The organism is Lapillicoccus jejuensis (assembly GCF_006715055.1).
In the GTDB taxonomy this organism is placed as follows: domain Bacteria; phylum Actinomycetota; class Actinomycetes; order Actinomycetales; family Dermatophilaceae; genus Lapillicoccus; species Lapillicoccus jejuensis.
On the sequence record NZ_VFMN01000001.1, the window covers coordinates 2,611,924 to 2,727,266 of the forward strand.

Below are 115,343 nucleotides of genomic sequence, written 5' to 3' on the forward strand. Positions count from 1 at the left end.
CACGACGACGAGACCCGGCCGCACGACGGCGTACGGCGTCGTGGCGGCGGACCGCAGCACCGTCCCGACCGTCGTCGGCACCCCGGTGACGACCTGCGGCTCGCCGCGGCCGAGCACGAGCGAGGCGGTCGACAACGTCACCGTCGCCGCCACCCCGTCGGTCCGCGCGACCTGGTCGACGACGGTCGGGGTGAGTGCCCCTGGCGCGGCGCTGACCTGGGCGTCGACGGGGAAGTGCGCGTCGAGCTCGTCGAGGACGCCGGCCTGCGCCGACGACGCGGCCACCGACATCATCGTGATGAGGGTGACCCCGACGACCAGCGCGCTCGCGGCGGCCGCCGCCCGCGCCGGGTTGCGGACGGCGTTCTCGACCGCGAGGTCCCCGCTCACCCCGCCGACGCGACGTGGCACCGCGCCGAGCAGGCGCACCGCCGGGGGCACGAGGACGACCGCGCCGAGCAGCAGTCCCAGCGCGGACAGCACCCCGCCGGGGAGGGCGACGAGGATCGAGGCGGTCCGGACGCCGTACGCCAGGGCGGCGACGCCGACGACGACGAGCAGCACGGCGACCGCGACACGGACGCGACCCGCTCGGACGGGCGAGGTGCCGGTCGCGGTGTCGTCCGGGCGCAGCGCCGACAGCGGGGTCACCCGGGTGGCGCGGCGGGCCGGCAGCAGCGCGGCGAGGACGGTGACGAGGGTGCCCGCGAGCAGGGGCAGTCCCACGGCGATCGCCGGGACGGACAGCGACTGCAGCGGGAGCGGACCGGAGCCGCCGACGACGCGGGAGACGACCGCCGCCAGCGCGACCCCGAGACCGACACCGAGGAGGGAGCCCGCGACCCCGACGACGAGCGACTCGGCGACGACCGAGCGGAGCACCTGGCCCCGGGTCGCGCCGACGCAGCGCAGCAGGGCGACCTGGCGGCGCCGGGCCGCGACGAGGATGGCGAAGGTGTTGCCGATGACGAGGACGGAGACGAAGAGCGCGACCGCGGCGAAGGCGAGCAGGAACATCGTCAGCGCGTCGCTGCCCTGCAGGGCCTGCGTCGTCAGCCGGTCGGCCTCCTCCGCGCCGCTGCGGACCTCGGCCGCCGGCACGTCGGCGCCGTGGCCGACCCGCGCGACAGCGGCCGTCACCGCAACGAGGACGGCGCCGCCGTCCTGACCGGGCGCGGCGGTGACGAGGACCTGGGTGAGGTCGCTCGTGCCCGACCACGTGGCGAGCGCCGCCCCCGTGCCCCACAGCGTCCCCGGGGAGCCGTCGCCGGGGACGGCGACCCCGCTGACGGTGAGCCTGCGCGGGGCGCCGGTGCTGTCGGTGATCTCGAGCGGGCGGCCCGGGCGCAGGTCGGCGCGGGCGGCCACGGACGTCGAGACGACGACCTGCTCGGCCGTCGTCGGCGCGGCCCCGGAGACGAGTCGTACGGCGGGGGTGGGGCGCCAGGTCCGCGCGTCCGTCCACGCCATCGCGGCGCCGTGGACCTGCACGGCGGTCGAGGCCACCGGCACGACGGCGGCGACGCCGGGCAGGCGGCGGACGGCGTCGACGACCCCCGCCGGCACGGCGTTGCCGCCGAAGCCCTCGCCGGGGACGACGACGGCGGCGTAGCCCCCGACGTCGCCCGCGACGCGCTCGCGGACGCTGGAGGCGAGGGTGCCGGACAGGACGAGGGTGACGGTGGCGAAGGCGACGCCGAGGACGATGGCCAGGGTCGTGGCGACGTACCGGCGGCTGCTCGTGCGCAGGGTGCCGAGGAGGACCTGGAGCATCAGCGGCCCGCCTCGGCGAGACGGCCCATGGCCTCGAGCACGGACTCGGCGGTCGGCTCGGCGACCCGCCCGACGAGCCGGCCGTCGGCCATGAGCAGGACCTCGTCGGCGTACGACGCCGCGGACGGGTCGTGCGTGACCATGACGACGGTCTGGCCCAGCTCGCGCACGGAGCGGGCGAGGAAGCCGAGCAGCTCGGCCGAGCTGTGGCGGTCCAGCGCTCCGGTCGGCTCGTCGGCGACGAGCAGGTCGGGCCGGGTGACGAGGGCGCGGGCGGCGGCGACGCGCTGCTGCTGACCGCCGGACAGCTCGCCCGGACGGTGGGCGAGCCGGTCGCCGAGAGCGAGGGCGTCGACGACGCCGGTCACCCACTCGCGGGTCTCCGCGTCGGGGCGGCGGTCGGCGAGCCGCAGCGGTAGCAGGATGTTCTGCTCGGCCGTGAGCATCGGCAGCAGGTTGTAGGACTGGAAGACGAAGCCGACCCGCCGCCGGCGCGCGAGCGTCAGGGCCTTGTCGGACAGTCGGGTCAGCTCGGTACCACCCAGCCAGACCTCCCCGGAGGTGGGGGAGTCCAGCCCGGCGACGCAGTGCAGCAGCGTCGACTTGCCCGAGCCGGAGGGGCCCATGACCGCCGTGAAGCGTCCGGCCGGCAGGTCGACGCCGACCCCGTCGAGCGCGCGGACCGCGGCCTCCCCCCGGCCGTAGACCTTGACCAGGTCGAGGGTGCGGGCGGCGGGCGGCTGCGCGGCCGGGGTCGTGTCCCGGGACAGGGTCGTCGTCGTCATGCCCTCGACGCTAGGGGCGTCCTGTGGGTCGGCACCTCAACCCCTGGGCGGATCCTGTGCGACCGGCCTGCGCCCGTGGTCGCAGCCCCGGTCGTGCCCGCGGCAGCGTTCTTCCCCGAGCGCCCCCACCTGCCTGTCATGACCTTCCCAGGAAGTCCGGGCGCTCGGGTAGGACTTCCCATACCCGCTCTTTACCGTGCGTCAGTAGGTTCCTGGGACATCAACCACGCCCGGACGGGCCTGTGTCAGAGAAGGATTCGCATGCGCATCGCACGTTCCCGTGTCGCCGCCGTCGCGCTCGCCCTCACGGCGACCGCCACCGGTCTGGCGGCCACCGCCGCTCCCGCCACCGCGTCGACCGGCAACCCGTACTCCGCCCAGGCCAGCGGCCACGCCTACCGGCACGGCGCCGTCCTGACCCGCCACCAGCACGAGCTCGCCACCGGGTGGCAGGCCCAGCACGCCTCGCCGAGCAGCCGGCGGGCGACCTCGGCCCAGACGCTCTCCTACGGCGGCGGCGTCGACGGCATCGGCGTCACCAGCGGCCACGAGAAGGTCTACCTCGTCTTCTGGGGCACCCAGTGGGGGACGCAGTCGACCAACGCGTCGGGCAACGTCACCTTCACCAACGACACCGCGGGCGGGTCGGCCAAGCTCGAGTCGATGTTCAAGGGACTCGGCACCGGGGGCGAGGCCTGGTCGGGCGTCATGACCCAGTACTGCGACGGGCCGCTCGTCACCGCCGGCGCGACCGCGTGCTCCTCGAGCGCCGCCCACGTCGGCTACCCGACCGGCGGCGCGTTCGCCGGGGTCTGGTACGACAACAGCGCCGCCGAGCCGACCGCGGCCACCGGCGCGCAGCTCGGCAGCGAGGCCGTCAAGGCCGCGGCGCACTTCGGCAACACGACGGCCGCGTCGAACCGCTACGCCCAGTACGTCGTCCTGTCGCCCAAGGGCCTCAACCCGGACAACTACAAGACCGGCGGCTTCTGCGCGTGGCACGACTGGAACGGCGACGTGGGCGTCTCCTCGGCGTACGGCGACATCGCCTTCACCAACATGCCCTACACCCTGGACCAGGGCGCGAGCTGCGGTCAGAACTTCGTCAACAGCGGCTCGGCCGGCACGCTCGACGGCTACACGATGGTCGAGGGCCACGAGTACGCGGAGACGATCACCGACCAGAACCCGGCCGGTGGCTGGACCAACACCGGCAGCGGCACCTACGCCGGCCAGGAGAACGCCGACGAGTGCGCGTGGATCGCTCCCGGCTCGACCGGCGGTGCGCGGAACGTGTCCACCTCGACGGGGTCCTTCGCCGAGCAGGCCACCTGGAGCAACGACACGAACAGCTGCTCCAGCAGCCACGCGACGGTGAGCTGACCGACCGCGAGGTCAGGACGGCAGAGCGCCTGCTCGGGAACCAGCTTCCCGAGCAGGCGCTCTGCGTGTGCCCTGACGAGGATCGGTCGTCAGGCGATCCGCTGCACCCGGTTGACGCTCAGGCCGCTCTCGTCCAGCAGCTCCGGGATGCGGGCGGCGAAGTCGACCAGGTGGGGGGTCGCCAGGTGCGCGTCGAGGTGCTCGCCGGACTCCCAGTTCTCGTAGAAGAAGAACCTGTCGGGGTCCTCGACCGACTGGTGCAGGTCGTAGTTGACGTAGCCCGCCTCCTGGCCGGTCGGCTCGATGAGCGCCTCGAGCGCCGCCTTGAGCTCGTCGCGCTTGCCCGGGGCCGCCTTCATGAACGCGATGACGGTCAGCAGGTCGCGGCGGTCGTCGGTGGGAGTGGTCACGTGGTCCTCCTGGTCGGGCCGGGCCTCGCTGCCCGGCGTCGGCGCCAACCTAGCCCGGTCCGGCGCCGGGCCGCAGGGCTGCGGTGTCGCACCCTGAGACAGGTGACCGTGGTGGAGCCCGGCGCCCTCGGTTAGGTTCGCGACGTGGCCGACGACGACACGACCTCCGCCCCCGATGTGGTCTCCGCCGCGACCGCGCGCCGTACGGTCGCCGACCGGATGGCGCAGGCGGCGTCCGCCTGGCTGGACTCGCTCGACGACGGGCAGCGGCGGGTCGCGGTCGGGGCCGTCCCGCAGGACCTCGCCGAGGGCGACGGCGGCACCGGCGACCCGACGGACGCCGAGCGGCGGCGCTGGTTCTACACCCCCACCGACCACGGCGGGCTGACCGTGCACGAGCAGCGCCCGGCCCAGCAGCGCGCCGCGATGCGACTGGTCGCGACCGGTCTGTCGGCGGCCGGCTACGTCACCGTCGCCACCGTCATGGGGCTGGAGAACGTCCTCGACCACGCCGAGGGTTTCGTCGTCCGCTTCGACCGGGAGCGCGGCCGCGACCCGGGCCTGTACTACCTGCGCGTCTTCGGCGACCCCGCCGGTACGGCGCCCTGGGGCTGGCGCTTCGGTGGCCACCACGTCTCGCTCAACAACCTCGTCGTCGACGGCGAGCTCGTCGCGACGACCCCGTGCTTCCTCGGTGCCGACCCGGCGTCCTCGCCACTGCTCGCCGGCGGCCTCAACCGGCCGCTGGGGCGGCTCGAGGACCTCGCCCGCGACCTCGTCGTCGAGCTGCCCACCGCGCTGCGCGAGCGCGCCGTGCTGCTCGACCAGGCGCCGCCCGACCTCGTCACCGCCAACCGGCTGCGGGTCTCGCCCGGGGACCGCTACCTGCCGCTCGCCGCGGTGTGGCGCGACGAGCGCTTCCCCGACGACGCCGAGCAGGCCAAGCTGCAGCGGCTGTCGGACGCCATCGACGACGCCGCCGCCTTCGGCGAGGCGCAGCACGCCGCCACCGAGCTCAAGGCCACCCCGCAGGGCGTCCCGGCGAGCGAGCTCGACGCCGGTCAGCGGGAGCGGCTGCGGCTGCTGCTGTCGGGCTACCTCGGGCGGGTCCCCGACGAGGTGAGCCCGCTGGCGGTGTACGACGACGACGCGGCGCTCGACGCCGTCCACCTGGCGTGGGCGGGGCCGCTCGAGCCCGGGGGACCGACGTACTACCGCCTGCAGGGTCCGTCGCTGCTGGTCGAGTGGGACAACACCCAGCGCGGCGCCAACCACGCGCACTCGGTCTGGCGCGACCCCGACAGCGACTTCGGTCTCGACGTCCTCGCCCGGCACCGCGCGGCCGCGCACTGACGGGTCCGCACCGGGGCCGTCGGCGTCACTCGTCGCCGACGCGGACCAGCCCGGTCTCGTAGGCCAGCACGACCATCTGCACCCGGTCGCGCAGGTCGAGCTTGCGCAGGATCGCGCCGATGTGGGTCTTCACCGTCGCCTCCGCGAGGAAGAACGACGCCGCGATCTCGGCGTTGGTCAGCCCCCGCCCCACGGCGACGAGGACCTCGCGCTCGCGGTCGGTGAGCGGGCTGAGGCGCGCACCCGCGTCGCCGTACGGCGGCTCGTCGGCGGCGGTCCCTGGCTGCTCCCGGGCGACGAAGGTGTCGATGAGCCGGCGGGTCGTGCTCGGGGCGACGACCGAGTCGCCGCGGTGGACCGCGCGGATCGCCGCGAGCAGGTCGCGCGGGCCGGCGTCCTTGAGCAGGAACCCGGACGCGCCGGCCTGCAGCGCGGCGAAGGCGAACTCGTCGAGGTCGAAGGTCGTGAGGACGAGCACCCGCGGCGCACCCGGCTCGGCGAGGAGGGCCCGGGTCGCCTCGACGCCGTTGAGGCGCGGCATCTGGATGTCCATGAGGACGACGTCGGCCGCGACCCGGCCGGGGCCGGTGAGCGCGTCGAGGGCGGCGCGGCCGTCGGCCGCCTGGCCGACGACCTGCATGTCGGGCGTGGCGTCGAGGACCATGGCGAAGCCGGCCCGGACCAGCTCCTGGTCGTCGACGAGGAAGAGCCGCACGGGCGGCTCGGGGACCTCGGGCGGGGTCGGCGTCATCGGCTCACCAGGGGTCGGGGGTCGGGGGCGGTGCGGGGGGCCGCGAGCGGGAGGCTCGCCGTGACGGCGTACCCACCCCCGGGGCGCGGACCGGCGAGGAGCGTGCCGCCCGAGGCGGTCACCCGCTCGCGCATCCCGACCAGGCCGTTGCCCTCTCCGTCGTCACCGGCGCCGGCCCCGAGGCCGTCGTCGCTCACCTGCACCCGCAGGGCGTCCGGCAGCCGCTCGAGCCGCACCAGCGCGCTGGCGCCCGGGCCGGCGTGCTTGAGCACGTTGGTGAGCGACTCCTGGACCACGCGGTAGGCCGCCAGCTCGACGTCGCGCCCGACCCCGGCCAGTTCCTCGCGGCGCGGGACTTGCGCGGTGACCGGGACGCCGGAGGACCGGGTGCGCTCGAGCAGCCCGTCGAGGTCGTCGAGCCCGGCGAGCGGCGCGAGGTCGACCGGGGCGTCGCGGTCGCGCAGCACGCCCACGAGCCGACGGGTCTCCGCGAGGGCGGCGCGGGCGGTGTCGCCGATCGTGCCGAGGGTGCGGACGGCGTCGTCGCGCACCCAACCGGCCGCGTGCTCGGCGGTGTAGGCGCCGGCGTCGGCCTGGACGACGACGACCGAGAGCGAGTGGGCGACGATGTCGTGCATCTCCCGCGCGATCCGGGCCCGCTCCTGCTGGGTGGCGATGACGTCGCGCTGCTCGCGGTCGCGCTGCAGGACCCGGTTGCTCTCGGCCAGCTGCTCCATGACCGACTCGCGGCCGCGGACGAGGTTGCCGACGACCCAGACCAGGGTGACGGACACCGCCATCGCGAAGGCGGTGAAGAGGATGCCGACGTAGCTGTACGTCGTCGCGGTGAACCGCAGCCCGCCGAGGGCGGACCCGAGCAGCCCCAGGTAGAGCGCCGTGAGCCGGGTGCGGAAGCGGGGGACGTGCGCGGCGACGGTGTAGATGACGTAGAGCTGGGCGATGTTGGCCGGCAGCAGGGTCGGGAGCAGGGCGAGCTGCGCCAGCGAGAGCACGAACATCGTCCACATCACCGGCACCGGCCACCGTCGGCGGACGACGAGCAGGGCGGTCTCGAGGAGCGTGAACGCGGCCGCCGTGTCGGCGTGCTCCACGTTCGCCCCGACCGCCGTGCTCATCAGCCCGAAGGTGACGAGGATGCCGACCGCGATGACCGCGTCGACCACGAGGGTGTGGGCGCGGGTCCACGCGTAGAGGCGGTCGGTCAGCACGCGGTCCAGCGTAGGCAGCCCGACCCTCGGGGGCATCCGCCTGCGGTCGGAGCGTCGGGCGGAGGGCGCGGTCGGGCGTCGGTGGGGCGCCGTACCCTGGGGGGACGATGAGCACCCTGTTCGACGACCTCGGCCTGACCACCCCGGCGACCCCGTCGCCCTCCTCCGCGTCCTCCGCCGCCGAGGTCGACGACGCGGGGCTGCCGCTGTGGGCCTCCGCCGACGCGCCCCCGCCCGAGGGGGAGCGGGGCGACGCGCGGGCCCGGGCCGAGGAGCTGCTCGAGGGGCTCAACCGGCAGCAGCGCGAAGCCGTCGTCCACGAGGGTCCGCCGCTGCTCATCGTCGCCGGCGCGGGCTCGGGCAAGACCCGCGTCCTCACCCACCGGATCGCCTGGCTGCTCGGCGCGCGGGGGGCGCGGCCGGGGCAGGTGCTGGCCATCACCTTCACCAACAAGGCCGCCGGCGAGATGAAGGAGCGGGTCGCCGCCCTCGTCGGGCCGGCCGCCAAGGCGATGTGGGTGATGACCTTCCACTCGGCCTGCGTGCGGATCCTGCGCCGCGAGGCGCAGCGGGTCGGGCTGCGCTCGACCTTCTCCATCTACGACGCCGCCGACAGCCAGCGGCTGATGACCCTCGTGCTGCGCGACCTCGACCTGGACCCCAAGCGCTACCAGCCGCGGGCCTTCTCGCACGCCGTGAGCAACCTCAAGAACGAGCTCGTCGACGAGGAGACCTACGCCTCGCGGGTCGCGGCCGAGGGCAGCCACCACGAGCAGCGGATCGCCGAGGCCTACACCGCCTACCAGCGGCGGCTGCGGCAGGCCAACGCGCTCGACTTCGACGACCTCATCATGACGACCGTCCACCTGCTGCAGGCCTTCCCGGACGCGGCCGAGCACTACCGGCGGCGGTTCCGGCACATCCTCGTCGACGAGTACCAGGACACCAACGTCGCGCAGTACCAGCTGGTCAAGGAGCTCGTCGGGCCGGCGCTGCCCGACGACGCGCCGGCGCACGCGGTGCCGCCGGGGGAGCTGTGCGTCGTCGGTGACGCCGACCAGTCGATCTACGCCTTCCGCGGCGCGACGATCCGCAACATCGTCGAGTTCGAGCAGGACTACCCCGACGCGCGCACGATCCTGCTCGAGCAGAACTACCGCTCGACGCAGACCATCCTGCGGGCCGCCAACGCGGTCATCGCCCGCAACCAGAACCGCCGCGACAAGAACCTGTGGACCGACGCCGGCGACGGCGTGAAGATCGTCGGCTACGTCGCCGACAGCGAGCACGACGAGGCCGCGTTCGTCGCCCGGCAGATCGACCGGCTCGTCGAGTCCGAGGGCGTGCGCCCGAAGGACGTCGCGGTGTTCTACCGGACCAACGCGCAGTCGCGCGCCTTCGAGGAGGTGCTGGTCCGGGTCGGCCTGCCCTACAAGGTCGTCGGCGGCACCCGCTTCTACGAGCGCAAGGAGATCAAGGACGCGCTGGCGTACCTGCGCGTCGTCTCCAACCCGCTCGACACCGTCAACCTGCGCCGGGTCCTCAACACGCCCAAGCGCGGCATCGGCGAGCGCGCCGAGGCGTGCGTGGCCCAGCTGGCGGACCGGGAGCGGATCCCGTTCGTCGCCGCGCTCGGCCGCGCGGCCGACGCCCCGGGTATCGCGACGCGCTCGGTGACCGCGATCGAGGCGTTCACGCGGCTGCTCGAGCAGCTGCGGGAGGTGTACGACGCCGGGTCCGGCGTCGCCGGGCTGCTCGAGGCCGTGGTCGAGAAGAGCGGCTACCTCGCCGAGCTGCGCGGCAGCGCCGACCCCCAGGACGAGAACCGGGTGGAGAACCTCGGCGAGCTCGTCGAGGTGGCGCGCGAGTTCGACGACGAGCGGCTCGAGACGGGGGAGGAGGCCTCGCTGGAGGACTTCCTCGAGCGCGTCTCGCTCGTCGCCGACGCCGACCAGATCCCCGACGGGGCGCCCGGGGCCGACGGCGGCGTCGTGACCCTCATGACGCTGCACACCGCGAAGGGCCTGGAGTTCCCCGTCGTCTTCCTCACTGGCATGGAGGACGGGACCTTCCCGCACCTGCGCTCGCTCGGCGACCCGACCGAGCTCGAGGAGGAGCGCCGGCTCGCGTACGTCGGCATCACCCGGGCCCGCTCGCGGCTGCACCTCTCGAGGGCCGCGGTCCGCTCGGCCTGGGGCTCGCCGCAGTACAACCCGGCCTCACGCTTCCTCGACGAGATCCCCGAGGCGCTGGTCGACTGGGAGCGCACCGACACGGCGATCGACGCCGTGCGCACCCGCCGCGCGATGCCGTCGTCGGCGATGTCGTCGCTCGCGGAGCGGCGCGAGGCGAGCCGGGCGAGCAGCCGTCCCGCCGTCCAGGTGGCCCAGGGCGACCGGGTCACCCACGACTCCTTCGGCCTCGGCACGGTGGTCCGGGTCGAGGGGGAGGGCGACCGGGCCCTGGCCCACGTCGACTTCGGCGCCGACACCGGCGTCAAGCGGCTGCTGCTGCGCTACGCCCCGCTCGTCAAGCTCTGACCGGGCGGGGTCGTCGGCGGGGCGCCGTACGGGCGCGAGCGGACATGGATCGGATCCGGCCCGCTCGGCTCCGTCGGTGACGGGAGCCGAGCGGGCCGGATCCGATTCGCGGGGTGACCCGGAGGGTCAGTCGCCGGCGGTCGAGGTGCCGGCGGTGCCGCGGCCGGGCATGGCGCCGTGCTGGGTGAGCCACGGGATCGGGGGGACGGCACCGTTCTGGGTGTCGTCGCCGCCGAGGTGGATCTCGACGTGCGAGTGCGGGCCGGTCGAGTGACCGGTGTTGCCGGAGAGCGCGACGACCTGGCCGGGGGTCACGGTGTCGCCCGTGGCGACCTGGAGCCGGCTGTTGTGGGCGTACCAGGAGATGGTGCCGTCCCAGTACTTGATCTCGACCTTGTTGCCGTAGCCGCCCTCCCAGCCGGCGAGGATCACCGTGCCGCTCGACATCGCCATGACGGGGCTGCCGACGGGCACGGCGAAGTCCTGGCCCGGGTGCACCGAGCCCCAGCGCGGTCCGAAGCCGGAGGTCAGCGTGAAGGGCACGGCGATGGGGGCGACCCACCGGTGCGCGGCGGCCGCGGCCTTGGCGGCGGCGGCCGCCTTGGCCGCCTCGGCGGCCTTCGCCCTCGCTGCGGCGGCGGCCTGCGCCGCCTGCGCGGCCTGCGCCGCGGCGGCGCGGTCGGCCACGTCGGCGCGGGCCGCGTCGCGGGCGGCGCGGCTGGTCAGCGACCGGCTCTGCGCGGCGAGGGTGGCGGCCTTGGTCTCGACGGCCTGCTGCCGGGCGGCGGCCTCGGCGGCCCCGACGGACTGCGCCGCGGCGAGGGTGCCGCTCGCGGTGCTGGGGGAGGTCGCGGCGCCGAGGTGGGCGCCGGTCGTCGTGAGGACGACGGCGGCGGTGGCGACCGTGGGCAGCAGCACGCCGGTGCCCGCGAGGCGGGGCAGCGAGCGGGACGTCGCCCGGCGGTGCCGTCCGCCCACGCCGGGGACGCCGGCGGTCGGGGACGACTCACGGGCGGCGGTGGGCTCGGACGCGGAGCGGTGCCGCCCCTGGTACTTGCTCGTGCTCACGGAGAACGGAACCTCGGGGTCGGGGGCGTGCGGAACGCTGGACCTCGGGACGATCGCGGACGCGCTCGGGTGGGGTGAGGTCGGCGGGGAAGAACCTGAGCGTACCGTGATCTTTTCGTGACCTCAAAATGGGTGGCGGAGGTGCCCACCCTGTGGGATACCCGGGGATCGGATGGGTACGGCCGTCCGCTCCCGTCGCGGGTGGGCCGTAGGCCGCCGCTCGGAGGAGGTCAGCAGCCGGGCCGGCGCCCGGACGAGCGGGGCGCGTGCAGCGGCGCCACGGCCGGCGCGACGGTCGAGCCGTCCTCGTCCAGATGGGCCAGCGCCTCGGAGATGCCGCGCACGACCGCGTCCATGATGGGGATGCTCGTGTGCCCGACGCCGTGCAGCCGCACGTTGGTGACGTCGAGGTCCGGGTGCTCCAGCGCCGCGGTGCGCTGCGGGAACATCACCTGGTCGAGGTCGGACCAGTAGCACAGGAAGCGGGTCCGGCAGCCGGCGACGGGGCCGGCCAGCTCGCGCATCAGCGGGCTCCCGGGGCGCAGCTGCCGGGTCAGCGTGGAGGGCCAGCCGTACGCCGTCCAGGTGCCGGCGTGCGGGCTGCCCAGCGTCACGAGCGTGTGGACGCGCGCGTCGCCGCCCAGCCGCGTGACGTAGTAGCGCGCGATGAGCCCGCCCATGCTGTGCCCGACGACGTGCAGCCGCTCGTAGCCGGTCTCCTCGCAGATCCGCTCGACCTCCGCGGCGAGCCGGGCGGCGGCGACGCGGACGTCGCCGGTGAGGATCGAGTAGTTCATCGTCGACACGCGGCCGAAGCCGCGGCCGCGCAGCCCGCGCCGCAGCAGGGTGAAGACCGAGCGGTTGTCGACGATGCCGTGCACGAGCACGATCGGCGTGCCGGCGGCCTCGACGTCGCGCACGTGCAGCCCGCGCTGCACCGGGGGCAGGTGCTCGATCCGGTAGCCGGGGCCCGTGCCGCGCGAGCGACCCCCGACCAGGCCGAGCGGGTAGATGGCCAGGTGGGTCGAGATCCACATCGTCTCGACGGCGGCGCCGGCCAGCCCTCCGGGGGTCAGCAGCGCGCCGGCCGCCTCCCCGAGCGCGGTGCGCGAGGTCCGCACCGCGCGGACGGCGCGGGCGACCCCGTCCACCGCCACCCCGACCGGTCCCGGCCGACCGACCCGGGACCCGGCGTCGTCGACCGCCGCGGCGGGCGCGTCGTCGTCGGCGCGGGCCGCGTCCACGGGTCGAGCGGCGGACACCTGACCGAGAGTAACCGCGCGGGCCGCGGCTCACACGCGAACGCGCCGCGGCCGGGACGGTGACGACGGGACGAAGTTGTGCAGCGGGACAGCGCCCGGTGACTGTGTCACCGGCAGGCTCCCTCAAACAAGGACAAAGCTTGTCAAATACCCAAGATCGTACGGAGCGTGCGCACGTTCCTTGTTAAAGAGTTGGCAAAGACGGTGGGGAAGGCGCCTGGGGAGGTGGAGCATGGTGAACACGACGTCCGGACGGGTCATCCCCCCAGTGACCTGCACGGACGAGCCGGATGGCTGGTCCGGCTGTGCACCACCTTCCCCGGGTGGTGAGCGGCACCGCGCCCGACTCTCCCCTGACGGCGCGGGGGTGAAAACCCGCAGCGTCCGAGTGCTGCAGTACGGGGCGGGCCCCATCCCCAGGGCCCGCCCCCCAGCACGACGCGTCGCCCGGCGCCGTACGGCGTCACCCCAGCCGGCTGCTCTACCCTCTGCCGCCATGTCCGCGACGCCCCCCACGCCGAACCGCCCGCAGCCGCCCCGCCGCGCCGTCGCCGCCGGGCTGGCCGGTCTCGCCGGGTGGGCCGCCGCCGCCCTCGCCGGCTGCTCGTCCGCGCCGCCCGCCCCCGTGGCGTCGACGTCGCGGGCCCCGTCCTCCTCCTCGTCGTCGACCAGGCCGGTCCCCGCGACCACCCGCGCGACGACCGCCGCCGCGTCGCCGTACACCCGGCTGACCGGCGGTCCGGTCCTCGCGGCGAAGATCGACAACACCTCGGCCTCCCGACCCCGCACGGGGGTGTGGCTCGCCGACGTCGTCTACGTCGAGCCGGTCGAGGCCGGGCTGACCCGGCTGCTCTGCGTCTGGTCGAGCCGGATGCCGGGCGAGATCGGCCCGGTGCGCTCGGGCCGCGAGACCGACGTCGACCTGCTCGCCAACTACGGCAAGGTCGCCTTCGCCTTCTCCGGCGGGTCGGCCGCCACCGTCGCGGCGCTCGAGGCCGGCAACCAGGTCGACCTGTCCAACGACGCCTCCCCGGTCGGGTTCTACCGGGCCGGCAACCGCCGGGCGCCGTACAACGTCATCGGCCGCACCGCGGCGCTGCTCGCCCGCGCCGGCGGCAGCGTCCGCCCGGGCGACCCGGGCTTCCGCTTCGGGCCCGCGCCCACCGGGGGCCAGGCCGCGACCCGCGTCGCGACGTCGTGGCAGGCCTCGCGGATCGACCTGGCGTACGACGCCGCGCGGCACGCCTGGCGCGTCGTCATCGACGGCGTCCCGGACAGCGACGCCGACGGGACGCCGCACTACGCGGGGAGCGTCGTCGTCCAGCACGTCCCCGTCCGCCAGTCCTCCAACGTCGACGTCAACGGGGTGCACACCCCGCTCGCCACGGTCATCGGCTCGGGCCCCGCCGAGGTGCTGCGCGACGGCCGGGTCTGGCGCGGGACCTGGTCGCGGTCCTCGGCCGCCGCCCCGACGAGCTTCCGCGTCGGCGCGCAGGTGATGAGCATGGCCCGCGGGCCGGTCTGGGTGCTCCTCGTCCCGCAGGGCCAGGCCGTCACCATCGCCTGAGGGTGCGCGCGAGGGGCCGCTATGAGATTGGTCCCACCGCCCGTGGCCCGGCCGGAGCCGCCCCGCGCGGGCCGATAGGCTCGCCCGCGGCATCCGGGGGCCACCCTCGGTGCGACGCGGCACGACCGCAGGCGACCACGCCGGACCCGTCACGGGTCTCCGGGTCGGGGTCCCGGTGGCCGGCCACGGCACGGACCGGCCCCCACCAACCCACTTGTCGACGACAGGACGAGGACCCGTGGATCTGTTCGAGTACCAAGCGCGTGACATGTTCGAGGCGCACGGGGTTCCCGTGCTCGCCGGTGTCGTCGCGGACACCGTCGAGGGCGTGAGGGCGGCGGCCGAGCAGATCGGCCCGCGCAGCGGCGGCGTGGTCGTCGTCAAGGCCCAGGTGAAGACCGGCGGCCGCGGCAAGGCCGGCGGCGTCAAGGTCGCCACGAGCCCCGACGAGGCCGCGGCCGCGGGCGAGGCCATCCTCGGCATGGACATCAAGGGCCACACCGTGCACCGCGTCATGATCGCCCAGGGCGCGAAGATCGCCGAGGAGTACTACTTCTCGGTCCTGCTCGACCGGGCCAACCGCACCTACCTCGCGATGTGCAGCAAGGAGGGCGGCATGGAGATCGAGCAGCTCGCGGTCGAGCGCCCCGAGGCCCTCGCGCGCGTCGCCGTCGACCCCAACACGGGCATCGACACCGCCAAGGCCCAGGAGATCGTCGACGCGGCCGGCTTCGACACCGAGACGGGCGCCAAGATCGTGCCCGTCCTCGAGCGCCTCTGGGAGGTCTACCGCGACGAGGACGCGACCCTCGTCGAGGTCAACCCGCTCGTCAAGACCGAGGACGGCGAGGTCGTCGCCCTCGACGGCAAGGTGACGCTCGACGGCAACGCCGACTTCCGGCACACCGAGCACGCCGCCCTCGAGGACAAGGCCGCGGCCGACCCGCTGGAGGCGGCCGCCGCGGAGAAGGGCCTCAACTACGTCAAGCTCGACGGCTCCGTCGGCATCATCGGCAACGGTGCGGGCCTGGTCATGTCGACCCTCGACGTCGTCGCCTACGCCGGCGAGCAGGTGCCGGGCCAGCCCAAGCCGGCCAACTTCCTCGACATCGGCGGCGGCGCGAGCGCCGAGGTCATGGCCAACGGCCTGGGGATCATCCTCGGCGACCCGCAGGTCAAGGCCGTCTTCGTCAACGTCTTCGGCGGGATCACCGCGTGCGACGAGGTCGCCAAGGGCATCGTCGGGGCGCTCGACACCCTCGGTGACGCCGCCACCAAGCCGCTGGTCGTCCGCCTCGACGGCAACAACGTCGAGGAGGGACGCCGGATCCTCGCCGAGCGCGACCACCCGCTCGTCACGATCGAAGCCACCATGGACGGCGCTGCCGCCAAAGCCGCCGAGCTCGCGGCGAAGTAAGGGGAACTGAAGCAATGGCAATCTTCTTGAACGCTGACTCCAAGGTCGTCGTCCAGGGCATGACCGGTGCGGTCGGGATGAAGCACACCCGGCTCATGCTCGGCGACGGCACCGCCGTCGTCGGTGGCGTCAACCCGCGCAAGGCCGGCCAGGCGGTCGACGTCGACGGCACCCGGATCCCGGTCTTCGGCTCGGTGGCGGAGGCCATGGAGGCCACCGGCGCCGACGTGTCGGTCGTCTTCGTCCCGCCGGCCTTCACCAAGGCCGCGGTCATCGAGGCCATCGACGCCGGCATGCCGCTGGTCGTCGTCATCACCGAGGGCGTCCCGGTCAAGGACTCCGCGGAGTTCTTCAACTACTCCCTCGGCACGGGCACGCGCATCATCGGCCCCAACTGCCCCGGCCTGATGAGCCCCGGCAAGTCCAACGTCGGCATCATCCCCGGCGACATCGCCGGCCCCGGCCGGATCGGCCTGGTCTCCAAGTCGGGCACGCTGACCTACCAGATGATGTACGAGCTGCGGGAGTTCGGCTTCTCCACCGCCGTCGGCATCGGGGGCGACCCGATCATCGGCACCACGCACATCGACTGCCTCCAGGCCTTCGAGGACGACCCCGAGACCGACGCCATCGTCATGATCGGCGAGATCGGCGGCGACGCCGAGGAGCGGGCGGCGGCGTACATCAAGGAGCACGTGACCAAGCCGGTCGTCGGCTACGTCGCCGGCTTCACCGCCCCCGAGGGCAAGACGATGGGCCACGCCGGCGCCATCGTCTCCGGCTCGTCCGGCACCGCCGCGGCGAAGAAGGAGGCCCTCGAGGCCGCCGGGGTCAAGGTCGGCAAGACCCCGTCCGAGACCGCTGCGCTCATGCGGGAGATCATGCAGTCGCGCTGAGCGCGCTCGCGCACCACAGCACAGGCGTGCGCCCCGCCCGGGGGATCGGTCTCGGGCGGGGCGCACTGTCGTCGGACCGGTGGCTCGGGGCCGGATGGTCCGACGACGACGGGGTACGGCGCCCGCGGGGGCGGCGGGCTCGCGCCGTACCCCGCGTCTCAGGGGGTGCTGCGCGGTGTCACGGGTTGCTGCGCGAGCGGCGGGCCAGCTGCCACAGGGCCACGCCGACGAAGAGCACGGTGACGGCGGCACTGACGACCCAACCGACCTGGAGGGTGACCGCGGCGGCCGGCACGGCGGCCAGGGCGACGGGAGCGGACTGTCCGTACACGGGGTTCACCTCCCTTCGGCGGCGTACTGGAGGGCCCACCGGTCCACGCGCACACCGGTGACCCGGCTGCGCAGGGCGGCGCCCCATCCGACGAGGAACCAGGCGGCGCGCATCCACGCGAACGCCTCCTGGGGGACCAGCAGCGCGGCGAGCAGGACGTCGCGACGGTCGCGGTGCGGGATCCGCAGCGACTGCTTGACGTCGTTGGCGACGAAGACCAGCGGCGCGAGCCACCAGTACCAGTGCCAGCTCAGCGTGCCGAGCGCGAGGTTGACGCCCATCATGAGGACGAAGGAGACGCGCACGAACGCGGCGGCCAGGCCGAGCACCTGCTGCCACCAGTCGAGCGCCGTACGGCGTCCCACCCCGAAGGTCATGAGGTCCTCGACCGTGCCGACCTGCCACTTCATCCGCTGGCCCCACAGGGCGCGGACGGTGCGCATCGAGTCGGTGTAGGCCCGCACGGTCGGCGAGACCTGGCAGCGGTAGCCGAGCTCGCGGATCCGGTAGGTCAGCTCGAAGTCCTCGGTCGTCGAGTCGTAGCTGTAGGGGCCCTGGCGGTCGGGCCGGGCCGCGACCTCGCGCAGGGCCGACCCGCGGATGATGCAGCCGGTGCCGGCCAGGACGCTGGTCCAGCCGCGGTCGAGCGCCGAGACGGTCCACTTGGCGAACTCGGCCCGCTGCAGGCGGGTCAGGAGGTCGCCACCGAGCATCGTGAACTTGCTGCTGCTGCCGCCCAGCGTCGCGTCCGCGTCGAGCTCGGCGACCCAGTCGCCGATCGCGTTCGGCGGCAGGACCGTGTCGCCGTCGAGGCAGACGAGGTAGTCGTGGTCGTCGCCGAAGCGGGCCCAGGCGCGGTTGAGCGCCTCGGACTTGCGGTGCGCCAGCCGCGGCAGCTCCCAGACGACGACCCGCGGGTCGTCGCCGGCGGCGTCGCGCGCCACCTGCGCCGTGTCGTCGGTGCACCCGTTCGGTACCACGACGACGAGGTCGGCCGGGCGCTCCTGCGCCAGCACCGCCGTCAGCGTCTCCCCGATGGACCCTGCCTCGTCGTGGGCAGGGATCACCACCATCACCGTGCTCATGCGACATCCCCATGTCGTCTCTTCGCCGTCGCCCGGCTCCCCAGCCGGCGCGACGGAGACGCCCGTCCGCGATGGCTCGCGGCGGGTCTCCTCCCCAATGGTCGTCGTCACCGTCGCGCCTCGAAGGCGCTCGCTCCCCAGCCGGTGGCGACAAGAAGAACTGTAGGCAGAGCCGCCGGTCGGACGAGGCGGATTGACCGAAATCGGCGAAAATAGTCCATTCGGACGATGTGGCAGCGCGAGGTCGCGGGTCGGTCACGGGTGGGGCACGGGTCCGTCGGGGGTCGCCGGAGTGGCGCCGCCGTGGCCGCCCCGGGCCGGGTCACCATGGAGTCCTCATGAGCCTCCTGCAGCACGTGCGCCCCCGCCCCTCCGACCGCGACGCCGGCCCGTCCGGCGACGGGCCGCCGGCCCTGTGGACGCACCTCCTGCCGGGGGTGCGGGCGGCGGGCGGCTCGTGGCTCGTCGTCGCGCTCGCGGCGCTGCTCGGCTGGGTCGTCGCGCCGCTGTCGAGCGTGTCGTGGCTCCAGGCCGTGGGGGTCGCCTCGGCCGCCTGGGGCCTCGCCCACGGGCTGCCGGTCGGGCTCGGCCGCGCCACCCTCGACGTCGCCCCGCTCGGCCTCACCGTGCTCGCCGGGGCCGTGACCGCCCGCGCCGTCCGGCGCACGCTCGAGCAGACCCACGCCGCCGCCCCGGGGACGACGTGGGGCCCGCTCGTCGGGCGCCGGATCGTCCCGGGCTTCCTCGCCGGCTACCTCGCCGTCGGGGTGGTGGCCTGGCTGACCACCCTCGCCGGCCCGGCGCGCCCGCCGGTGTGGAGCCTGCCGCTGCTGCTGTGGGTGCCCCTCGCCGCGACGGCCTGGGTGCTGGCCCGCCGCCACGGGCGCGGCGAGGAGGCGCCGTACGTCGGCCCGGCGCTGGACCGCGCCCCCCGCTGGGTCGCGCGCGCGCTGCTGCCCGGGGTGCGCGGCGCCGGTCTGCTGCTGCTCGCCGGCCTGCTCGTCGTCCTCGTCGCGGTCCTCGCCCGGATCGGCACCGTCACCGGTCTGCAGTCCGCCCTCGCCCCGGGCGCCGTCGGCGGTGCCGTCCTGCTCGTCGCCCAGCTGCTCGTCGTGCCCGACCTCGCCGTCTGGGCGCTGGCCTGGCTCGCCGGCCCGGGCTTCACCGTCGCGCAGGGGAGCACGGTGACGCTGACCGGTGCCCACCCGGGCCTGCTGCCGATGCTGCCCGTGCTCGGCGCGCTGCCGACGGGGGGCGACCTGCCGGGTGCCCTGCTCGCGCTGCTCGCCGTGCCCGTCCTCGTCGGCGCGGTCGTGTCGTGGCTGGCCTGCCGCGACCTCGCCCGGCTCAGCAGCTGGCGGGTCAAGGCGACCACCGCCACCGCGGCCTGCGGCGTCAGCGCCGCCCTCGTCCTGGTCGCCGGGCTGCTCGCCGGCGGCTCGCTCGGGGTGCAGCGGCTCGCGCAGGTCGGCCCGAGCGCGTGGCTGCTCGCGCTCGCCGTGCTCGGCGAGCTGCTCGTCGGGGCCGCGCTGCACGTCGGGGTCGACCGGCTGCTGCAGCACCGCCGCTGACCGGTCCCGTCGGGTCCGCCCGGCGCTCGGTAGGGTCGTCGCCGTGCCCGACCCGACGCCCGACCCGACGACCGACCCGAGGCCCGGCATCGTCGTCCTCGTCTCCGGCTCCGGGTCGCTGCTGCAGGCCCTGCTCGACGCGAGCCAGGACCCGGCGTACGGCGTCCGGGTGCTCGCCGTCGGCGCCGACCGCGACGGGATCGAGGGCCTCGCCCGGGCCGAGCGCGCGGGCGTGCCGACCTTCGTCCACCGCGTCGCCGACCACCCGACGCGCGAGGCGTGGGACGAGGCGCTGACGGCCCAGGTGGCGTCGTACGGGCCGGTGCTCGTCGTCTCGGCGGGCTTCCTCAAGCTCGTCGGGCCGGCGTTCCTCGCGGCCTTCGGCGGCCGCTTCCTCAACTCCCACAACGCCCTCCTGCCTGCTTTCCCGGGAATCCACGGTCCGCGGGACGCGCTCGATTACGGCGTCAAGGTGGCGGGCGCGACGCTCTTCGTCGTCGACGCGGGCGTGGACACCGGCGCGATCGTGGCCCAGTGCGTCGTGCCGGTGCACGACGACGACACGGTCGAGGAGCTCACCGAGCGGATCAAGCAGGCCGAGCGCCCGCAGCTGGTCGAGCAGGTCGGGCGGATGGTCCGCGAGGGGTACGTCGTCGAGGGCCGCCGCGTGCGGGTCGGTCCCCGCGCTGGACGCTAGGATCGGGGCACACGACTGGCGCAGGTGGGTGACCACCAGGGAGTGACACCGGTCGCGCATCGCCCGCCTGGGTGCGCGACACCGTGACCGCACCGCACCCACTCGCACCCCGCAGGAGCCCTCGTGCCCGACGTCACCGACGCCCGCCGCCCGATCCGCCGCGCCCTCGTCAGCGTCTACGACAAGACCGGCCTCACCGAGCTGGCCCGCGGCCTGCACGACGCCGGCGTCGCGCTCGTCTCGACCGGGTCGACGGCCGGGGTCATCGCCGCCGCCGGCGTGCCGGTCACGCCGGTCGAGGAGCTGACCGGCTTCCCCGAGTGCCTCGACGGCCGGGTCAAGACGCTGCACCCGCGCGTCCACGCCGGCCTGCTCGCCGACACCCGCAACCCCGACCACGTCGCCCAGCTCGAGGAGCTCGGCGTCGAGCCGTTCGACCTCGTCGTCGTCAACCTCTACCCGTTCCGCGAGACGGTGGCGTCGGGCGCGACCCCCGACGAGTGCGTCGAGCAGATCGACATCGGCGGGCCGTCGATGGTCCGCGCCGCGGCCAAGAACCACGCGAGCGTCGCCGTCGTCACCGACGCGGCGGCCTACGACCGGGTGCTCGAGGCCGTCGCGGCGGGCGGGTTCACGCTGCCCGAGCGGCAGCGGCTGGCCGCCGAGGCCTTCGTCCACACGGCGTCGTACGACGTCGCGGTGGCCAGCTGGATGGGCGGCGTCCTCGCCGACACCAGCGACGGCACCGGCTTCCCGGCGTGGACCGGCGCGACCTTCGAGCGGGCGGCGGTGCTGCGCTACGGCGAGAACCCGCACCAGCGCGCCGCGCTCTACCGGCACTGGCGGCCGGGCCTCGCGACCGCGGAGCAGCTGTGGGGCAAGGAGATGTCCTACAACAACTACGTCGACGCCGACGCCGCCGTGCGGGCCGCCTTCGACCACGGCGACCGACCGACCGTCGCGATCGTCAAGCACGCCAACCCCTGCGGCATCGCCGTCGGCACCGACGTCGCCGACGCCTACCGCAAGGCGCACGCCACCGACCCCGTGTCGGCGTACGGCGGCATCATCGCCACCAACCAGCGGGTCACCCTCGCGATGGCGCAGGCCGCGCAGGACGTCTTCACCGAGGTGGTCGTCGCCCCCGGCTACGACGACGACGCGCTCGAGCTGCTGAAGCAGAAGAGGAACCGGCGGCTGCTGCAGCTGCCCGCCGACGTCGAGCGGTTCCGCGACCCGATCGAGACGCGCGCGATCAGCGGTGGTCTGCTCGTGCAGACGCCGGACCGGGTCGACGCCGTCACCGAGGACGGGGGCGACGACCCCACGCGCTGGCGGCTGGTCAGCGGGGAGGCCGCCGACGAGGCGACGCTGGCCGACCTCGCCTTCGCCTGGCGCTCGGTGCGGGCGGTGAAGTCGAACGCGATCCTGCTCGCGAGGGACGGCGCTGCCGTCGGCGTCGGCATGGGCCAGGTCAACCGGGTCGACTCGTGCCGGCTGGCCGTCTCGCGGGCGGGGGAGGAGCGGGCCCGCGGCGCCGTCGCCGCCTCCGACGCGTTCTTCCCGTTCGCCGACGGCCTGCAGCTGCTCCTCGACGCCGGGGTCCGCGCGGTCGTCGCGCCCGGCGGGTCGATCCGCGACGAGGAGGTCGTGGCCGCGGCCGAGGCCGCCGGCGTGACGATGTACGTGACGGGGACGCGGCACTTCGCGCACTGACGGGGGTCGGGGGTGGGCGAGGAGCCGCCTCGTCCGTTCGGTCACGGTTGTCGCGGTTCCCCCCCACGGGCGGAGGGCGTCTGGCACAGTGACCGCGCCCCGGCCCCGGGGACCTCGTCCCGCTCGTGCAGGAGTCCCCGACCCGTGTCCCGCCCGTCCTCGCGCGCCCGCCGTCTCGGCGCGGCGCTGACGGCCGCCGCCGTCTCCGTCCTCGGCCTCCTCGCGGCCCCGGCGAGCGCCGGAGCCGCCGCGTCCGCCCCGTCCGCCCCCGCGGTCTCCGCCGTCACCCCGACCGCCCCGGGATCCGTCGTGCCGCTGCCGCCGGCCCGGGTCATGGACACCCGCACCGGCACCAACGTGCGTCCGGGGGTCGTCGCGGCGGGGACCAGCGTCACGCTGTCCGTGCTGGGCAAGGGTGGGGTGCCGACCACCGGGGTCGCCGCGGTCGTGCTCAACGTCACCGTCGTCGGCGCGAGCCAGCCGGGCTACCTCACCGTCTACCCGGGCGGCACGACGCCGCCGCCGGCCTCGAACCTCAACTACGCGACCGCGCTGCCCGTGCCCAACCTCGTGCTGGCCAAGCTCGGCGCCGGCGGGACCGTCGCCTTCCGGGCCTCGACCTCCACCCACGTCCTCGCCGACGTCGTGGGGTACGTCGTCGCGGGCGCGCCGACCACGCCCGGCGCGGTCGTCCCGGTCGCACCCCAGCGGGTCATGGACACCCGGACCGGGGTCGGCGTGCGCCGGGGCCAGGTGCCCGCCGGCGGGACGGTGGCGCTGCCCGTGCTCGGCGCCCCGGGCCTCCCGACGCGCGGCGTCGCCGCGGTCCTGCTCAACGTCACCGTCGCCGACCCGGTCGGCGGCGGCTACCTGACCGTGCACCCCGACGGGACGGCGACCCCCACCGCCTCGAACGTCAACTACGTGGCGCACCAGACCGTCCCGAACCTCGTCCTGGCCAAGGTCGGCGCCGGGGGACGGGTCGACTTCTCGGCCGTCGGCTCGGCCACCGACGTCGTCGCCGACGTCGCCGGGTACGTCGTCAGCGGGGTCGCCACCCAGCCGGGCGCGGTGGTCCCGACCGCCCCGGCGCGGGTGCTCGACACGCGCACCGGCCTCGGGGCGCGCCCCGGTCCGGTCCCCGCGGGCGGCGCGGTCGCGCTGCCCGTCCTCGGCCGGGGCGGGGTGCCGTCCACCGGCGTCTCCGCCGTCGTCCTCAACGTCACCGTCACCGCGCCGACGGGCCCGGGCTACCTCACGGTCTACCCGGGCGCGACGACCCGGCCGCCCGCCTCGAACCTCAACTTCGTCGCCGGGCAGACCGTGCCGAACCTCGTCGTCGTCCCTGTCGGGGCGGACGGCACCGTCGCGCTCGGCGCGGTCGGGTCCTCGACGCAGGTCGTCGCCGACGTCGCGGGCTTCGTCCTGCGGGACCCGCGCACGCCGCCCGGCCCGGTCACCGGCCTGGCCACCACCCCCGCGGCGACCGCGGTGACCCTCGCCTGGACCGTCGCCGGCTCGAGCACCGGCACCGTGGTGCGCCGCGCCGTCGGGACGACCCCGCCGGCCACCGCCGACGACGGCACCCTCGTCGCCGACCTCGCGGTGCCCGCCGCGACGGTCACCGACCGCGGCCTGACGCCGTCCACCACCTACTCCTACGCCGTCTTCTCGCACGGTGAGGGCCAGCTGTACGGCGCCGCCGCGACGGCCACGACGACGACCGCCGCGCCCGACGGCCTCGGCACCCTCACCGGCACCGTCACCGACGCCGCGGGGTCGCACCACGGTCTCGCCGGGGTCACCGTCACCGTGTCGTCGAGGACGACCGGCGTCACCCGGTCGGCGACGACCGGTCCCACCGGCACGTGGGTCCTCGACGGGCTGACGCCCGGTCGCGACTACTCCGCCTGCTTCACCGGGTGGAACGCCACCGGCGGCTCGTCGGACGCCCTCGGCTACGTCTACCGCTGCTACCGCGACCTCGACGCGGGCAACCTCGTCGTGCCGGCGAACGGCACGACCTCCGGCGTCGACGCGGCGCTCCTCGCCGGCGGCAGCGTCGGCGGCACCGTCTCGCAGGCGGCCGGGACGCACCCCGGCGTCGCCGGGGTCCGGGTGACCGTCAGCAGCTACGCCCTGCAGTCGCGCAGCGGGCAGCCCACGGTGACGACCGGCACCGACGGTCGCTACCTGGTCCGCGGTCTGGCGACGGAGTCCGGCTACGAGGTCTGCTTCGACCCGACGGGCGTCACCGGGGGGACCGCCGGCGCGGCCGGCTACGCCCAGCAGTGCTGGGACCACCAGCCGAGCTCGAGCCCGACCCCGCTCCCGGTCCGGGCCGGGACGGCGCGCACGGGGATCGACGGGTCGCTCGGCGTGGGCGGTGCGGTCAGCGGCACCGTGCGCGAGGCCGGGACCCTGCGACCGCTGGCCGGCGCGCGGGTCCAGGTCTCGCTGGGCTCCCGCCCCGTCGCGTCGGCGGTCACCGCCGCCGACGGCGGCTACCGGGTCGCCGACCTCGGGGCCGGCCCCGGGTACGTCGTCCACGTCGACGCCCCGGACGCGACCGGCGGCTCGTCGGACGCCTCGGGGTACCTCTCGACGTTCCTCGGCGGCGCCGTCGCGGGCAGCGCCACCCCGCTCACCGTCACCGCCGGCACCACGCTGACCGGTCGGGACGTCGTGCTCTCCCCGGCCGGCGCCATCAGCGGCCAGGTCACCGACCAGGCCGCGACCCGGCACGGCCTGCGCGGCGTCGCCGTCTTCGTCCGCTCGAGCGCGGCCGGGTACGACGGGTCGTCGTACGCCTTCACCACGGACGCGACCGGGCGCTACCGCCTGGCCGGCCTGAAGCCGGCCGCCGACTACCAGGTGTGCTTCCGCACCGAGGGCACGGTCGTCGGCGGCGCCTCCGACGCGACGGGGTACCAGCCCGAGTGCTGGGACGGCGTGCGCGCCGACGGCACCCCCACGCCGGTCACCGTCACCGCGGGGGCCGTCTCCACCGCCTCCGCCGACCTCGCGGCGGGGGCCGCCGTCACCGGCCGCGTCACGGACGCCGGCGGCACGCACGCGCCGCTCGGCGGGGTCCGCGTCACCGCCGCGCCGCTCTCGGGCGCCTTCGGCTACGTCGACGGCGTGCTCACCGCCGCCGACGGCACCTACACCCTGCGCAACCTCTCGCCCGCGGGCGGCCCCTACGCCGTCTGCTTCGAGGGCGCGACGGCGTACGGCGGATCGAGCGACACCAACGCCTACACGGGGCAGTGCTGGAAGAACGTCTCGTCGGCCGGCACGCCCACCCGGGTGCCGGTCACCGCCGGCGGCACGGTCCCCGGGATCAGCGCGGCGCTCACCGCCGCCGGCGGGATCACGGGCACCGTGACCGAGAAGGCCGGGACGCACCACGCGCTGGCCGGCGTCTTCGTCACCGCCCAGTCGTCCATGACGACAAACGGCTACGGCTTCGGGTCGGCCACGACCGGGGCGGACGGGAGCTACCGGCTGGTCGGGCTGCCGCCGGGCGCCTACACGGTGTGCCTCCAGCCCCGGGTCGGGGCCACGGGGGGCGGGGCGAGCGACGCCATCGGCTACGCAGCGACGTGCTACCTCGACCAGCCCACCTCGGCCACGGCCACCCCGGTCGTGGTGCGGGCCGCGCAGGCGTCGACGGCGAACCAGTCGCTCGCGGCGGCCGGGCGGGTCACCGGGACCGTCACGCAGGACGGCGGGACCCGGCACGCCCTGGCGGGGGTGCAGGTCACCGTCTCGAGCCAGAGCGCCCAGGCCTACGGGTCCGCGACCACGGACGCCTCCGGGCGGTTCTCGGTCCCCGGCCTCGCCCCGGCCGCGGACTACGTCGTCTGCTACGACGGCGCGCAGGCCACCGGCGGGACCAGCGACACCTACGGCTACGCCCGGGAGTGCTGGAACAACGCGGCCGACGAGGCCCACGCGACCAAGGTCGCCGTGACGTCCGGGGCGACGGCCACGCTCGACGCGGCGCTGCCCGCGCCGACCGGGATCGCCGGCGTCGTCACCGAGGACGGCGGGGCGCACGCGGGTCTCGCCGGCGTCGCGGTCACCGTCCACTCCGACAGCGCCGGGACCTACGGCTACGCGACGACCGACGCGCAGGGACGCTACTCGTTCGGGTCGCTCGTCCCGGCGGCCGACTACCAGGTCTGCTTCGACACCGGCTCCGGGGTGTCGGGGGGCTCGCAGGACGCGCAGGGGTACGTCGGCGAGTGCTGGCGGGACGCCACGCTCTCGAACCCCACGCCGGTCACCGTGACCAGCCGGACCGTGACGACGGTCGCCGTCGCCCTCGCCGACGGCGGGGCGGTGAGCGGCACGGTCACCGACGCGTCGGGGGCGCCGCTGTCGTCGGTCGGCGTCATGGTGGGCGACCCCGCCGACGGCCAGCTGACCATGGTCTGGACCGCCGACGACGGCACCTGGACCGCCCAGGGGGTGCCGGCCGGGACCGACCGCACGGTCTGCTTCTCGGCCTCGGGGGCCTCGGGCGGGTCGTCGACCTCGGGCTACGTCGACGAGTGCTGGGACGACGTCGCGTCGAACGGCACGGCGACGCCCGTGACGGTGACGACGGGGCGGACCACCACCGGGGTCTCGGCGCGGCTCGCCGCCGCCGCGACCGTCTCCGGACGGGTCACCGCCGCCGCCACCGGGTCACCGGTGGAGGGGGTCGACGTCGAGCTGCACCAGGGCGGCTCGACCGACGTCGTGGCCTACGCGTCCTCGGCCGCGGACGGCACCTACACCTTCCCCGGCCTCGCCGCCTCGAGCGACTACCGGGTCTGCTTCGTCGCCGGCTTCGCCGGCCCGTACGCCGACCAGTGCTGGGACGGGGCGCCCTACGACGTCACCCTGGCCACCCCGGTCGCCGTCACCGGCGGGTCCCGGCGCACGGGCGTCGACGCCCGGCTGGCGGCGTCCTGAGCCGGGCCCGCCGGGCGCGCCCGGGGCGCCCGGCGAGCCGGGCGGGCAGTGCGACCCGGGCGCCGCGCGTCGCCGAGCCGTCGCCGCCGCGGGTCCACGTCGTCGCGGTCTGGCTGCTCGGCCTGGCGCCGGCGGTGGTGCTGCCCGGCGCCCTCACCCCGTTCGTCCTGCCCAAGCTCACCGTCGACGCGGTCGCCCTCGGTCTCGCCCTGCTCGCCGCCCGGCGCAGCCGGCTCGGCCGCCCGGGGCTGCTCGTCCTCGTGGCCGGGCTGCTCGTCCTCGCGCTCGCCGCGCTGCTCGGCGGGGCACCGCTCGCGCAGCTCGTCGGGCGCGCCCCGCGCTACGAGGGCGTGGTCTCGGTCGGCGTCTACGCCCTGGCCGTCGCCGCCGGCGCCTGGCTGCTCGGCGCCCCGGGGCCGCTGCGCCGGCACCTGGTGCGGGCGACGACGGTCGCCGCCGCCCTCGTCGGGGCGCTCGCGGTGCTCCAGACCCTCGGGCTGCTCACCGGGTCCACCGACGTCACCCGACCCGGCTCGCTGCTCGGCAACGCCACCGAGCAGGGGGCGTACGGCGTCGCCGTCCTCGGTCTCGTGCTCGGTCTCGGCGACGTCCGGCGCGACCGGTGGTCCCAGGTCGCCGCCGTCGCCGCGGTGCTCGCCGTCGTCACGTCCGCCTCCCGCGGCGCGCTGCTCGGCCTGCTCGTCGCGGTCGCCGTCGTCGCGGTCACCGGCACGCCGGTCGTGCGCCGGGTCGCGTTCGGCGGCCTCGGCGCGGTCGTCGTCCTCGCGCTCGCGCTGCCGCTCACCCGGGACCGCCTGCTGCTGCTGAGCCCGCTGTCCCGGCAGACGGTCAGCGGGCGCTGGCTGGAGTGGCAGGAGACGCTGACGCTGCTCGCCCACCACCCGGTGCTCGGCGTCGGCCCGTCGGGGTTCGTCACCGCCGTCCCCGCGGTGCAGAGCGCCGACTACGTGCGCCTCGCCGGTGCGGACCGCCTCGACAGCCCGCACTCGGTGCCGCTGCAGGTCGCCGTCGCCGGGGGAGCGCTGCTGCTCGTCGTGGCCGTGGCCGCCGTCGTCGTGCTCGTCCGCGCCGCCCGGGCCCGGCGGGCCCGGTGGGCGACGGACCGGCCCCGGGACCGGGCGTGGGTGAGGGGGACGTCGGCGGCGGTCGCGGGGTGGGGTGCCGTGCTGCTCACGCACTTCACCGCGCCCGGCTCGACCCCGCTGCTGTGCGTGCTGGCCGGCAGCCTCCTGGCGGTGCCCCGCGAGCGCGAGCGACCGGTCGCGCTGCGCCGGGCCGCCGCGGGTGTCGTGGCGCTCGCCGCCCTCGCGCTGGCCCTTGCGTCGGCCGCCGAGGTGCCGCTGCGCTCGGGGCTGCTGGCGCTCGCGGCGGGGCAGGGCGAGGCCGGCCTGGCCGACCTCGACCGCGCCCACGCGCTGCGGCCGTGGGACCGCGACCTCGACGGGCTCGCGGCGCACGCGCTGGTGACGGACCCGCCCGCGGACCCGGCCCGGTGGGCGCCGTACGTCGAGCGGGCGGCCGCGGCCGTCCCCACCGACGCCGGCGCGCTCGTCGACCTGGCGGCGCTCGACCGGCTGCGCGGACGGCCCGACGACGCCCTCGTCGCGCTCGACCGGGCCCACGCCGCCGCCCCCGTCGACGCCGAGGTGCTCGTGGCCCGGGCCCGGGTCCTCGCGGGGCTGGGCCGGCTCGACGCGGCGGTGGCCGACCTCACCGCCACCGCCGACCTGCGCCCGCGCGACCCGCTGCCGCTGACGCTGCTCGCCGGGGTCTACCAGCAGCAGGGGCGCCTCGACCTGGCGCAGCGGGCCGCCACCCGGGCCGCGTCCCTCGGGGGCCGCTGAGCGCCGTGCGAGGATGTGCGCCGTGACGGCGAGCGGCGGTGGGGGACGCTGGCGCGCCCTGTCGGGGCTCGGGCCGTGGTGGCTCGTCGCCCTCGGTCTGCTCGCCGGTCTCGTGCTCGTCCTCGTCGGTCCGGTGCGCCAGGGCGGGTACGTCGTCGCCGGGTCGGTCGCGCTCGGCGCGGTGCTGCGCGCCGTCCTGCCCAGCCCTCGCGGCGGCGGCCTCGAGGTCCGCTCCCGCGGCACCGACGTCGTCCTGCTGCTCCTCGTCGCGGCGGCCCTCGTCACCGCGTTCACCCTCGTCAAGCTCGACGTCCCGCCCGGCGGCTGAACGCGCGACGCCCCGCCCGGCGGGGCCGGGCGGGGCGTCGTACGGGCGTCGGTCGGGACGTCAGCCGAGCAGGCCGAGCTCCTGGACGGCGTCGCGCTCGCCCTGGAGCTCCTCGACCGACGCGTCGATCCTCGCGCGCGAGAAGTCGTCGATCTCCAGGCCCTGGACGATGCTCCACTCGCCGTCCGTCACCGTGACCGGGAAGGAGGAGACGATGCCCTCGGGGACGCCGTACGAGCCGTCGGACGGGACGGCCATGGAGACCCAGTCGCCCTCCGCCGTGCCCTGCAGCCAGGTGCGGGCGTGGTCGATGGTCGCCGACGCGGCCGAGGCGGCGGACGACGCGCCACGCGCCTCGATGATCGCCGCGCCGCGCTTGGCGACGGTGGGGATGAAGGTGTTCTCGACCCAGTCGTGGTCGCCGACGGCCTCGTAGGCGTTGCGGCCGGAGACCTCGGCGTGGAAGAGGTCGGGGTACTGCGTGGCCGAGTGGTTGCCCCAGATCGTCATGTGCTTGACCTCGGTGACCGGGACCTGCAGCCTGGCCGCGAGCTGCGCGATGGCGCGGTTGTGGTCCAGGCGGGTCAGGGCCGAGAACTGCCGCGCGGGGATGTCGCCCGCGTTGCTCAGGGCGATGAGCGCGTTGGTGTTGGCCGGGTTGCCGGTGACGACGACCTTGACGTCGTCGGCCGCGACCTCGGACAGGGCCTTGCCCTGCGGCGCGAAGATGCCGCCGTTGGCCTCCAGCAGGTCGCCGCGCTCCATGCCCGGGCCGCGCGGGCGGGCGCCGACGAGGAGGGCGAGGTTGACGCCGTCGAAGACCGTCGTCGGGTCGTCGCCGATCTGCACCCCCGCGAGGGTCGGGAAGGCGCAGTCGTCGAGCTCCATGACGACGCCCTCGAGCGCCTTGAGCGCCGGCGTGATCTCGAGCAGGCGCAGCTCGATCGGGGTGTCGGGGCCGAGCAGGTCACCCGCGGCGAGGCGGAAGAGCAGGCTGTAGCCGATCTGGCCGGCGGCGCCGGTGACGGCGACCTTGACGGGGGTGGTGGTCAACTTCGGGCCTCATCTGCTGGGGCGCCGGTCGTGCCGGCGCGGGGATCCGGTCGGCTCCGACGCTAGCAGCCGGGGCGGGTCACCCCGGACGGGCACGGGGCCGCGGGCGGGTGGCCTCGGTCACCGCGCGGCGGGCCCGCCGCCGATGTCGACGTTGCTGCGGTCGATGCCGGTGATCGCCTCGAAGGACCAGCCGGCGAGGACGGCGCCGACGACCGGTGCGAGCAGGAAGACCCACAGCTGGCCCGGGGCGCCGTCGCCGTTGAAGAACGCCACGGCCAGCGAGCGGGCCGGGTTGACGCCGGTGCGCGACAGCGGCAGGGAGACCAGGTGCACGACGACGTACGCGAAGCCGATGGCGATCGGCTCGAACCCGCTCGGCGCGTACGACGTCGTCGCGCCGAGGACGACGAGGACGAGCAGCGCCGTGAGCAGCACCTCGGCGAGCAGCACGACGCCGAGCCCGGCGCCGACGGGGGAGTGCGCGCCGAAGCCGTTGGCGTCGAGCTGCCCCGTCGCCTGCGCGCTGCCGAAGGTGCTGCGGGCCGTGCCCCACACGACGGCGCCGGCGAGCAGGCCACCGGCGAGCTGGGCGACGACGTACAGGCCCACCTCGCGCAGCGAGTCGAAGCGGCGGGCCGCCCACAGCCCCAGCGTCACCGCCGGGTTGAGGTGGGCCCCGGAGACCGAGCCGACGGCGTAGGCGACCGCGACGAAGGACAGGCCGGCGGCCAGGGCGATGCCGAGGTTGCCGACGCCCTGCTGGCTCGACGGCTGCGTCAGCGACCCCGGGGAGGTGTACGACGCCCCGAGGACCGCGGTCCCGACCGTGCCGAGGACGAGGAAGAACGAGCCGAGCGCCTCCGCCCCCAGCCGCTTGCCCATCGGCCGTCGCAGGCCGTCGCCCAGGCTCCCCGTCACCGGCGTCGTCATGCGGTGAGGCTACTGCCCGGGCGGGTCCGCGGCGGGGGTGCGCGGACGTCGTGAGGCGTTCCCCGGGCAACTATCTTGACGTCAAGATAGGCGGTAGGGTGGGGCCCGAGGCCGCGGGAGTCCCTCCGGCGGCGACCCGCTCCACCCGACCGCCCGCCGACCCTGGGAGCCGACCCGCATGAGCACGATCATCTACACGCTCACCGACGAGGCGCCGCTGCTCGCGACGTACTCCTTCCTGCCGGTGGTGGAGGCCTACGCCGCGGCCGCCGGTGTCGACGTCGAGACCCGCGACATCTCGCTCGCCGGCCGCATCGTCGCCGCCTTCGCCGACCGCCTGCCCGAGGACCAGCGCGAGAGCGACGCCCTCGCCGAGCTCGGTGCGCTCGCGACGACGCCCGAGGCCAACATCATCAAGCTGCCGAACATCTCGGCGTCGGTGCCGCAGCTCAAGGCCGCCGTCGCCGAGCTGCAGGCGCAGGGGATCGCGCTGCCGGACTACCCGGACGAGCCGCGCACCGACGAGGAGCGCGAGACCCGCGCCCGGTACGACAAGGTCAAGGGCTCGGCCGTCAACCCCGTGCTGCGCGAAGGGAACTCGGACCGTCGCGCGCCGGCGTCGGTGAAGTCCTACGCGCGCAAGCACCCGCACTCGATGGGTGCGTGGAGCGCCGACTCGCGCACCAACGTCGCGACGATGGGCCACGACGACTTCCGCTCGACCGAGCAGTCCGTCGTCCTGCCCGCCGACGACACCCTGACCATCCGCCACGTCGGCGCCGACGGCACGACGACCGTCCTCAAGGACGGGCTCGCGGTCCTCGCGGGCGAGGTCGTCGACGCGACGGTCCTGCGCGCGGCGGCCCTCGACGCGTTCCTCGCCGAGCAGGTCGCCCGCGCCAAGGCCGAGGGCGTGCTGTTCTCGGTCCACCTCAAGGCGACGATGATGAAGGTCTCCGACCCCATCGTCTTCGGCCACGTCGTGCGCGCCTACTTCGCCGACGTCTACAGCCGGTACGGCGCCGAGCTGGTCGCCGCCGGGCTCGACGGCTCCAACGGCCTCGGGGCCGTCCTCGCCGGGCTGGACGGGCTCGAGCACGGCGCCGAGATCCGCGCCGCGATCGAGCAGGGCCTCGCCGACGGCCCGCGCCTGGCGATGGTCAACTCCGACAAGGGGATCACCAACCTGCACGTGCCGAGCGACGTCATCGTCGACGCGTCGATGCCGGCGATGATCCGCACCTCCGGCCACATGTGGGGCCCGGACGGCGAGGAGGCCGACACGCTCGCGGTGCTGCCCGACTCGTCGTACGCCGGCATCTACCAGGCCGTCCTCGACGACTGCCGCGCCCACGGCGCCTTCGACCCGACGACGGTGGGCTCGGTGCCCAACGTCGGTCTCATGGCCCAGAAGGCCGAGGAGTACGGGTCGCACGACAAGACCTTCGAGGTCACCGCGGCCGGCAAGGTCGAGGTCGTCGACGCCGCCGGCAACGTGCTCATGACCCACGACGTCGAGCCGGGCGACATCTGGCGCGCCTGCCAGACCAAGGACGCGCCCATCCGCGACTGGGTGGGGCTGGCCGTCACCCGCGCCCGCGCGTCGGCGACGCCGGCGATCTTCTGGCTCGACGAGGACCGCGCCCACGACGCCAACCTCATCGGCAAGGTGCGGACCTACCTCGCCGAGCACGACACGGACGGGCTGGACATCAGCATCGCCGCCCCGGTCGACGCGATCCGCACGTCGCTGGAGCGGATCCGGCGCGGCGAGGACACCATCTCGGTGACCGGGAACGTGCTGCGCGACTACCTCACCGACCTCTTCCCGATCCTCGAGCTCGGCACGAGCGCGAAGATGCTCTCGATCGTGCCGCTCATGGCCGGTGGCGGGCTCTTCGAGACCGGCGCGGGCGGCTCGGCGCCGAAGCACGTGCAGCAGCTGGTCGAGCAGGACTACCTGCGCTGGGACAGCCTCGGCGAGTTCCTCGCGCTGGCCGCGTCGTTCGAGCACCTGGCCGACCACGCGAAGAACGAGCGGGCGCGGGTCCTCGGCGCGGCGCTCGACCGGGCGACGGCGACCTTCCTCGACGAGAACAAGTCCCCGGGGCGCAAGCTCGGCACCGTCGACAACCGCGGCAGCCACTTCTACCTCGCGCTCTACTGGGCGCAGGAGCTGGCCCGCCAGGACGACGACCCGCAGGTCGCCGCCGCGTTCGCCGACCTCGCGCGCACGCTCGGCGAGCAGGAGGGCCGCATCTCGCAGGAGCTGCTGGCCGTCCAGGGGAAGCCGGCCGACATCGGTGGCTACTTCCGCCCCGACGCCGAGAAGGCCGCCCGGGTCATGCGCCCGTCGGCGACGTTCAACGCCGCGCTCGACGCGCTCAAGGCCCGCGCCGCCGCGCTCTGACCCGCAGGGACCAGACGAATCGGATTCGGCCCGCTCGGCTCGGTGTGTGACACGAGTCGAGCGGGCCGAATCCGATTCAGGTGGGTCAGCGGCCGCCGTCGATGCGGCGCGAGCGCTGGGCGACGCCCGGGCCGCCGTACGGGTAGTCGGCCGGGGCCGGGTCGCTCGCCGCGTCGAGCCGCGAGACCTCGTCGTCGGTGAGGACGACGTCGCTCGAGCCGAGGTTGTCGCGCAGCTGCTCGAGCGTGCGCGCCCCGAGGATCACCGAGGTGACCGCCGGCCGGTCGCGCAGCCACGCCAGGGCGACCTGACCGAGGGTGACCCCGCGCGCCTCGGCCACCGCCCGTACGGCGTCGATCGTCGCCCAGGTGCGCTCCTGCCGGCCCCGTCGGTCGTAGGCCTCGACGCCGCGCTCCGGGTCCTCGCCCAGCCGCGTCGCGCCGGTGGGTCGTTCCTCACGACGGTACTTCCCGGTCAACCACCCGCCGCCCAGCGGCGACCACGGCAGCAGGCCGAGGCCGTTGGCCTGGGCTGCCGGCACGATCTCCCACTCGATCTCGCGGACCAGCAGGTTGTACTGCGGCTGCAGGGTCACCGGCACGCTCATGCCACCGAACTCCGCGACGTCGACCGCCTTCTGCAGCTGCCAGCCGGTGAAGTTCGACAGGCCGACGTACGAGATCTTCCCGGCGTGCACGGCGTCGTCGAGCGCCGACAGCGTCTCCTCGACCGGCGTGAACGGGTCGTGCGCGTGCACCTGGTAGAGGTCGATCGTCTCGACCCCGAGCCGGCGCAGCGAGGCGTCGATCGCGCGCGACAGGTGGCGCCGGGACAGGCCGAGGTCGTTGGGGCCCGGGCCGGTCGGGAAGCGGCCCTTGCTCGCGACGACGACCTGGTCGCGCACGTCGGCCGGTCGTGACGCGAGCCAGCGGCCGATGATCTCCTCGCTGACCCCGGCGTTGTAGACGTCGGCGGTGTCGACCAGCGTCCCCCCGGACTCGACGAAGAGGTCGAGCTGCGCGTGCGCCCCCTCCTCGTCGGTCTCGTTGCCGAAGGTCATCGTGCCGAGCGTGAGGGCCGAGACGGCACAGCCGCTGCGGCCGAGGGTGCGGTACTCCATGGGGCGGGCTCCTGGACGGGGTGCGGGGACGGGCGCGAGCGGTGCTCTCCGGTTGCCGCCCCCACGAGGCGTGCCTACGCTCCAGCACGCCCGGGGGGCCGAGCCGGGCCCTACCCGGCCCCGTACCCCCCACCTCGGGGGCCACACCCCCACCCCACACACGCCCGTACCAGAGCGAAGGAGCTCCCATGGGTCTGCGCGCGCACCGGCGCCCACCGCACCGCGAGGCACGACGGCGATCCCGCCTCCTCCCCGTCCTCGCGACCGTCCTCGCCCTCGGCGCCGCCCCGGCGGTGCTCTCGGCGCCACCCGCCGGCGCCACCCCGCCGGGCACCAAGGACGTCACGGCCACGATGTTCGAGTGGCGCTACGACTCGGTCGCCACCGCCTGCACGACCGTCCTCGGCCCGAAGGGCTACGGCCTGGTCGAGGTCTCCCCGGCCGCCGAGCACATCGCCGGCTCGCAGTGGTGGACGTCGTACCAGCCCGTGAGCTACAAGATCGCCGGGCGCCTCGGTGACCAGGCGTCGTTCTCGCGGATGGTCTCCGCGTGCCACGCCGCCGGCGTCAAGGTCGTCGCCGACGTCGTCGTCAACCACATGAGCGCGGGCAGCGGCACCGGCACCGGCGGGACGGCGTACACCAAGTACGACTACCCGGGGACCTACCAGACGCAGGACTTCCACTCCTGCCGTCGCGACATCGCGGACTACACCAACCGCACCGAGGTGCAGACCTGCGAGCTCGTCGGGCTCGCCGACCTCGACACCGGCAGCGACTACGTGCGCGGGAGGATCGCCGGCTACCTCAGCTCGCTGCTCGCCCTCGGCGTCGACGGCTTCCGCGTCGACGCGGCGAAGCACGTCGCCGAGAGCGACCTCGCGGCCATCAAGGCCAAGCTGAGCAACCCGAACGCCTACTGGGTCCAGGAGGTCATCCCCGGCGCGGGGGAGGCCGTCCAGCCGTCGGAGTACACGCCGACGGGCGACGTCGACAACTTCCAGGGGGCCTTCGACCTCAAGCGGATGTTCACCTCCGACAAGATCGCCTACCTGTCGAACTGGGGCGAGCCGTGGGGCTACCTCAAGAGCGGCCAGGCGCGGACCTTCATCGACAACTGGGACACCGAGCGCAACGGCTCGACCCTCAACGCCGGGTACGGCAACACCTACACGCTCGCCAACGTCTTCATGCTGGCCTGGCCGTACGGCAGCCCCAACGTCCTGTCGAGCTACCAGTACGCCGGCAACGACGACGGCCCGCCGAACGGCGGCACGGTCAACGCCTGCTTCTCCGACGGCTGGCGCTGCCAGCACCTGTGGCGCCAGATCGCCAACATGGTGGCCTTCCGGAACGCGACCGCCGGCCAGCCCGTGACGAGCTGGTGGAGCAACGGCGCCAACGCCATCGCCTTCGGGCGCGGCTCTCGCGGCTACGTCGCGATCAACCACGAGGGCTCCGCGATCACCCGGACCTTCCAGACCAGCCTGCCGGCGGGGTCCTACTGCGACGTCCAGCACGGTGACCCGGGCGCGAACGGCGCCTGCAGCGGCCCGAAGTACACGGTCGCGTCGAACGGCACGTTCACCGCCACCGTCGGGGCCGGGGACGCGGTCGCGCTGTACGTCGGCGCCTGAGCGGACCCGCACCACGCGAGGCGGGGTCGGGGGCGGCGGAACACCGTCGCCCCCGGCCCCGTTCCGCTCCCATGGACCTCGACACCGCCCGGGAGCTCGCGCGCGAGCAGCGCCGCTCCGTCCTCGTCACCCTCAAGCGCGACGGCCGCCCGCAGCTGTCCAACGTGCTGCACCTGGTCGGCGACGACGGCCGGCTGCGGGTCTCGATCACCGCCGACCGCGCGAAGTACCACAACCTGCGCCGCACCCCGTGGGGCGCGCTGCACGTCACCACCGCGGACTTCTGGTCGTACGCCGTCCTCGAGGCCGACGTCGAGCTGCTCCCGGTCGCGCAGGACCCCCACGACGCGACGGTCGACGCGCTCGTCGAGTACTACCGCACCGCCCAGGGCGAGCACCCGGACTGGGACGAGTACCGCGCCGCGATGGTCGTCGAGCAGCGCCTGCTCGCCGTCCTCACCCCCACGCACGCCTACGGCCAGCGCCAGGGCTGAGCGCCCGTACGGTGCGCGTCACTCCCGGCGGCGGTCAGCGTCGCGTGTGGCGAGGACGGCGATCCTCCGCGTCGGCGATGACCTCGCGGTACGGCTCCGGCGTTCCTATGTGAACGGGGCGGGTTGCTGACATCCATCAATTGATGGCTCTCAGCAGCGCGGGTGCGGGGCGGGTTGCTGACATCCATCAATTGATGGCTTTCAGCAGCGCGGGTGCGGGGCGGGTTGCTGACATCCATCAATTGATGGCTCTCAGCAGCGCCGTCACTCCTCGGGCGTGCGGCCCCAGGTCACGGCGTCGCGCACGACCTCCGGCAGGCCGTCGACGAGGGCCCGGTCCGGGCGCGCGCCGAGCGCGTCGTTGACCGTCGAGAACGCGACCCGCAGCGCGACGAAGAGCGTGATGGCGGCGACCTGCGTGTCGTCGTACCCGGCGGCGCGCAGCGCGTCGAGGTCCTCCGGGGTCGTGCCGTTCGGGTCGGCGGTGACCGTTCGGGCCCACTGCGCCAGCGCCCGCTCACCGGTGTCGAGCCGGGTGTCGTCACCGCGCAGCACCGTCGCCGCGACGTCCGGGTCCGCGACCGACGCGAGCTTCCCGCCCCAGGCGAGCGAGCAGTAGGAGTCGCCGAGCGTCGACGCGCACGCCGCGACGAGCACCCCCCGCTGGCGCATCGACAGCCCCGCGGTGCGCGCGGCCCCGCCCAGCAGCGCGAAGAGCGCGTCGTGCTCGGCGGGCAGCCGACCCCACAGCCGCGAGGCGTTCATGACGTAGCCCAGCTGCTCGAGGTCGTCCCGGCCCAGCCGCTGCGCCCCCTCGCTCGGCGGGGTCGGCGCGAGGAAGCTGCCGGACGGCTCGGTCCCCAGGTCAGCGCGCACGTCCGTGGTGACGTCGTACTCCATCGGCTCCTCCTCGGACGACCGGACGGCGCGCCTGCCGCGCGGTCCCAGCATGCAGCAGCGGCCGCGTCCACGGGAGATAGCGGCTCGATCAGCGGCTCCGTTCCGCCAGACTGGGGCCATGACCGAGCGCAAGCCCGTCGAGTGCTGGCTGACCGACATGGACGGCGTCCTCGTCCACGAGGAGCACGCCATCCCCGGCGCGTCCGACTTCATCGAGGCGCTGGTCGAGACCGAGCGGCGTTTCCTCGTCCTCACGAACAACTCGATCTACACCCCGCGCGACCTGCGGGCGCGCCTCGCCCGCAGCGGCATCGACCTGCCGGAGGAGGTCATCTGGACGTCGGCGCTGGCCACCGCCGCGTTCCTCGCGGAGCAGCGGCCCGGCGGGTCGGCGTACGTCGTGGGGGAGGCGGGGATGACGACGGCGCTGCACGAGGCGGGCTACACGCTCACCGAGCGCGACCCCGACTACGTCGTCCTCGGCGAGACCCGCACCTACTCCTTCGAGGCCATCACCAAGGCCATCCGGCTCATCGTCGCCGGAGCCCGCTTCATCGCCACCAACCCCGACCCCAGCGGCCCCAGCCCGGACGGCATGCTGCCGGCCACCGGGTCGGTCGCCGCGCTCATCACCCGGGCCACCGGGCGGGAGCCGTACTACGTCGGCAAGCCCAACCCGCTGATGATGCGCAGCGCGCTCAACCGCATCGAGGCGCACAGCGAGACGACGGTGATGATCGGCGACCGGATGGACACCGACGTCGTCAGCGGGCTCGAGGCCGGGCTACGGACCGTCCTCGTCCTCACCGGGTCGACGTCGCGCGACCAGGTCGAGCGGTACCCCTTCCGTCCCACCCGGGTCGTCGACTCGATCGCCGACGTCGTGCCGCTCGTCGCCGAGCTCGCCGGCCGGTGACCGGCCCGCGGACCGACGCCGAGGTGCCGTCGTACTGGCAGGGGCTGGGGCTGCCCGGTCTGGCCGACGTCCACGTGCACTTCCTGCCCGAGCCGGTCCTGGCCAAGGTGTGGGCGTACTTCGACCACGCCGAGGAGCACTACGGCCGCGCCTGGCCGGTGCACTACCGCCTGCCCGAGGAGGAGCGGCTCGCGACGATCCGGGCGCTCGGCGTCCGCGCCGTCACCTCGCTCTGCTACCCGCACAAGCCGGGGATGGCGTCCTGGCTCAACGACTGGTGCACCGACTTCGCCGCGCGGGTGCCCGACGCCGTCCACTCGATGACCCTCTACCCCGAGGACGGCGTGGGGACGTACGTCGCCGCGGCCCTCGCCGCCGGGGCGCGCCTCGCCAAGGTGCACGTGCAGGTCGGCGTCTTCGCCCCCGACGACCCCCGGCTCGACCCGGCCTGGGGGCTGCTCCAGGACGCGCAGGTGCCGGTCGTGCTGCACGCCGGGTCGGCGCCGCTGCCCGGCCCCTTCACCGGGCCGGGCCCGGTCGAGGCGGTGCTGCGCCGCTTCCCGCGGCTCGTGCTCGTCATCGCCCACCTGGGGATGAGCGAGTACGACGCCTTCGCCACGCTCGCCGAGCGGTACCCCACCGTCCACCTCGACACGACCATGGCCGGCACGGACTTCACCGAGGCGACGACACCGATGCCGCCCGGGCACGCCTCGCGGCTCGCCGACCTGCGCGACCAGGTCGTCCTCGGCTCCGACTTCCCCAACATCCCCTACCCCTACGCGCACCAGCTCGAGGCGCTCGACCGGCTCGGGCTCGGCGACGACTGGCTGCGCGCCGTCCTGTGGGACAACGGCGCCCGGCTGCTCGGGCTGCCGGGACGCGCCGGCTGAGGTCGTCCGAGCCGGTCGGGGCACCCACCGTTCGGTCGACCTCTTCCCGGACTCCACCCAGGTCGGGGCCGCCCGCGGGTTACCCTCGGGCGAGCTCCGGGGCACCCGGGGCGGTGCCGTCCGCTGGGGGCGGCCTCGGGAAGGACCGGTTCCGGTCCGAAGGGGAGCGTGCTCGTGCGCGGACGACGTCTCGGTCGCGGTGGGGCGGCGGTGGTCGCCGTCGGCCTGGTGGCCGTCACGATGGGAGCGTCGTCGTCGGCGCTCACGCCCGCTCCGGCGCCGGTGCAGCCGGTCGTCGCGCTGCCCGCGGGACCGGCGCTCCAGGACACCCCCGCCCCCAACCTGTGGGGCACCAACGGCCGGGTGTCCGACCTCGCCGTGTCACCCGACGGCCGCTACGCCTACCTCGGCGGGGCCTTCGACTACGTGGGGCCGACCACCGGTCACGCCGTCACGACGGCGCCGTCACCGGACGCGGGCACCGTCGTGAACGGGCCGGCGCTGGGCCTCGACGGCACGGTCAGCGCCGCGATCCCCGGCCGCACCGCGGGGGAGTGGTACCTCGGTGGCTCCTTCACCCGGGCCGGCGGCGCCCGCCACGTCGGTCTCGCCCACGTCCTGGCCGACGGCACCGTCGACGCGTCCTTCACCCCCGCGGTGACCGGCTCGGTCGCGGCGCTCGCCCTGTCCTCGGACGGGACCACCCTGCTCGTCGGCGGGTCGTTCACGGGCCTGCGCGGCTCGAACGAGTCGACCGACACCGCGCGGACGAACCTCGCCGCGGTCGACGCCGTCACCGGCTTCCGCTCGACCGCGTTCACCGCGCAGACCAACGCCGCCGTCACCTCGCTGGTGGTGACCGGCGACCGGGTCTACGTCGGCGGCGCCTTCACCACCGCCGCGGGCGCCGCCCGCGCGGGCGTGGCCCGGGTCGCGGTGGCGACCGGGGCCCTCGACGCGTTCGCCCCCGCCTTCCTCGGCGGCCCGGTGCGCTCCCTCGCCGTCGCGCCCGGGGCGAGCAGCGACACGGACACGGTGTACGCCGGCGGCGACTTCACCTCCGTCCGGCCGACGACGACCGCCAGCGCGCGGTCGCGCCTCGCGGCGGTCTCCGGCGCCGGGGCCCTGCTCACCTGGACCGCGTCGACCAACGCCTCGGTGACGTCGCTGGCCCTGTCCCCGGACACCCAGAGCCTGCTCGTCGGTGGGTCCTTCACCCAGCTCGGCGTCGCCGCCCGGTCCGGCTTCGGCCGGGTCGCGGCGGTCTCCAGCACGGCGTACCCGTCCGGGACGGTGATGGCCGCCGACGCCAGGCTGAGCGGCTGCCACCTGCCGCACGGCACCCAGAACACCAACACCTTCTACCCGTGCTCGCTCTCGGTGCAGTCGGTCGCCTGGTCGCCCGACGGCCAGACCGCGTACGTCGGCGGCAACTTCACCCGCGCGCTCGGCAGCGTCCGGCACGACGCCGCCGCGCTGAGCCTGCCCGCGCCCGGCTCGCCGGGGGCCCTCACCGCGTGGGCGCCGATGCCGTCGGCGACGGTCGACGTCGTCACCGCCACCGCGACCGGCGTCCTGCTCGGCGGGGACCTGCAGAGCGCGAACGGGATCTACCGGCGCGGACTGGCCCGCATCGACCTGTCCACCGGGCAGGCGGACCCCGGCTTCACGGCGGACCTCGCCGGGTTCGCCGGCGGCAGCACCGGCCCCGACGGCAGCGTCCTCGACCTCGAGCTCGACGCGGCCGGCACCTCGCTCTACGTCGGCGGCTACTTCGCCTCGGTCAACACCACCCCCCACGCAGGCGTCGTCAAGGTGGCCGCCGCCACCGGCGTCGTCGACGCCGCCTTCCGGGCCACCACCGACAAGGGCGTGCAGGCCCTCGCCGTCCGCGGGACCTCGGTGTTCCTCGGGGGCGCCTTCACGCAGGTCGGCACCGTGACGCGCCAGCACGCCGCCAAGGTCGCCGCGACGACCGGCGCGGTCGACCCGACGTGGGTGGCGAACGCCACCGACTCGACCAACCCCGTGCTGCGCGGCGGCAACGTCTTCGGGGTGGCGGTCACCCGTGACGGCTCGCGGGCCTTCCTCGCCGGCGGGTTCACGGTCGTCAACGGCCGCCCGGTCTCCGGGGGCATCGTCGCCATCGACGGTCGCAGCGGCGCGGTGCTCCCCTCGCCCCTCGGGGGGGTCGTCCCGCCCTGCCCCGGCAAGGTCAACTACATCGTCTCGCTCTACCTCAGCCCGGACGACCAGCGCCTCTACGGCGGGGACCTCTGCCCCGACTACACCTACCAGTGGGACGCGGTCCGCCTGGCCGCCGGCCCGGCGCCCCAGGGCCTGATCTGGCGCCAGTGGTGCAACGGGGGCATGCAGGCCCGCCTCGAGGTCAACGGCACCTTCTACTACGGCACCCACGGCGGCGACGCCGGTCGCGGCGGGTACTGCGCGCCGCGCGCCTTCGAGCACTCGGAGACGCCGCAGCAGCGGGTCGCCGCGTGGCGGGCGAGCGACGGCATGCTGCTCAGCTGGGCGCCGTTCTTCGACTCGCCCATGGGCGTCTGGTCGTACGCCGTCGTCCCCGGCACCGCCGCGGGCACCACCGCCGGCCTGCTCGTCGGCGGTGACTTCACCGTCGTCGGCGGCCGCGGCACCCTCCAGCAGGGGCTCGTGCTGCTGCCCGGCACCCCCTGACGCCGCCGGCCCCGCGCGGGGGAGGCAGGACGGAAAGGTCTTTCCTGGGGATATCCGGCGAATCCCTCCGCGGCGGTCCGACCGTGGCCTAGGCTGGTCCTCGACGGGCTCTGGGGGCCCGCGGCGCCATGGGGATGGCGCGAGTCGCGTCCGGCTGGGGAGCCTGGCGCCGTCACAGGGGAGAAGCACGACACATGCGCGTCCACACGCCTGCTCGACCGTCCGACCGCCCGCGGCAGCCGGGGGAGGGGTCGGTCACCGGCCGCCGTCCGGGTCGCCGTACGGCGCTCGCGGCCGCCGCCGCGGCGCTCGTCCCGGCGCTGCTCGCCGGCACCGCGGCCACGAGCGCGACCGCCGCCACCGCGGCGCTGCCGGCCGGCCCGGCGCTGGCCGCCACGGCCGACACCACCTGGTGGGGCACCAACGGCCGGGTGATGGACATCGTCACCGACGGCCGCTCCGCGTGGCTCGGTGGCGGCTTCGACTACGTCGGGCCGACGACCGGCCACGGCGTCGTCGTCGACGCCGCGAGCGGCGCCGTCACCTCGGCGGGCTCGCTCGTCGTCGACGGCACCGTCGAGGCCTCGGTCGCCGACGGCGCGGGCGGCTACTACCTCGGCGGCTCGTTCCTGCGGGCCGGCACCAGCCGGCGGGTGGGCCTGCTGCACGTCAAGGCCGACGGCACCATCGACCGCACCTTCGCCCCCACCGTGACCGGCACGGTCCACGCCCTCGCCGTCTCCGGCGGCCGCCTCGTCGTCGGCGGGGAGCTGAGCGCCGTCTCGGGCACCGCCGTCACCAACCTCGTCGCCCTCGCGGCCGACGGCTCGGTCGACACCTCGTGGACCGCCCCCACCGACGGCGCCGTGTGGACCCTGGCCGCCGCCGGCGACGCCATCTACGTCGGGGGTCGTTTCGGCACCGTGCGCGGCGTCGCCCGGGCCAACCTCGCCCGCCTGTCCGCGGTCGACGGCAGCGTCGCCCCCGATCTCACCGCCCGGCCGGACTCGACCGTCCGCGCCCTCGCCGTCCGCCCCGGCACCACGCACGCGCAGGACCTCGTCGTCCTCGGGGGTGACTTCGGCACCGTCGCCACGCCGGGCGGCACCGCCACCGCGCCGCGGCTCACCGCGCTGACCGGCGCCGGCGCCGCCACCGGCTGGGCCCCCGCGCCCGACGCGTCGGTCGCGACCGTCGCCCTCAGCCCGACGGGGGCCCTCCTCGCCGGCGGTTCCTTCCGCACCGTCGCCGGCCAGGGCCGCGTCGCCGTCGCCGAGTTCGCCCCCGGTGGGGCCCTGCTGCCCTTCGACGCGCGGCTGGCCGGCTGCCACCTGCCGCACACGACGAAGGACACCAACCAGCTGGTCGCCTGCTCGACGACGGTGTCGGCGGTCTCCTTCTCGGCCGACGGCGCCCGCGCCTTCGTCGGCGGGCTGTTCACGACGACGCAGGGCGTCGTGCGGCACGACGTGGCGTCGTACGACGTCGCGACCGGCGCGGTCACCGCATGGTCGCCGATGCCGGGCGCGTGGGTGCGCACCGTGACCCCGGTCGGCACGGGAGTGGTGCTCGGCGGCGACTTCACGAGCGTCGGCGGCCTCTACCGCGCCGGCCTGGCCAAGATCGACCTCTCGACCGGTCGCGCCGACCCGGCCTTCCAGGCCGACGTCGACAACATGGTGCTCGACCTCGAGCTCGACGCCACCCGGTCCTCGCTCTACGTCGGCGGGTCGTTCCGCACCGTCGGCGGGGTCGTGCGCAACAAGGTCGCCAAGCTCGACCCGGCGACCGGCGCGGTCGACGCGACCTTCCGGACCGGCGCCAACAAGGACGTCCAGACCCTGGCCGTGCGCGGCGGGTCGCTGTTCTACGGCGGCCTGTTCACGCAGGTCGGCCAGACCACGAGGCTGCGCGCCGCCAAGGTCAGCGCGACCACCGGTGCCGTCGACACCACGTGGCGGGCCGACACGACCGGCCCGGCCGGCGTCCGCCGCGACGGCGTCGTCTACTCGCTCGCGGCCTCGGCCGACGGCTCGCGGGTCTTCCTCGCCGGTGGGTTCACGGCGGTCAACGGCGTCGCCGTCAACGGCATCGTCGCCCTCGACGGGACCACCGGGGCGCTCACGCCCTCGCGGCTCGGCGGCATCCGCGGCGGCTGCGGCGACAACTTCATCAAGAAGCTCTACCTCAGCCCCGACGGGCAACGCCTCTGGGGCGGCGACCTCTGCCCCGACTACATCTACCAGTGGGACGCGGTCTCGCTCGCCCAGAGCAAGCCCTTCGGCCTCAACTTCGTCACCTTCTGCAACGCCGGCATGCAGGGCGCCGTCGAGGTGGGCGGCCGGTTCTACATGGGCAGCCACGGCGGCGACCGCGGCCGCGGCGGCTCGTGCTGGGTCTCGCCGTCCAACACCTCGCTGGTGACCCAGTCGCGGGCGATGGCCTTCGACGCCGGCACGGGGGCCCTGCAGGCCTGGAGCCCGCTGTTCGACAGCCCGATGGGCGTGTGGTCCTACGCCGTCGTCCCGCAGGGCCTGCTCGTCGGCGGCGACTTCAGCGTCGCCGGCGACCGCAACACCCTCCAGCAGGGCCTCGCGCTCTTCCGCGGCACCCCCTGAGCTCGGGGGTGGGCGGGCCCCGACGGGCCCGCCCACCCGCCCACACGAATCGGATTCGGTCCCCTCGGCTCGGTGCACGACCCGAGCCGGGAGGAGCGGATCCGATTCGGCGTGTCCTGGAGGCGCGACGATGGGTGAGTGGTTGACCTTTTCTTTACCGGTGCCGCGATTTTGTCCCTTGACATGTCCGGTGGACAGCCTGTGTGGTGGGTGAAGGCTCCCCAGGGAGGAGCTGGACGTCCGCCGCGCTCGCGGCACTGCTGCAGGAGCTGGAACCGATGATGCTGCCCTCCGCCCGTCGTCGCGCCGCGCGCGATGTCAACGATGTCATCCGGCAGGAGGGGACGCCCGTACGGCGTCGCCGCCCGTCCGGCCGGCGCCTGGTCGCCGCCGTCGCGGCCGGCGCCGTCGCCGCGGTGACCCCGATGCTCGGCCACCTGCCGGGCGCCACCGCCGCGCCCACCGCGGTCGACCAGCGCGGGGGGTCCTTCTCGAGCTCGTTCGAGAGCGGCGACCGCCCGCTCGACTGGACGAGCACCGTCGAGGCGGGCCGCTCGAGCAACGTCACCGGCCCGACGCCGACCGGCCTGCCCGGCGACGTGACGCGCCAGGTCACCAGGGTCACGGCCAGCGGCGAGAACGCACCGAACGAGACGGCCGTCAAGGCCGCCGACGGCGACCCCAACAGCAAGTGGCTCGTCTTCGCGAGCAGCGGCTGGCTGCAGTACCAGTTCCCCGCCGCGCAGAAGGTCGTGCGCTACGCGATGACCTCGGCCAACGACTCGCCCGAGCGCGACCCGATGGACTGGACGGTCCAGGGCAGCGACGACGGCACGACGTGGACCACGCTCGACACGCAGACGGGGCAGACCTTCGCCTCGCGCTTCCAGACGAAGACCTACGACCTGTCCGCGGCCGCGTCGTACGCCTACTACAAGCTCGACATCACCAAGGTCGGCGCCGGCTCGGGCCTGCTCCAGCTGGCCGACTTCCTGCTCTCCGACGGCAGCGCCTTCCCGCCGCCGCCGCAGCAGATGGTCGCCGAGACGGGCACCGGCCCGACGAGCGCCTACAACTCCAAGACCAACGTCGGCTTCACCGGTCTGAAGGCGCTGCACTACGCCGGTCACGTCGGCGACGGGGGCGGTTACTCCTACGACAAGGTGTACGACGTCTCGGTGCCGGTCGGGAAGCGCACCCAGCTGAGCTACCGGATCTTCCCCGAGCTCACCGGTGGTGACCTCACCTACCCGAGCACGTACGCCGCCGTCGACCTGCACTTCACCGACGGCACCTACCTCTCCCAGCTGCCCGGCGCGGTCGACCAGCTCGGCTTCGGGATGAGCCCGCAGGCCCAGGGGGCGAGCAAGGCCCTCTACGCCAACCAGTGGAACGCGCGCGAGTCGCTGCTCGGGCAGGTGGCGGCCGGCAAGACGATCGACCGGGTCATCGTCGGTTACGACAACCCGGCCGGGCCGGCCGACTTCGGCGGCTGGGTGGACGACGTCGTCCTCCAGGACGCCAAGCCGGTCGTCGTCGGCCGCCCGAGCGACCACGTCGTGACGACCCGCGGCACGATGGCCAACGGCAACTTCAGCCGCGGCAACAACATCCCGGCGACGGCGGTGCCGAACGGCTTCAACTTCTGGACGCCCGTCACCGACGCCGGCTCGACGTCGTTCGAGTACGCGTACCACGCGAGCAACGACGCGAACAACCGCACGCCGATCCAGGCGTTCTCCATCAGCCACGAGCCCAGCCCGTGGATGGGTGACCGGGACACCTTCCAGTTCATGCCGTCGACCGCGAGCGGCACGCCGGACGCGAGCCGCACGGCCCGTGCGCTGCCCTACGGCCACGAGAACGAGACCGCCCGCGCGCACTACTACGGGGTGACGTTCGACAACGGCCTCAAGACCGAGATCACCCCGACCGACCACGCCGCGGTCCTCAAGTTCACCTACCCCGGCGCCGACGCGAACCTCATCCTCGACAACGTCAACAACGCCGGTGGCCTGACCATCGACGCGGCCAGCGGGACCTTCAGCGGCTACTCCGACGTGCGCGCCGGCCAGGACGGCGCCACCCGGATGTTCGTCTACGGGACGCTCGACAAGCCGGTCACCGCCAGCGGCAAGCTGCCCGGGGGCGGGGGCGCCGACGTCACCGGCTACGTCAAGGTCGACACCGGGGCCTCGCACCAGCTCGTCGTGCGCGTCGCCACCTCGCTCATCAGCCTGGACCAGGCCAAGAAGAACCTCTCCATGGAGGTCGGGTCGCGGTCGTTCGGCGTGGTCCAGGCCGCGGCCCAGCAGGCCTGGGACGACGTCCTCGGCCGGGTCGAGGTAGAGGGCGCGACGCAGGACCAGCTGACGACGCTCTACTCGAACCTCTACCGGATGTACCTGTATCCGAACTCCGGCTTCGAGAACACCGGCACCGTGGCGAAGCCGCGCTACCGCTACGCCAGCCCGGTCCAGCCCGCCGCCGCGTCGACGCCGACGCAGACCGGCGCGCAGGTCAAGGACGGTCAGGTCTACGTCAACAACGGCTTCTGGGACACCTACCGGACCGCGTGGCCGGCGTACTCGCTCCTCACCCCGAACCGTGCGGCGCAGATGATCGACGGCTTCACCCAGCAGTACCGCGACGGCGGCTGGATCGCCCGCTGGTCCTCGCCGGGCTACGCCAACCTCATGACGGGCACGAGCAGCGACATCGCCTTCGCCGACGCCATGACCAAGGGTGTGCCGCTCAAGGACGCGCAGTCGGTGTACGACGCCGCGCTGCGCAACGCGACGGTCGTCCCCCCGGGCGACCCGAACAACTCCAGCGTGGGCCGCAAGGGCATCCAGGTCTCGCAGTACCTCGGCTTCACCCCGACCACCGTCGGTGAGGGCGTCTCCTGGGCCCTCGAGGGCTACATCAACGACTACGGCCTGAGCCAGATGGGCGCGTGGCTGGCCAAGCAGCCCGGCGTGAGCGCGGCGCAGAAGGCGCGCTACACCACGCAGTCGCAGTACTTCCGCAACCGGGCCACGAGCTACGTCAACATGTTCGACCCGAAGGTCGGCTTCTTCCAGGGCTTCACGCCGGACCACACGCCGGAGAAGACCCCGGAGCAGTTCAGCCCGCTCGACTGGGGCGGCTCCTACACCGAGACGGACGGGTGGAACTTCGCCTTCCACGCGCCCGACGACGGCAACGGCCTGGCCAACCTGTACGGCGGCAAGGCCGGCCTGGCGAGCAAGCTCGACCAGTTCTTCGCCACCCCGGAGACGGCGAAGTACCCCGGTGGGTACGGCGGCGTCATCCACGAGATGCTCGAGGCGCGCGACGTGCGCATGGGGCAGCTGGGCATGAGCAACCAGGTCTCGCACCACATCCCGTACATGTACGACTACGCGGGCCAGCCCTCGAAGACGGCCGACAAGGTGCGCGAGATCATGTCGCGGCTCTACCAGGGCAGCGAGATCGGCCAGGGCTACCCGGGCGACGAGGACAACGGCGAGATGTCGGCCTGGTGGCTGTTCAGCTCGATGGGCTTCTACCCGCTGCAGATGGGTGACGGGCACTACGCCGTCGGCTCGCCCCTCTTCACGAAGATGACCGTCCACATGGACAACGGGAAGACGCTGACCATCAACGCCCCCCAGAACTCCTCGACGAACATCTACGTGCAGCGCCTCGTCGTCAACGGCAAGGACGTCACCGTCCCGTCGATCGACCACGCCGACATCGCGAACGGCGGCACGATCGACTTCGTCATGGGCCCGAAGCCCGGCCGGTGGGGGACCACCGGGACGATGCCGTCGATCACCACCGGGAGCAAGGCGCCGCAGCCGATCTCGGACCTCACCGGTCCGGCTCAGGGCCAGGCGTCCGGGGTGTCCGGCGCGGCGTCGGTCTTCGACAACACGTCGATGACGCAGGCCACCGTCGGCTCCGGTCAGTCGGTCGGCTACCGCTTCGTCGCCCCGAAGAACGCCGTCCAGATGTACACGGTGACCAACGGCGCGACCGGCGACGACCCGACCAGCTGGGTCCTCGAGGGCTCCCGCGACGGCACGAAGTGGTTCACCGTCGACCAGCGCTACTCGGTGAAGTGGCAGTGGAAGCAGCAGAACCAGCCGTTCTCGATCAACGGCGGCGGCCGCTACCAGTACTACCGCCTCACCGTCACCGGGACGTCGTCCGGCCAGCCGGCCGGCATCAGCGAGGTCGAGCTGATGGGCAAGCCGGGTGCGGTCCTGTCCGACCAGGCGTACGTCGACTCGTGGACCCAGGGCCTCGACCTCGGGGACACGTCGGCCGTCACGGCGAACCTCGACCTGCCGACCGCGTCCGGTGACCTCGCGGTCACCTGGAAGAGCGGGGACGCGGCCTGGCTCAACGACCTGGGCCAGCTGGTGAAGCGCCCCGCGGTGGGGGCCGACCCGGTGACCGTGCCGCTGACCGTGACCGTCACCAAGGGCACGGCCACGGCCACCCGCACCTTCTCGGTGACGATCGCCCCGTGGACCGCCGCGGACGAGACCTACCCGGCCGGTGACGACGTCGCCACGTCGTTCGCCCCCGGGCAGGCCCAGCCGCTGCACAACGACCGGCTCATCTCGGACCACATCGGCGAGTTCTGCTGCAGCATCGGCGGGATGGAGACGGCGCTGGGCACGGCCGACAACGTCCCCCAGCACGACGGGCGCGAGGTCCTGCTCTACTCGGGCGAGGCCGTCGACCCCGAGGCGTCGCTCGCGACCAGCCGGGTCCTCAGCCCGCAGGGGGTGTGGGTCAAGCCCGGCACCACGCTGTCGTACTGGGTCCACCCCGAGTCCGGCACCGGCCGGGTGAGCACGTCGGTCGTCATGGACGTCCACTTCACCGACGGGACGTACCTGCACGACCTGGCCGCCCCGGCCAGCAACGGCGGGACCTCGGACCCGACGACGCAGGGCGCCCTGCTCCAGGCCGACCAGTGGCAGCAGGTCACGCTCGACGTGGGGTCGGTCGCCGCCGGCAAGCAGGTCGAGTCGGTCGCGTTCACGTTCGGGTCCGGCACGGCCAACGGCCAGTTCCGCGGGTTCGTCGACGACGTGACGATGAGCCACCCCGCCTCCACCACCCCCGCCCCGAGCACCCCCGCCTCGAGCACGAAGGGCTGACCCCATGAGCACCTCCACCCCGCGCGCCCCTCACCGGCGCGCGGGGGCGGTGGTGGCCGCCCTGGCCACCCTCGCCCTCACCTCCACCGCGCTGGCCGGCTCGGCCGTCGCGGCGTCCGCCGCCCCGGTCACGGGGGAGCAAGCCGTCGGCCTGGTCAACCCGTTCATCGGGTCGCAGGGCGACGGCAACACCTTCCCCGGGGCCGTCGCGCCCTTCGGGATGGCCCAGCCCTCGCCCGACACCGGCCACAACACCGGCTACGCCTACGACGAGGACCACATCCGCGGATTCTCGATGGTGCACATCTCCGGCGTCGGCTGCGGCCTCGGCGGGGACCTGCCGATCCTGCCGACCACGGGCGTGCCGACCACCGGCGACTACGCCTCCTACGCGCTGCCCTACTCGCACACCGGCGAGGAGGCGAGCCCCGGCTACTACGGGGTCGAGCTCACCGCGCCCGGCGGGCCGGTCCGCGCGGAGCTCACCGCGACGACCCGGACCGGCTGGCAGCGCTACACCTTCCCCGCCGGCTCGGACGCGACGGTCCTCGTCAACACCGGCCAGGCGCTGCACGCCGTCACCAGCTCGCAGGCCACCGTGGTCGACGACCGCACCGTCGAGACGACGGTGACCGGGCAGGGGTTCTGCCAGTCGACGACGCCGTACACCCTGCACTTCGTCACCCGCTTCTCCCGGCCGTTCGCGACGACCGGCACCTGGGCGGGGTCGGCCTTCACCCCGGGGTCGCGCGCGACCGAGGGGTCGGGGCTGCGCGGTGCGTGGTTCGGCTTCGACACCAGCAGCGACCGGACGGTCACCGCGACCACGTCGCTGTCGTACGTCGACGCCGCGGGCGCCGAGAAGAACCTCGCCGCCGAGGGCACCGGTGACTTCGACTCCGTCCACGCCGCGACCCGCTCGGCCTGGGCGCAGCGGCTGGGGCAGGTCGAGACGACCGGGGGAGCGGCCGACGACCTCGGCCCGTTCTACTCCTCGCTCTACCGGTCCTTCATCACGCCGAGCGTCGGCAGCGACGTCGACGGTCGTTACCTGGGACACGACTCGCGCCCGCACCAGGCGGACGGTGCCGCGTACTACCAGAACTTCTCGCTGTGGGACACGTACCGCACACAGGTCCAGCTGCTGGCGATGCTCGCGCCGAAGGAGTCGCGCGACCAGGCGGTCTCGCTGCTGCGCGCGGGGCAGCAGGGCGGCTGGGCGCCGCGCTGGCAGTACGGCCCGGTCGAGACCAACATCATGACCGGGGACCCGGTCACGCCGTGGCTCGTCACCGCCTGGCAGTACGGCCTGCTCGACGGGCACGCCTCGGAGGTCTACCGGCTGCTCAAGCAGAACGCCGACCAGGTGCCGCCGGCGAGCAACCCGGCCAACGGCCGGGTCGGCAACCCGTCGTACATCGCGAACGGGTACGTGCCGCTCGTCGACGGGGCGAGCGGCAAGCCGGGCGACTTCGACCTCGCGCACGGCGCCTCCGCGACGATGGAGTACGCCGTCGCCGACTGCACCCTCTCGCTGCTCGCCGACGGGCTCGGCAAGACCGACGACGCACAGCGCTACGCGCTGCGCTCGCGCGACTGGCGCTCGCTGCTCGACCCGACGACGAGGTTCCCCCGGGCCCGCGACACCGACGGGGTCTTCGTCGGCAGCGCCGACCCGGCCCTGAGCCCCGGCTTCCACGAGGGCACGGCCTGGCAGTACCAGTGGCTCGTCCCGCAGGACATGCCCGGCCTCGTCAAGGCCATGGGCGGCGCCGACGTCGCGAACGGCCGGCTCGACGCGTTCTTCGACTACGACGAGCTGCTCACCGACCCGCAGCGCGTCACCCGCGAGGTGTGGGTCAACAGCGCGTACTCGTACTACGGGCAGAGCCACTACAACCCGCAGAACGAGCCCGACCTGCACTCGCCCTACGTCTACCTGTGGACCGGTCAGCCGTGGAAGACGGCCGACGTCGTCCGCGCGGCGACCACGCTGTTCACCAACGGCCCCACCGGGATGACCGGCAACGACGACCTCGGCACGATGTCGGCCTGGCACGTCCTCAGCTCGATCGGGATCTACCCGGCCGTCGCCGGCACGCAGACGCTGGTCCTCGGCTCTCCAAAGTTCACCAAGACGGTGCTGCACCTGCCGAAGCCCTGGTTCTCCGGTGACGTGACGATCTCGGCCCCGGACTCGTCGGCGAGCAACCGCTACGTGCAGTCGGCCTCGCTCGGCGGCTCGCCGCTGCGCACGTCGTGGTTCACCGCCGACGACCTGCGTCACGGCGCCACCCTCGACGTGGCCCTCGGCTCGACGCCGTCGACGTGGGCGACCAAGCCGGGGCAGGCCCCGCCGTCGCCGTGCGCGTCGACCGGGCCCGGCACCCTGACCAACCTCTCGCTGGGGCTGACCGCGACGAGCCCGTCGTCGGTCGCCGCCGCAGGCACGGCGCAGCAGGTCGCCGTACGGGCGGACGTGGTGCTGCAGAAGGCGGGGAGGGCGACCGTCGCGGTCGCCGCGTCGGCGGCCGCACCGTTGCGGGTGACCCCGTCGCAGGCGGGCGCCACGCTCGTCTCGCGCGGCACCCCGGCGACGACGTCGGTGACGCTGCACGTCACCGTTCCGAAGGGGACCAGGGCGGGGACCTACCCGGTGACCGTCACCGCGTCCTCCGCCGTCGGGGACGTCACCCGGACGCTGCCGGTCACCGTCGTCGACGCGACGTGCTCGGCCGCGGGCAGCTCGTGCCCGGTCGACCTCGGCGCGACGCTGGACCTCGACGGCGTCGCCACCGCGGCGACGAAGACGCAGGGCAGCTTCGACGGCCAGGGCTGGAGCTTCCCGGCCGACCAGCTGCCCGCGCCCGGCGTGCAGGTCCTCGGGACGCAGGCCTTCCGGGTCCCCGACACGAGCGGGACGGCGCCGAACTTCGTCGCCCCCGCGGGGACGGCGGCGACGCTGCCGGTGGCCGGGCGGTTCTCGAGCCTGACCATGCTGGCCAGCGCCCGCAACGGTGACGCGGCGGACGTGCCGGTCGTGCTGCACTACGCGGACGGCGACGTCGCGACGACGGTCTCGGTGACCGACTGGGCCGCCGGCTCCGGCCGGTTCGGCGAGACGACGCTGGTCTCCACGACGGGGCGCGTCGACGCGCACGCCGACTCCGGCATGGACGGCCTGTCCGTCCACCTGTGGGGTGTCACGGTGCCGACGGACGCGGCCCGGACCCTGCAGTCGGTGACCCTGGGTCCGGACGACCGGGTCGCCGTCATGGCGGTGACGGGCACGCACGCCTGACCGCCGGTCCCACCGAGGGCGCGCACCCCCCGACCCCGCGGGTGCGCGCCCTCGGCGTGTTCGTGGCGTCGTACCGGCGTCGTACCGGCGTCGTACCAGGGCGTGGGCCGGGGTGCGGCCGTCCACGGCGCCGCCGTAGCGTGCCGGTGTGAGCGGCACGGGCGGGCGCGGGGGCGGGGCCCCGGAGGCGACGTCCGGGACCGGGGTCGCCTTCGAGGTGGCGAGCGTCGCGTCGGTGCAGTTCGGGGCCGGTCTGGCGGCGCGGCTGTTCCCGCTCGTGGGGCCGCTGGGGACCGTGGCCATGCGGCTGGGGTTCGCGACGATCGTCCTCACCCTCGTCACGAGGCCGTGGCGGCGGCGCTGGACGCGCGCCGAGCTGCGCGCATCGCTCGTCCTGGGGCTGAGCTTCGCGGCGATGAACACGACGCTCTACCTCGCGCTCGCGCGGCTGCCGATCGCGACGACGGTGACGCTCGAGTTCCTCGGGCCGCTGGTGCTGGCCATCGTCACCGCCGCGTCGTGGGGGGTGCGGGCGTGGGCCGTGCCGGCCGGGCTCGGCGTCGCGCTGCTGGGGGGCGCGCTGTCGCTCGCGGACCTGTGGGGTGTCGTCTTCGCGCTGACCGCGGCGGCCAGCTGGGCGGCGTACATCATCGCCAACGGCCGGGTCGGCCGCAGCGACAGCGGTCTCGCCGGGCTGACCCTCGGCACGGCGATCGCCGCCGTCATCGTCGTCCCGTTCGGCGTCGTCACCGCGGGGTCGGCGCTGTGGCACCCAACGGTGCTGCTCGCCGGTCTCGGCGTCGCGGTGCTGTCGAGCGCGCTGCCCTACAGCCTCGACCTGCTCGCCCTGCAACGGCTGCCCACCGCGGTGTTCGGGGTGCTCACCAGCCTCAACCCCGGCATGGCGGCGCTCTCCGGCCTGCTCGTGCTGGACCAGCCGCTCAGCGTGCAGGAGCTCGTCGGCATCGCCCTGGTCATGCTCGCCAGCGCCGGCGTCACGCTCGCCCCGGCGATCACCGGACGGCGGCGTCGCGGCCCCGAGCCCTTCGGCGACCCCCTCCCACCCGCCTGACCTGCCCGGACATTATCGGGTCGCCCGATAACGTCAGGCTCTGCCGGACAACCGTTCTCCGGCGGAGCCCGACGTTCTCGGGCGACCCGATAATGTCAGGAGCCGCCGCAGGACCGGGTGACGAAGTCGGCGAGGTCGGCGCTCTGCCGGAGCCGCGACTCCTCGTGGACGTACATCATGTGGCCCGCCTCGTAGTACCGGTGCTCGATGTTCGCGCGCAGCTCGGGCGGCAGGTGCAGCCGGGCGAACACGTCCTCCGCGGCGTAGTGCGGGGTGGCGCCGTCGTACCAGCCGTAGGCGACGTGGACGAGCAGGTGCGGGTTCTGGCGCATCGCGCGCTCGAGCGAGGGGCTGACGTCGATGGGCCGGCCCTCGAACTCCTTGTAGCTCCAGGGGTGCACCTTGTCGGTGATCGGTGCGTAGAGCAGCTCGTTGTCGTAGCCGAGCTCGGCCTTGACGTAGTGGTGGAACGCGGCGGCGTACGGGCCGGTGATCGCGTCCATCGACGGGTCGGCGTCCATCTCCTCGGCGATCGCGCTGGCCGCCGGGCCGGTGAAACGGCCGTCGATCCGGCCGACGGTGCGCCGCTGCTCGCGCAGCAGCTCGCCGAAGAACCGCCAGTGCTCGATGCGCAGGTCGGCCCGGTCGACGTAGTCCGCCGTCAGACCCGTGATCCGCGCGAGCGTCGCCACCGCCTCCGCCCGCTCGTCGGCGCTCAGCCGGGCGCCGCGGGACAGCACGTACGGGTAGTCGCGCGCGGCGTACGCCTCGGCCTCGTCGAGCACCTCGCGCAGCGACCGGCCGGGGTGCTTGCCGTGGTAGTGCGCGATGGCGGCGTACGTCGGCACGTAGAGCGCGTGCGCCCGGTCGTTGCGCTGCTTCTCGAAGTCGAGCGAGCCGAAGTCGAGGACGCTGGAGATGAGCGCGATCCCGTTGAGGTAGAACCCGAACCGCGACTGCAGGTGCTCGGCCAGCGCCACCGCCCGCACCGTCCCGTACGACTCCCCGAGCAGCAGCTTCGGCGACATCCACCGCCCGTGCCGCGTCGTCCAGGTGCGGATCAGCTCGCCGACGGACTCGATGTCGCCGGTGTAGCCGTGGTACGGCTTGGCCTTGCCGCCCTCGACCGCGCGCGACCACCCGGTCGAGACGGGGTCGAGCAGGACGAGGTCGCTCACCGCGAGCAGGGACTCGGGGTTGTCGACGAGCCCGTACGGCGGCCTCGCGAGGTCACCGGCGTCGCCCATCACCACCCGGCGCGGGCCGAGCAGCCCCAGGTGCAGCCAGATGCTCGCCGACCCCGGACCACCGTTGAACGCGAACGTCACCGGCCTGGTCAGCGGGTCGGCGCCGTCGAGGGTGTACGTCGTCACCGACACCTCGGCCTTGGGGCGCACCCCGACGAAGACGTCGTCCTCGTACACCTCTTCCCGGAGGACGACCCGGCCGACCGTCGCCGTGTAGGCCAGCTCCCTGCCCTCCACCGTCAGGGTGTGCCGGGTGCTGACCAGGTCGTCCTGCGGCTCGGCCCGCTCCGTCTTCTCGGTCGTCTCCGTCTTCCCGGTCTTCCCGGTCTTCTCGGTGCGCGTCTCGTCGTCGTCGGCCACGACGGCACCCTATGTCGCCTCCTCATCCTCCGCCCGACAGCCCTCAGCAGGGGATGGCGTCGGGCGGGGCAGCGTACGTGACGAGGGCGCAGTTGCTCTTGACCTGCTCGTCGTCGACGACGCGCCCGGTGCGCTTGTCGATGCTCGTGCGCCAGATCTCGTTGCTGCGGAACACGCGTCCCTCGTGGGTCCAGAAGTGCTCGTCCCGCGCCTCGACCCGGTACGAGCGGGGGGTGGGCCCGTCGGCGCGCAGCTCGCCCTCGAGGTGCCGCTCGCCGACGCGGGTGAGGACCTGGAAGGTGAGGTCGGTGTCGTTGCGGACGACGAGGTCGACGTACGGCCAGACGATCGAGCAGCCGACGCCCCAGGGGAGGACGCGGCCCTTGTCGGGGAACGGGTCGAAGGAGTGCTCCGAGCGCTCGACGACGGTGAGCGGGGAGTGCAGCACCATCCAGTGCAGGAGGTTGGCGAGCTGGCAGATGCCGCCGCCGACACCGGGTCGTGCGGTGCCCTGCGACAGGCGCATCCCCTCGACGAACCCGCGCCGGCGCGTGCAGTTGCCGACGACCCGGTTGAAGGAGAACGTCTCGCCGGGGCGGATGAGGATGCCGTCGACCTCGGCGGCCGCGAGGCGCAGGTTGGTGACCTTGTTGTGCTGCAGCCACATCTGTTCCGGGTCGAGCTCGCGCAGCAGCAGCGACTTGTGCGGCTTGACCTTGTGGGCGAGCGGCGCGGCGTCGTACGTCGTCGCCCACCGGGCTCCCGAGTGCAGCCAGCGCCACTGCTGACGCACCCGGCCGCGCAGGACGGCGAGCGGGTAGAGCCACGGCAGGCGCTCGCTGAGCAGCGGCGGCGCGGTGACCCGGGCGGGCGGGACGAAGCCCGCCGGCGCCGGGGTGGCGGTGGCCGGCCCGAGGGCCGGGGGAGTCGTCGTCGTCCGGGGCGCGGGCTGGTGGGCCGGTCGGGCGGTGTGGGCGCGCAGGCCCCGGGTGCGGCTCCGGCGCCGCGCCGTGGTGGTCGTCATGCCCCCACGACTCCGCGCACCACCAGGTAGTTGCCTCCGGCACCGAAGTCGTCCGGATGGTCCCGAAGGTCGTGTTCGGCCGAGCCCACCCCGGCGACGTCAGGCGTCGCGGCCGGCGGGCGGTCCGGCGGTGACGGCGAAGCACGCCGGCGCGTGCAGGCCGCGCTCGGCGAAGGCCGCCTCGACCGCCGCCGTGACCGCGTCGACCGACCCGGCGGGCACGAGCGCGATCGCCGACCCGCCGAACCCGCCGCCGGTCATCCGCGCCCCGAGCGCGCCGGCCGCGAGCGCCGCGTCGACGGCGACGTCGAGCTCGAGGCAGGACACCTCGTAGTCGTCGCGCAGCGAGGCGTGCGACGCCACGAACAGCCGCCCCACCTGCGCGTAGTCGTCGCCCCGCAGCGCGGCGACGCAGCGCTCGACGCGGTCGATCTCCATGACGACGTGCCGCACCCGGGCGCGGCTCTCGTCGTCCTCGAGCCGGCCGAGCGCCTCGTCGAGCCCGGAGACCGGGACCTCGCGCAGCGTCCCGACCCCCAGCGTCCGCGCCGCCGCCTCGCAGGTGGCGCGGCGGACGGCGTACTGCCCGTCGTTGAGCTCGTGCTGGGCCTTGGTGTCGACGACGAGCAGCGCCAGGTCGTGGCCGGCGAGGTCGAACGGCACCTGCTCGACCTCGCCCGAGCGGCAGTCGATGAGCGCGGCGTGCGCCTCCTGCCCCCGCAGCGAGATCGCCTGGTCCATGCCGCCGGTCTGGGCGCCGGCGATCGTGTTCTCGGCGTCCTGGCACCAGCTCGCCAGCCGCGCCCGGCCGGCGTCGTCGGCGAGCAGCCCGACGCCGAGCAGGTCGTCGAGGCCGGCGGCGACGGCGCACTCGATGGCGGCCGAGCTCGACAGTCCCGCGCCGACCGGCACGTCGCTGGAGACGTGGACGTCGGCCCCGGGCACGGGGTGCCCCTGCCGACCGAACGACCACAGCACCCCGGCGACGTACGACGCCCAGCCGCCCGGCCGCTGCTCGTCGACGTCCGCGACGGCGACCTCGACCGGGTCGTCGGAGATGTCGCTGGTCACCCGCAGCAGGCCGTCCTCGCGCAGCCGCACGGCCGCGCGGGTGCGCTGGGTCAGCGCGATCGGCAGCGCCAGGCCGCCGTTGTAGTCGGTGTGCTCGCCGATGAGGTTGACCCGACCGGGGGCCGACCACACGCCGGACGGCTCCCCGCCGTGCAGGTCGGAGAAGCGGGCGGTGGTCTGGGCGGCGTCGGGCACGGCCCGAGGCTAGCGGGAGCGGGGCCCGCCGCCCCAGAGCGATCCCGTGCGGCGGGCTGGTCGGCTGCTGCAACAATGGCCGGCATGGCTGCAGAGCGGGTCGAGGCCGACGCCGGTGCCTCCGTCATCGGGGTCTCGATCCCGGTCCCGGAGCCGCACGCGACGCACCTGCAGGCCAAGCGGGCGTCGTACGGCGACCCGTTGGCGCGGTTGGTGCCGCCGCACGTCACGCTGCTGGGACCCACCGCCGTGGACGCCGACGAGCGGGACTCGCTGGTGGCCCACCTCGAGCAGGTGGCGGCCCGGGTCAGCGCGTTCCCCATGGTGCTGCGCGGGACGGGGACGTTCCGGCCGGTCTCGGACGTCGTCTTCGTGCAGGTCGCGCGGGGGATCAGCGAGTGCGAGCAGCTCGAGCGGGCGGTGCGCGGCGAGCGCTGGGGCGACCCGGCCGCGTTCCCCTACCACCCGCACGTCACCGTCGCCCACGACGTGCCCGAGGACGCGCTCGACACCGCCTTCGACGACCTCGCGGACTGGTCGGTCGAGTTCGAGGTGGGCGGGTTCCACCTCTACGAGCGGCGCCAGGACGGCACGTGGGTGCCGCTGCGCGAGTTCGCGCTCGCCGCGGCCGCCGTGACCGGGGGACGCTGACGTGGACGCGGTCAAGCAGGCCTGGGCCCGGTTCCAGCGCACCCGCGGGTGGCAGGCGTGGACCCGGTTCGGGGAGGCGCGGGGCAACCTGCTCGCGTCCGGCGTCGCGTTCTACGCCTTCTTCTCGGTCTTCCCCGCCGCCGCGCTCGCCGCGGCGATCCTCGGGCTCGTCCTGCGGAACAACCCGCAGGTCGTCGACTCCCTGACCCGGTCCCTGGCCGACAACCTGCCCGGGCTGGTCAAGACGCCAACGACGCCGGACGGGATCATCAACCTCACCGCGCCGTCGTTGTCCGTCGTCACGGTCAGCGGGATCGTCGGCGTCGTCGGGCTCGTCCTGTCCGGCGTCGGCTGGGTCGGTGGGCTGCGCGACGGGATCCGCACCGTCTTCGGCCTGACCGGCAGCCCCGGCAACGTCGTCACCCAGAAGCTGCGCGACCTCGGGGTGCTCGGCAGCCTGGGCCTGGCCGTCGTCGTGTCCGCGACGCTGACCAGCCTGACCGGCGCGCTGGGCGACCTGTTCGCCGGCGTCGTCGGCAAGGGGGTCAGCGCCGTCCTCGTCACGGTCATCGGGCTCGCCGTCGGCCTGGGCATCGACTTCGCGATCATGATCGTCTCGCTGCGGATCCTCGGCGGGGCGGGGCTGTCGGTGCGGCAGATGCGCACCGGCGCGCTCGTCACCGCGGTGGGGCTGACCGTCGTCAAGTTCTTCGGTCTGCAGCTCATCGCCAACGCGACGAAGAGCCCGCTGCTGGGCTCGGTCGCCCTCGTCGTCGGCCTGCTCTTCTGGTTCAACCTCATCGCCAAGCTCACCCTCGTCGGGGCCGCCTGGGTCGCCAACGACAACGCCGACGAGCTCGCCGCGCTCGCGGCGAGGCTGCAGGCGGAGAAGGACGCCCAGGGCGGCGAGTCCGAGCGCGAGGAGGCGGGGGAGCGCCTGGAGGGCCGTACGACGCCCCGTCCGCCCGCCGTCCCGGTGCCCCCGGCCCGCAAGGACGGGCGCCCCACGGCGGCGCGGGCCGCGGCGACGTCCGTCGCCGCCTCGGTGGTCACGCCGGCCGGCGCACCCGCGATCGCGCAGCGCCGGGGCCGGCTGGTGCTGGAGAAGGAGGCGCGGATCGCGGCGGCCGACGACCGCGCCGCCCAGCGCGCGGCCGCCGCCGACCCGGCGGTGCCGCGCGACCGCGCCGTCGGGGGCCTGCCGACCTTCGGTGACCGCGAGCGGGACCGGACCTCGCTGGCCGCCGGCGCCGTGCTCGGTGCGACGGCCGCGCTCGGGCTGGGCTCGCTCGCCCGCGGCGTCCGCGCGCTGCTGCGCGTCTACCGCTGACCCGGACTGCTATCGGGCCGGGACGTCGACGTCACCCCGGCTTCGCGGACTGCTGTGGGAGAGGGACGTCGACGTCTCGCCGGGTTCGCGGACTGCTGCGACGTCGAGGTGACGAGGGACGCGGTGAGCGCTCCGGGTTGTCCACAGGGCGGCTCCCTACGGCGTCGTCCACAGGCACCCGTCGGAGGCCGGCGCGGCCGGGTCCCGTCGTCGCACTCTGGTGCGTCATGGGGAGAACCGAGCAGGGACAGGAGCGCCGGCGGGTCGCGTCGGACCTGGCGCAGGCGCAGGGTGGGGTGGTCAGTCGGGCCCAGCTGCGCGCTGCGGGTATCGACCGCTTCGAGGTGCGGACGGAGATCCGGGCCGGCCGTTGGCGGTCGTGGGGCGCCCGGACCGTCGCCGTCACGACCGGTGACCTCGCCGATGAGGGACGGCTGTGGCGGGCGGTGTGGGAGACAGGCGGTTCCGCCGCTCTCGACGGGGCGTCGGCGCTGACGGCCGCGGGCCTGACCGGGTTCGAGGTGGACCGACCGGTGGTCTCCCACCCGCACGGCCACACCGTCGCCAGCCCGGAGGACGTCGACGTGCGCTCCGTCATCGCGCGGGAGGCGGGGGAGCTGGCCGAGGGCGGCATCCCGCGGGTGCGTCCGGCCATCGCGGCCCTCCGAGGAGCGAGCTGGGCGGTGAGCGACCGGCAGGGCGCCCTGCTGCTGTGCATGAGCGTGCAGCAAGGCATCACCACGGCCGAGCACATCGCGCAGTGGCTGCCGAAGGTGGCGCTGTGGAAGCGGCGCACGTTCATCGCACGAGTGGTCGCCGACCTGCTCGACGGAGCGAAGGCGCTCGGTGAGATCGACTTCGCGCAGGCGTGCCGGGAGCGCGGTCTGCCGGAGCCGACCCGGCAGGCGGTCCGCCGTACTCCCACCGGACGGATCTACCTCGACGTCGCGCGGGAGGAGTACGGGCTCGTCGTCGAGATCGACGGGTCGCAGCACCGGCAGGGGCTGGCGGTCACGGACGACAACCTGCGGCAGAACGAGGTGACCCTGGGTTCGTAGCGGGTGCTGCGCATCGACCTCGTCGGGCTGCGGCTGCACCTCGACCTGTTCATGGACCAGGTCGAGCGCGGGCTGCTGCTGCTCGCCCGTTCCTGACCGGCCTCCTCTTTCCGCAGCAGTCCGGATCCGGGGGTGACGTCGAGGTCCCCTTCCCGCAGCAGTCCGGTCAGTCGGGGGTGGGGGCGGGGCGGCGGGTGCGGCGCCGGGAGCCGGCGAGCCCCGCGCCGACGGCGAGCAGGACCGCGGCGAGGGCGCCGTACGTGACGGGGGAGGAGAGGGCGGCGACGGCGTTGGGCTCGCCACCGGGAGGCGGTGGCCCGGCCGGGGCGCCGGCCGCGTCGACGGCGGCGGTCGGCGTGGAGCCCGGGCTCACCGACGGCCCGGTGGTCGGCGTCGACGTCGCGGCGGTCAGCTCGGCGGGACGCGGCGTCCCGGCGGCGACGAGCGTGCCGACCGGTCGCAGCGCCGCCCGGTGCGCGAAGGCCCAATCGAGCAGGGCGGCGGTCGGCTTCCAGCTGGGCACGGTGACGCCGCCCATCTCGGTGACGAGCAGCGTGTGCCCGCCGCGCCGGGCCGCGCCGATGAAGGTGTGCCGCGCCTGCGTCGTGTAGCCGTTCTTCACCCCGAACGCGCCGGGGTAGTTGGCCAGCAGCGTGTTGTGGTTCTGGATCGCGAACGGCGCGAAGACCTTGCCGGTCGGGTCGATGCCCCCGGGGAACGTCGTCGCCGTCGTGGCCGCGTAGGCCCGGAACCGCGACTGCCGCATCACCGCCCGCCCGAACAGCGCGAGGTCGTAGGCGCTGCTGCGCTGCCCGGCCGCGTCGAGCCCGGACGGGTCGACGACGCGGGTGTCCCACGCCCCGAGCCGCCCCGCGGCGGCGTTCATCAGCGACACCGTCCGCGCCCGCCCGCCGAGGGCGTCGGCCAGGGCGTACGCCGTGTCGTTGCCGCTCACCATGACCAGGCCGAGGAACAGCTGGTCCACGGTGTACGGCGCCCCCTGCACCAGCCCCACGCGCGTCCCCTCCGCCGCGACGTCGGCGGCCGACGCGCGGACGACCTTCGTCGGCGGCAGGGCCGGCAGGGCGACGAGCGAGAGCAGCGTCTTGATCGTGCTGGCGGGCGCGAGCAGCGCGTGCGGGCTCTTCGCGGCGAGGACCTGACCGGTGTCGAGGTCGGCCACGAGCCACGAGACGTCGGTGACCGCGGGCGGCGCCGGCGTCCCGCGCGGGGCGTCGAGGACGAGCCCCGACGCGGCCAGGCGCGGCCCGCCCACCGTGTCCGCCGGCGCGATCCGCGGCCCGCGCTGCGGCGTGGGCGGGACCAGCTGGCACGTCGGTGTGAGGGTGCGCCCGTCGGCCAGGGTCGTCACCGATGGCTGCGGCCGGCCGCCGGACGGTGCGGCCGTCACCACCGTCGGGGTCGCCCCCGGTCCGCACGTCGGCCCGGCCGCGACGCTCGGGAGGGCGGACGCCGCGACGACCAGCAGGGCGGCGACGAGGGCGCCGACGGCGGCGCGGGTGCTGCGGGGTGACATGACCGGGGCAGCCTACGACAGCCGCCGACGGCGAAGGCCCCGGTTCCCCTGAGGGGGACCGGGGCCTTCGCGGTGAGTCGGGTGCGCGGGCCGCGCGGGTCGGCGTCCGCTCAGTGGCCGTGCCGCATCGCCGTACGGAGGTCCTTGTTGAGCCGGGAGATGACGTCGAGCGGGATCTCCTTGGGGCACGCCGCGGCGCACTCGCCGATGTTGGTGCAGCCGCCGAAGCCCTCGTGGTCGTGCTGGTTGACCATCTTCACCACGCGGGCGTCGCGCTCGGGCTGGCCCTGCGGGAGCAGCCCGAGGTGGGTGACCTTGGCGCCCATGAAGAGCATGCCGGAGGCGTTCGGGCAGGCCGCCACGCACGCGCCGCAGCCGATGCAGGTGGCCGACGCGAACGACTTGTCGGCGTCGTCCTTCGGCACCGGGGTCGCGTGCGCGTCGGGGGCCGCGCCGGTGTTGACCGAGACGTAGCCACCGGCCTGGATGATCCGGTCGAAGGCGCTGCGGTCGACGACGAGGTCCTTGATGACCGGGAACGCGTCGGCGCGCCACGGCTCGACCGAGATGACGTCGCCGTCGTGGAAGCTGCGCATGTGCAGCTGGCACGTCGTCGTCACCTCCGGGCCGTGCGCCCGGCCGTTGATGACCAGCCCGCACGAGCCGCAGATGCCCTCGCGGCAGTCCGAGTCGAAGGCGACCGGCTCCTCGCCCCTGCCGATGAGGTCTTCGTTGAGCACGTCGAGCATCTCGAGGAAGGACATGTCCTCGGAGACGTCGTCGAGCACGTAGTCGCGCATCCCCCCGCCGTCCTGGGGGCCGTCCTGGCGCCAGACCTGAAGGGTGATCCTCACTTGTAACTCCGTTGCTTGAGGTGGACGTAGTCGAAGACGAGGTCTTCCTTGTGCAGCGTGGGGATGCCGTCCTCGCCGCCCCACTCCCACGCGGCGACGTACGCGAACTCCTGGTCGTCGCGCAGCGCCTCGCCGTCCTCGGTCTGCGACTCGGTGCGGAAGTGGCCTCCGCAGGACTCGCGGCGGTGCAGCGCGTCGATGCACATCAGCTCGCCGAGCTCCAGGAAGTCGGCGACGCGGCCGGCCTTCTCCAGGCTCTGGTTGAGCGTCGCCCCGCTGCCGAGGACGCGCACGTTGCGCCAGAACTCGTCCTTGAGCGAGCGGATGAGGTCGATGGCCTTGAGCAGGCCCTCCTCGGAGCGCTCCATCCCGCAGTACTCCCACATGATGTGGCCGAGCTCCTTGTGGAACGAGTCCACCGAGCGCTCGCCGTTGACGGAGAGCAGCTTCTGCACGCGCTCCTCGACCGCGGTGCGCGCGGCGACGACCTCGTCGTGGGTCTCCTCGACCTTCGGGTACGGCCCGTGGGCGAGGTAGTCGCGGATCGTGTTGGGCAGGACGAAGTAGCCGTCGGCGAGACCCTGCATGAGGGCCGAGGCCCCGAGCCGGTTCGCGCCGTGGTCGGAGAAGTTCGCCTCACCGGCCACGAACAGCCCGGGGATGTTGGACTGCAGGTCGTAGTCGACCCACAGGCCACCCATCGTGTAGTGCACCGCGGGGTAGATCCGCATCGGGACCTCGTACGGCGACTCGCCGGTGATCCGCTGGTACATGTCGAAGAGGTTGCCGTACTTCTCCGCGACCGCCTCGGTGCTCATCCGGGCCAGGGCGTCGGAGAAGTCGAGGTAGACCCCGCGGGCGAAGTCGCCGACCTTGGGGCCGACGCCGCGGCCCTCGTCGCAGACGTTCTTCGCCTGCCGCGAGGCGATGTCGCGGGGCACGAGGTTGCCGAAGGAGGGGTAGATCCGCTCCAGGTAGTAGTCGCGGTCCTCCTCGGGGATGTCGCGCGGGTCCTTCTCGCAGTCCTCGCGGCGCTTCGGCACCCAGATCCGGCCGTCGTTGCGCAACGACTCGCTCATCAGCGTCAGCTTCGACTGGTGGTCGCCGGAGACGGGGATGCAGGTCGGGTGGATCTGCGTGTAGCAGGGGTTGGAGAACATCGCGCCCTTGCGGTGCGCGCGCCACGTCGCGGTGACGTTGGAGTTCATCGCGTTGGTCGAGAGGAAGAAGACGTTGCCGTAGCCGCCGCTGGCCAGCACGACCGCGTCGGCCAGGTGCGTCTCGACCTCACCGGTGACGAGGTCCCGGGCGATGATGCCGCGGGCGCGGCCGTCGACGAGGACGAGCTCGAGCATCTCGTGCCGGGTGTACATCTGCACCGTGCCGGCGGCGATCTGGCGCTCGAGGGCCTGGTAGGCGCCGATGAGCAGCTGCTGACCCGTCTGGCCGCGGGCGTAGAAGGTGCGCGAGACCTGGACGCCGCCGAACGAGCGGTTGTCGAGCAGGCCGCCGTACTCGCGGGCGAAGGGGACGCCCTGCGCGACGCACTGGTCGATGATGTTCGCGCTGACCTCGGCGAGGCGGTAGACGTTGGACTCCCGCGAGCGGAAGTCGCCGCCCTTCACCGTGTCGTAGAAGAGGCGGTAGACCGAGTCGCCGTCCTCCTTGTAGTTCTTCGCCGCGTTGATCCCGCCCTGGGCGGCGATCGAGTGCGCCCGGCGCGGGGAGTCCTGGTAGCAGAAGGACTTGACGTGGTAGCCCGCCTCGCCCAGCGTGGCGCAGGCGGCGCCGCCGGCCAGGCCGGTGCCGACGACGATGACGGTCAGCTTGCGGCGGTTGGCCGGGTTGACCAGCGCCGCCTCGAACTGCCGGGTGGTCCAGCGGTCCTTGATGTCGACCTTCGGCGCCTTGGTGTCGGCGATCGGCTCGCCCTCGCGGTACAGGCCGTGGACGACGCCGGCGTTCTGCGTGGGGGCCTCGGGGGCCTGCGGCGCTTCGGTGAGGGTGTCGCTCATGCGATCAGCTCCTGCGAGAGAGTGTTACTTGATGGCGCCGACGAGCACGAAGATCGGCGGGAGGATGAAGCCCAGCGACACGACCGTCGCGAGGACGTAGCCGGCGAGGTTGGCGCGGCGGCGGGCGGTGGCCGACCCGGTCCACCCGAGGGTCTGGCTCGCCGACCAGACCCCGTGCCGGATGTGCATCGCGAGCGCGACCATGGCCAGCGCGTAGATGACGAAGACCCACCAGACGCCCGGCTGGAAGGCCGAGACGTAGCGCCGGTACGGCGAGTCGTACTGGCCGTTGACGTTGATGGTCTGGGTCGTGAACTGCAGGATGTGGAAGACGATGAAGAGCAGCAGCGTCACCCCGCCCCAGCGCATGAACTTCGCCGACAGGGTCGAGGCGACCGCCTTCTTCACCTGGTAGCGCGTCGAGCGGGCGCTCTGCGCGCGGCTCCACAGATAGAAGGCGGAGTAGACGTGCGCGACGAGCGAGCCGAGCAGCACGACCCGCAGCACCCACAGCACCCCGCTGTACGGCGCGATGGGCTCGGCGAGGGTGCGCAGGTGGTGCGCGTACTCGTCGTAGGCCGCCTGGCCGCCGAACATCTTGAGGTTGCCGTACATGTGCGCGAGCACGAAGAGGACGAAGACGATGCCCGTCGTGGCCATGACCATCTTCATCGCGATGGTGGTCCGTCGGGCCGTGATCGTCGCGGGGAGCGTCGAGGTGGCCACGAACCAGAACTGTAGTTCCTGGGCGCGACGGTCTCAGGTCCGGGACGCCCCGTACGCCTGTGCGATTCCTCTCGTTACCTCCAGGTAGGCGTCGGGTGGCCCCGGCGGCGCTCAGGTGAAGAGCTTGACCGCCGTCGAGAGGGTCTGGACGACGCCGTACGCGAGCAGGGCGACGATGAGCGCCCACGACAGCAGCAGGCGGGCGCCGCCCGGGACCGGGCCGGGGGTGGCCACGTCGTGCGCCGACGCCGCCGCCTCGCGCTGCTCGCCGGTGGCGTGGTGCTTCTCGGCGACCCGGCGCACGAGGAGGTTCGCGACGAGCCCGACGGCGAGCACCCCGACCATGGTCAGGAGCGCCGGCCGGTAGGCCGAGGCGCTGAGGGTGCCCGGCTTGCCCTGGGCGTCGAGGAAGCCGTTGACGACGAGCGGGCCGGCGACGCCGGCGGCCGACCAGGCGGTGAGCAGCCGGCCGTGGATCGCGCCCACCTGGAGGGTGCCGAAGAGGTCGCGCAGGTACGCCGGCGCGGTGGCGAACCCGCCGCCGTAGAAGGAGATGATGAGCGCGGCGAGCAGGACGAAGAGCCACGTCGCGCTGGCGCCGACGGTGGCCAGCAGCAGGTAGAGCACGATGCCGCCGCCGAGGTAGAGCACGTAGACCGGCTTGCGGCCGATGGCGTCGGACGTCGAGGACCACACGAACCGTCCGGCCATGTTGAACAGCGAGAGCAGCCCGACGAAGCCGCCGGCCGCGGCGACGGTGACCGCCGAGGTGCTGCCCGAGCGGAAGAAGTCCTGGATCATCGGGCTGGCCTGCTCGAGGATCCCGATGCCGGCGGTGACGTTGCAGAAGAGCACGACCCACAGCAGCCAGAACTGCGGGGTCCGGACCGCCTGGGCGGCGGTGACCGCCTGCGTGCCGACCAGCGGCGCCTTGACCGACGAGGGGTCGAAGCCGTCGGGCGTCCAGCCGGTCGCGGGGACGCGGATGTTGGCGACGCCGACCATCATGACGAGGAAGTAGACGACGCCGAGGGTGACGAAGAGCAGCGTCAGCGCGTGGCCGTCGGCGGTCGAGCTGGAGACCGAGGGCTTGTACGACGCGTCGTAGGCCTGGAGCAGCTGCCGCGAGAGCGGGCTGGCCAGCAGCGCCCCGCCGCCGAAGCCCATGATGGCCAGGCCCGTCGCGAGCCCCGGCCGGTCCGGGAACCACTTGATCAGAGTCGAGACCGGGGAGATGTAGCCGATCCCGAGCCCGATCCCGCCGATGACGCCGTAGCCGAGGTAGAGCAGCCACAGCTGGGTCGTCGCGATGCCGAGGGCGGCGACGAGGAAGCCGACCGCCCACGCGCAGGCGGCGGTGAACATCGCCCGGCGCGGGCCGACCTTCTCCACCCACGTGCCGAAGACGGCCGCGGACAGGCCCAGCATGACGATGGCGATGGAGAAGACGACGCCGATCTCGGTCTGCCCGGTGGAGAAGTGGGCGACCATCGAGGTCTTGTAGACGCTCGTCGCGTACACCTGCCCGATGCACAGGTGCACCGCGAGGGCGGCCGGCGGCACCAGCCACCGGTTGAACCCGGCGGGGGCCACGGTGTGCCGGCGGTCGAGCCGGCCGAGCAACCCGGTCGGTGGGGCGGCCGGGGGAGCGGTGGGCGTGGTGGTCTGGCGGCTCATGGTGTCTCCGTCCTCGCGGGCGGCCGTCCCCTCGTGGGCCTGACGGTGCGCCGTACGGCGTCGTCGCCGGTCCCCGCACGCTAACGGCGGACGGATGCGGTCGCACCCGAGCCGGGCGGCTACCGTCGCGGGTATGACGACGACGGGGGGCGCCGTGGCGCCGGACGAGCACGCGCAGCAGGTCGAGCAGGTCGAGGGCTTCTGGGGGGTCATCCCCGCGGGTGGGGCGGGGACCCGGCTGTGGCCGGTGTCGCGGCGCACGTCGCCGAAGTTCCTGCGCGACCTCACCGGCAGCGGGCGCTCGCTGCTGCAGGCGACGCGCGACCGGCTCGCGCCGCTGGCCGGCGACCGGGTGCTCGTCGTCACCGGGGCCGCGCACGTCGACGCCGTCGTCGAGCAGCTGCCCGACGGCGTCGAGGTCGTCGCCGAGCCCACCCCGCGCGACTCGATGCCCGCCATCGCGCTCGCGGCGGCGATCATCGAGCGGCGCGACGCGGACGCCGTCATCGGCTCGTTCGCGGCCGACCACGTCATCGGCGACCTGCCCGCCTTCCACGCCGTCGTGCGCGAGGCCGTCGCGGTCGCCCGGACCGGCCGGGTCGTCACCATCGGGCTCACGCCCACCCACCCGGCGACGGGCTTCGGCTACATCCGCGAGGGCGAGGCGCTCGGCGTCGACGGCGCCCCGAGCGCGCGGGCGGTCGTCGAGTTCGTCGAGAAGCCCGACGCGGCGACGGCGCAGCGCTACCTCGCGGAGGGCGGATTCCGCTGGAACGCGGGCATGTTCGTCGTCCAGGCGTCGGTGCTGCTCGACGTCCTCGCGGCCGAGCACCCCGAGCTCGCCGCCGGCGTGCGCGCCGTCGCGGCCGAGCCGGAGCGGTTGGACGAGGTGTGGCCGGGACTGACCAAGATCGCCATCGACCACGCCGTCGCCGAGCCGGCCGCGGCTCGCGGGCTCGTCGCCGTCGTGCCGGCCGGGTTCTCCTGGGACGACGTGGGCGACTTCGCGTCGCTCGGTGACCTGCTGCCCGAGGCCCGCGAGGGTCTGCGGGTCGTCGGTGAGGCCGACGACGTGGTGACCGTCGACGGCGGTGGCATCGTCGTCACCGGCGGTCGGGTCGTCGCCGTCGTCGGGCTCGACGACGTCGTCGTCGTCGACACCCCCGACGCGGTGCTCGTCATGGCCCGCGACCGGGCCCAGGACGTCAAGAAGGTCGTCGAGCGGCTGACCGCGGCGGGGCGCACCGAGCTGACCTGAGCGCGGGGCGCGTCACCCGGTGACGAGGTCGCGCCTGCGGAACGACGCGAGCGCCGCCGCGAGCAGGGCCACAACGACGGCGGCCAGCGCCAGCAGCGGCCGCCCGTCGACGTCGGCGCCCGGGGCGACGGTGCCGTGGACGAAGGGCGAGAGGTCGACCAGCGCCTGCGGGAGGGCGAACAGCGGGCCGAGCTCGCCGAGGACGAGGAACGCGGCGAGCAGGCCCCAGGCGGCCACGACGACGGTCGGCAGGGCGCCGTACACCGCGAGGGCCAGGCCGACGCAGACCCAGACGGCCGGCACGGGGGAGAGCGCGGCGGGCAGCAGGTGCGCGAGCGCCGCCGCGACACCGCCGTACTGGCCGCCGGCGGTGGCGCCGAGCGCGGCGCCGACGACGAGCATGAGCAGGGCGCTGCCACCGAGCGCGACGAGGGCGTGCGCGCCCAGCTGCGCGCGCCGGGTCGCGGCCGTGGCGAGCACCTGCTCGGTGTGCAGGTCGCCCTCCTCGCTGCGCAGGCGCAGCGCCGCGGCGATCCCGTACGCCGCCGCGCCGACGGCCAGGAAGTGCAGCTCGGTCGAGACGAAGAGGTCGACGAGGGTCGAGGTGGACCCGCCGAGCCTGGCCAGCATCTGCGTGATCGAGTCGTCGGTGACGAAGGAGCCGACGCTGCCCGCGACCGCCCCGAGGACGAGCCCGAGGACCGCGTACCCGACGAGCCAGCCGAGCAGCAGCCCGCGCTGGAGCCGCCAGGCGAGGGCGAGCGGGCTGCCCAGCGACGCGGCCCCGCGCGCCGGTCCCGGGCGGGTGGCGACCAGCCCGGCGCCGAGGTCGCGGCGCTCGAGCAGCGCGACGGCGACGAGGACGACGAGGCAGGCCGGCCCGAGCAGGGCGACGACGAAGCGGTCGGCGCCGTACACCTCCATCCGCTCGGTCCAGCCCAGCGGGGAGAGCCAGGTCAGCCAGGACGCGGACGAGGTGTCGCCGACGGCGCGGAGCAGGTACGCCGCCCCCAGGGCGCCGTACGCGAGCCCGGCGCAGCCGCGGGCGGTGGCGGCGACCTGCGCGGCGACGGCGGTGACGCCGACGACGGCGAGCCCCGCCGCGGCCCAGGCGGCGCCGAAGGCGAGCGACCCGCGCAGCCCCAGCCCGGCGGCGGCCATCGACAGGCCGGCGAGGAGGGAGACGACGACGACCGCGGCGGAGGCGAGGACGACGGCGGCGGCCAGCGGGGCACGGCGGCCGACGACCGTCGCGCCGAGCAGCTCGGTGCGGCCGGACTCCTCCTCGAGGCGGGTGTGCCGGCGGACGAGCACCACGGCGAGCACAGCGAGCAGGACGGCGCCGAGCATGAGCGTCTTGAGGGCGCCGACCGAGTCGGGGTTCGCGGGGTCGGCGAGGGGACCGTACATGCCGACGACGGCCGGGCTGGCGTTGGCCGCCCGCGCTGCGGCGACCGCCCCGGCGGGGTCGGTGTAGAGCGAGCGGGTCGCGGACGCCGAGCCGCCCGCGAAGGCGACGAGGAGCAGCCCGGTCACGGGGAGCAGGACGCGGTCGCGGCGCAGCGCGAGCCGCAGCAGGGGGCCGGTGCCGGCGAGGCCGTTCACGCGGTCACCTGCGTGCCGACCGGGTCGCGGTAGCGGTCGGCGAAGAGCTCCTCGAGCGACGGCGGGTGCGAGGTGAGGGTGCGGATCCCGTTCTGCCCCAACGCCTCCAGCAGCGCCCCGAGGTGAGCGGTGTCGACGGCGCACCGCACCCGGTCGCCGTCGACGACGACGTCGGCGACCCCGGGCTGCGCCGCGAGCGCGGCCGCGTCGACCGGCCGCTCGAGGGTGGCGTCGACGCTGGTGCGGCGCAGGTGGCGCAGGTCGGCGAGGCTGCCGGTCTCGACCGTGCGGCCGTCGCGGATGATCGTCACCCGCTCGCACAGCGCCTCGACCTCGCTGAGGATGTGGCTGGAGAGCAGGACGGTGCGCCCGCGGGCCGTCTCCTCGCGCACGCAGTCGCGGAAGACGTTCTCCATCAACGGGTCCAGGCCGGAGGTCGGCTCGTCGAGGACGAGCAGCTCGACGTCGGAGGCGAAGGCGGCGACGAGCGCGACCTTCTGCCGGTTGCCCTTGGAGTAGGCCCGGCCGCGCTTGGTCGGGTCGAGGGCGAAGCGCTCGAGCAGCGCGTCGCGGCGGCGGGGGTCGATGCCGCCGCGCAGCCGGCCGAGCAGGTCGACGACCTCGCCGCCGGTGAGGTTGGGCCACAGGGTGACGTCGCCGGGGACGTAGGCCAGCCGGCGGTGCAGCGCCTCCACGTCGGCCCACGGGTCGCCTCCGAGGAGTCGCGCCGTGCCGCCGTCGGCGCGCAGCAGCCCGAGCAGGATCCGGATGGTCGTCGACTTGCCGGCGCCGTTGGGGCCGAGGAAGCCGTGCACCTCGCCGGTGGCGACGGTGAGGTCGAGCCCGTCGAGCGCGACGGACCGGCCGAAGGACTTGCGCAGGCCGGCGACCTCGACGGCCGGGGTGGTGGTCATGACCTCACGCTAGCAAGTTTCAGAACTTTCCGAACGTTGTAGGGTGACGACGTGACGAACCCGACGACGAGGCGACGCCGTACCCGCCGGGCGCAGCCCGAGGTCGTCGGCGACCTCGCCGAGCGGCTGGCCGCGACGTTCGCGGCAGCGGGTTTCCCCCGGCTGCCGGCGCGGGTCTTCGCGACCCTGCTCGCCCACGAGGAGGGGCGGATGACCGCGGCCGAGCTGGCCGAGGCGCTCACCGTCAGCGCCGGCTCGGTCTCCGGGGCCGTGGGCTACCTCGAGACGGTGCGGATGATCCACCGCGAGCGCGAGCCCGGCAGCCGCCGGGACGTCTACGTCGTGCGCGACGACGCCTGGCACGACACGATGCTCGGCGCCGGCCGGATCTACGAGCCGTTCATCCGGGTCATCGCCGAGGGGGTCGACGTCGTCGGCCGCGGCACCCGTGCGGGCGAGCGCCTCGCCCTGTCCGTCGACTTCCTCGAGTTCCTCGTCGACGAGATGACCGGCATCGCCGAGCGCTGGGAGGCGCGCCGGGCCGCCGGGTCCGCCTGACGCCGCCGTACGGAGACGCCCTCGAGGGAGGGTCAGGGGCGGGCGCCGGGGGCGGTGGCGGCGCGGCTGCCGGTGGCGACGCCGGCCTCGAGGCACTCGCGGGGGGTGCGGCCGGCGACCCAGGCGGCGAGCAGGCCGGCGTCGAAGGCGTCGCCGCAGCCGGTGGAGTCGGTGCAGGTGACGGCGGGGGCCGCCACGTGCTCCGGTACGACGCCCCGCGCGAGCCACCGCGCCCCGCCGGCGCCGTACGTCGCGGCGACCGCGCCGACGTGGTCGAGCACCGCCTCGCCGAGCGCGTCGAGCTCGATCTCGTTGGGCAGCAGCAGGTCCACGCCCGACACCCATCCCAGGAAGGTGTCGACGCCTACCGCGCGCACCTGCTCGGCCGACTGCGGGTCGACCGACGTCGTCCAGCCGCGCGACCGCGCCTCGGCGAGCGCGGCGAGCCCGGCGGCGCGCGAGCCAGGGGAGAGCAGGACGTAGCCGCTGACGTGCAGGTGGCCCTCGCCGGCGGGCAGCCGCACGTCCTCGGGCGACAACGCGGCGACCGCGCCGCGGTCGGAGAGCATGGTGCGCCCACCGCCCGCGTCGACGAGGACGACGACGGTGCACGTCGGCCGGACGGGGTCGACGGCGAGGCGGCAGCCGACCCCGGCGTCCTCGAGCGCCTTGCGCGCCGCGTCGCCGGCGACGTCGTCGCCGACCCGCGACAGCAGGGTGACGTCCGCCCCCGCTGCCGCCAGCCAGACCGCGGTGTTCGCGCCCGCGCCGCCGGGGGTCAGCCGCACGTCGGCGGTCGACTCGCCCCCGTCGGGCACCGGCCCGTGCGGGACGGTGAGGACGTCGACGCCGACGTCCCCGACGACGACCACCGGCCGCGGCCGGCCCGGCCCGGCGCTCACGACGGCCACCCGGACATCCCGGCCAGCTCGACGGCCACCTCCCCGGCGAGGCGGGCGTTGGCGAGGACGAGCTCGACGTTGGCCCGCAGGCTCTCCCCGCCGGAGCGCTCGTGGAACAGCTCGAGCAGGCGCGGCGTGACGTCCTTGCCGGTCACCCCCTCCGCCTCGAGCGTGGCCAGGCCCTCGGTGACGAGCCGGTCGTGCAGGGCCGGGTCGACCTGCCGGTCGAGCGGCAGCGGCTGCGCCAGCACGACGCCCGCGGAGTCGGTCGCCAGCAGCGAGCGCGCGTGCGCGACGGCCGCGGCCTCGCGGGCGCTGTCGACCCGCCACGGGACGGCGTACCCGGAGTCGCTGAGGTAGAAGCCGGGGAAGCGGTCGGTGCGGTAGCCCAGCACCGGCACCGACATCGTCTCCAGCGTCTCCAGCGTCCCCGGCACGTCGAGGATCGACTTGACCCCCGCGCACACGGTGAGCACCGGCGTCGAGGCGAGCACCCCGAGGTCGGCCGACACGTCGAAGGTCTGCGCGGCGCCGCGGTGCACCCCGCCGAGCCCGCCGGTCGCGAAGACGCGGACGCCGGCCCGGTGCGCCAGCGCCGCCGTCGAGGCGACCGTCGTCGCGCCCGTGCGGCCGAGCGCGACGGCGACGCCGACGTCGCGCACGCTGAGCTTGAGCACCTCGTCGTCGCTGCAGACGCGGTCGAGCGCGTCGTCGTCGAGCCCGACGTGCACCTGGCCGTCGAGCACGGCGATGGTCGCGGGGACCGCCCCCGACGCGCGGACCGCGGCCTCGATCTCGTGGGCGACCCGCCGGTTCTCCCCGCGGGGCAGGCCGTGGGCGAGGATCGTGCTCTCCAGCGCCACGACGCCCCTGCCCTCGACGAGCGCCTCGGCGACCTCGGGCGTCACGCGGGCGGGCAGGGGCAGCAGCGGCGGCGCGGTCGTCGTCATGAGGGCGAGAGTAGGGGCGCCGGACACCCGCGCAGCACCCCGGCTAGCCTGCTGGCCGTGAGCACCGCTGCGCGACCGACCGGCCCCGACGCCGTCCCCGCGCACGAGCCGCCCGCACCGCCCGCACCGCTCGCACCGCCCGCCCCGTCCGCCCCGCACGGCGACGCCCTCGACGCCCTGGGCGAGGAGCTGCTGACCTTCCGCCGCGACCTGCACGCCCACCCCGAGCTGTCGCGGCACGAGACGCGCACCACCGGGGCGGTGGCGGAGCGGCTGGAGCGGGCCGGGGTCGCCGTACGGCGGCTCGAGGGCTCCGGTCTGCTCGCCGACCTCGGCCCCGCCGACGCGACCCGGCGGGTGGCGCTGCGCGCCGACCTCGACGCGCTGCCCGTCCCCGAGGCGACCGGCCTGCCCTTCGCCTCGGGCGTCCCCGGGATCTGCCACGCCTGCGGGCACGACGTCCACACGACCGCCGTGCTCGCCGCCGGGCTGCTGCTCGCGTCCCGCGCCGACGAGCTCACCCGGCGCGGCCTGGCCGTCCGGCTGATCTTCCAGCCCGCCGAGGAGGTCATCCCCGGCGGCGCGCACGAGGTGATGGAGGCCGGCGGTCTCGACGGCGTCGACCGGGTCCTCGCCGTCCACTGCGACCCGGGGATCGACGTCGGCCAGGTCGGGCTCAAGGTCGGGGCGATCACCGCCGCCGCCGACGCGGTCGAGGTCACCCTCACCGGCACGGGCGGCCACACCTCGCGCCCGCACCTGACCCAGGACCTCACCTACGCCCTGGCCAAGGTCGTCACCGACGTCCCCGCCGCGCTCTCGCGCCGGCTCGACCCCCGCGCGGGGGCGGCGCTGGTCTGGGGGTCGGTGCACGCCGGCGGCGCCGCCAACGTCATCCCGGCGACGGGGACGGCCAGCGGCACCCTGCGGATGCTCGACGCGCAGGTCTGGACGACGGTCGGCCCGCTGCTGCACGAGGTCGTGGCGGCCGTCGCGGCGCCGTACGGCGTCTCGGCGCAGGTGCGGCACACCCCCGGCGTCCCGCCGGTCGTCAACGACCTCGGCGGGGTCGAGGCGCTGCGGGCCGGCGTGCTCGCCGCGGGCGCGACCGAGACCACGACGGTGCAGAGCCTGGGCGGGGAGGACTTCGCCTGGTACCTCGGGACCGTGCCCGGCGCGATGGCGCGGCTCGGCACCCGCACCCCGGGCGGGACGACGTACGACCTGCACCGGGGTGACCTCGTCGTCGACGAGCGCGCGGTCCTCGTCGGCGCGCGCGTGCTCGCGAACGCGGCCCTCGCTCCTGCGTGACGCCTGTGTGACGGCTGTCCCCACCCCTGTAACGAATGGGTGAACCGCCCCCGGAGCGTGTCCACGGACCGAGAACCGTCCGGTAATGTCGCCGCGGTCCGAGCGCCGAGCGGTGCTCTCGTCAGGTGTGGAAGAAGGAGAGCGCGTTGCGTTCATCGATGAAGTTCGTCGCGGGTGCAGCCCTGCTGGCGATGGGTCTGTCCGCGTGCGGGAGCAGCAGCTCCGGCGGTGACAGCGGCAGCGGCGCGTCCGGCGGCGCCACCGGCGGGTCCGGCGGCGGTCTCAAGGTCGGCATGGCGTACGACGTGGGTGGTCGCGGCGACCAGTCCTTCAACGACGCGGCGGCCGCAGGTCTGGACAAGGCCAAGAGCGAGCTGGGCGTCGAGGGCAAGGAGGCGGCGGCGGTCAACGGCGAGTCCGAGAACGCCCGCCAGGAGCGTCTGCAGCAGCTCATCGACGCCGGCTACACCAACGTCGTCGCGGTCGGCTTCGCCTACGCCTCGGCCGTCGGCAAGGTGGCCGCGGCCAACCCCGACGTGAAGTTCGCCATCGTCGACGACGCCTCCAAGGACTCGGCGGGCAGCAACGTCGACCAGATCACCTTCGCCGAGAACGAGGGCTCGTTCCTCGTCGGCGCGGCGGCGGCGCTGAAGAGCAAGGCCAACCACATCGGCTTCGTCGGCGGTGTCCAGACCGACCTCATCAAGAAGTTCGAGGCGGGCTACGAGGCGGGCGCCAAGGCCGTCAACCCCAGCATCAAGATCGACGTCAAGTACCTCACCCAGCCGCCGGACTTCTCGGGCTTCTCGTCCGTCGACAAGGGCAAGGCCGCGGCCGAGGGCATGTACCAGGGTGGCGCGGACGTCGTCTACCACGCGGCCGGCGGCTCCGGCGGCGGCGTGTTCACCGCGGCCAAGGCGGCGGGCAAGCTCGCCATCGGTGTCGACTCCGACCAGGCCAAGACGGCCCCGGCCGACGTGCGCGACGTCATCCTCACCTCGATGATCAAGAAGGTCGACGTCGGCGTCTACGACTTCATCAAGTCGGTCAAGGACGGCACCTTCAAGGCCGGCAACCACGTCTACGACCTCAAGGCGGGCGGCGTCGACTACGCCACCACCGGCGGCAAGGTCGACGACATCAAGTCCAAGCTCGACGACTACAAGCAGCAGATCATCGACGGCAAGATCACGGTCCCGACGACCCCGGCCTCCTGAGCCGCCGTCCCCCCGAGATCGACCCCGATCGACCCGAGCACCCCGAGACCCGGGCGACCCGAGAGGAGTCGCCCGGGTCTCGCGCCGTACGACGGCGCCCCTCTAGGTTGGAGCCCGTGCCCATGCAAGATCCCCCTGCCGTCGAGCTGCACGGCATCACCAAGCGCTTCCCCGGCGTCGTCGCCAACAAGGACATCGAGATCACCGTGCGGCGTGGCACGGTGCACGCCATCGTCGGCGAGAACGGCGCGGGCAAGTCGACGCTGATGAAGATCCTGTACGGCGTCCAGCAGCCGGACGAGGGCACGATCGCCGTCGACGGGACGACGATGGCGCTCAAGAGCCCGACCGACGCCATCAAGGCGGGCATCGGCATGGTCTTCCAGCACTTCATGCTCGCCGACAACCTCACCGTCCTCGAGAACGTCGTGCTCGGCGCGGAGAGGCTGCACGGCATCGGCGACGCGGCGCGCGCCGAGATCACCCGGATCTCCCAGGCCTACGGCCTCGGCGTCGACCCGGACGACCTGGTCGCCGACCTCGGCGTGGGCCGCCGCCAGCGGGTGGAGATCCTCAAGGTCCTCTACCGCGGGGCGCGGATCGTCATCCTCGACGAGCCGACGGCGGTGCTCGTGCCGCAGGAGGTCGAGGAGCTCTTCGAGAACCTGCGCGGCCTGACCGCCGAGGGCCTCACCGTCATCTTCATCTCCCACAAGCTCGACGAGGTCCTCTCCGTCGCCGACGAGATCACCGTGGTGCGCCGCGGCACCACCGTGCGCCAGGGCGTCGACCCGAAGGGCGTCACCGCCCGCCAGCTCGCCGAGCTCATGGTCGGCTCCGCGCTGCCGTCGCCGGAGACCGAGGACTCGACGGTCACCGACCGGGTCGTCCTCGAGATCGCCGGGGTCCGGCTCGCCGGCGCCCCCGGCAGCCCCGACCTGCTCGACGACGTCACGCTGAGCATCCACGCGGGGGAGGTGCTCGGCATCGCCGGGGTCGAGGGCAACGGCCAGGCCGAGCTCGTCGAGGTCGTCATGGGCATGCGCGACGCCACCGCCGGCCGGGTGATCCTCGCCGGGACGGACATCACCGACTGGCAGACGCGGGAGATCCGCGAGGCCGGCGTCGGCTACATCCCGGAGGACCGGCACCGGCACGGGATGCTGCTCGAGGCGCCGCTGTGGGAGAACGTCATCCTCGGCCACCAGACCGAGAAGCCCAACCTGCGCGGCGGTCTCATCGACGCCGCCGCCGCCCGCCGCGACACCGAGCAGATCGTCCGGGACTACGACGTGCGCACCCCGTCGATCGCGGTGATGGCCGAGTCGCTCTCCGGTGGCAACCAGCAGAAGCTCATCATCGGCCGCGAGATGCGCCACCGGCCCAAGGTGCTGCTCGCCGCGCACCCCACCCGGGGCGTCGACGTCGGCGCGCAGGCCGCGATCTGGGGCCACATCAAGCAGGCCCGGCGCGACGGCCTCGCCGTCCTGCTCGTCTCGGCCGACCTCGACGAGCTCGTCGGGCTGTCCGACACCATCCGGGTCATGCTGCGCGGCCGGCTGTCGGGGGACTTCGACCCCGCGACCGTCACCCGGGAGGACCTCGGCGCCGCCATGACCGGAGCGAAGGAGGAGCAGGCGTGAAGCGCCTCGACCCGCGGACGGTCGCCCTCGGCCTCGCCGCCCCCGTCCTGGCCGTCCTCGTCGCGTTCGTCGTGACGACGGTCATCCTGCTCGTCGCGGGCGACCCCGTCGGCGCGGTGTGGGCGCAGCTGCTCAAGGTGCCGCTGCCGCGCCAGGTCATCGCCATCGTCAACGGCGCGACGATCTACTACATCTCGGCCATCGCGGTCGCCATCGGCTTCCGGATGAACCTCTTCAACATCGGGGTCGACGGCCAGTACCGCGTCGCCTCGTTCGCCGCCGCGCTGTTCGCGGGCCAGGGGTGGCTGCCGGGCTGGCTCAACATCCTCGTGGCGCTCGTCGTGGCGATGGCCAGCGGCGCCGCGTGGGCGGCCATCGCCGGCCTGCTCAAGGTGGGCCGCGGCGTCTCCGAGGTCATCTCGACGATCATGCTCAACGCGATCGCCACCCAGCTCGTCTCCTTCCTGCTGGGGAAGACCGCGGTGAAGCAGGCGGGCAGCAACGCGACGAACACCGCCGACCTGCCGACCGACTCGCGGGTGCCGGGCATCTCGCTCGACGGGATCATCGCCACCCCGGCCAAGGTCTACGGCCTCGTCGTCCTCGCGATCCTCGTCGGGGTCGGCTACTGGTTCGTCCTCGAGCGCACCCGGTTCGGCTTCGACCTGCGCGCGGCGGGCCGGTCCGAGAGCGCGGCCGTCGCCAGCGGCGTCAAGGTCAAGCGGATGGTCGTCGCGTCGGTCATGCTCTCCGGCGCCGTCGCCGGCCTCGTCGGGATGCCGCTGCTCTTCGGGCAGGACTACCACTACGGCGACACGGTGCAGTCGGGCCTCGGCTTCGCCGGCATCGCCGTCGCGCTGCTCGGGCGCAACCACCCGGTCGGCATCGCCTTCGCCGCGCTGCTGTGGGGCTACCTCGACCAGCAGAGCAACGGCCTGCAGATCGCGGCCGGTGTGTCCGACCGGCTCGTCGGGGTCATCCAGGGCGTCATCGTCCTCAGCGTCGTCGTCGCCTACGAGCTGGTCCGCCGGGCCGGCGTCCGCATCGAGCAGCGCCGGGTGGCCAGCGAGCTGGCCCAGCGACCCGCCCCGGCCCCGGAAGGAGCCCCGGCATGAGCGACCGCTCGAGGATGTCGTCAGCGGCCGAGCTGTTCGTGCGGCCCGGTGTCGGTCACGAGTCGAACGCGCTGCGGGGACCGGGACCTCGGCGCCCGGGCTGGTGGTGGCCGGCGGTCGTCGTCGGCGTCCTCGTCGTCGTCTCGACCGTCCGCGTCGTCACCGGCGCCCACGACATCGACTCCGCCGGCGCGATCGCCGCGGCCATCGGGCTGGCCATGCCCATCGGCCTCGCCGGCCTCGGCGGCCTGTGGAGCGAGCGCGCGGGCGTGGTCAACATCGGCCTGCAGGGGATGATGACCCTCGGCACGTGGGGCGCCGGCTACTTCGGCTACCACCACGGGCCGTGGGTGGGCATCCTCGGCGCGATCCTGCTCGGCGTCATCGGCGGCGCGGTCCACGCGCTCGCGACCGTCGTCTTCGGCGTCGACCACATCGTCTCCGGCGTGGCCCTCAACCTGCTCGGGATCGGCATGGCGTCGTACCTCGCCGGCCGCACCTTCGACGGCCTGCCCGGCGGTGGCCCGACCCAGTCGCCGACGCTGCAGCAGCTGCCGTTCGTCAGCGTGCCGGGCGTCAGCGGGCTGCTCGACGACGTCGAGGCCTCGCACGTCTGGCTGGTCGCCGACCTCGCCGGGATCCTGCGCGCCCTGACGACGAACCTCAACGTCCTGTCGATCATCGCCGTGCTGCTGCTCGTCGCGTCGTGGTACGTCCTGTGGCGCACCCCGTTCGGGCTGCGGCTGCGCTCCTGCGGCGAGGCGCCCGAGGCCGCCGAGACCCTCGGCGTCAACGTGCTGCGCTACAAGTTCGCCGCCGTCCTCATCTCGGGCGGGATGGCCGGCCTCGCCGGCGGCTTCCTCGTCCTCGTCGCCTCCAACCTCTACCGCGAGGGCCAGGAGGGCGGGCGCGGCTTCATCGGCCTCGCTGCGATGATCTTCGGCAACTGGCGCCCCGGCGGGCTCGCCGGCGGCGCGGCGCTCTTCGGCTACACCGACGCCATCCAGCTGCGCGGCGGCGGTGACGTCGTGCGCGCCTACCTGCTGCCGATCGCCATCGGGCTCGTCCTGTGGGGCGCCTGGCAGCTGTGGCGCCGCCGGCAGGGCAAGCCCGTCACCGGTGTCGTCACCGTCGTCATGGGCGTCGCGGCGTTCGTGTGGTTCGCCCTCGTCTCGCGGGTGCCCGACGAGTTCACCAGCATGACGCCGTACGTCGCCACGCTGCTGGTCCTCGCGCTCTTCTCGCAGCGGCTGAGGATGCCCGCCGCCGACGGCAAGGTCTACCGCAAGGGCGAGGCCGTCTAGTGGCGACCACGTCAGAGCGGGACGTCGACTGGGACGCGCTGCGCGCCGCCGCCGTCGAGGCGATGGGGCACGCCTACGCGCCGTACAGCCGGTTCCCCGTCGGGGTGGCCGGGCTCGTCGACGATGGCCGCGTCGTCGCCGGGTGCAACGTCGAGAACGCGGCGTACGGCGTCGCGCTGTGCGCCGAGTGCGGCATGGTCTCGCAGCTGCACCTCACCGGCGGCGGGCGGCTGACCGCCGTCGCGTGCGTCGGGGGCGACGGTGAGCCGCTCATGCCGTGCGGTCGGTGCCGGCAGCTGCTGTGGGAGAACGGCGGGGCCGACTGCCTGCTCGCCACCCCCGAGGGCGTGCTGCCGATGAGCGCCGTGCTGCCGCAGGCGTTCGGGGCGCAGGACCTCGACGCGGCGGCGGCGCGCGACGCCGTACGGGACGGGCCGTCGGACGCGCGATGATGGGCGCATGAGCACCACCGAGCCGCACGACGCCGTCGACGTCATCGTCACCAAGCGCGGGAAGGGGGAGCTGAGCGACGGCCAGATCGACTGGGTCGTCGACGCCTACACCCGCGGCGTCGTCGCCGACGAGCAGATGTCCAGCCTCGCGATGGCCATCCTGCTCAACGGGATGACCCGCCGCGAGATCTCCCGGTGGACCGCGGCGATGATCGCGTCGGGGGAGCGGATGGACTTCTCCTCGCTCTCGCGGCCGACCGCCGACAAGCACTCGACCGGCGGGGTCGGCGACAAGATCACGCTGCCGCTGGCGCCGCTCGTGGCGGCGTGCGGGGTCGCCGTACCGCAGCTGTCCGGGCGCGGGCTCGGCCACACCGGCGGGACGCTCGACAAGCTCGAGTCGGTGCCCGGGTGGCGTGCCGCGCTGTCCAACGCCGAGATGCTGGCCCAGCTCGACGACGTCGGCGCGGTCATCTGCGCGGCGGGTGACGGGCTCGCCCCGGCCGACAAGAAGCTCTACGCGCTGCGCGACGTCACCGGCACCGTCGAGGCCATCCCGCTCATCGCCAGCTCGATCATGTCCAAGAAGATCGCCGAGGGCACCGGCGCGCTCGTCCTCGACGTCAAGGTCGGCTCGGGCGCGTTCATGAAGGACGTCGACTCCGCGCGCGAGCTGGCCCGCACGATGGTCGAGCTCGGCACCGACGCGGGCGTGCGGACCGTCGCCGTCCTCACCAACATGCAGACCCCGCTCGGGCTCACCGCCGGCAACGCGCTCGAGGTGCGCGAGTCGGTCGAGGTGCTCGCCGGGGGCGGGCCGCCCGACGTGGTGGAGCTGACCCTCGTCCTCGCCCGCGAGATGCTCGCCGCGGCCGGGCGCGACGACGTGGACCCGGCCGACGCGCTCGCCGACGGGCGGGCCATGGACGCGTGGCGGCGGATGATCGCCGCGCAGGGCGGCGACCCGGACGCCGAGCTGCCGCGCGCCCGCGAGACGCACGTCGTCGCCGCGCCGGCCGACGGGGTGCTCACCTCGCTCGACGCCCTCCAGGTCGGGGTCGCCGCGTGGCGGCTCGGGGCCGGGCGCGCCCGCAAGGAGGACCCGGTGCAGGCCGGCGCCGGGGTCGAGCTGCACGCGAAGCCGGGCGCCGTCGTCCGCGGCGGCGACCCGCTGCTGACCCTGCACACCGACACGCCGGAGCGGTTCGAGCGCGCCCTGGCGGCGCTCGAGGGCGCGTACACGATCGCCCCCGAGGGCTCGCGCCCCGACCTGCTCCCGCTCGTCGTCGACCGCATCGCCTGACGCCTGCCGGTTGCGTCCGAGATCTCGGCGGCTCCAGCCGCCAAACTCTCGGACGCTACGGATCGCCATGTCCTAGCGTCCGAGATCTCGGCGCCCCCAGCCGCCAAACTCTCGGACGCTAGGGTGAGCGCCGTGGTGAGCGTGAGCGAGGACGTACTGCGACGGGCCCCGAAGGTCGTGCTGCACGACCACCTCGACGGGGGCGTGCGGCCGGCGACGGTGGCCGAGCTGGCCGACCGCATCGGGCACACCCTCCCCGCGCAGGGCGCCGACGCCCTCGCCGACTGGTTCCGCGACAGCGCCGACTCCGGCTCGCTCGTGCGCTACCTGGAGACCTTCGAGCACACCGTCGCGGTCATGCAGACGACCGAGGGGCTGCGCCGGATCGCCCGCGAGTCCGTCCTCGACCTCGCCGCCGACGGCGTCGTCTACGCCGAGAGCCGCTACGCCCCCGAGCAGCACCTCGACGGCGGGCTGCGCCTGGCCCAGGTCGTCGAGGCGGTCAACGAGGGCTTCCGCGAGGGGGAGGAGCAGGCCGCCGCGGCCGGCACCCCGATCCGCGTCCGCGCGCTGCTCACGGCGATGCGGCACGCGGCGAACAGCGCCGAGATCGCCGAGCTCGCCGTGCGCTACCGCGACGACGGCGTCGCCGGGTTCGACATCGCCGGCGCCGAGGCGGGTTACCCGCCCACCCGGCACCTGGCCGCGTTCGAGTACCTGCGCCGCGAGAACGCCCACTTCACCATCCACGCCGGCGAGGCCTTCGGGCTGAAGTCGATCTGGGAGGCCATCCAGTGGTGCGGCGCCGACCGGCTCGGCCACGGCGTGCGGATCATGGACGACATCACCATCGAGGGCCTGCCCTTCGCCGAGTGGCTCCCGGCCGCGCAGGCGCGGGGCGTGACGTCGTACGACGACGTCGACCTCGGCTCGGTCTACCTCGGGCTGCTCGCGGCGTACGTCCGCGACCGGCGCATCCCGCTCGAGATGTGCCCGAGCAGCAACATCCAGACCGGCGCCGCGGTGTCGGTCGGGTTGCACCCGATCACGCTGCTCAAGCGGCTGCGCTTCCGGGTCACCCTCAACACCGACAACCGGCTGATGTCCGGCACGACGATGACCCGCGAGACGACCCTGCTCACCCAGGAGGCCGGCTGGGACCTCGCCGACCTGCGCTGGGTGACGGTCAACGCGATGAAGTCGGCCTTCCTGCCCTTCGACCAGCGCCTCGCGATCATCGAGGGCACGGTCAAGCCCGGGTACGCCGCCCTCGGGCTGGCCTGACCCCCGCGAATCGGATTCGCCCCACTCGGCTCGGGTCACGACCCGAGCCGAGTGCGCCGAACCCGATTCGGGTCAGAGCCAGGGCGACGGGGAGAGCGGGTCGGCGACCCGCACGCGACGCCGTACGGCGTCCTCGCGCTGGAGCCGCTCGAGGTCGCGCCGGCGGCGGTCGGCGACGACGGCGGCGAGGACGTGCTCCGGGTGGTTCCCCGGGGGCGGCGCGGGGGAGACGTACGTCGACACCTCGGCGAGCAGCGCGCGGCCCATCGCCTCCCGGGCGGACGGCTCCATCGTCGCCGCCGCGGGCAGGAAGGTGCGCACGGCCATCGCCAGCTCGTCCGGCAGGGCACCGATGTCGGCGTGCCAGGCCCACCCGGCGAGGTGCGGCGGCATCGGCACGGGCGGGGCGAGCTGGGCGGTCACCCGGTCGCGGACGACGTACGTGCCGGCGAGCAGGTCGCCGACCCGCTTCCCGCGACGGTTGACCAGCGCGCAGATGATCGCCGGGACGCCGTAGAGGACGTAGACCTCGACGTAGCGCAGCATCCCGCGCACGAACGCGTGCCGGAAGGTGATCGGACCGCCGTCGTCGCGCACGGTCCGCAGCCCGACGGCGTACTTGCCCGGCGACCGGCCCCGGGTGAGGGTCTCGAAGGCGATCGGCGAGGCGACGAGGACGAGGACGGTCGCGGTGAGCAGCACCCCCGCGATGAGCGCGTCGTCGAGCTGGTCGGACAGGGCCCCCGCCGCGGTGAGCACGCCGGCGGCCAGCCCGAAGAGCACGACGTTGTCGATGAACCCGGACAGGATCCGCGGCCCGATCGAGGCCGGCGGCAGGTCGAGGGCGACCGCCTCGCCGGTGACGAGGTCGTCCTCGCCCACGCCGACGGTCAGGCTCGTCTCGCTCACCCGTCCCCCTCCCGATCCGCCGCACCGGCCGCCGTACGGCGTCGTGCCACCCGGTGACGGCAGCCTACGGCGCGCCGGGCGCGGGGGGCACCTAGAGTGACCGCGTGGACCTCGACGCCTACGTGACCGCCCACCACGGCGAGTGGTCGCGGCTCGAGCAGCTGTCGGGCCAGCGGCGGCTGAGCGGCACCGAGGCCGACGAGATGCTCGACCTCTACCAGCGCGTCGCGACCCACCTGTCCGAGGTCCGCACGCGCTCGCCCGAGCCGACGCTCGTCGCGCACCTGTCCTCGCTGCTGGCCCGGGCGCGGCTGCGCTCGGCCGGCACCCGCACCTTCACGTGGTCCGACGTCGTGCGCTTCCTCACCGTCACCTTCCCGGCCGCGCTGTTCCACACCCGGCGCTGGTGGCTGACCACGCTGGGCGTCAACGTCGCGGCGGCGTTCGTCATGGGGTGGTACCTCGTCGCCCATCCCGCGCTCGAGACGTCGCTGCTGTCGCCGTCCGAGGTGCAGCAGCTGGTCGACAACGACTTCGCCGGCTACTACACGCAGTACGCCGCCGGCTCCTTCGCCGTCAAGATCTGGACCAACAACGCCTGGGTCACCGCGCTCTGCCTGGCCCTCGGCGTGTTCGGGGTGCCGGTGGTCTACCTGCTCTTCCAGAACGTCGTCAACGTCGCCGTCATCGGCGGGATCATGTGGACGCACGGGCGGGCCGACCTGTTCTTCGGCCTCATCCTCCCGCACGGCATGCTCGAGCTGACCTGCGTCTTCGTCGCCGCGGGCGCGGGCCTGCGCATCTTCTGGGCCTGGATCGAGCCGGGGCCGCGCACCCGCGGGCAGGCGGTCGCCGAGGAGGGACGCGCGGCGCTGTCGCTCGCCCTCGGCCTCGCGCTGGTCCTGCTCGTCACCGGCCTCATCGAGGCCTTCGTCACCCCGTCGCCGCTGCCGACCTGGGCCCGCATCGGCGTCGGGGTCCTCGCCGAGCTCGCCTTCCTCACCTACGTCTTCACGCTCGGCCGGTGGGCCGCGCGACGCGGCGAGACCGGCGACCTGGTCCCCGCCGACCGCGGCGAGACCGCCCCGGTCGTCTGACGCCCGGTCAGATCCCGAGCGTCCCGCGCACGAGGCTGTCGCCGGAGTGCTGGAGGTTCTCGTCGAAGGCCTCGCGGCTGATGTCGACGGTGACGAAGCCGTTGTCGATGACCGACTGGGCGACGGGGAAGGTGTCGCTGCCGCCGGAGCCGAGCACGCCGACCGAGACCATCCGCTTGCCGTCGCGGTTGAGCAGCCACACCTCGAGGTAGCCGGCGCCCGGGTCGAGCCGGGCGGTCGCGATCCGCAGGTCGAGCCCGTCCGACGAGCGCACGAGCGCGGCCTGGCCGAGGTTCTGCTTGGTGTCGAGCGTGTCGAGCGGCACGCTGGCCACGGTGGACGAGGTCGTCGTCGCGGTGGCCGTGGGGGTGCGGGGGGCGTCGGCGCGGTTGATGACCCAGCCCGACCCGAGGCCCACCCCGAGGCCGACGACGGCGGCGGCCGCCGACCACAGCACCGCCCGTCGGCGCAGCGGGCGCACGACGGCGGTGCCGGCCGGGGGCGCCGAGGACGCCGGGCCGGCCCGGCGGGCCCCGGCCGTCACGAGCTCGCGGTCCGGGCCGTCGACCCCGTCGAGGTCGGCCTCGATGCGGTCCCACAGCCCGGCGGGCGGCTGCTCGAGGGCGCCGGCGGTGCCGGCGACGGTGAGGGCGTGCTGCAGCTCGGAGACCGTGCGGCGGCACACCGCGCACTGCTCGACGTGCTGCTCGACGGCCAAGGCGACCTGCGGGTCGTCGTCGGCCCAGTCGGCACCGAGGACGAGACCCGCGAGGGCCTCGGTGTCGGGGTGCGCCACCTCAGACCTCCTTCAGGCGCGAACGGAGCTGGACGAGTCCCCGACGGACGTGGCTCTTGACCGTCCCGAGCGGCAGGTCGAGCTCGTCGGCCACCTCGGCGGCGGTGCGACCCTCGACCACGGCGAGCCGCAGCACCGTGCCGCGGGGCTCGCCGAGCTGCTCGAGCTCGTGGGCGACGACGACGCGGCTCGTGACCTCCTCGTCGTGCCGCACGTCCTCCAGCCGGGTGACCGAGCCGACCGCCTGCAGGTTGCGCTGGGCGCGCCAGCGCGCCGTCCGGACGTCGGCGACCTTGTGCCGGGCGATCCCGACGAGCCACCGCGGGACCGCGTCGGGCCCGGGCCGCAGCGTCTGCCGCCCGTTCCAGGCCGCGACGAAGACCTGCTGGGTGACGTCCTCCGCCTCGTGGGCGTCCTGCAGGCCGCGGACGGCGATCGTGTGCACGAGCGGCGCCCAGCGCCGGTAGGCCTCGGCGAGCGCGTCCCGGTCACCGGCGACGAGCCGCTCCGCGACGTCGTCGGGCTGCTGCACGACGTCGTCGGGCGCCCACATGGACCCACCGTAGGGGAGGAGGGCCGCCGCTGTCCGACGGGATGGCACGGGGACCGTCCGATCCGCCCGGTCAGGGGCCGGTCGGGACGGCGACGACGACGACGTTGTTCTCGTAGTGCCGGGCGACGCGGTCGTACTCGCCGCCGCAGGTCACGAGGTGCAGTCGCGGTGGTCCGGTGCGGGTGAAGAGGGCGCGCAGGTCCAGCGAGGTCTTCGCCACGCTGCGCACCGACTCGACGCGGTAGGTGTGCCGGGTGCCGTCCGCCGAGGTGACGACGACCGACGCCCCCGGGCGCACCGACCCCAGCCCGGCCATCGGCCCGACGCCGGCGTCGCGGGTGTCGACGTGGGCCGCGACGACGGCCGCGCCGTCGGGGTCGCCGGGCGCGGGTCCGTAGCGGTACCAGCCCGCCTCGAACGGGGTCGGGGGCAGGGCCATCTGCCCGTCGCCGGCGACCGCCTCGGGCACGACCGGCAGGTCGAGCCCGATCTGGCCCACCTGCAGGCGCACCGGGGCGGCGACCGCGGCCGCCGCGGTGATCCGGGCGTCCCGGGCCGTGACGGTCGGGCGGGGGGCCGCGGCCGACGCCGCACCCGTCGTCCCCGCCGCCCCCGTGGGGCCGGTGGGGGACGGGACGGCGGGAGCCGCGGACGAGGTGGGGGACGGGGGCGCCGGGACGGCGTTCGCCCCGACGTCCCCGACCGTGGCGTACGCCGTCGCGCCGCCCGCGAGGAGGGCGGCCGACAGCGCGCCGACCACCCTCCCGCGCGAGATGCGACCGGCCATGGTCAGCGCTGGGCGACCTTGGCCGCGCGGCGGCGCGGCAGCAGGACCAGACCACCGGCGAGCACCGCGGCGCCGCCGACGAGCAGCACCCGGGTCAGGTCGGCGTTCGCGGCGGCCTGGCCGCCGGAGCCGGCGTTGACGCCGCCGGGGGCGGAGTCCATCCCGGTGATGGTCTGCACCGCGAGCTGCAGGTTGTTGTCGGTGGCGCTGCCCCACGCGTAGACGACCGTGTTGGCGCCCTCCTTGAGCGGCAGGTCGGCCGGGCCGATGGCCACGGTGCTCGTGCCGGCCAGGGTCACGTCGGCCTTGACCGTGCCCGCCGGGACCACCGCGGTCGCCTCGTTGGGGTTGGTGAGGTTCTTCAGCACCGCGGTGCCGTTGGCGCGCACGTCGACGGCCGGGGCGGCCGCGTCGTGACGGACGGTGAGCCGCGCCTGGCCGGCGGGCACCATCGAGGTGTCGTTGACGTACGGCGTGAGGACCGGCTTGCCGTCCGCCGTGAGGTGCGCGACGACGGTGATGTTCGCGCCCTCGGGCACGTTGACGCCCTTGGCCTCGGTGACGGCCGTGCCGCCGGCGCCGGCGCCGGCGGCGGTGACCTTGAGGTCGTAGGTGCCGGCGGGCAGCATCTGCGGGTCGGTGAGGGTGCCCGGCTTGAAGTCGGTCAGCAGGGCCTTGCCGTTGGCGTAGACGTCGACCGTGGCGCCGGGGACGGCGTGCAGGATCGAGACGGTGGCGTCACCGGCGGCGTGGGCCGGGGCGGCGACGAGCAGCGGGGCCCCCGCGAGGGCGAGGACGGCGAGCGGGCGCAGGGCCTTCATGGCTTCTCCTGGTTTCTCGGTTGGTGTCTCGGTTGGTGTGTGACGGGGAACGGGTCAGGGGAGGTCGATCGGGCGCAGCACCGAGGTGATGCCGTGCGCGATCTGCTTGTTGCCCTTGTTGATGTCGAGCTGCGACCCGATGAGGTAGGCGTCCTTGCTGGTGGTGTCGAGGTCGCGCAGCCGCACGACGCCGTACGGCGCCGAGATGGTGGCGATGGTCAGCCCGGCCTCGGGCAGCGCGGTGTTGACCTTGGTGGTGCGCTTGGCCAGCACGTCGGCGGACGTCACGGTCGCCCCGGGGACGACGTGGTAGAGCAGGACGGCCTCGATGGTGTCGACCCCGGCGGCCGAGACGAGGGCGTTGAAGACGCCCCGCTCCTGGTGGTACGTCGTGCCGGTGAGGCTCTTGGCGAGGTCCTGGAACGCGCGGTCGGTCGGGAGGAACGCGGTGACCGGCGTGGTGCCGTCGGCGAGGACCTTGACGGGGGAGTCCGGCTTGGCCTTGAGCACGGCGACGACGGCCTGGGTGAGGATGTCGTAGTCGTCCCAGTTGCCGTCGAAGGTGTCGCCGTCGGCCATGAGGACGGAGACGAGGCTCTGGGTGCCGGAGGTGCTGGGGGCGGCCGAGCTGGTGGCGGCGCCCGCCACCCCGGCGGCCGCGACGACGGCGAGCGCGGTGGAGGCGGTGAGACAGCGGCGCACGGACAGGGACATGGCGGGTCCTCTCGGGAGGTCGGGGGCGGTCCTCGTCGACCGCCTACACCCCTACTTCCGCCGCAGCCTCGCGGCGGGATGCACCCGCCCCAGACTCTTTTCAGACGGCGTGCAGCCGGCGTCCGGCGAGGACGCTATGCGGTGCCCCGCAGGGCGGGGCACGGCACGACGACGTGCCCCTGACCTGCAAGGACTATGCCGTGCCCCGCAGGGCGGGGCACGGCATAGCGGGTGCGCCGGAGGGGCCCGACGCCCGTACGGCGCCGCCTCGCGCGGCTAGAGCAGGCCCTGGCTCTTGAGCAGCAGGTAGTGGTCGGCGAGCCGGGGCGGCAGGTGCTCCGGGTCGGCCTCGAGGACCGTGACGCCGAGCCGGCCGAGGGTCGCCGCGGTGCGCTCGCGCAGGGCGAGGGTGCGCTCGGCCGCGGCGGCGTCGTACACCTCGGCCGTGGTCGAGCGGCGCCCGGCCATCTCGGCGAGAGCGGGGTCGCCGACCGAGGCGACGACGACGCGGTGGTGCGCGGTCATCGTCGCGAGGGTCGGCAGCAGCGAGGTCTCGACGACGGAGGGCTCGAGCGCGGTGAGCAGCACGACGAGCGCGCGCCGCCGGGAGGTGTCGGCGACGGCGGACGCGAGGGTCGGCCAGGACGCCTCGAGCAGGGCCGGCTCGAGCGGCGCCATGGCCTGGACGAGGTCGGCGAGCAGCGTCGTGCGGTTGGCCGAGCCGACCCGGGCCCGGACCCAGCGGTCGCCGGCGACGAGGTCGACCCGGTCGCCGGCGCGCGAGGCGAGCGCGGCGAGCAGGAGGGCGGCGTCCATGGCGGCGTCGAGCCGGGGCTGGTCCTCGATGCGCGCGGCGGAGGTGCGCGAGGTGTCGAGGACGAGGATGACGCGGCGGTCGCGCTCGGGCTGCCAGGTCCGCACCACGGCGTGCCGGCGCCGGGCGGTGGCTCGCCAGTCGATCGAGCGCACGTCGTCGCCCTCGACGTAGTCGCGCAGCGAGTCGAACTCGGTGCCCTGGCCGCGGACCCGCACGGCCGAGCGGCCGTCGAGCTGGCGCAGGGCGGCGAGCCGCGACGGCAGGTGCTTGCGCGAGTGGAAGGGCGGCAGCGCGCGCACCGCGCCCCCGACGTCGAGCGAGCGCTGCCGGGCGCCGAGCCGCAGCGGCCCGAAGCTGCGCACGGTGACCCGGTCGGCGAGCCGGTCGCCGCGTCGGGTCGGGGTGAGCGTGGTCGTCAGGCGCCGCCGCTCCCCGCCCTTGAGCACGAGGCGGTGCCGGTCGCCGGCGGCCCCCGCCGACGGCTGCCACGCGTCACGCACGAGCGCGCGCAGGGTGCGCCGGCCCGGGTTGGTCAGCAGCAGCGTCGAGGTGCCGGAGTCGCCGAGGCGCACCTGCGCGTCGGCCTCCCGCTCGACCAGCAGCCGGCGCGGGCTGACGGCGAGGACGACGTCGAGCAGGGTGAGGACGACGACGCCGGCGACCCACAGCAGCACGACCTCGCGCGTCGGCTGGACGACGACGGCGACGAGGCCGAGCAGCAGCAGCGCGGGGACGCGCCAGCTGAGCGCCATCAGCGCGGGACGGGGACCGAGCCCACGGCGCTCGCGAGCACCGACTCGACGCTGACGCCCTCGAGCTCGGCCTCGGCGCGCAGCGCGAGCCGGTGGGCGAGGGTGGCCTGGGCGAGCGCCTTGACGTCGTCGGGGGTGACGTAGGCGCGGCCGTTCATCCACGCCCACGCCCGCGCGGTCGCCAGCAGCGCGGTGGCCCCGCGGGGGGAGACGCCCAGCGACAGCGACGGCGCCTGCCGGGTCGCCCGGGCGATGTCGACGATGTACGCCGCCACGTCGGGCGCCACCTGCACCGAGCGCACCGCCGCGGCGCCGGCCGCGAGGTCGTCGGGCCCGGCGACGGCGCGCACCCCGGCGGCGGCCAGGTCGCGCGGGTCGAAGCCGCGCGCGTGCCGCTGCACGACCTCGATCTCGGCCTCGCGCGGCGGGACCTCGAGGACGACCTTGAGCAGGAAGCGGTCGAGCTGGGCCTCGGGCAGCGGGTAGGTGCCCTCGTACTCGACGGGGTTCTGGGTCGCGGCGACGAGGAACGGCGCGGGCAGCGCCCGGGGCGTGCCCTCGACGGTGACCTGCCGCTCCTCCATCGCCTCGAGCAGCGACGCCTGGGTCTTGGGGGGCGTGCGGTTGATCTCGTCGGCCAGCAGCAGGTTGGTGAAGACGGGTCCCTCGCGGAAGACGAAGTCGCTCGTGTGGGCGTCGAAGATCACCGAGCCGGTGATGTCGCCCGGCATGAGGTCGGGCGTGAACTGGACCCGCTTGGTGTCGACCGACAGCGCCTGGGCGAGGGTGCGCACGAGCAGCGTCTTGGCCGTGCCGGGCACCCCCTCGAGGAGGATGTGCCCGCGCGCGAGCAGGCAGATGATGATCCCGGAGACGGCGGCGTCCTGGCCGACGACGGCCTTGGCGACCTCGCGGCGCACGGCGAGCAGCGCCTCGCGGGCCCGGTCGGCGCGCGGGTCGCCGGACGGCGTCGGCGGGTCCTGCGGCCCCGGGGTGGGCGGGGTCTGCGCCGCCGGCGCGGGCGGTGGGGCGTCGTACGGCGTCCCGGTGGGTGCCGGCGGGGTGGGGTTCAGCGGGGTGTCGCTCACGAGCGGCGGACCTCTCTCTCCAGGGTGGCGAGCCGGGTGGCGAGGCCGAGCAGCTCGTCGTCGGTGGCCGGTGGGGGACCGGCGAGCAGGTGGCCGACGTCGGGCTCGGGCTGCCCGACTGCGGCGGCGGTCGCCCGCACGAGGACGTCCGGCGGGGCGCCGGGCGGCAGGCCGAGGTAACCGGCGAGCCGGCGGCGGGTGGCCTCCCGCAGGACCGCGGCGGCGCGGCCGGTGTCGCGGGCCCTGCGGTAGAGCCGGCCGCGGCTCTGCGTCGTCTCGACGGCGCGGACGACGGCCGGCAGCGGCTCGCGGACCAGGCGACCGAGGCGGCGCCCGCGCCACAGCATCACCCCGAGCAGGGCGACCGTCAGCAGCGCGAGGCCGGGCCCGACCCAGCCGGGCACGACCTCCTGCGTCCGCGAGGTGTCGTCGGCCGGGATGTCGGTGAGGGTCGGGACGTACCAGACCAGCCGTGGCGTCGCGCCGAGCGTGCGCAGCACGACGGCGGCGTCGTCGGCCTCGTCGACCTCGTCGTTGTCGAGGGCGGTGCTCGACCCGAGCAGCACGAGCGGGGCGCGGTCGACGTCGCCGGGGAGGGCGAGGTACGTCGCGTAGCCCTGCTCACCCACCCAGCAGGCGGCGTCGGGCTCGACCCCGCTGTCGGGGGCCGTGCGGTAGCCGCGCTGGGCGTGGGCCAGCTGCTCGCCGTCGCGCACGTCGGGGGTGCGGCACGCGTCGCCGGTGCGCAGGTCCCCGGCGGCGACGGGCAGGGCCGCGGACTGCACGTCCGGGTCGAGGTGGCCGAGGACCCAGGACGGCGGGTCGACGACGACGAGGCGCCGGGCTGTGCTGCTGGCCTCGACGAGCCGGTCGATGGTGGCCTCTGCGAGGTCGTCGGTCGTCGCGACGAGGACGGTCGTGTCGCCGTCGACCGTGGCGGCCAGCAGCGCGTCCTGGGAGCGGACGACGTCGACCTGCACGCCCTGGCGGCGCAGCACCTCGGCGACGGCGCGGGCGCCGTACCGGCCCGGGTCGTCCGGGTCCAGCGGCGCCTGGTTCGGCGCGCCGGGCGACAGCGCGCTCATGAGGACGGCGGCGCCGACGACGAGGACGGCGAGCGCGACCCAGACCAGGCGGCGGCGCCGGGCCGGGCGCGCGGGGGCGTCGGCGGTCGCGGCGGCGGTGCCCTCGGTGGTGTCGGGGGTGGGGTCGAGGAGGGTCACGGGCCCCTCCACACCGCGTCGGAGCCCGGGTCGGCGCCCGGCCCCTGGCGGTCCTCGCGACCCGACCCGGCGACGGTGGAGACCGTCGTCGCGCGGCCGCCGCGCCGCAGGTCGCCGTACGGCGCGTCGCCGTCGGGGCGGGCGCCCGGCGCCCCGGCCGCGACGCCGACCGGGGCAGCGACCGGGGCTCGGGCAGGGGCTGGGGCGGGGGCGGGGGTGAGCCGGGGCCGGGCCCGGCGCAGCACCTCGCCGGTGTCGCGCACGTCGACGGCATCCTCGCGGGAGGCGGCGACCCGGCCGTACGCGACCGCGTCGAACCGGTCGGTGGCGCGGGTGACGGCGCCCGCGTGGTCGGGGAAGACCTGGGACAGGCGCAGCCCGACCTCGTGCGCGGTGAGGGCGGGGGCGTCGCTGAGCAGGGTGCGGTCGTCGGCGTCGCGGGCGGTGGCGCGCACGTGGTCGAGCACGGCGTCGTCGTACCGGCCGTCGGCGAACGCCCGCTCCGCGCGGTCGCGCAGCTGCTGGGCGGTGAGGGTGGAGTCGCCGAGGACGGTCGCCGAGCCGCCGCCGGCGGTGCTGCGCTCGCGGCGCACCCGGCTCGCGAGGACGACGAGCGCGACGACGACCGCCCCGGCGAGCACGGCGATGACGAAGGGGGGCAGGCTGACGCCGCCGCGGCCCGGGGTGCCCTGCAGGTCGGCCAGCCGCTGCTGCACCCAGTCCAGGAGGCGCTGGAGCAGGGAGCGACGGTCCTGGTACTCGTTGCCGGCCAGCTCCTCCTGCACCCAGCGGCGGGCCGTGTCCGGGTCGGGGTCGAGCGCGGCGGGCAGCCGCGCCGCGAGCAGCGACGCGTGGGTGGCGGCGTGCGCGGCGAGCAGCGCGACGACGCTCACCGGCGGACCGCCGGGGCGGCGCTGCGGGCGGCAGCGCGCTGGAGCAGGACGTCGAGCCCCTCGCGGCGCATCCGGGCGTCGACGTAGAGCAGGTCGACGACACCGGCGACGAAGGGGGTCGCGACGGCGGCGGCCCCGATGGTGGCGAGGTTGGAGGCGAGCAGCAGGCCGGCCTGGGCGGTGTCGCCGTCGAGGCCCGCGACGAGGGTGACCAGGGTGGCGATCCCGGAGGCGACCAGCCCGAGGACGAGGAAGACGAGCAGCGCGACGGCGGTGACGAGCAGCGTGCTGCCGGCGATCCGCCAGAAGCCGCCGGACGACAGCGACCAGGCGCGGCGCAGGGAGTCGCGCACCCCGCGGCGCTCGAGGACGAGCACGGGTGCGGCGAGCGCGGTGCGCCACAGCACGAGCGCGGTCCAGGCGAGCACGAGCAGCGTCCCGAGCAGCCCCGCGAGCAGGACGAGCGGCAGCGGGCCGGCGGAGAGCACGACGAGCGAGACGACGACGAGGACCGGCGGCACGGCGAGCAGCAGCAGGAGGACGAGCTCGAGCAGCACGAGCCGGGGCAGCCGCGGGCGCAGCCCCGCCCACAGCGCGCCGAGCCCGGGGCGCCGGCCGAGGACGGCCTCGGACACCGGCAGGGCGAGCAGCCCGACGAGCAGGAGGACGCCGAAGGCCACGCCGAGGCCGAGCAGCAGCACCGAGGCCTCGCCGGGGGCGAGCACGAAGGACGCGTCGACGGCCGACCACCACGTGCCGGTGAGCACGAGCGCGGAGACGAGGACCGCGGGGACCGCGCAGACCGCGACGGTCGCGAGGCTGAGCCCGAGGACGGTGCCCGGGTTGCGGCGCACGTGCTTGGCGGCCCCGTCGAGCAGGTCGCCGAGCGAGAGCGGGCGCAGCGGGACGATGCCGGGCTTGTGGGCGGAGCTGGCCAGCGGGAGACCGGGGGGGCCGGTCCGGCGCCCGCCCAGCCCGCCCGGGGGCAGGTACGACGGCGCGCGGCGCGGGCCGCCTCCCGTGGGGGTGCCCGGGGGCGGGCCGAAGCCGCTCACCGGCGGCCTGCCCGGCCGACCGGTCGTGCCCCTGCCTGCACGCGCCCCCCGCTCCGTGCCCTCGCGGGCCGTCGTCCGGGGGACGTCCTGCCCCCGTGTCCGGGTCAACGTACCAAGCGTGGGACGCCCGGGCCCGGTGGTGGGCGTCCTGCCACGATGACGGGGTGCGGCGACGGCGGAGCGGAGCTGAGGGGCGGACCACGGCCCCGGAGGGCCGGGTCGACGTCCGGACGGTCGTCGTCCTGGGGATGCTGTCGATGTTCGGCCCGCTGTCGCTCGACCTCTACCTGCCGGTGCTGCCGCAGCTCGCCGGAGACCTCGCGGCGTCGGCGTCGCAGGCTCAGCTGACGATCACCGCCTGCCTGGTCGGGCTCGCGGTCGGCCAGGTCGTCGCGGGGCCGCTGTCGGACCGGTTCGGCCGGCGCCGGCCGCTGCTCGTGGGGTTGGTGGCGTACGTCGTCGCGTCCCTGGCCTGCGCGCTCGCGCCGGGCATCGTCACCCTCGTCGCGGTCCGGCTCGTGCAGGGGCTGGCCGGGGCGGCGGGGATCGTCATCGCCCGCGCGGTCGCGCGCGACCTCGCGTCCGGCCGGGCCCTGCTCGTGCTGTTCTCGCGGCTGACCCTCGTCAACGGGCTAGCGCCGATCCTCGCGCCGGTGGTCGGCGGGCAGCTGGCGCGGGTGACGTCGTGGCGGGGGACGTTCGTCGTGCTCACCGGGCTCGGTGTCGTCCTGCTGCTCGCGGGCGGCCTGGGGCTGCGCGAGACGCTGCCTGCGGGGCGTCGTACGGCCGGGGGTGTGGGCGCGGCCCTGCGCGGTCTCGGCGCGCTGCTGCGCGACGCCGGGTTCACGGGGGTGGTCCTGACGTCGGGGCTGGCGTCGGCGTCGATGTTCGCCTACATCGCGGGGGCGACGTTCGTGCTGCAGGAGCTGCACGGGCTGAGCCCCGCGCAGTTCTCGCTGGTCTTCGGCGCGAACGCGGTGGGCATCGTCGTGCTCACCCAGGTCGGTGGGGCGCTCGGCCGCGCCGGGTGGCCGGCGCAGCGGCTGCTCGCGACGGGGCTGGGGCTCAACGTGTCCGGGGCACTGCTGCTGCTCGTCGCCGTGGTCCTCGACCTGCCGGTGGCGGTGCTGCTCGTGGCGCTCTTCGTCATGGTCGCGTCGCTGGGGCTGGTCTTCCCGACGGCGACGACGCTGGCGCTCGCCGAGCACCCGGAGCGCGCGGGCGCCGCGTCGTCGCTGCTCGGGCTCGGGCAGTTCGTCCTCGGCGGGCTCGTCGCGCCGCTCGTCGGGCTCGCGGGGGAGGGCACGGCCGTGCCGCTCGGGGTGGTCGCCGCGTCGTGCAGCCTCGCCGCGGTGCTCGTGTACGGCGTCGTCGCGCGCCCGCGGATGCACCGGGCGCCCGCGGCCGTCATGGCGGGTGCGGCCGCGGACCAGGCGGCGCCGCCGGCCTGAGCCGGCGGGTCAGCGGCGGTCGGCGCCGTGCGACGCGGACAGGTGCCGGGCGGTCTCGGACGGGGTGGCGCAGGTGGCGCCGAGCGCCTCCATGCGGGCGACGACGCCGGGCTCGGCGCGGCGCAGCGCCCAGCCGCGTTTGAGCAGCACGAGCGGCGGCTTGCGGCGCTCGCGCAGGTCGCGGGCCAGCCGCAGCAGGAAGGTGACGCTCGGGTGGCGCCGGACGCACCAGGCGGAGTGCAGCAGGCCGTGGGCGCGCAGCGGGGCGATGGCCTCGGCGGCGAAGATCCCCTCGGCGAGGACGAGCGCCCCGGGCGCGAGGTCGACGGTGCCGCCGCCGACCCGCCGGGAGGTCGCGATGTCATAGGCCGGCACCTGCGCGCGGCCCCGGTCGACGAGCTCGGCGAGGGCGGCGACGGCGGCGTCGCCGTCCCACGAGGCGGGGTCGTCCCAGTCGACGAGGCGGGTCCCGCCGCCGAGGTCGACGACGGGCAGCGAGGGGTCGTCGCCGTCGCGGTAGAAGTCGTCCAGCCGCACGACGGGCCAGCCGTGGGCGGCGGCCAGCCGCCCGGCGAGCCGCGACTTGCCGGCCCCCGAGGGGCCGGCGAGGACGACGACGCGGGCGCGGGGCCGCGGCGGCGCGCCGGCCGGTCCGGTCGGGTCGGGGCGGTCGTCGCGGGGGGAGCGCGGGTCGGGGCCCGGGGTCCGGGCCACGCTATGCCGTGCCCCGGAGGGTGGGGCACGGCATAGCGCCGGGCCCCTGACCTGCGGGAACGACGCCGTGCCCCAGGGGGTGGGGCACGGCATAGCGCGCGCGGAGGACGGTGCCGCGACCGGCCGGCGCCGGCACGGTCAGCGCCCCTTGGGGTGCCAGACCGTCTTGGTCTCGAGGACGGCGCGGACCCGGGCGAGGCCGGGCTCGGCGCTCCAGTCGGGCTCGACGGCGTCGGCGCCGGTGCCGGCGGGCCGGATGACCCGCTTGAGGTTCTCGGCGGCCGCGCGCTCGAGGTCGGCCCAGTCGACGCCGGCCGCGCCGGCGGCGCCGGCCAGGTCGAGCGCGTTGACGTCGCGGTGCGACGCCAGGGTCGGGGCGAGCTCGGCGGTGCGGCCGGTGACGAGGTTGACGACCCCGCCGGGCACGTCGCTCGTGGCGAGGCACTCGGCCAGCGTCACCGCCGGCAGCGGCCGCTCCTCGCTGGCCGCGACGACGACGGCGTTGCCCGCGCAGACCGCCGGCGCCACGACCGAGACGAGCCCGAGCAGCGACGACGCCTGCGGCGCGAGCACGCCGACGACACCGGTCGGCTCGGGGGCGCTGATGTCGAAGTACGGCCCGGCGACCGGGTTGAGCCCGCCGAGCACCTGGGCGAGCTTGTCGGTCCAGCCCGCCCACCAGACCCAGCGGTCCACGGCCGCGCCGACGACGGCCCGGGCCCGCGCGGGGGTCAGCCCCTCGGCCGCGGCGACCTCGGCCGCCAGTTGCTCGGTGCGCCCCTCCATCACCTCGGCGACCCGGTACAGCACCTGCCCGCGGTTGTACGCCGTCGCCGCGGCCCACCCGGGCTGGGCGGCCCGGGCGGCGACGACCGCGTCGCGCACGTCCTTGCGCGAGCCCATCGCCGCGTTGGCGAGGAAGCGCGGGCCGCGGCGTCCGGCCGGCGCCGACACGACCTCGTACGAGCGCCCGGACTCGCTGCGCGGGAAGGCGCCGCCGATGTAGAGCTTGTAGGTCTTGCGCACGTCGAGGCGCGTCCCGGCGCTCGCCGGACCGCCGCCCTCGACCCCGCCGCGGCGGGTCGCCGTCGAGCTCACAGCTGCTCCTCCTGGCCGCCCGCGAGGGCGACGTACGCCTCGAGCCCGTGCCGGCCGCCCTCGCGGCCCCATCCGGACTCCTTGTAGCCGCCGAACGGCGACGTCGGGTCGAACTTGTTGAACGTGTTGGCCCACACCACGCCCGCGCGCAGCTGGTCGGCGACCCAGAGGATCCGCGACCCCTTCTCGCTCCACACCCCGGCCGACAGCCCGTACGGCGTGTTGTTGGCCTTGGCCACCGCCTCCTGCGGGGTGCGGAAGGTCAGCACGGACAGCACCGGCCCGAAGACCTCCTGCTGCGCGATCGTGTGCGCCTGCGCCACCCCGGTGAAGACCGTCGGCGGGAACCAGAAGCCCCGCGTCGGCAGCTCGCACTCGGGCGACCAGCGGGTCGCGCCCTCGGCCTCGCCGAGGTCGGACAGCTCGCGGATCCGCTCCAGCTGGGCGGCAGAGTTGATCGCGCCCACGTCGGTGTTCTTGTCCAGGGGATCACCGACGCGCAGGGTCGTCAGGCGCCGCTTGAGTCGGCGCACGACCTCGTCGGCGACGTTCTCCTGCACCAGCAGCCGCGACCCGGCGCAGCAGACGTGGCCCTGGTTGAAGAAGATCCCGTTGACGATGCCCTCGACGGCCTGGTCGACCGGCGCGTCGTCGAAGACGATGTTGGCCGCCTTCCCGCCCAGCTCGAGGGTGGCCCGCTTGCGGGTGCCCGCCAGGCTCCGGGCGATCTGCTTGCCGACCTCGGTCGAGCCGGTGAAGGCGACCTTGTCCACGCCCGGGTGCTCGACGAGCGCCTGCCCGGTCCCGCCCGCGCCGGTGACGATGTTGACCACGCCGGGCGGCAGCTCGGCCTGCTGGCAGATCTCGGCGAACAGCAGCGCCGTCAGCGGCGTCGTCTCGGCCGGCTTGAGGACGACGGTGTTCCCGCACGCCAGGGCCGGCGCGACCTTCCAGGCCAGCATGAGCAGCGGGAAGTTCCACGGGATGACCTGCCCGACGACGCCCACCGGGCGCGGGTCGGGCCCGAGGCCGGCGTACGACAGCTTGTCGGCCCAGCCCGCGTGGTAGAAGAAGTGCGCCGCGGCGAGCGGCACGTCGACGTCGCGCGACTCCTTGATCGGCTTGCCGTTGTCGAGGGTCTCGAGCACGGCGAGCTCGCGGGCCCGCTCCTGGATGATCCGCGCGATCCGGAACAGGTACTTGCCGCGGTCGGCGCCGGACATCCGCCCCCACGGCCCGCGCAGCGCGGTGCGCGCGGCGCGCACGGCTCGGTCGACGTCGGCGGCGCTGGCCTCGGCGACCTCGGCGAGCACCTCCTCGGTGGCCGGCGAGATGGTCGTGAAGCGGGTGCCGCCCTGGGAGGCGACCCAGTCGCCGCCGACGAACAGGTCGTACGACGGCTTGAGGTGCACCACCGCCCGCGACTCCGGCGCCGGTGCGTACTCGAGCTTGCCCATGCTGGTGCGGTCCTCGTCCCTCGTTGTTCGGCTCGGTTGTCGGCTCGGGCCGGTCAGTCGGTCGTCACGTAGTCGGCGCCGGAGTAGGCCCCGGTCGCGAGCTTCTGGCGCTGCAGCAGCAGGTCGCCGAGCAGGCTGGAGGCGCCGAAGCGGAACCGGTCCGGGTCGAGCCAGTCGTCGCCGGCCACCTCGCTGACGACGACGAGGTGCTTGATGGCGTCCTTCGTCGTCCGGATGCCGCCGGCGGGCTTGACCCCGACCTGCGTCCCCGTCAGCTCGCGCCAGTCGCGCACGGCCTCGAGCATGAGCATGGTCACCGGCAGCGTCGCCGCGGGGGAGACCTTGCCGGTCGAGGTCTTGATGAAGTCGCCGCCGGCGAGCATCGCGAGCCACGACGCGCGGCGGACGTTGTCGTAGGTGACGAGCTCACCGGTCTCGAGGATGACCTTGAGGTGCGCGCCGGTACCGTCCTCGCGCCGGCACGCCTCGCGCACGGCCACGATCTCGTCGAAGACGCGACGGTACTGCCCCGAGAGGAAGGCGCCGCGGTCGATAACCATGTCGATCTCGTCGGCGCCGGCGCGCACCGCGTCGCGGGTGTCGGCGAGCTTGACGGGCAGGCTCGCCCGGCCCGAGGGGAACGCGGTCGCGACGGCGGCCACGTGGATCCCGCTGTCCCCCAGGGCCTCCCGGGCGACGCCGACGAGGTCTCCGTACACGCACACGGCGGCGGGTCGCGGGGTGGCCCGGTCGTCGGGGTCGGGCACGAGCGCCTTGGCGCACAGCGAGCGCACCTTGCCGGGGGTGTCGGCGCCCTCGAGGGTGGTCAGGTCGATCATCGAGATGGCGGTGTCGATCGCCCATACCTTCGCGGTGGTCTTCACCGACCTCGTCGCGAGCCCGGCGGCCCGCTGCTCGCAGCCGACCTGGTCCACGCCGGGCAGGCCGTGCAGCCACGTCGTGAGGGCGGCGTCGGTGAGGCGGGAGACCCCGAGCAGGTCGCGGGCGGCGTCCCGGGGGTCGGCGACGGCGGCGCTGGTGGTCACCGGAGGAGTCTAGTGCGCGTGCGAGGATGGTCCTCATGCCTGCCGCCGCCCCCTCCCGCGAGGCCCTGCGGACGCTGCGCCAGCGCGGGTCGCTCGTGCTCGGCTGGCTCGCCGTCGTCGGCGGCTACGGGATGGCCCTGTGGTCGCTGGTGTCGGGCGAGCCGTCGCTGGGCTTCATCGGCGGGGCCGCGCTCGTCGGCAGCCTCGGGGTGGTGCTCTTCGTCAAGCCGTCCCTGACCATCAGCCTGCACGGCGTGCACGTGCGGAACCCGTTGCGCCGCACCGTGATCCCGTGGGTGCGCCTGCAGGACGTCGGCACCCGGTGGAACCTCGAGCTGTACTTCCAGGGCGCGACCGGCGCCGACGGCGAGCGGCCGGACCGGCACGTCACCTCGTGGGCGATCGCCACGCACGTCCAGCGCCAGCGCGGCGGCGGGCTGCTCGGGGCGCTCTCCCCTCGCCGGCTCGAGCAGGTGACCCAGCGCGAGGCCGAGCCCGCCGCCTCCCGGGGCACGACCGTCGGGTCGGCCGCGCAGTCGGTGGAGGTCGCGCTGCAGGAGTGGCGCGAGATGGTCGCCGACCGGCGTGCCGAGGTGAGCACCGAGGGCGAGGTCGAGCGGACCTGGGAGGGCGTGGACCTGCTCGCCGTCCTGCTGCCGCTGCTGCTCATCGCCGTCGCCGTCGTCCTCTAGAGGGGCGGGCGGAGCCCGAGCAGGAGAGTGGGCCGGCCACCGTGCACACCGGTGGCCGGCCCTCGATCTCTCGTACCGACGCGCGTACCGTACGCAGCCCCCACGGCTGCTCAGGCCCCCCACGGGCCCTTCGGAGTTCGTCGGCGTTGTCTACTATGCCCGATATGGCGACGACCTACAAGTGACTCGCCGGTCGAACCGTCCGAACGTCGCATCCGTCGCGCGACGACATGGTGCTTGCAACACGGAATATGGACGTTCCGGGCGAATCACACCGTGGTGAGGGCCGAGAGGTCCGTCCGCAAGGCCGCCAGCTTCCGTCCCGCGGCCTCCCGGGCATCGACCAGCGAGGAGCCGGTCGCCACCGGTTCGACGACCTCGAGGTAGACCTTGAGCTTCGGCTCGGTGCCGGAGGGGCGCGCGATGACGCGCGAGCCGTCCGCGAGGAACCAGCGCACCCCCTCGGTCGGCGGCAGCCCGCCGTCGCCGCGGGCGAGGTCGTCGCGTCGCTCGACCTGCACCCCCGCCACCTGCGACGGCGGGGCCTCGCGCAGCCGGGCCATGAGCGCGTCGATGAGCGAGAGGTCCTCGACCCGCACCGAGAACGAGTCGGTCGCGTGCACCCCGTGGGCGACGGCCAGCTCGTCGAGGCGGTCGAGCAGCGTGCGGCCGGAGGCCTTCAGCGACGCGGCCAGCTCGGCGAGCAGCAGCGCCGCGCTGACCCCGTCCTTGTCGCGGACCGTGCCCGGCGCGACGCAGTACCCGAGCGCCTCCTCGTAGCCGAAGGCCAGGTGCGGCACCCGGCCGATCCACTTGAAGCCGGTGAGGGTCTCCTCGTGCCGCACCCCGGCCGCGCGGGCCATGGCCGCGAGCAGCCGCGAGGAGACGATCGAGCAGGCGAGGACACCGCCCTCGGGCACGCCACGCTCGAGCACGTGCGAGCCGAGCAGCGCGCCGACCTCGTCGCCGCGCAGCATCCGCCAGGCGCCGCCGTCGCCGGCCACCGGGTCGAGCACGGCCGCGGCGCAGCGGTCGGCGTCGGGGTCGTTCGCGACGACGAGGTCCGGCCCGACCCGCGTGGCGAGGGCGAGGGCGGCGTCGATGGCGCCGGGCTCCTCGGGGTTGGGGAACGCGACCGTCGGGAAGTCCGGGTCGGGCTGCGCCTGCTCGGCGACGGCGACGGGCGCAGGGAAACCCGCACGGGCGAAGGCGCGCCGGACGACGTCGTCCCCGACGCCGTGCAGCGAGGTGTGCACGACGGCCAGGTCGCGCGGCGCCTGCGGGTCGACGACGGCGGCGACGGCGTCGAGGTAGTCCTCCACGAGGTCGTCCCCGAGCGTCTCCCACCCATCGTCGTCGCGGGCGACCTGCGCCACCGCGGTGACGGCGGCGATGTGCGCCGCGATCTGCGCGTCGGCCGGCGGCACGATCTGGCTGCCGTCCCCGAGGTAGACCTTGTAGCCGTTGTCCTGGGGCGGGTTGTGGCTGGCGGTGACCATGACGCCGGCGTCCGCACCGAGGTGGCGCACCGCGTAGGCGAGGACCGGGGTCGGCAGCGGGTGCGGCAGGACCATGGCCCGACCGCCCGCGGCGGTGACCACCGCCGCGGTGTCGCGGGCGAACACGTCGGACATGTGCCGGGCGTCGTAGCCGATGACGACGGCGGGCTCGGCGACCCCGCCCTCGGTCCGCAGGTAGGCGGTCAGGCCGGCGGCGGCGCGCAGGACGACGGCGCGGTTCATCCGGTTCGGCCCGGCGCCGAGCGCGCCGCGCAGCCCGGCCGTCCCGAACTGGAGCATTCCCGAGAAACGGTCCTGCAGGTCGGCCCGGGCCGCCTCGTCCCCCGCCTCGGCGGCGTCGACGACGGCGTCCAGCTCGGCCCGCGTGACGGGGTCGGGGTCGTCGTCGCGCCACGCGCGGGCCGCCGCGACCAGGTCGCCGTACGGCGTCATGCGGCGTCACCGCCCGCGGCGATCCGGCGCACGACCTCGGCGAGCAGGGTGCCGCAGCGGTCGGCGGCGGCGCGGCCGGCCTCGAGCACCTCCTCGTGCGACAGCGGCGCGTCGGAGATGCCCGCGGCGAGGTTGGTGACGAGCGAGATGCCGAGCACCTCGAGCCCGACGTGGCGCGCGGCGATCGCCTCGAGCGTCGTCGACATCCCGACGAGGTCGGCGCCGAGGATCCCGGCCATCCGCACCTCGGCCGGGGTCTCGTAGTGCGGGCCGCGGAACTGCGCGTAGACACCCTCGTCGAGCCCGGCGTCGACGTCGTGGGCGACGGCCCGCAGCCGGGCGGAGTAGAGGTCGGTGAGGTCGACGAAGGTCGCGCCCTCGAGCGGCGAGGCCGCCGTGAGGTTGAGGTGGTCGCGGACGAGGACCGGGGTGCCGGGACCCCACGCGGGGTTCAGCCCGCCGCAGCCGTTGGTCAGCACGACGGTGGAGCAGCCGGCGGCGCGCGCGGTGCGCACCCCGTGCACGACGGCGCGCACGCCGCGGCCCTCGTAGTAGTGGGTGCGGGTGCCGAAGACGAGCGCGCGCTTCCCGGTGTCGCCGATGGCGACCGAGCGCAGCACCCCGGAGTGGCCGGCGACGGCGGCGCGGGAGAAGCCGGGCAGCTCCTCCTGCGGGACGCTCGCCAGGGTCTCGCCCACCCGGTCCGCGGTCCGGCCCCACCCGGACCCGAGGACCAGCGCGACGTCGTGGCGCTCGGCGCCCGTGCGCTCGGCGATGACGGCGGCCGCCCGCTCGGCGACCGCGAACGGGTCGGTGGCGGGGTCGGCGAGGTCGATGGCGGGATCCGCGGTGGTGCTCACGGCCCGCGACTCTAGTGCCCGGTGACGACACGAATCGGATTCGGCACGCTCGGCTCCGGTCGTGACCCGAGCCGAGCGGGCCGAATCCGATTCGGGTGGGTCCGGGCGGCGTCGTGCGGCGGTGGTTGGATGGAGGGGTGAGCCGCCAGCAGCCGTCCGTCGTCGTCCTCGGGGGAGGCCCGGGTGGGTACGAGGCCGCGCTGGTGGCCGCCCGCGCCGGCGCGCAGGTCACCGTCGTCGACCGCGACGGGCTCGGCGGCGCCTGCGTCCTCACCGACTGCGTCCCGAGCAAGGCCCTGGTCTCGACGGCCGCGTTCATGGGCGGGCTGCGCACCGGCGAGACGCTCGGGGTGCGCGAGGCCGACGACGCGACCGTCGACCTGGCCGCCGTCAACCGCCGCATCCTCGCCCTCGCGGCCAGCCAGAGCGCCGACATCGGCCGCCGCCTCACCGGCGACGGCGTCCGGATCGTCCGGGGCCGCGGCGCGCTCGCCGGTCCGGACCGGGTCCGGGTCGAGACCGACGCGGGCGACGACGAGGAGCTCGCCGCCGACGTCGTCCTCGTCGCCACCGGCGCGACGCCGCGCGTCATGCCGACCGCGCAGCCGGACGGCGAGCGGATCCTCACCTGGCAGCAGATCTACACGCTCACCGAGCTGCCCGAGAAGCTCGTCGTCGTCGGCTCGGGGGTCACCGGCGCCGAGCTCGCCCACGCCTACACGGGCCTCGGGGTGCCGGTCACCCTCGTCTCCTCCCGCGAGCGGGTGCTGCCCGGCGAGGACGCCGACGCCGCCGAGGTCATCGAGCAGGTCTTCCGCGACGACGGCATGGAGGTCCTAGGCCGCTCGCGGATGGCGTCGGTCGAGCGCACCGCCACCGGGGTGCGCGTCACCCTCGTCGACGGCCGCACCGTCGACGGCTCGCACGCCCTGCTCGCCGTCGGCTCCGTGCCGCAGACCGCCGGCCTCGGCCTCGCCGAGGCGGGCGTCGAGCTGAGCGAGTCCGGTCACGTCGTCGTCGACGGCGTCTCGCGGACGTCGGTGCGCGGGGTCTACGCCGCCGGGGACTGCACCGGCGTCCTGCCGCTCGCGTCGGTCGCCGCCATGCAGGGCCGGATCGCCATGTGGCACGCGCTCGGCGACGCCGTGTCGCCGCTGCGGCTCGGGCGCGTGTCGGCCAACGTCTTCACCAGCCCCGAGATCGCGACCGTCGGGGTCAGCCAGCGGCAGATCGACGACGGCGAGAGCGAGGCCGACGTCAACCTGCTCCCGCTCGCGACGAACCCCCGCGCCAAGATGGACTCCTTCGAGCACGGCTTCGTCAAGGTGTTCTCGCGCAAGGGATCCGGCACCGTCGTCGGCGGCGTCGTCGTCGCCCCGCGCGCGTCCGAGCTGATCTACCCGATCGCCCTCGCCGTGCAGAACGGCCTCAACGTCGACCAGGTCGCCTCGACCTTCACCGTCTACCCCTCGATGACCGGCTCGATCGCCGAGGCCGCGCGCCGGCTGCACTGAGCCGGTCCCCGGGGCGCGTCAGTCCCGGCGCAGGTCCGGGTCGTTCTCGGGGGTGTACGTCGTCGTGTCGTCCCACCCCTCCTCGCGGGCCCAGCGCTCGCGGCGCTCCTGGGACAGGTGGGCGCGCAGCCGCTTGTAGAAGGGCCAGACGACGGCGACGATCGCGGCGAGGACGACGAGGCCGAGCCAGTTGAACCCAGACGACGTCGACGAGGCAGCGGACGGCAGCAGAGGGAGCATCGGGCCCAGTCTAGGCGGGGAGGGCCCGCGCACCCGCGGGTACGGTGTCGCGATGGAGACGGCGACGCGGCCCACCTCGGTGTGGGCGACGGTGAAGGACTTCCTGCTCGGCCACCCCGAGCCGGCGGTCGGCACGATCCCCCCGGTCCCCGTGGAACCGCCCACCCCGGTCGAGCCGTCGCCGGGCGACCCCGTGCCGGCGCCCACGCCGCAGCCGCCGGGTCCGCAGGAGCCGACGAGCCCGCCCGGCCCGCTCGAGCCGACCACCCCGCCCGGGCCGCCCGACCCCACCGACCCGCCGGTGCCGGCCCCGGCCTGAGCGGGCTCCCCGGGGCTCAGCCCTCCGCGGGGGCGTCCGTGATCTCGGCGATGACGGCGCCGCTCGTGACGGTGGCGCCGACCTCGACCGCGAGACCGGTGACGGTGCCGGCCTTGTGCGCGTTGATCGGCTGCTCCATCTTCATCGCCTCGATGACGACGACGGTCTGACCGGCCTCGACGGTGTCGCCCTCGGCGACGGCGAGCTTGACGACGGTGCCCTGCATCGGCGCGGTGAGCGCGTCGCCGGAGACGGCCGCGCCGCCCCCGCCGCCCGAGGCGCGCCGCGGCGCCTTCTTCTTCGCGGTCCCACCGCCGGCGGCGCCACCGCCGATGGACAGCCCGCCGGGCAGCGACACCTCGACGCGCTTGCCGCCGACCTCGACGACGACGGTCTGCCGCTCCTGCGGCTCCGCCCCGTCGGCCGCCGGGGCGGCGTACGCCTCGATGGTGTTGTCGAACTCGGTCTCGATCCACCGGGTGTGCACCGCGAACGGCTGCGCCGGGTCGGCCGGGGCGAAGGCGGGGTCGCGGACGACGGCGCGGTGGAAGGGCAGCACGGTCGGCATGCCCTCGACGACGTACTCGTCGAGCGCGCGGCGGGCCCGCTCGAGCGCCTGCGTGCGGTCGCGGCCGGTGACGACGAGCTTGGCCAGCATCGAGTCGAAGGCGCCGCCGATGACGTCGCCGGCGACGACGCCGGAGTCCACGCGCACGCCCGGCCCCGACGGCTGGACGTAGCGGGTCACCGTGCCGGGCGCGGGCAGGAAGTTCCGTCCGGCGTCCTCGCCGTTGATCCGGAACTCGATCGAGTGGGCGTGGGGGGCCGGGTCGTCGTACCCCAGCTCCTCCCCGTTGGCGATGCGGAACTGCTCGCGCACGAGGTCGAGACCGGTGACCTCCTCGGACACGCAGTGCTCCACCTGGAGGCGGGTGTTGACCTCGAGGAAGGAGATCGTGCCGTCGACGCCCACGAGGAACTCGCAGGTGCCGGCGCCGACGTAGCCCGCCTCCTTGAGGATGGCCTTCGAGGCGCGCAGCAGTTCGGCGTGCTGCTCGTCGGACAGGAACGGCGCGGGCGCCTCCTCGACGAGCTTCTGGTTGCGGCGCTGCAGCGAGCAGTCCCGGGTCGAGACGACGACGACGTGGCCGTGGGTGTCGGCCAGGCACTGGGTCTCGACGTGCCGCGGGTGGTCGAGGAAGCGCTCGACGAAGCACTCGCCGCGGCCGAAGGCGGCGACCGCCTCGCGCACCGCGGACTCGTAGAGGTCGGGGATCTCCTCCAGGGTGCGCGCGACCTTGAGGCCGCGGCCACCGCCGCCGTACGCCGCCTTGATGGCGACCGGCAGCCCGTGCTCCTGCGCGAAGGCGACGACCTCGTCGGGGCCGCCGACCGGGTCCGTCGTGCCGGGGACGAGCGGCGCGCCGGTCTTCGTGGCGATGTGTCGCGCCTTGACCTTGTCGCCGAGCGCGTCGATGGCCTCGGGGCCGGGCCCGATCCAGATCAGGCCCGCCTCGATGACCTTGGCGGCGAACTCGCCGTTCTCGGAGAGGAACCCGTAGCCGGGGTGGACGGCGTCGGCGCCGGAGCGCTTCGCGACGTCGAGGATCTTCTCCTGGACGAGGTAGCTGTCGCCGGGGGTGGCACCGCCGAGCGCGTAGGCCTCGTCGGCCTCGCGCACGTGCAGCGCGTCACGGTCGGGGTCGGCGTAGACGGCGACGGAGGTGTACCCGGCGTCCTTGCACGCCCGGGCGACCCGGACGGCGATCTCCCCGCGGTTGGCGATGAGCACCTTCGAGATCTGCGGCATGGACCGGACTCTAGCGGCGAGGAACGAGGCTTCCGGCGGTGGAGGCGGCCGCCGGCGGGCGAGCCTCGTCACAGCCGCCGGCGGCACCACGGTGCTCAGGAGTGCGACGCCGTCCCGGGGTAGTGACCGGCCGCGATGTCCTCGAGGAGCGTCGGACCGGTCGGGACCCAGCCGGTGCGCTCGCGGGTCAGGGCGTTCGAGACGGCCGCGTCCATCGCGAAGAAGGCGCCGATCCAGCCGAAGTGCTCGGCGGCCGCGTCCGGCGCGACCGACGTCGTCGGCACCCCGATCGCGTCCCCCAGGGCGGCGGCGATGTCGCGGGCGGCGACCCCCTCCTCGGCGACGGCGTGCACGACCGGCCCGCCCTCGTCGTGCTCGACGACGCGGCGCACGAGGTCGGCCGCGTCGCGCACGTGCACGGCGGGCCAGCGGTTGGCCCCGTCGCCGACGTACGCCGACACGCCGCGCTCGCGGGCGACCCGCGCGAGGGTGGCGGTGAAGCCGAGGTCGCCCTCGCCGTGCACCGTCGGCGCGAACCGCACCACGACCGGGCGCACCCCGCGGTCGGCCAGCGCGAGCAGCGCGGCCGCGTTGGCGATCCGCGGGTGCGCGCCCGCGTCGGGTCGGTCGTCCTCGGTGGCCCCGGCGGGCAGGCCGAGCGCGCCGGAGGCGATGACGAGCGGGCGGCCGGTCCCGGCCAGGGCCTCGCCGACCGTGTCGATGACGGCGCGGTCGGTGGCGGCCGCCTGCGCCATCGCGGAGAAGTCGTGGACGTAGCCGAGGTGGACGACGGCGTCGCTGTCGGCGGCGGCCGACGCGAGGACCTCGAGGTCGTCCAGCGAGCCCCGCAGCGGGGTGGCGCCGAGGGCGGCGACCCGGTCGGCGGACGCGTCGGAGCGGGCGAGACCGACGACGTCGTGACCGTCGGCGAGCAGGAGGGGGACGACGGCGGAGCCGATCCAGCCGGAGGCACCGGTGAGGAGAACGCGCACGGGACGACCTTCCAGGAGAGGGGACGACGACTCGATGTCATCGTGTGACATGACGATAGCACGCTGATGTCAGGATGTGACATCACGCCGTACGGCGGTCGCGTAGGCTCACCCCGTGGGTCGCTGGGAGCCGGACGCCGCGGGCCGGCTGCGCCGGGCCGCCCTCGAGCTGTTCGCCGAGCAGGGGTACGACGCCACGACGGTCGCCGAGATCGCCGAGCGGGCCGGCGTGACGTCGCGGACCTTCTTCCGGCACTTCGCCGACAAGCGGGAGGTCCTCTTCGCGGGCGCCGAGGAGCTCCCCGGCCGCATGGCCGACGCCGTCCGCGCGGCGCCGGCCGGGCTCGCGCCGCTGGACCTCGTCGCCGCCGGCCTGCGGGGCGCGGCCGCCCAGATCGGTGGCTCGCGGGCCTGGTCGCGCGAGCGCAGCCGGATCATCGCCGGCCAGGCCGAGCTGCAGGAGCGCGAGCTGCACAAGATGGCCGGCGTCGGGGCCGCGCTCGCGGACGCGCTGCGCGAGCGGGGTCTCGACGACGACACCGTCGCCGTCGCCGCCGAGACCGGGGTCGCGGTGTTCCGGGTCGGCTTCCAGCGCTGGCTGACCCAGACCGAGGAGGCCGACCTCGGCGACGTCCTCGCCGACTCGCTCGACCGGCTCCGCTCGCTCGCCGGCCGCTGAACACGCTGGCCCTCAACGGTATTCCGACCCGTCTCGGCTCCTGACCGCACGGGACAGGCGCGAGCCGGCCTCCTACGGTGGAGGGATGACTGCTGTCCCCACCATCCCGCTGAAGACCCCCACCGGTTCCGTCGACATCCCGCAGCTCGGCTTCGGGGTGTGGCAGGTCGAGACCGGTGACGCCGTCCCGGCCGTGACCAAGGCCCTCGAGGTCGGCTACCGCCACGTCGACACCGCCGCCGCCTACGGCAACGAGGAGCAGGTCGGCCGGGCGCTCGCGCAGAGCGACGTCGACGCCGCCGACGTGTTCGTCACGACGAAGCTGTGGAACGACCGCCAGGGCTTCGACTCCACCCTCGCCGCGTTCGACGAGTCGATGGGCAAGCTCGGCCTCGAGACGCTGGACCTCTACCTCATCCACTGGCCCGTGCCGAAGAAGGACGCCTTCGTCGACACCTGGAAGGCGTTCCAGAAGCTGCGTGACGAGGGCCGCGTGCGCGCCATCGGCGTGTGCAACTTCCAGGTCCCGCACCTGCAGCGCCTGCTCGACGAGACCGGTGAGCTGCCCGCGATCAACCAGATCGAGCTGCACCCGCACCTGGTCCAGCAGGAGCTGCGCGATTTCCACGTCGAGCACGGCATCGTCACCGAGGACTGGAGCCCGCTGGCCTCCGGCGGCGACGTCCTCACCGACGACACCATCGCCGGCATCGCGAAGGCCCACGACGTCACCCCGGCCCAGGCCATCCTGCGCTGGCACCTGCAGCTGGGCAGCGTCGTCATCCCCAAGTCGGTGACGCCGAGCCGGATCGAGGAGAACTTCGACGTGTTCGGCTTCGAGCTGACCGACGACGAGGTCGCCACGATCACCGCGCTCGACAAGCACCACCGCACCGGCCCCGACCCGGACGAGTTCAACCTCGGCGCCTGAGCACCCGGCCCGGCCGGGCCTAGGCTCGGCCGCATGGCCACCCCGCACGAGACGCCCGACGCCCCGCCGACCCCCGGCGGGGCGTCGTACGTGCGGGAGATCGAGCCGGGCGTCCAGCGCGACTTCTCGGCGTCGATGTCGTACGGCGACTACCTCGCCCTGCCCACGCTGCTGTCGGCGCAGCACCCGCGCAGCGACCCGCCGCAGCACGACGAGCTGCTCTTCATCGTCCAGCACCAGACGTCCGAGCTGTGGCTCAAGCTGCTGCTGCACGAGCTGCGCTCGGCCCGCGCGCTGCTCGACACCGACGACCTCGCGCCCGCGCTCAAGCGGCTCGCCCGGGTCAAGCGGATCCTCGAGGTCCTCGTCGAGCAGTGGTCGGTCCTCGCGACGCTCACCCCGAGCGAGTACGCGCAGATCCGCCCGTTCCTCGCGACGAGCAGCGGCTTCCAGTCCTGGCAGTACCGCGCCGTCGAGTTCCTGCTCGGCAACAAGAACCCCGACATGGTCGTGGTCTTCGACCACGACGAGGACGCGCACGCGCTGCTGACGACGCTGCTGCACGAGCCGAGCCTGTACGACGCCTTCCTCGCCCACCTGGCGCGGCGCGGGTACGCCGTCCCGGCGGGGCTGCTGGCGCGCGACGTGACCCGCCCTCACGCCCCCGACGAGGGCCTGGTCGACGTCGTCGCCGCGGTCTACGCCGACCCGCCCGCGCACTGGGGCGTCTACGAGACCTGCGAGGAGCTCGTCGACGTCGAGGACCTCGTCCAGCAGTGGCGCTTCCGGCACCTGCAGGTCGTCCAGCGCACCATCGGCACCCGGCCGGGGACGGGCGGCAGCACCGGGGTGGCCTTCCTGCGCCGGGCGCTGGACCAGACGTTCTTCCCCGAGCTGTACGCCGTCCGCTCGCGCGTCGGCGGCTGACCGGACACAGGGAACCCCACGTCAGCGGGGCGGCGGCGCCGCCCGGACGTGGGGTTCCCTGTGTCCGGTGATCAGAGCAGGCCGGCCTTGAGCCGTACCTGCCGCTTGATCCGGCCGAGCATGCCGACCATCCCGCGCAGCCGCAGCGGCGAGACGGCCTCGGCCAGCCCGAAGCGGTACGGCGCGTCGTCCGGCACCGCGAGCACCTCGGCGGCGCTCAGCCCGTCGAGGCCCTCGTGGAGGATGCCCGCGAAGCCGCGGGTCGTCGGCGCCTCGGCCGGCGCCTGGACGTGCAGGTGGACCGTGCGGTCGCCCGCCGCCCCGTCCACCTCGTCGTCGAGCTCGACGACGAGGTAGACGGGGGACTGGCACTCGTCGACCCGCTCGAGCTTGTCCGGCTCACCGGCCAGCCGCTCGGGCAGCGGCGGCAGGCCGTCGCTGAACTCGAGCAGCAGCTGCAGCCGGTCGGACTGGCTCACCGAGGAGAAGTCCTCGGCGATCTCGGCCAGGGCGGGGGGCAGCGGGGCGCGCTCGTCGGTCACCGGACCAGTCTGGCTCACGGCGTCGGGACCCCTCACTTCTCGATCGGGACCCGGACGCTGTTGCCCCACTCGGTCCACGAGCCGTCGTAGTTGCGCACGTGCTCGAAGCCGAGCAGGTGGGTGAGGACGAACCACGTGTGCGACGAGCGCTCCCCGATCCGGCAGTAGGCGACCACCTCGTCCGACGGCGTCAGGCCCTGCTCGCCCTGGTAGAGCGCCTCGAGCTCGGCGCGCGACCTGAAGGTGCCGTCCTCGTTGGCCGCCTTGGCCCACGGGACGCTCTTGGCGCCGGGGATGTGCCCGCCGCGCATCGCGCCCTCCTGCGGGTAGTCGGGCATGTGCAGCAGCTCGCCGGAGTACTCGCCGGGGGAGCGGACGTCGACCAGCGGCTTCCCGAGGTGGGCGAGGACGTCGTCCTGGTACGCCCGGATCGGGGCGTCGTCGCGCTCGACGACCGGGTAGTCGACGGCGTCCGGGGTCGGCACGTCGCGGGTCAGCTCGCGGTCCTCGGCGACCCACGTGGCGCGGCCGCCGTCGAGCAGACGGACGTCCTCGTGGCCGAAGAGGCTGAACACCCACAGGGCGTAGGCGGCCCACCAGTTGCTCTTGTCGCCGTAGATCACGACGGTGGTGTCGCGGCGGATCCCGCGGGAGCCGAGGACGCGGGCGAAGGCCTCGCCGTCGACGTAGTCGCGGGTCACGGGGTCGTTGAGGTCCGTGTGCCAGTCGATCTTCTGGGCGCCGGGGATGTGGCCGGTGTCGTAGAGCAGGACGTCCTCGTCGGACTCGAGCAGGACGATCCCGCCCGGCGTGCCGACCTCGCCGGCCTCGATCCGCTCCGCCAGCCACGCCGTGGTCACCAGCCGGTCCGGGTGCGCGTACTCGTCGATCTTCGGGTCGCTCGCAGCAGTGCTCATGGCTCCATTATCGCCGCCATAACCGCCGGTTATGCAGCCGGGCCGGGCCGGCGCGACCGGTCGGGCTAGGGTCGGCCACGTGCCAGGGCTGAAGGTGGGCTACAAGGCGCCGTCCGACCAGGCCGACCCCCGCTCCCTGCTCGCGCACGGCGTCCTCGCCGAGCGGCTCGGCTTCGACTCGGTCTTCGTCTCCGACCACCTGCAGCCGGCGCGGCACGACGGCGGCCACGCCCCCTTCGCCCCCGGCTGGCTCGGCGCGCTCGGCGCCAGCACGCAGCGGGTGACGATCGGCACGTCCGTGCTCACCCCGACCTTCCGCTACCACCCGGCGGTGGTGGCTCAGGCGTTCGCTACCCTGGGACACCTCTTCCCGGGACGCGTCGTCCTGGGTCTCGGCAGCGGGGAGGCGCTCAACGAGGCACCGCTCGGCGGTCGCTGGCCCGACGGGCGCGAGCGCTTCGCCCGGCTGCGCGAGGCCGTCGCGGTCATCCGCGCGCTGTGGACGCAGGACCGGGTGGACTACCGCGGCGAGTACTACCGGCTCGAGCGGGCCACGGTCTACGACCGCCCCGAGACGCCCGTGCCGATCTGGCTGGCCTCGTCCGGTCCGGGGGCGACCCGGTTCGCCGGGGCCCACGCGGACGGCTGGGTGACGACCTCGGGGAAGGACCCCTCGCTCTACCGCGACACCCTCGTCCCCGCGCTCGCCGCGGGCGCCGCCGACGCCGGTCGCACCCTCGGCGACCTCGACCTCATGGTCGAGGTCAAGGTCTCCTTCGACCCCGACCCGCAGCGGGCGCTCGAGGCGACCCGGGCCTGGGCGCCGCTGGCCCTCAGCCCCGACCAGCGCGCCGGCACGCTCGACCCCGTCGAGCTCGAGCGGCTCGCGGCGGACCTCGGGACGGACCGCACCGCCCGCCGGGTCGTCGTCTCCAGCGACCCCGACGAGCACGTCGAGCGGCTGCGCACGTACGTCGACCTCGGGTTCACCCACCTCGTCGTCCACTCGCCCGACCCGGACCAGGCCGGCTTCCTCGAGCGCTACGGCCGGGAGGTCCTCCCGCTGCTGCGCGGCCTCGGTTAGGGTGACGAGGTCGCCGCCCGGGGAGTCCGGGCGGCCGAGTCCACGCCCCACCCCGCAGGCGGAAGTCGCCGGCACGCTCCCGTTGGAGAAGTCCGTGACCTCCTCTGCCCTCCGGCGCGTCCTGCGCCGCGCCCGCGACGGTGTCGCCCTCGACGTCGCCGAGGCCGAGCAGCTGCTCGGCGCCCGCGGCGACGACCTCGTCGACCTCACCGCCTCCGCGGCCCGGGTCCGCGACCAGGGGCTGGCCGACGCCGGCCGCCCCGGCGTCGTCACCTACTCCAAGAAGGTCTTCGTCCCGCTCACCCGGCTGTGCCGGGACCGCTGCCACTACTGCACCTTCGCCACCGCGCCGCACAGGCTGCCGGCGCCGTACCTCTCGCCCGACGAGGTCCTCGCCGTCGCCCGCGAGGGCGCAGCGCTCGGCTGCAAGGAGGCGCTCTTCACCCTCGGCGACCGGCCCGAGGACCGCTGGCCGCAGGCCCGCGAGTGGCTCGACGCGGCCGGCTACGACTCGACGCTGGACTACGTGCGGGCCATGGCCATCCGGGTCCTCGAGGAGACCGGCCAGCTGCCGCACCTCAACCCCGGCGTCATGAGCTGGTCGGAGCTGCAGCGGCTCAAGCCCGTCGCCCCGTCGATGGGCATGATGCTCGAGACGACGTCGCGCGAGGTCTACGAGACCGGCGCGCACCGCGGCTCGCCCGACAAGGACCCGGCGGTGCGGCTGCGGGTCCTCGAGGACGCCGGCCGCTCGTCGATCCCCTTCACCACCGGGATCCTCATCGGCATCGGCGAGTCCGTCGCCGACCGGGCCGAGTCGCTCTTCGCGATCCGCCGGGTCGCCCGCGCGTACGGCTCGG

Annotated in this window: 92 protein-coding genes and 1 riboswitch (2 of these 93 only partly in view); of the genes, 45 read left to right on the forward strand and 47 right to left on the reverse strand. The window is 74.8% G+C overall.

The genetic code is table 11. The features are described from left to right. Together FB458_RS12325 and FB458_RS12330 are read right to left on the reverse strand one after the other, a co-directional pair. Positions 1–1,773, reverse strand: the 5' portion of a protein-coding gene (locus FB458_RS12325) for an FtsX-like permease family protein (protein ID WP_141848752.1). 696 nt of this gene lie to the left of the window's left edge; 1,773 of the gene's 2,469 nt are visible here — the first part of the coding sequence; its start codon is at positions 1,771–1,773; its stop codon lies off the left edge, out of view. Next, entirely contained in the window at positions 1,773–2,558 is a 786-nt protein-coding gene (locus FB458_RS12330) for an ABC transporter ATP-binding protein (RefSeq protein ID WP_141848753.1), read from the reverse strand. Before FB458_RS12330 ends, FB458_RS12325 begins: the two co-directional genes overlap by 1 nt. 261 nt (positions 2,559–2,819) lie before the next feature. Here FB458_RS12330 and FB458_RS12335 point away from each other — a divergent pair, with 261 nt between their 5' ends. Then, the gene (locus FB458_RS12335) at positions 2,820–3,941 is read left to right on the forward strand and encodes a hypothetical protein (protein ID WP_141848754.1); all 1,122 of its coding nucleotides are present in this window, start codon (positions 2,820–2,822) and stop codon (positions 3,939–3,941) included. Positions 3,942–4,030: 89 nt separating this feature from the next. Here FB458_RS12335 and FB458_RS12340 read toward each other — a convergent pair whose 3' ends face one another. Then, a complete protein-coding gene (locus tag FB458_RS12340; RefSeq protein ID WP_211356024.1) occupies positions 4,031–4,351 on the reverse strand; it encodes a putative quinol monooxygenase in 321 nt (106 codons plus the stop codon). A gap of 144 nt (positions 4,352–4,495) precedes the next feature. On the opposite strand from FB458_RS12340, the gene FB458_RS12345 reads away from it, so the two are divergent. Continuing rightward, on the forward strand, positions 4,496–5,704 hold the full coding sequence (locus FB458_RS12345; RefSeq protein ID WP_211356025.1) for a DUF3500 domain-containing protein: 1,209 nt from the start codon (positions 4,496–4,498) through the stop codon (positions 5,702–5,704). Between the two features lie 25 nt (positions 5,705–5,729). On the opposite strand, the gene FB458_RS12350 is transcribed toward FB458_RS12345, so the two are convergent. Continuing rightward, positions 5,730–6,455 (reverse strand): response regulator transcription factor, encoded by a 726-nt coding sequence (locus FB458_RS12350; RefSeq protein ID WP_141848755.1) that lies wholly within the window; start codon positions 6,453–6,455, stop codon positions 5,730–5,732. Next, positions 6,452–7,684, reverse strand: coding sequence for a sensor histidine kinase (locus tag FB458_RS12355; RefSeq protein ID WP_170185666.1), 1,233 nt, complete (start codon positions 7,682–7,684; stop codon positions 6,452–6,454). Before FB458_RS12355 ends, FB458_RS12350 begins: the two co-directional genes overlap by 4 nt. 107 nt (positions 7,685–7,791) lie before the next feature. On the opposite strand from FB458_RS12355, the gene pcrA reads away from it, so the two are divergent. After that, the gene (gene pcrA / locus FB458_RS12360; protein ID WP_141848757.1) at positions 7,792–10,224 is read left to right on the forward strand and encodes a DNA helicase PcrA; all 2,433 of its coding nucleotides are present in this window, start codon (positions 7,792–7,794) and stop codon (positions 10,222–10,224) included. Positions 10,225–10,350: 126 nt separating this feature from the next. Here pcrA and FB458_RS12365 read toward each other — a convergent pair whose 3' ends face one another. Both FB458_RS12365 and FB458_RS12370 read right to left on the reverse strand, forming a co-directional pair. Then, complete coding sequence (locus FB458_RS12365) at positions 10,351–11,292, reverse strand: M23 family metallopeptidase (RefSeq protein ID WP_141848758.1); 942 nt, start codon at positions 11,290–11,292, stop codon at positions 10,351–10,353. Positions 11,293–11,522: 230 nt separating this feature from the next. Continuing rightward, entirely contained in the window at positions 11,523–12,554 is a 1,032-nt protein-coding gene (locus FB458_RS12370) for an alpha/beta fold hydrolase (RefSeq protein ID WP_246061192.1), read from the reverse strand. A 496-nt stretch (positions 12,555–13,050) separates the two neighbouring features. Between FB458_RS12370 and FB458_RS12375 the strand changes: the two genes are divergently transcribed. The 3 genes from FB458_RS12375 (at position 13,051) to sucD (ending at position 16,434) form a co-directional block, all read left to right on the forward strand. Then, positions 13,051–14,121 carry a DUF3048 domain-containing protein gene (locus FB458_RS12375; protein ID WP_141848759.1) on the forward strand — a complete coding sequence of 357 codons (1,071 nt, stop codon included), beginning with the start codon at positions 13,051–13,053 and terminating at the stop codon, positions 14,119–14,121. Between the two features lie 238 nt (positions 14,122–14,359). After that, the gene (gene sucC, locus FB458_RS12380; RefSeq protein ID WP_141848760.1) at positions 14,360–15,538 is read left to right on the forward strand and encodes an ADP-forming succinate--CoA ligase subunit beta; all 1,179 of its coding nucleotides are present in this window, start codon (positions 14,360–14,362) and stop codon (positions 15,536–15,538) included. A 14-nt stretch (positions 15,539–15,552) separates the two neighbouring features. Next, positions 15,553–16,434 (forward strand): succinate--CoA ligase subunit alpha, encoded by an 882-nt coding sequence (gene sucD / locus FB458_RS12385; protein WP_141848761.1) that lies wholly within the window; start codon positions 15,553–15,555, stop codon positions 16,432–16,434. A 178-nt stretch (positions 16,435–16,612) separates the two neighbouring features. Here sucD and FB458_RS21360 read toward each other — a convergent pair whose 3' ends face one another. Next, positions 16,613–16,765, reverse strand: coding sequence for a hypothetical protein (locus FB458_RS21360; RefSeq protein WP_170185667.1), 153 nt, complete (start codon positions 16,763–16,765; stop codon positions 16,613–16,615). 5 nt (positions 16,766–16,770) lie between these two features. Next, on the reverse strand, positions 16,771–17,850 hold the full coding sequence (locus FB458_RS12390; RefSeq protein ID WP_141848762.1) for a glycosyltransferase family 2 protein: 1,080 nt from the start codon (positions 17,848–17,850) through the stop codon (positions 16,771–16,773). Positions 17,851–18,188: 338 nt separating this feature from the next. Between FB458_RS12390 and FB458_RS12395 the strand changes: the two genes are divergently transcribed. From FB458_RS12395 to FB458_RS12420, 6 genes are all read left to right on the forward strand, one after another. Next, entirely contained in the window at positions 18,189–19,421 is a 1,233-nt protein-coding gene (locus FB458_RS12395) for a cell division protein PerM (RefSeq protein WP_141848763.1), read from the forward strand. A 43-nt stretch (positions 19,422–19,464) separates the two neighbouring features. Next, a complete protein-coding gene (purN, locus tag FB458_RS12400; RefSeq protein ID WP_141848764.1) occupies positions 19,465–20,118 on the forward strand; it encodes a phosphoribosylglycinamide formyltransferase in 654 nt (217 codons plus the stop codon). A gap of 1 nt (position 20,119) precedes the next feature. Continuing rightward, positions 20,120–20,198: riboswitch (ZMP/ZTP riboswitch) on the forward strand. A gap of 43 nt (positions 20,199–20,241) precedes the next feature. Further along, positions 20,242–21,834, forward strand: coding sequence for a bifunctional phosphoribosylaminoimidazolecarboxamide formyltransferase/IMP cyclohydrolase (purH, locus tag FB458_RS12405; protein WP_141848765.1), 1,593 nt, complete (start codon positions 20,242–20,244; stop codon positions 21,832–21,834). 144 nt (positions 21,835–21,978) lie between these two features. Then, entirely contained in the window at positions 21,979–26,799 is a 4,821-nt protein-coding gene (locus FB458_RS12410; RefSeq protein WP_141848766.1) for a beta strand repeat-containing protein, read from the forward strand. A 134-nt stretch (positions 26,800–26,933) separates the two neighbouring features. Then, positions 26,934–28,664 carry an O-antigen ligase family protein gene (locus FB458_RS12415; protein ID WP_141848767.1) on the forward strand — a complete coding sequence of 577 codons (1,731 nt, stop codon included), beginning with the start codon at positions 26,934–26,936 and terminating at the stop codon, positions 28,662–28,664. A 22-nt stretch (positions 28,665–28,686) separates the two neighbouring features. Next, complete coding sequence (locus tag FB458_RS12420; protein WP_170185668.1) at positions 28,687–28,992, forward strand: DUF3017 domain-containing protein; 306 nt, start codon at positions 28,687–28,689, stop codon at positions 28,990–28,992. Positions 28,993–29,052: 60 nt separating this feature from the next. On the opposite strand, the gene FB458_RS12425 is transcribed toward FB458_RS12420, so the two are convergent. Together FB458_RS12425 and FB458_RS12430 are read right to left on the reverse strand one after the other, a co-directional pair. Then, the gene (locus tag FB458_RS12425) at positions 29,053–30,045 is read right to left on the reverse strand and encodes a malate dehydrogenase (protein WP_141848769.1); all 993 of its coding nucleotides are present in this window, start codon (positions 30,043–30,045) and stop codon (positions 29,053–29,055) included. 120 nt (positions 30,046–30,165) lie between these two features. Next, positions 30,166–30,978 (reverse strand): aquaporin, encoded by an 813-nt coding sequence (locus FB458_RS12430; RefSeq protein ID WP_246061193.1) that lies wholly within the window; start codon positions 30,976–30,978, stop codon positions 30,166–30,168. 178 nt (positions 30,979–31,156) lie between these two features. Here FB458_RS12430 and FB458_RS12435 point away from each other — a divergent pair, with 178 nt between their 5' ends. Then, positions 31,157–33,388 (forward strand): NADP-dependent isocitrate dehydrogenase, encoded by a 2,232-nt coding sequence (locus FB458_RS12435; RefSeq protein ID WP_141848770.1) that lies wholly within the window; start codon positions 31,157–31,159, stop codon positions 33,386–33,388. A gap of 85 nt (positions 33,389–33,473) precedes the next feature. Here FB458_RS12435 and FB458_RS12440 read toward each other — a convergent pair whose 3' ends face one another. Further along, positions 33,474–34,508: an aldo/keto reductase gene (locus FB458_RS12440; RefSeq protein ID WP_141848771.1), complete on the reverse strand. Its 1,035-nt coding sequence runs from the start codon at positions 34,506–34,508 to the stop codon at positions 33,474–33,476. A gap of 188 nt (positions 34,509–34,696) precedes the next feature. On the opposite strand from FB458_RS12440, the gene FB458_RS12445 reads away from it, so the two are divergent. Both FB458_RS12445 and FB458_RS12450 read left to right on the forward strand, forming a co-directional pair. Continuing rightward, positions 34,697–36,145, forward strand: coding sequence for an alpha-amylase (locus tag FB458_RS12445; RefSeq protein ID WP_141848772.1), 1,449 nt, complete (start codon positions 34,697–34,699; stop codon positions 36,143–36,145). 71 nt (positions 36,146–36,216) lie between these two features. Continuing rightward, positions 36,217–36,639 carry a PPOX class F420-dependent oxidoreductase gene (locus FB458_RS12450; protein ID WP_141848773.1) on the forward strand — a complete coding sequence of 141 codons (423 nt, stop codon included), beginning with the start codon at positions 36,217–36,219 and terminating at the stop codon, positions 36,637–36,639. Positions 36,640–36,903: 264 nt separating this feature from the next. Here FB458_RS12450 and FB458_RS12455 read toward each other — a convergent pair whose 3' ends face one another. Further along, on the reverse strand, positions 36,904–37,539 hold the full coding sequence (locus tag FB458_RS12455; RefSeq protein WP_211356026.1) for a carboxymuconolactone decarboxylase family protein: 636 nt from the start codon (positions 37,537–37,539) through the stop codon (positions 36,904–36,906). Positions 37,540–37,657: 118 nt separating this feature from the next. Between FB458_RS12455 and FB458_RS12460 the strand changes: the two genes are divergently transcribed. The 7 genes from FB458_RS12460 to FB458_RS12490 all read left to right on the forward strand — a co-directional run bounded on the left by FB458_RS12460 (position 37,658) and on the right by FB458_RS12490 (position 54,192). Continuing rightward, positions 37,658–38,455: an HAD-IIA family hydrolase gene (locus tag FB458_RS12460; RefSeq protein WP_141848774.1), complete on the forward strand. Its 798-nt coding sequence runs from the start codon at positions 37,658–37,660 to the stop codon at positions 38,453–38,455. Beyond that, positions 38,452–39,348, forward strand: coding sequence for an amidohydrolase family protein (locus FB458_RS12465; RefSeq protein ID WP_141848775.1), 897 nt, complete (start codon positions 38,452–38,454; stop codon positions 39,346–39,348). The genes FB458_RS12460 and FB458_RS12465 overlap by 4 nt, the downstream gene beginning before the upstream one ends. Positions 39,349–39,522: 174 nt before the next feature. Continuing rightward, on the forward strand, positions 39,523–42,042 hold the full coding sequence (locus tag FB458_RS12470) for a delta-60 repeat domain-containing protein (RefSeq protein ID WP_141848776.1): 2,520 nt from the start codon (positions 39,523–39,525) through the stop codon (positions 42,040–42,042). Between the two features lie 194 nt (positions 42,043–42,236). After that, on the forward strand, positions 42,237–44,660 hold the full coding sequence (locus FB458_RS12475; RefSeq protein WP_141848777.1) for a hypothetical protein: 2,424 nt from the start codon (positions 42,237–42,239) through the stop codon (positions 44,658–44,660). A 278-nt stretch (positions 44,661–44,938) separates the two neighbouring features. Then, positions 44,939–49,819, forward strand: coding sequence for a GH92 family glycosyl hydrolase (locus FB458_RS12480; protein ID WP_141848778.1), 4,881 nt, complete (start codon positions 44,939–44,941; stop codon positions 49,817–49,819). A gap of 4 nt (positions 49,820–49,823) precedes the next feature. After that, positions 49,824–53,120 carry a GH92 family glycosyl hydrolase gene (locus FB458_RS12485; protein ID WP_211356027.1) on the forward strand — a complete coding sequence of 1,099 codons (3,297 nt, stop codon included), beginning with the start codon at positions 49,824–49,826 and terminating at the stop codon, positions 53,118–53,120. 148 nt (positions 53,121–53,268) lie between these two features. Next, the gene (locus tag FB458_RS12490; protein WP_141848779.1) at positions 53,269–54,192 is read left to right on the forward strand and encodes an EamA family transporter; all 924 of its coding nucleotides are present in this window, start codon (positions 53,269–53,271) and stop codon (positions 54,190–54,192) included. A gap of 95 nt (positions 54,193–54,287) precedes the next feature. Here FB458_RS12490 and FB458_RS12495 read toward each other — a convergent pair whose 3' ends face one another. The 3 genes from FB458_RS12495 to galK all read right to left on the reverse strand — a co-directional run bounded on the left by FB458_RS12495 (position 54,288) and on the right by galK (position 58,089). Then, positions 54,288–55,799, reverse strand: coding sequence for a S10 family peptidase (locus tag FB458_RS12495; protein ID WP_141848780.1), 1,512 nt, complete (start codon positions 55,797–55,799; stop codon positions 54,288–54,290). Between the two features lie 43 nt (positions 55,800–55,842). Then, positions 55,843–56,823, reverse strand: coding sequence for a VanW family protein (locus tag FB458_RS12500; RefSeq protein WP_141848781.1), 981 nt, complete (start codon positions 56,821–56,823; stop codon positions 55,843–55,845). A 99-nt stretch (positions 56,824–56,922) separates the two neighbouring features. After that, entirely contained in the window at positions 56,923–58,089 is a 1,167-nt protein-coding gene (gene galK, locus FB458_RS12505; RefSeq protein WP_141848782.1) for a galactokinase, read from the reverse strand. An 84-nt stretch (positions 58,090–58,173) separates the two neighbouring features. On the opposite strand from galK, the gene FB458_RS12510 reads away from it, so the two are divergent. The 3 genes from FB458_RS12510 to FB458_RS12520 all read left to right on the forward strand — a co-directional run bounded on the left by FB458_RS12510 (position 58,174) and on the right by FB458_RS12520 (position 61,128). Further along, positions 58,174–58,740 carry a 2'-5' RNA ligase family protein gene (locus FB458_RS12510; RefSeq protein ID WP_141848783.1) on the forward strand — a complete coding sequence of 189 codons (567 nt, stop codon included), beginning with the start codon at positions 58,174–58,176 and terminating at the stop codon, positions 58,738–58,740. Between the two features lies 1 nt (position 58,741). Beyond that, a complete protein-coding gene (locus FB458_RS12515; protein ID WP_141848784.1) occupies positions 58,742–60,070 on the forward strand; it encodes a YihY/virulence factor BrkB family protein in 1,329 nt (442 codons plus the stop codon). A 227-nt stretch (positions 60,071–60,297) separates the two neighbouring features. Then, positions 60,298–61,128 carry a hypothetical protein gene (locus FB458_RS12520; RefSeq protein WP_141848785.1) on the forward strand — a complete coding sequence of 277 codons (831 nt, stop codon included), beginning with the start codon at positions 60,298–60,300 and terminating at the stop codon, positions 61,126–61,128. A gap of 166 nt (positions 61,129–61,294) precedes the next feature. Here the strand turns inward: FB458_RS12520 and FB458_RS12525 are convergent, their stop codons facing one another. The 5 genes from FB458_RS12525 to FB458_RS12545 all read right to left on the reverse strand — a co-directional run bounded on the left by FB458_RS12525 (position 61,295) and on the right by FB458_RS12545 (position 67,937). Beyond that, on the reverse strand, positions 61,295–62,665 hold the full coding sequence (locus FB458_RS12525; RefSeq protein WP_141848786.1) for a D-alanyl-D-alanine carboxypeptidase family protein: 1,371 nt from the start codon (positions 62,663–62,665) through the stop codon (positions 61,295–61,297). Positions 62,666–62,775: 110 nt separating this feature from the next. After that, on the reverse strand, positions 62,776–63,519 hold the full coding sequence (locus FB458_RS12530; protein ID WP_141848787.1) for a succinate dehydrogenase/fumarate reductase iron-sulfur subunit: 744 nt from the start codon (positions 63,517–63,519) through the stop codon (positions 62,776–62,778). After that, on the reverse strand, positions 63,516–65,534 hold the full coding sequence (locus FB458_RS12535; RefSeq protein WP_141848788.1) for a fumarate reductase/succinate dehydrogenase flavoprotein subunit: 2,019 nt from the start codon (positions 65,532–65,534) through the stop codon (positions 63,516–63,518). The genes FB458_RS12530 and FB458_RS12535 overlap by 4 nt, the downstream gene beginning before the upstream one ends. Positions 65,535–65,558: 24 nt before the next feature. Next, positions 65,559–66,260, reverse strand: a complete 702-nt coding sequence (locus tag FB458_RS12540; protein ID WP_141848789.1) for a succinate dehydrogenase cytochrome b subunit — start codon at positions 66,258–66,260, stop codon at positions 65,559–65,561. A 111-nt stretch (positions 66,261–66,371) separates the two neighbouring features. Continuing rightward, on the reverse strand, positions 66,372–67,937 hold the full coding sequence (locus tag FB458_RS12545) for an OFA family MFS transporter (RefSeq protein WP_211356028.1): 1,566 nt from the start codon (positions 67,935–67,937) through the stop codon (positions 66,372–66,374). Between the two features lie 133 nt (positions 67,938–68,070). Here FB458_RS12545 and FB458_RS12550 point away from each other — a divergent pair, with 133 nt between their 5' ends. Then, a complete protein-coding gene (locus FB458_RS12550; RefSeq protein WP_141848790.1) occupies positions 68,071–69,195 on the forward strand; it encodes a mannose-1-phosphate guanylyltransferase in 1,125 nt (374 codons plus the stop codon). Between the two features lie 12 nt (positions 69,196–69,207). Here the strand turns inward: FB458_RS12550 and FB458_RS12555 are convergent, their stop codons facing one another. Next, positions 69,208–70,800 (reverse strand): ABC transporter permease, encoded by a 1,593-nt coding sequence (locus tag FB458_RS12555; RefSeq protein ID WP_141848791.1) that lies wholly within the window; start codon positions 70,798–70,800, stop codon positions 69,208–69,210. Continuing rightward, positions 70,797–71,714, reverse strand: a complete 918-nt coding sequence (locus FB458_RS12560) for an ABC transporter ATP-binding protein (protein ID WP_141848792.1) — start codon at positions 71,712–71,714, stop codon at positions 70,797–70,799. The genes FB458_RS12555 and FB458_RS12560 overlap by 4 nt, the downstream gene beginning before the upstream one ends. A gap of 51 nt (positions 71,715–71,765) precedes the next feature. On the opposite strand from FB458_RS12560, the gene FB458_RS12565 reads away from it, so the two are divergent. Then, positions 71,766–72,272 carry a GbsR/MarR family transcriptional regulator gene (locus tag FB458_RS12565; RefSeq protein WP_211356029.1) on the forward strand — a complete coding sequence of 169 codons (507 nt, stop codon included), beginning with the start codon at positions 71,766–71,768 and terminating at the stop codon, positions 72,270–72,272. Between the two features lie 32 nt (positions 72,273–72,304). On the opposite strand, the gene FB458_RS12570 is transcribed toward FB458_RS12565, so the two are convergent. Both FB458_RS12570 and FB458_RS12575 read right to left on the reverse strand, forming a co-directional pair. Next, positions 72,305–73,183, reverse strand: coding sequence for a carbohydrate kinase family protein (locus tag FB458_RS12570; protein ID WP_246061194.1), 879 nt, complete (start codon positions 73,181–73,183; stop codon positions 72,305–72,307). Further along, positions 73,171–74,124 carry a pseudouridine-5'-phosphate glycosidase gene (locus FB458_RS12575; RefSeq protein ID WP_141848793.1) on the reverse strand — a complete coding sequence of 318 codons (954 nt, stop codon included), beginning with the start codon at positions 74,122–74,124 and terminating at the stop codon, positions 73,171–73,173. The genes FB458_RS12570 and FB458_RS12575 overlap by 13 nt, the downstream gene beginning before the upstream one ends. A gap of 57 nt (positions 74,125–74,181) precedes the next feature. On the opposite strand from FB458_RS12575, the gene FB458_RS12580 reads away from it, so the two are divergent. The 8 genes from FB458_RS12580 to FB458_RS12615 all read left to right on the forward strand — a co-directional run bounded on the left by FB458_RS12580 (position 74,182) and on the right by FB458_RS12615 (position 83,753). Beyond that, positions 74,182–75,435, forward strand: coding sequence for an amidohydrolase (locus FB458_RS12580; RefSeq protein WP_425460842.1), 1,254 nt, complete (start codon positions 74,182–74,184; stop codon positions 75,433–75,435). Positions 75,436–75,593: 158 nt separating this feature from the next. After that, positions 75,594–76,652 (forward strand): BMP family lipoprotein, encoded by a 1,059-nt coding sequence (locus tag FB458_RS12585; protein ID WP_170185669.1) that lies wholly within the window; start codon positions 75,594–75,596, stop codon positions 76,650–76,652. 122 nt (positions 76,653–76,774) lie between these two features. Further along, positions 76,775–78,295: an ABC transporter ATP-binding protein gene (locus tag FB458_RS12590; protein ID WP_141848794.1), complete on the forward strand. Its 1,521-nt coding sequence runs from the start codon at positions 76,775–76,777 to the stop codon at positions 78,293–78,295. Next, complete coding sequence (locus FB458_RS12595) at positions 78,292–79,410, forward strand: ABC transporter permease (RefSeq protein ID WP_141848795.1); 1,119 nt, start codon at positions 78,292–78,294, stop codon at positions 79,408–79,410. The genes FB458_RS12590 and FB458_RS12595 overlap by 4 nt, the downstream gene beginning before the upstream one ends. Beyond that, positions 79,407–80,714, forward strand: a complete 1,308-nt coding sequence (locus tag FB458_RS21630) for an ABC transporter permease (RefSeq protein ID WP_246061195.1) — start codon at positions 79,407–79,409, stop codon at positions 80,712–80,714. The genes FB458_RS12595 and FB458_RS21630 overlap by 4 nt, the downstream gene beginning before the upstream one ends. After that, entirely contained in the window at positions 80,714–81,166 is a 453-nt protein-coding gene (locus FB458_RS12605) for a cytidine deaminase (protein WP_141848796.1), read from the forward strand. Before FB458_RS21630 ends, FB458_RS12605 begins: the two co-directional genes overlap by 1 nt. 7 nt (positions 81,167–81,173) lie before the next feature. After that, positions 81,174–82,469 (forward strand): thymidine phosphorylase, encoded by a 1,296-nt coding sequence (locus tag FB458_RS12610; protein WP_141848797.1) that lies wholly within the window; start codon positions 81,174–81,176, stop codon positions 82,467–82,469. A 141-nt stretch (positions 82,470–82,610) separates the two neighbouring features. Continuing rightward, positions 82,611–83,753 carry an adenosine deaminase gene (locus FB458_RS12615; protein ID WP_425460843.1) on the forward strand — a complete coding sequence of 381 codons (1,143 nt, stop codon included), beginning with the start codon at positions 82,611–82,613 and terminating at the stop codon, positions 83,751–83,753. Between the two features lie 72 nt (positions 83,754–83,825). On the opposite strand, the gene FB458_RS12620 is transcribed toward FB458_RS12615, so the two are convergent. Then, positions 83,826–84,662: an RDD family protein gene (locus tag FB458_RS12620; protein ID WP_141848798.1), complete on the reverse strand. Its 837-nt coding sequence runs from the start codon at positions 84,660–84,662 to the stop codon at positions 83,826–83,828. 104 nt (positions 84,663–84,766) lie between these two features. Between FB458_RS12620 and FB458_RS12625 the strand changes: the two genes are divergently transcribed. Continuing rightward, positions 84,767–85,759: a stage II sporulation protein M gene (locus FB458_RS12625; RefSeq protein ID WP_141848799.1), complete on the forward strand. Its 993-nt coding sequence runs from the start codon at positions 84,767–84,769 to the stop codon at positions 85,757–85,759. A gap of 7 nt (positions 85,760–85,766) precedes the next feature. On the opposite strand, the gene FB458_RS12630 is transcribed toward FB458_RS12625, so the two are convergent. The 10 genes from FB458_RS12630 to FB458_RS12675 form a co-directional block, all read right to left on the reverse strand. After that, positions 85,767–86,555, reverse strand: coding sequence for an anti-sigma factor domain-containing protein (locus tag FB458_RS12630; RefSeq protein WP_141848800.1), 789 nt, complete (start codon positions 86,553–86,555; stop codon positions 85,767–85,769). Between the two features lies 1 nt (position 86,556). Next, positions 86,557–87,108 carry an RNA polymerase sigma factor gene (locus FB458_RS12635; RefSeq protein ID WP_141848801.1) on the reverse strand — a complete coding sequence of 184 codons (552 nt, stop codon included), beginning with the start codon at positions 87,106–87,108 and terminating at the stop codon, positions 86,557–86,559. A 70-nt stretch (positions 87,109–87,178) separates the two neighbouring features. Then, the gene (locus FB458_RS12640) at positions 87,179–87,895 is read right to left on the reverse strand and encodes a class F sortase (protein WP_141848802.1); all 717 of its coding nucleotides are present in this window, start codon (positions 87,893–87,895) and stop codon (positions 87,179–87,181) included. 2 nt (positions 87,896–87,897) lie between these two features. Further along, positions 87,898–88,716: a DUF4397 domain-containing protein gene (locus FB458_RS12645; protein ID WP_141848803.1), complete on the reverse strand. Its 819-nt coding sequence runs from the start codon at positions 88,714–88,716 to the stop codon at positions 87,898–87,900. A gap of 54 nt (positions 88,717–88,770) precedes the next feature. Beyond that, positions 88,771–89,430, reverse strand: a complete 660-nt coding sequence (locus FB458_RS12650) for a fasciclin domain-containing protein (protein WP_141848804.1) — start codon at positions 89,428–89,430, stop codon at positions 88,771–88,773. A 276-nt stretch (positions 89,431–89,706) separates the two neighbouring features. Then, positions 89,707–90,999, reverse strand: coding sequence for a DUF58 domain-containing protein (locus FB458_RS12655; RefSeq protein WP_141848805.1), 1,293 nt, complete (start codon positions 90,997–90,999; stop codon positions 89,707–89,709). After that, positions 90,999–92,087 (reverse strand): AAA family ATPase, encoded by a 1,089-nt coding sequence (locus FB458_RS12660; protein ID WP_425460844.1) that lies wholly within the window; start codon positions 92,085–92,087, stop codon positions 90,999–91,001. The genes FB458_RS12655 and FB458_RS12660 overlap by 1 nt, the downstream gene beginning before the upstream one ends. Then, complete coding sequence (locus FB458_RS12665; protein ID WP_141848806.1) at positions 92,084–93,310, reverse strand: DUF4350 domain-containing protein; 1,227 nt, start codon at positions 93,308–93,310, stop codon at positions 92,084–92,086. The genes FB458_RS12660 and FB458_RS12665 overlap by 4 nt, the downstream gene beginning before the upstream one ends. Continuing rightward, a complete protein-coding gene (locus tag FB458_RS12670) occupies positions 93,307–94,203 on the reverse strand; it encodes a DUF4129 domain-containing protein (RefSeq protein ID WP_141848807.1) in 897 nt (298 codons plus the stop codon). Before FB458_RS12670 ends, FB458_RS12665 begins: the two co-directional genes overlap by 4 nt. Further along, the gene (locus FB458_RS12675) at positions 94,200–95,258 is read right to left on the reverse strand and encodes a glycerophosphoryl diester phosphodiesterase membrane domain-containing protein (protein WP_141848808.1); all 1,059 of its coding nucleotides are present in this window, start codon (positions 95,256–95,258) and stop codon (positions 94,200–94,202) included. Before FB458_RS12675 ends, FB458_RS12670 begins: the two co-directional genes overlap by 4 nt. Positions 95,259–95,422: 164 nt before the next feature. Here FB458_RS12675 and FB458_RS12680 point away from each other — a divergent pair, with 164 nt between their 5' ends. Continuing rightward, the gene (locus tag FB458_RS12680) at positions 95,423–96,709 is read left to right on the forward strand and encodes a multidrug effflux MFS transporter (protein ID WP_281286098.1); all 1,287 of its coding nucleotides are present in this window, start codon (positions 95,423–95,425) and stop codon (positions 96,707–96,709) included. Between the two features lie 9 nt (positions 96,710–96,718). On the opposite strand, the gene FB458_RS12685 is transcribed toward FB458_RS12680, so the two are convergent. The 4 genes from FB458_RS12685 to deoC all read right to left on the reverse strand — a co-directional run bounded on the left by FB458_RS12685 (position 96,719) and on the right by deoC (position 101,024). Further along, positions 96,719–97,423, reverse strand: coding sequence for a uridine kinase family protein (locus FB458_RS12685; RefSeq protein ID WP_246061196.1), 705 nt, complete (start codon positions 97,421–97,423; stop codon positions 96,719–96,721). Between the two features lie 138 nt (positions 97,424–97,561). Then, positions 97,562–98,521 carry an aldehyde dehydrogenase family protein gene (locus FB458_RS12690; RefSeq protein ID WP_425460845.1) on the reverse strand — a complete coding sequence of 320 codons (960 nt, stop codon included), beginning with the start codon at positions 98,519–98,521 and terminating at the stop codon, positions 97,562–97,564. Beyond that, positions 98,518–99,978: an aldehyde dehydrogenase family protein gene (locus FB458_RS12695; protein WP_141848811.1), complete on the reverse strand. Its 1,461-nt coding sequence runs from the start codon at positions 99,976–99,978 to the stop codon at positions 98,518–98,520. The genes FB458_RS12690 and FB458_RS12695 overlap by 4 nt, the downstream gene beginning before the upstream one ends. A 53-nt stretch (positions 99,979–100,031) precedes the next feature. Further along, positions 100,032–101,024, reverse strand: a complete 993-nt coding sequence (deoC, locus tag FB458_RS12700) for a deoxyribose-phosphate aldolase (protein WP_141848812.1) — start codon at positions 101,022–101,024, stop codon at positions 100,032–100,034. A 35-nt stretch (positions 101,025–101,059) separates the two neighbouring features. Between deoC and FB458_RS12705 the strand changes: the two genes are divergently transcribed. Beyond that, entirely contained in the window at positions 101,060–101,716 is a 657-nt protein-coding gene (locus FB458_RS12705) for a PH domain-containing protein (RefSeq protein ID WP_170185671.1), read from the forward strand. Positions 101,717–101,985: 269 nt separating this feature from the next. Here the strand turns inward: FB458_RS12705 and FB458_RS12710 are convergent, their stop codons facing one another. Both FB458_RS12710 and FB458_RS12715 read right to left on the reverse strand, forming a co-directional pair. Continuing rightward, positions 101,986–103,668 (reverse strand): phospho-sugar mutase, encoded by a 1,683-nt coding sequence (locus FB458_RS12710; RefSeq protein WP_141848814.1) that lies wholly within the window; start codon positions 103,666–103,668, stop codon positions 101,986–101,988. Beyond that, positions 103,665–104,528 carry a purine-nucleoside phosphorylase gene (locus FB458_RS12715; protein WP_141848815.1) on the reverse strand — a complete coding sequence of 288 codons (864 nt, stop codon included), beginning with the start codon at positions 104,526–104,528 and terminating at the stop codon, positions 103,665–103,667. Before FB458_RS12715 ends, FB458_RS12710 begins: the two co-directional genes overlap by 4 nt. 137 nt (positions 104,529–104,665) lie before the next feature. Between FB458_RS12715 and FB458_RS12720 the strand changes: the two genes are divergently transcribed. Beyond that, positions 104,666–106,042 carry an NAD(P)H-quinone dehydrogenase gene (locus FB458_RS12720; protein WP_141848816.1) on the forward strand — a complete coding sequence of 459 codons (1,377 nt, stop codon included), beginning with the start codon at positions 104,666–104,668 and terminating at the stop codon, positions 106,040–106,042. 18 nt (positions 106,043–106,060) lie between these two features. Here the strand turns inward: FB458_RS12720 and FB458_RS12725 are convergent, their stop codons facing one another. Further along, entirely contained in the window at positions 106,061–106,282 is a 222-nt protein-coding gene (locus FB458_RS12725; RefSeq protein WP_141848817.1) for a hypothetical protein, read from the reverse strand. Between the two features lie 52 nt (positions 106,283–106,334). On the opposite strand from FB458_RS12725, the gene FB458_RS22085 reads away from it, so the two are divergent. Beyond that, on the forward strand, positions 106,335–106,601 hold the full coding sequence (locus FB458_RS22085) for a hypothetical protein (RefSeq protein ID WP_141848818.1): 267 nt from the start codon (positions 106,335–106,337) through the stop codon (positions 106,599–106,601). A gap of 16 nt (positions 106,602–106,617) precedes the next feature. On the opposite strand, the gene FB458_RS12735 is transcribed toward FB458_RS22085, so the two are convergent. Further along, the gene (locus FB458_RS12735) at positions 106,618–108,411 is read right to left on the reverse strand and encodes an acetyl/propionyl/methylcrotonyl-CoA carboxylase subunit alpha (RefSeq protein WP_141848819.1); all 1,794 of its coding nucleotides are present in this window, start codon (positions 108,409–108,411) and stop codon (positions 106,618–106,620) included. Positions 108,412–108,506: 95 nt separating this feature from the next. Then, on the reverse strand, positions 108,507–109,403 hold the full coding sequence (locus tag FB458_RS12740; RefSeq protein ID WP_141848820.1) for an SDR family oxidoreductase: 897 nt from the start codon (positions 109,401–109,403) through the stop codon (positions 108,507–108,509). A 115-nt stretch (positions 109,404–109,518) separates the two neighbouring features. Between FB458_RS12740 and FB458_RS12745 the strand changes: the two genes are divergently transcribed. The 3 genes from FB458_RS12745 to FB458_RS12755 all read left to right on the forward strand — a co-directional run bounded on the left by FB458_RS12745 (position 109,519) and on the right by FB458_RS12755 (position 111,940). After that, a complete protein-coding gene (locus FB458_RS12745; RefSeq protein ID WP_141848821.1) occupies positions 109,519–110,082 on the forward strand; it encodes a TetR/AcrR family transcriptional regulator in 564 nt (187 codons plus the stop codon). Between the two features lie 85 nt (positions 110,083–110,167). Then, positions 110,168–111,013 (forward strand): aldo/keto reductase, encoded by an 846-nt coding sequence (locus tag FB458_RS12750; protein WP_141848822.1) that lies wholly within the window; start codon positions 110,168–110,170, stop codon positions 111,011–111,013. Between the two features lie 33 nt (positions 111,014–111,046). Continuing rightward, positions 111,047–111,940 carry a tryptophan 2,3-dioxygenase gene (locus FB458_RS12755; protein ID WP_141848823.1) on the forward strand — a complete coding sequence of 298 codons (894 nt, stop codon included), beginning with the start codon at positions 111,047–111,049 and terminating at the stop codon, positions 111,938–111,940. A gap of 71 nt (positions 111,941–112,011) precedes the next feature. On the opposite strand, the gene FB458_RS12760 is transcribed toward FB458_RS12755, so the two are convergent. Both FB458_RS12760 and FB458_RS12765 read right to left on the reverse strand, forming a co-directional pair. Further along, on the reverse strand, positions 112,012–112,482 hold the full coding sequence (locus FB458_RS12760) for a SufE family protein (protein WP_141848824.1): 471 nt from the start codon (positions 112,480–112,482) through the stop codon (positions 112,012–112,014). Between the two features lie 32 nt (positions 112,483–112,514). Further along, on the reverse strand, positions 112,515–113,399 hold the full coding sequence (locus FB458_RS12765) for a sulfurtransferase (RefSeq protein ID WP_141848825.1): 885 nt from the start codon (positions 113,397–113,399) through the stop codon (positions 112,515–112,517). Positions 113,400–113,478: 79 nt separating this feature from the next. On the opposite strand from FB458_RS12765, the gene FB458_RS12770 reads away from it, so the two are divergent. Both FB458_RS12770 and FB458_RS12775 read left to right on the forward strand, forming a co-directional pair. After that, positions 113,479–114,483 (forward strand): TIGR03557 family F420-dependent LLM class oxidoreductase, encoded by a 1,005-nt coding sequence (locus FB458_RS12770; protein WP_246061197.1) that lies wholly within the window; start codon positions 113,479–113,481, stop codon positions 114,481–114,483. Positions 114,484–114,577: 94 nt separating this feature from the next. Further along, positions 114,578–115,343: the beginning of a bifunctional FO biosynthesis protein CofGH gene (locus FB458_RS12775; RefSeq protein ID WP_246061198.1), read on the forward strand. 1,757 nt of this gene lie beyond the right edge of the window; 766 of the gene's 2,523 nt are visible here — the first part of the coding sequence; its start codon is at positions 114,578–114,580; its stop codon lies off the right edge, out of view.

Coding starts and splice junctions, on each gene's coding strand:
- FB458_RS12330 (WP_141848753.1), bottom strand. CDS start 2,558: ATGACGACGACGACCCTGTCCCGGGACACGACCCCGGCCGCGCAGCCG.
- FB458_RS12335 (WP_141848754.1), top strand. CDS start 2,820: ATGCGCATCGCACGTTCCCGTGTCGCCGCCGTCGCGCTCGCCCTCACG.
- FB458_RS12350 (WP_141848755.1), bottom strand. CDS start 6,455: ATGACGCCGACCCCGCCCGAGGTCCCCGAGCCGCCCGTGCGGCTCTTC.
- pcrA (WP_141848757.1), top strand. CDS start 7,792: ATGAGCACCCTGTTCGACGACCTCGGCCTGACCACCCCGGCGACCCCG.
- FB458_RS12375 (WP_141848759.1), top strand. CDS start 13,051: ATGTCCGCGACGCCCCCCACGCCGAACCGCCCGCAGCCGCCCCGCCGC.
- sucD (WP_141848761.1), top strand. CDS start 15,553: ATGGCAATCTTCTTGAACGCTGACTCCAAGGTCGTCGTCCAGGGCATG.
- FB458_RS12390 (WP_141848762.1), bottom strand. CDS start 17,850: ATGAGCACGGTGATGGTGGTGATCCCTGCCCACGACGAGGCAGGGTCC.
- FB458_RS12395 (WP_141848763.1), top strand. CDS start 18,189: ATGAGCCTCCTGCAGCACGTGCGCCCCCGCCCCTCCGACCGCGACGCC.
- FB458_RS12430 (WP_246061193.1), bottom strand. CDS start 30,978: ATGACGACGCCGGTGACGGGGAGCCTGGGCGACGGCCTGCGACGGCCG.
- FB458_RS12435 (WP_141848770.1), top strand. CDS start 31,157: ATGAGCACGATCATCTACACGCTCACCGACGAGGCGCCGCTGCTCGCG.
- FB458_RS12440 (WP_141848771.1), bottom strand. CDS start 34,508: ATGGAGTACCGCACCCTCGGCCGCAGCGGCTGTGCCGTCTCGGCCCTC.
- FB458_RS12445 (WP_141848772.1), top strand. CDS start 34,697: ATGGGTCTGCGCGCGCACCGGCGCCCACCGCACCGCGAGGCACGACGG.
- FB458_RS12450 (WP_141848773.1), top strand. CDS start 36,217: ATGGACCTCGACACCGCCCGGGAGCTCGCGCGCGAGCAGCGCCGCTCC.
- FB458_RS12455 (WP_211356026.1), bottom strand. CDS start 37,539: ATGGAGTACGACGTCACCACGGACGTGCGCGCTGACCTGGGGACCGAG.
- FB458_RS12460 (WP_141848774.1), top strand. CDS start 37,658: ATGACCGAGCGCAAGCCCGTCGAGTGCTGGCTGACCGACATGGACGGC.
- FB458_RS12475 (WP_141848777.1), top strand. CDS start 42,237: ATGCGCGTCCACACGCCTGCTCGACCGTCCGACCGCCCGCGGCAGCCG.
- FB458_RS12480 (WP_141848778.1), top strand. CDS start 44,939: ATGATGCTGCCCTCCGCCCGTCGTCGCGCCGCGCGCGATGTCAACGAT.
- FB458_RS12485 (WP_211356027.1), top strand. CDS start 49,824: ATGAGCACCTCCACCCCGCGCGCCCCTCACCGGCGCGCGGGGGCGGTG.
- FB458_RS12500 (WP_141848781.1), bottom strand. CDS start 56,823: ATGACGACCACCACGGCGCGGCGCCGGAGCCGCACCCGGGGCCTGCGC.
- FB458_RS12510 (WP_141848783.1), top strand. CDS start 58,174: ATGGCTGCAGAGCGGGTCGAGGCCGACGCCGGTGCCTCCGTCATCGGG.
- FB458_RS12520 (WP_141848785.1), top strand. CDS start 60,298: ATGGGGAGAACCGAGCAGGGACAGGAGCGCCGGCGGGTCGCGTCGGAC.
- FB458_RS12525 (WP_141848786.1), bottom strand. CDS start 62,665: ATGTCACCCCGCAGCACCCGCGCCGCCGTCGGCGCCCTCGTCGCCGCC.
- FB458_RS12535 (WP_141848788.1), bottom strand. CDS start 65,534: ATGAGCGACACCCTCACCGAAGCGCCGCAGGCCCCCGAGGCCCCCACG.
- FB458_RS12545 (WP_211356028.1), bottom strand. CDS start 67,937: ATGAGCCGCCAGACCACCACGCCCACCGCTCCCCCGGCCGCCCCACCG.
- FB458_RS12550 (WP_141848790.1), top strand. CDS start 68,071: ATGACGACGACGGGGGGCGCCGTGGCGCCGGACGAGCACGCGCAGCAG.
- FB458_RS12560 (WP_141848792.1), bottom strand. CDS start 71,714: ATGACCACCACCCCGGCCGTCGAGGTCGCCGGCCTGCGCAAGTCCTTC.
- FB458_RS12575 (WP_141848793.1), bottom strand. CDS start 74,124: ATGACGACGACCGCGCCGCCGCTGCTGCCCCTGCCCGCCCGCGTGACG.
- FB458_RS12585 (WP_170185669.1), top strand. CDS start 75,594: ATGAAGTTCGTCGCGGGTGCAGCCCTGCTGGCGATGGGTCTGTCCGCG.
- FB458_RS12590 (WP_141848794.1), top strand. CDS start 76,775: ATGCAAGATCCCCCTGCCGTCGAGCTGCACGGCATCACCAAGCGCTTC.
- FB458_RS21630 (WP_246061195.1), top strand. CDS start 79,407: ATGAGCGACCGCTCGAGGATGTCGTCAGCGGCCGAGCTGTTCGTGCGG.
- FB458_RS12610 (WP_141848797.1), top strand. CDS start 81,174: ATGAGCACCACCGAGCCGCACGACGCCGTCGACGTCATCGTCACCAAG.
- FB458_RS12635 (WP_141848801.1), bottom strand. CDS start 87,108: ATGTGGGCGCCCGACGACGTCGTGCAGCAGCCCGACGACGTCGCGGAG.
- FB458_RS12640 (WP_141848802.1), bottom strand. CDS start 87,895: ATGGCCGGTCGCATCTCGCGCGGGAGGGTGGTCGGCGCGCTGTCGGCC.
- FB458_RS12645 (WP_141848803.1), bottom strand. CDS start 88,716: ATGAAGGCCCTGCGCCCGCTCGCCGTCCTCGCCCTCGCGGGGGCCCCG.
- FB458_RS12650 (WP_141848804.1), bottom strand. CDS start 89,430: ATGTCCCTGTCCGTGCGCCGCTGTCTCACCGCCTCCACCGCGCTCGCC.
- FB458_RS12655 (WP_141848805.1), bottom strand. CDS start 90,999: ATGGCGCTCAGCTGGCGCGTCCCCGCGCTGCTGCTGCTCGGCCTCGTC.
- FB458_RS12695 (WP_141848811.1), bottom strand. CDS start 99,978: ATGGGCAAGCTCGAGTACGCACCGGCGCCGGAGTCGCGGGCGGTGGTG.
- FB458_RS12705 (WP_170185671.1), top strand. CDS start 101,060: ATGCCTGCCGCCGCCCCCTCCCGCGAGGCCCTGCGGACGCTGCGCCAG.
- FB458_RS12710 (WP_141848814.1), bottom strand. CDS start 103,668: ATGACGCCGTACGGCGACCTGGTCGCGGCGGCCCGCGCGTGGCGCGAC.
- FB458_RS12725 (WP_141848817.1), bottom strand. CDS start 106,282: ATGCTCCCTCTGCTGCCGTCCGCTGCCTCGTCGACGTCGTCTGGGTTC.
- FB458_RS22085 (WP_141848818.1), top strand. CDS start 106,335: ATGGAGACGGCGACGCGGCCCACCTCGGTGTGGGCGACGGTGAAGGAC.
- FB458_RS12735 (WP_141848819.1), bottom strand. CDS start 108,411: ATGCCGCAGATCTCGAAGGTGCTCATCGCCAACCGCGGGGAGATCGCC.
- FB458_RS12750 (WP_141848822.1), top strand. CDS start 110,168: ATGACTGCTGTCCCCACCATCCCGCTGAAGACCCCCACCGGTTCCGTC.
- FB458_RS12755 (WP_141848823.1), top strand. CDS start 111,047: ATGGCCACCCCGCACGAGACGCCCGACGCCCCGCCGACCCCCGGCGGG.
- FB458_RS12765 (WP_141848825.1), bottom strand. CDS start 113,399: ATGAGCACTGCTGCGAGCGACCCGAAGATCGACGAGTACGCGCACCCG.